The organism is Pseudoduganella sp. jia 9 (assembly GCF_055502615.1).
On sequence record NZ_JBUPWE010000002.1, the window covers coordinates 288,358 to 397,406 of the forward strand.

Sequence of the window (109,049 nt, forward strand, 5' to 3'; positions counted from 1 at the left end):
GGCGGCGGAAGCACGCACCATGCGTTCCTCGTCGGTCAGTTGCTGGTCGAGCAGCAGTGGGTCATCCCAATGGAAGGCGGGTTTGTGCTTTGAAGTCATTTCGAACTCGCGAGAAAGGTCAATATGGCCGCAATGTACAATGCGGCCAATTGTGCGGCAAACGTTTTATATGCACTGAACTGTGCGCATAACGCACTTGGAGAATAGCGATGCGCCGAAAAATCCCGTCCACCCTGGCCCTGTCCGCGTTCGAGGCGGCGGCCCGCCACCAGAGCTTCACCAAGGCCGCCGACGAGCTGGCCGTGACGCAGAGCGCCATCTGCCGGCAGATCGGCGCGCTCGAGGAATTCCTCGGCGTGGCCCTGTTCCGCCGCGGCCGGCGCGGCGTGGCGCTCACCGAAGCAGGCCAGGCCTACAGCCGCAAGGTGACGGCCCGGCTCGACGATGTCGAGCGCGACACGCTGGAACTGATGGCCGGTGGCGGCAGCGGGGGCACGCTGGAGCTGGGCGTGGTACCCACGTTCGCGACGAAATGGCTGCTGCCCCGCCTGCCGGGCTTCCTGGCGCTGCATCCCGGCATTACCGTCAACCTCGCGTCGCGCACGCGCCCTTTCCTGTTCGACGAAACGCCGCTGGACGCGGCGATCCACGCCGGTAACGCACTCTGGCCCGGCACCGAGGGCATCGTCCTGATGCATGAAGACCTGGTGGCCGTCTGCAGCCCGGCGCTGCGCGCGGTGGCGGGCGCAGCGCCGGACTGGGCACGCCAGCCGCTACTGCAGATCAGCACGCGTCCCTACAACTGGCGCGACTGGTTCCGCTCGCAGGATCTCGCCGTGGACAAGGACATGGCCGGCCCGCGCTTCGAACTGTTCTCGATGGTCGCGGAAGCGGCGATACAGGGCATGGGCATCGGCCTGGTTCCGCAAATGCTGATTGAAGAGGAACTGGCGCGCGGCACGCTGGTGCTCGTCACGCCGCATGTGCATCGCAGCGACCGGTCATACCGCCTGCTGTACCCGGAGCGCAAGGCGGAACTTGCGCCGCTCGCGGCACTCAGGCAATGGCTGAAGGCCGAGGCCGCACGATACCGGGATGTGCGGGGTTCGGCGCACGCAGGCGCCTAGCAAGTTGCAATAAATATATTTTTGTTGACGGCCACATCGCACGATGCAAATAATGCAATTTTCAACCACAGGAAAATTGCCATGCGCGCATCCGGTCTGTTCGGAGTATCCCTCGTGTCTCTTGCCGCCGTCGTCGCCGCTCCGGCGCACGCCGCCATCGTCACGTACGAGTTCACCGCCACCTTGTCAAGCATCGCGGAAATACCTGGCGGTACGGGCGAGGTCAGTTTTCTCGATTCGAGCAGCATGGCGGGCCCAGCTATCAGCCTGGGCAATACGTGGACAGGATCCTTTTCCTACGACACCGATCTCGTGCTGAGCGCCTGGCAACCATCCCAGCCGGCACAGGGCAGTTACCAGATGTACGAAGGTTTCATGGCATCCACGATCACGGACGCGCACACCGGACTTGCGTTCGGCTCCAGTGCCGATCTGACGTGGCTGAGCGCGATGTCGGTACTGGACTCGCCAGCCGAGGCCGGATCCGACTATGTTTCATTCGATACGTACGCATACGATGGCGGCGGTAATTTTACCGTGGGCAGTTTCTGGTTCCACGACCTGTACGGCAATGCACTGCCGGGCAGCACGCCTCCGGCGTCGCTGGAACTCGCCGACTTCCAGTTTGCGACGGTCACCTTCAGCTTCCTCAGCCCCGGGAATGGAGACTTCATGCGTGCCGAGGCGGACATCACGTCGCTGACACTGGTGACCGCGCCGGTTCCCGAACCCGCCACCTATGCGATGCTCGGCCTCGGCCTGGCCGCGCTGGCGATGACGAGGAAGCTGCGCCGCGCCTGATACGGCAACGCCACGGCGCCCGCGCATGGCGCCTCACGGCCTGTCCATCTCCCCGAAACGCTCCACCAGGAAATCCACGAAGGTCCGGATCCGCGCCGACAGTTGATGCCGGTGCGGATACACCGCATAGATATCCGCATCCGGCGTGCGGTACCCCGGCAGCACCTGCACCAGCCGGCCGCTTTGCAGGTAGCGCTCGATATCCCAGCCCGCGCGCATCAGGATACCGTGCCCGTCCAGCGCCCAGTTCACCGCGATCTCGCCATCGTTCGTCGTCAGGTTGCCGCGCACCTTGACGGCCACCGCATCCCGTTCGCCCTCTTTTCCCGTATGCAGCCGCCACACGCCATATGCCTCGTCGCCCTGCCGGATCGCGATGCAGTTGTGGCGCGCCAGGTCGGCCGGTGTCTTCGGTTCGCCGGCCCGCGCCAGGTATTTCGGCGCGGCGCACAACAGCCGGCGGTTGGCCGCCAGGCGCCGCGCGATCACGCGCGCATCGCCCGGCGCACCGAAACGGATGCACACGTCGAACTGGTCGTCGGCCAGCGGCGGCGGATCGACCGACAATTGCAGCTGCACGTCCACTTCCGGGTAGCGCAGCACGTACTGCGAAATCGCCGGGGCGATGTGCAGCCGGCCAAATCCCAGCGTCGCATTCACCCGCAACTGCCCTTTCGGCGTGCCTTTCGACTTCGTCAGCATCTGTTCCAGGTCCGCCAGCTCCTGCAGGATGCGCTGCGCATGCTCGAACAGCACTTCTCCCTCGGCAGTCAGGCTCATGCGCCGCGTCGTGCGGTTCACCAGCGGCACGCCGATGCGCCCCTCCAGCAGCGCCAGGCGCTTGCTGACGGCCGACGTGGTGATGCCCAGCTCGCGCGCCGCGCCGCCCAGGCTGCCGATGGTGGCCAGCGTGACGACGAAGGCCAGTTCCGCAGGTTGCAGGTTTGCGTTCATTGTTGATACCCAGGTTAACAACGGATTGAGTTTAGCGGCCATTTGCACGCCGGTCCACCCGCTACAGTCATCCCACTTTCATTCAACCAGGGAGACACCATGAAGACCTACCAGATCGCGACCATTCCAGGCGACGGCATCGGCAAGGAAGTAGTACCGGCCGGCCGCGACGTCCTCGCGGCGCTGGCCGCCGGCAGCACCACGTTCACGTTCGAGTTCGAGGATTTCGACTGGGGCGGCGACTATTACCGCGAACATGGCGTGATGATGCCGGCCGATGGCCTGGACGCGCTGCGGGGCAAGGATGCCATCCTGTTCGGTTCCGCCGGCGATCCGGACATTCCCGACCACGTCACGCTGTGGGGCCTGCGCCTGAAGATCTGCCAGGGCTTCGACCAGTATGCCAACGTGCGGCCGACGCGCATCCTGCCCGGCATCGACGCACCGCTCAAGCGCTGCGCCCCCGAAGACCTGAACTGGGTGATCGTGCGGGAAAATTCGGAAGGCGAATACTCGGGCGTGGGCGGCCGCGTGCACCAGGGCCACCCGATCGAGGCGGCAACCGACGTGTCGATGATGACCCGCGTGGGCGTCGAACGCATCCTGCGCTTCGCCTTCAAGCTGGCGCAGTCGCGCCCCCGCAAGCTGCTCACGGTGATCACCAAGAGCAACGCGCAGCGCCACGCGATGGTGATGTGGGACGAGATCGCGCTGCAGGTATCGCAGGAATTCCCGGACGTGAAATGGGACAAGGAACTGGTCGACGCCGCGACCGCGCGCATGGTCAACCGCCCCGCCACGCTGGACACCGTCGTGGCCACCAACCTGCACGCCGACATCCTGTCCGACCTGGCCGCCGCGCTGGCCGGCAGCCTGGGCATCGCCCCCACCGGCAACATCGATCCGGAGCGCCGCTACCCGTCGATGTTCGAACCGATCCACGGTTCCGCGTTCGACATCATGGGCAAGGGCCTGGCGAACCCGGTCGGCACGTTCTGGTCGGTCGTCATGCTGCTCGAACACCTGGGCGAGCATGAAGCGGCGGCCCGCGTGATGGCGGCGATCGAGCACGTCACCGCGAACCGGGCGCTGCACACGGGCGACCTGGGCGGCAAGGCCACCACCGCCGACGTGACGCGCGCCGTGTGCGACTTCCTGGCGCGGGGAGAGGACCGCAAGGCGGCCTGATCGTCCGGCATCGCGTTCCCCCCGTTCCGACCAGCCGCCAAGAGCCAGGCGGGACGGGTGCAGCAGTACCCTCAACGGGCCCCTCACCGGGACCATATGGAGACAACCATGTCAAAACGATTCTTTGGAAAGCTGTATGTGCAGGTGCTGATCGGCGTGCTCGCCGGCGGCATCCTCGGCGTCCTTTACCCGCATTTCGCGGCCGACCTGAAACCGCTGGGCGATGCTTTCATCCGCCTGATCAAGATGGTGTTCGCGCCGGTCATCTTCGCGATGGTGGTGCTGGGCATCGCGAAGATGGACAGCATGAAGGAGCTGGGCCGCGTCGGCTCGCGCGCGCTGATCTACTTCGAGGTGATGTCGACATTCGCGCTGGGCCTGGGCCTGGTGGTCGTCAACCTGGCCAGGCCCGGCGTGGGCATGAACGTCGACGTTGCCACGCTCGACACCGCCGGCATCAGGAACTACACCGCCGCCGCCGGCCACTCCGGCGGCTTCGTCGATTTCCTGCTGCACATGATCCCCACCAGCGTGGTCGAGGCGCTGGCAAAGAACGACATCCTGCAGATCCTCGTGTTCGCCACGATGTTCGGCATCGCGCTGTCGCACATGGGGCGCCGTGCCAAGCCGGTGGTCGATTTCCTGGAAGCGTTCAGCAACAGCATGTTCATCGTGGTCGGCATGATCATGCGCGTGGCGCCGCTGGCCGCCTTCGGCGCGATCGGCTTCACGGTCGGCAAGTACGGCCTGGGTTCGCTGGTGTCGCTGGGCTACCTGATGGCCTGCATGTATCTCACCTGCTTCGTGTTCGTGGTGGCGGTGCTGGGCATGGTCGCGCGCATTGCCGGCTTCAGCCTGTGGAAATTCCTGCGCTATATCAAGGACGAGATCTTCACCGTGCTGGGCACCAGTTCGTCCGAATCGGTGGTGCCGCAGCTGATGCGCAAGCTGGAGCACGTGGGCGTGTCGAAGCCGGTCGTCGGCCTGGTGATTCCGTCCGGCGTCACGTTCAACCCGGACGGCCAGTGCATCTACTACACGATGGCGGCGATCTTCATCGCCCAGGCCACGAATACCCCGTTGACACTCACCGACCAGCTGGTGGTGCTGGCCGTGCTGATGGTGACGTCGAAGGGCTCGGCCGGCGTAACCGGTTCCGGCTTCATCACGCTGGCCGCCACGCTGGCCTCGATGGGCAAGATCCCGGTCGAGGGCATGGTGCTGCTGCTGGGCGTCGACCGCTTCATGTCCGAGGCGCGCGCCATCACCAACACGATCGGCAACGCGGTGGGCACGATGGCGATCGCCCAGTGGGTCGGCGCGCTGGACCGCAAGCAGATGCACCGCGTGCTGGACGGCCAGTCGTCGGCCGAAGAGCTGCAGGCACTGTACTCCCCGGAGGACGGGGATGATGGCAAGACCGCGCCGGAGCTGGCGCAGGTGATCCAGGTCGGCAAGGTCTCCGCATGACATATAGTATCGGCCTATCGGGCAAGCATGGAGGTACAACGATGAACGACACCGAGGCACACGCGCTGCTGCGGCGCATGCTCGACGCGGCGATCGCCGCGTCGCAGCCGGCCCTGTGCATCCCCGGCCTGCTGCCGCGGCCGGAAGAAGTGGCCAACGGACGCCTGATCGTGATCGGCGCCGGCAAGGCGTCGGCCGAGATGGCGCGCGCCGTCGAGCGCAACTGGAGCGGGCCGCTGGCGGGCCTGGTCGTCACCCGCTACGGCTACGCGGTGCCGTGCGAGCGCATCGAGATCGTCGAGGCGGCGCACCCGGTGCCCGACGCCGCCGGCCACGCCGCCGCGCAGCGCATGCTGGAACTGGTGCAGGGCCTGTCCGAGGACGACACGGTACTGTGCCTGGTCTCGGGCGGCGGTTCCTCGCTGCTGCCGCTGCCTTTGGCCGGCATCACGCTGGAAGACAAGCAGCGCGTCAACGCCGCGCTGCTGACATCCGGTGCGACGATCGGCGAGATGAACTGCGTGCGGCGCCACCTTTCGGCCATCAAGGGCGGGCGGCTGGGCGCGGCCTGCCATCCGGCGAAAGTCGTGACGCTGCTGATCTCCGACGTGCCCGGCGACGATCCGCGCGACATCGCGTCCGGCCCCACGGTGGCCGACCCAAGCACCCGCGACGATGCGCTGGCCATCGTGCGCCGCTACGGCATCGACTTGCCGCAGCGCGTGCTCGACGTATTGCGCAGTGGCAGCGGCGAATCCGTCAAACCCGGCGACCCGCGGCTGGCCTGTTCGGAAGTGCGGATGATCGCCACGCCGCAGATGGCGCTGGAAGCGGCGGCCCGCGTGGCGCTCGACGCCGGCATCGCACCATACATCCTCGGCGACAGCCTGGAGGGCGAAGCGCGTGACGTCGGCAAGGTACTGGCCGGGATCGCGCTGCAGGCGGCGCGGCGCGGCCAGCCGTTCGCGGCGCCATGCGTGCTGCTGTCCGGCGGCGAGACCACGGTCACGGTGCGCGGCAATGGCCGCGGCGGGCGCAATGTCGAGTTCCTGCTGTCCTGCGCGCTGGCACTGGGCGGCGAGCCCGGCGTCTACGGGCTGGCGGCCGATACCGACGGCGTCGACGGGCAGGAGGAAATCGCCGGGGCGATCATCACGCCGGACACGCTGGAGCGCGCCTGGGCCGCCGGCTTGCGTCCGCACGACAGCCTGGACGACAATGACGGCCACGGCTTCTTCGGGGCGCTGGGCGACAGCGTCGTCACCGGCCCCACGCTGACCAACGTCAACGATTTTCGCGCGCTGCTCGTGTTACCGCGGCGCGCCACCTGATACGGGAATCCCATGCACCGCAAACGCAATGCAAAAATCGTCGCCACCCTCGGCCCCGCCAGTTCCGATCCGGACACCATCCGCGCGCTGTTCGACGCCGGCGCGGACGTGTTCCGCCTGAACTTCAGCCACGGCAGCCATGCCGACCACCGCCAGCGCCTCGAGACGATCCGCGCCATCGAAGCGGAAACCGGCCGCCCGGTCGGCGTGCTGCTCGACCTGCAGGGTCCCAAGCTGCGGCTCGGCACGTTTACGGATGGCGCGGCCACGCTGGCCGCCGGCGACGCCTTCCGCCTCGACCTGGACCGCGAGGTGCCCGGCGACCGGCATCGCGCGCCGCTGCCCCACCCCGAAATCTTCGCGGCGCTGGTGCCGGGCACCGACCTGCTGGTCGACGATGGCCGGATCCGGCTGCATGTCGAAGCCTGCGGGCCGGCGTTCGCCGCCACGCGCGTCGTCACCGGCGGGCGCATCTCCGACCGCAAGGGCGTCAACGTGCCAGGCGTGGTGCTGCCGCTGTCGGCGCTGACGGAAAAGGACCGGCAGGACCTGGAATTCGGCCTGAAGCTGGGCATCGACTGGGTGGCGCTGTCGTTCGTCCAGCGGCCCGAGGACATCGCCGAGATCAGGGAGCTCGTCGCGGGCCGCGCCGCCATCATGGCCAAGCTGGAAAAGCCGGCGGCGATCCACAGCCTCGATGCCATCGTGGCCGAGGCCGACGCGATCATGGTCGCGCGCGGCGACCTGGGCGTGGAAATGCCGCCGGAACAGGTGCCGGCGATCCAGAAGCGCATCGTGCGCGCCTGCAGGAAGGTCGGCAAGCCGGTGATCGTGGCCACGCAGATGCTCGAATCGATGGTGGCGGCGCCGGTGCCGACGCGCGCCGAGGCATCCGACGTCGCCACGGCGATCTACGACGGGGCGGACGCGGTGATGCTGTCGGCCGAATCGGCGTCCGGCCAGTACCCGCGCGACGCGGTGCGCATCATGAATTCGATCATCGCGCAGACCGAGGCCGATCCCTACTACCGCGAGGAACTGGCGATCGCCGGCGGCGCTGCGGCCACGCTGGCGTCGGACGGCATCGGCGTTGCCGTGCGCAGCGTGACCGAGGCGCTGCATGTGGCGGCCGTCGTCGCCTATACCTGCTCCGGCTACTCCGCGCTGCGCATGGCACGCGAACGGCCGCGTGCGCCGATCGTCGGCATGACGCCATCGGTCGAGACGGCGCGGCGCCTGGCACTGGCCTGGGGTGTGCACCCCGTGCTGTGCCCGGCGGTGGCGGACGTGGCCGAGATGAGCGACCAGGCCTGCGCGATGGCGCTGAGCGAGGACATCGCCCGGCCGGGCGACACCATCGTCATCTCGGCGGGCATGCCGTTCGGAACGCCGGGGACCACGAACCTGCTGCGCATCGCGCAGGTGGGTTGAGCAGCCGCGCGCGCAAACCGGTCCGGCTCGCCAAGCCCCGCTCATCCACCGGGCGCCAGCGGGCCCGGATACGCTTCGCCGATATGGATGGTTCCTGCCGCGCGCGCCGCGGCCAGCTCCGCCTGGACCTGTGCCCGTGTGAGCTGGTTCGCTGCCGGTGCGGCCGGGAGCAAGTGGACCGGCCCGGGATAGGCCTCGCCCTCGTACAGCGCTCCGGCGGCGCGGGCGGCTGCCAGCTGGGCACGTACCTCGGCCCGCGTCAGCGTCGACGGAGTGTCGAATACCAGCGCCTGGTAACCCTCGCCGCCGCTGCCCAGCGTGCCGGCGGCCCGCGCCGCCAGCACTTCGGCGCGTACCTGTTCGCGTGTCAGGGATTGCGACGGCGACTGCGCGTTGGCGACGCCGGCGGTGGCCAGCAGGATGGCGAAGATCGTGGTGGTGGTGGTTTTCATGTCGTGCTCCGTTCAAGTGGGTGTAGGAGCATTACAACCGGCGCACGTGTATGGCTTATGTCACGGCACCGGTCCGGTGTCAGCGCGGGTATCGCGGATGGGCGCGGGTACATCGGGATACAAAAGAGCGCCGTGACGTTCTTCCGCACCGATGCGGCATCCAAAAAAAATGCCGGCTCTGGGCCGGCTTAAGTCCAATTCTCTGGGAGAGTTGGAGGAGACAGATGCATCATCTCATCCACTCCCATATTGCGCTACTTTATTTCCCGCATACCGCCCATCAGCTTCATGAATGACGCCTCCCGCGTTTCCACGCCAGGTCATTGCCGGCACCGGCCGTACACACGGCAGGGAGCAGCTCAGCGCGCGAGGAAGGTCGGCAGCACATCCTGCAGGAACAGTTGCAGCACTGGATTGTCGTTGTTGCGCCGGTAGGTGCACACCATCTCGACCGGTTCGGTGGCCACTTCGCGCAGCACGATGCCCTCGAAATGCAGCCGCGAGGCGCCGGCGGCGATCAGCGCCGCGCCCATGCCGGCGCGCACCAGCGCCAGCATCGTGTGGACCTGCCCGATGTGTTCGACGATGTCCGGCACCACGCCGTCGCGGGAAAACCGTTCGGTCAGCATCTGGTGGAACGGCCGCGCCTCGTACGGCGAATACATGATGAACGGCTTGCCGTGCAGGCTGGCCAGCGTGGGTTCCAGCGGCCATGCCCCGGCTTCGCTCTCGGGAATGGCCAGCATCAGCGGCTCGGTAGCCAGCAGCGTGCTGGCCAGCTCGGCGTTGATCGGGTGCGGCCGCATCAGGCCCAGGTCCAGTTGCCCCGCGTTGAGCATCTCCACCTGCGTGGTGCTGACCAGCTCCTTCAGGGTCAGCGATATGCCCGGGGCGCGGTCGCGCAGGCGACGCACCACCTCGGGCAGCAGGTTGTAGCCGGATGCCGACGTGAAGCCGACCGCCAGGGTGCCCTGGTCGCCACGGGCCGCGCGGCGCGCCGTGAACGCCGCCTCCTCGGCCATGCGCAGGATCCGTGCCGCCTCGGGAAAGAACGCCCTGCCGGCTGCCGTGAGCCGCACGGTGCGGCTGTTCCGCTCCAGCAGCTGGGCGCCGACATGGTGTTCGAGCAGCCGGATCTGGCGGCTCAGCGGTGGCTGGGTCATGTTCAGGCGCTCGGCCGCGCGGCTGAAGTGCAATTCCTCCGCCACTGCCACGAAGCAGCGGAGCTGGCTGATCTCGAACATCGGTGTGCTTCCCGCAACGAATGAGCCGCCATTCTAAGGGACAGGTCGCGAAACGCGCCGCGGCAGACATTTCATCCACAGCGCGGCACCCTGCGCGGCAGCCGGCGGCCTTGCAGGCTTGTCTATAATGGCCAGCCCATCTCCCTCAGCGCCGACCATGATTTCCCTGCCACCGTCGTTCTGGCCCCTGGCCGCCACCTGGATGCTCGCCGTACTGTCACTGTGGATGCCGCCGCAGTTCCGGGTGAGCGCCTGGATACCCGGGCTGGCGATCGCCGTCGGCACGGCCGTCGCCCTCGGCGCGATGCAGGCGCCCGGAGTGCTGGCCCTGCTCCTGCTTGCGTCGCTGTGCGTCGGCTGGCAACGCGCAAGCCACCGGCTGGCGAGAGGATTGCTGCTGGCGGCGATCGCCCTGCTGTCGCTGGCGCTCGCGCTGCACCAGGTGCCCGGCTTCGCGAACCCGCTGCTGGTGGACCAGCTGCAGGTCAGCGCGGACACGGCGGCCGTGTCGCTGTACCTGAACCTCGACAAGACGGCGGTCGGCATCGTGCTGTGCGCCACGTTTGCCGCCCCCGCGCGCGGCCGCGCCGCACGGAGCGCCGTCCTGGCGGCCTGGCCGGTCATTGTTGCGACGCCGCTGATCGTGCTGCTGGCAGGCTATGGCGCCGGCGTCATCGCCATCGATCCGAAATGGTTCGCCAGCTGGTTCCATTACGCGCCGCTGTTCCTGCTGACGAACCTGATGACGACCTGCCTGGCCGAGGAAGCATTCTTCCGCGCACTGGTACAGGGACGGCTAGCCGATGCGCTGTCGCAGCGGCCGGATGGCGCGCGGATCGCCGTGGCGGTGGCGGCGCTGCTGTTCGGCGCGGCCCACGCCCATGGCGGCCCGGCGCTGATCGTGCTTGCCACGTTCGCCGGCTTCGGCTACGGGCTGGCTTACCAGCGCAGCGGCCGCATCGAGGCAGCCATCCTGACGCATTTCGCGCTCAACGCCACGCACTTCCTGATGTTTACCTACCCGGCATTGCGCTGACGCCGGCCCGCAAGTTTCCTGAAAAACAGGGTCCGTCCCCATTTTTGGCGAGTTTCCTGAAAAACAGGGTCCGTCCCTATTTTTGTGCATGTAAATTCGGGGCAAAAAAAAGCCGGCGCTGGGCCGGCTGAAGTCCAATTCTCTGGGAGAGTTGGAGGAGACGGATGCATCTTCGCACCGGCGCCGGCATTCCGCCACTTTATTTCCCACATGACACACATGAGTTTGGTGAATAACTGGTTCGATCTCATCGGTAGCGCAACCAGAAATATTCCAACGACAACGCAAGATGGGCTACCATACGGCGATGGTTGCGCTATTCATTTGCACTATTGCGAGTGTTAAAGCTCACGCGAAGCCCGCGCGACCGATGACATAACGATAAAGCGAGACATCATGACCATTACTCAAGACACCGCTACCGACCGGCTGCGGGTATCGGAGAAGGTCGGCTACTGCCTGGGCGACCTGGCGGCCAACCTGATCTTCCAGACCCTGCTGACCTTCATCGCCTTCTTCTACACGGACGTGTTCAAGGTGTCCGCCAACGCCGCGGCCACGATCATCTTCGCCGGCGGCATCGTCGGTGCCTGCTTCAATCCACTGATGGGCCTGATCGCCGACCGCACCGTCACGCGCTGGGGCAAGTTCCGCCCGTGGATCCTGTGGACGTCGGTGCCGTTCGGCCTGATCGCGATCCTGGCGTTCAGCACGCCGGACCTGGGCCCCGACGGCAAGATCATCTACGCCTCGCTCACCTACGTGCTGCTGATGCTGGTGTACTCGGCCAATAACCTGCCCTACTCGGCGCTGTCCGGCGTGCTGACCGGCAGCATGAGCGAGCGCAACAGCCTGTCCGCCTACCGCTTCGTGGCCGTGATGGTCGCGCAGTTCATCATCCAGGTGCTGCTGCTGCCGCTGGTGCTGATCCTGGGCGACGGCGACAAGGTGGCCGGCTTCCGCAACACGATGATCATCTTTGCCGTTGCCGGCACGATCTGCTTCCTGATCACGTTCTTCACCACCCGCGAGCGCATCGTGCCCACCGCGGCGCAGCGTTCCAGCATCGGCCAGGACATCACCGACCTGCTGCGCAACCGCCCGTGGATGGTGATGCTGGCGGTGACGATCCTCGTGTTCGTCACGCTGGCACTGAAGGGCGGCATGTACATCTATTACTTCCGCAGCTACCTGTCGGGCGAGCACCTGGCCACGTTCCTGCAGGACGTGGGCTTCAACGGCTTCATCGCCGGCCTGAACGCCGTGCTGGCGAGCCTGGGCCTGACCGCGTTCCAGTGGCCGGAAGACGCTCCCACCTCGGCCTTCAGCGTGTTCAATGCAATCGGCATCGTGATGATGATCATCGGCATCGGCTTCTCGCGCCCGCTGGCCGACCGTTTCGGCAAGCGCGAAGTGTTCGGTATCGCGCTGTTCATCTCCACGCTGTTCATGCTGGCGTTCTACTTCTACGCGCCCACCTCGATCGGCCTGGTGTTCCTGTCGCAACTGCTGCACGGCTTCTTCTACGGCATCACCATCCCGCTGCTGTGGGCAATGATCGCCGACGTGGCCGACTACTCGGAATGGAAGAACAACCGCCGCGCCACCGCGCTGCTGTTCTCGGCGATGATCTTCGGCCTGAAGGCGGGCCTGTCGGTCGGCGGCGCGATGGTCGCCGCGCTGCTGTCGACTGTCGGCTACGACGCCACGCTGGCCACCCAGGCACCGGCGGTGGCGGACGGCATCCGCCTCTCCATCAGCGTGTACGCCGCGATTCCGTTCCTGCTGGCCGTCGGCTGCCTGGCTTTCTACGAGATCAGGAAATCGACCGAACGCACGATCGAACAGGAACTGGGGCTGCGCCGCGCCGCGCAACAGTAATTGGCACGATTCGGCGCAATCCGGCCCAATCCGGCCCAATCCGGCATGTAACGAATCACACCATCATCAACCAGAGCAACGACATGGCAAATAACGAAGACGACAAGCGCAAGGATACGCTGGCACGCGTGGAACAGCTGAAGACGAGCGCGATCTCGCAACCGCTCGTCACCCACCTCTACACGGCCGATCCATCGGCCCACGTGTTCGACGGCCGCATCTACATTTATCCGTCGCACGATATCGAAGCCGGCATCCCGTTCAACGACAACGGCGACCACTTCGCGATGGAGGATTACCACGTCTTCTCGATGGACCGCCCGGACGGCGAAGTCACGGATCACGGCGTGGCGCTGCACGTGAAGGATGTGCCGTGGGCGGCGCGCCAGATGTGGGCGCCCGACGCGGCGCGCAAGGACGGCAAGTACTACCTGTACTTCCCCGCCAAGCGCGCCGACGGCATCTTCCAGATCGGCGTGGCGGTGTCTGACAGTCCGGCCGGGCCGTTCGCGGCGGAAGCGGCACCGATCGAAGGCAGCTACTCGATCGATCCGGCCGTGTTCGAGGACGGCGGCGAACACTATATTTACTTTGGCGGCATCTGGGGTGGCCAGCTGCAGAAATACCGCGACAACGCCTACGCCGACGGCAATGAAGAACCGGCCGACGACGAACCGGCGCTGCCGGCCCGCGTGGCCCGCCTGTCGGCCGACATGAAGCAGTTCGCCGAGGCGCCGCGGCCCGTCGTCATCGTCGACGAAGACGGCAAGGAACTGCTGGCGGGCGACCATGAGCGCCGCTACTTCGAAGGTCCATGGATGCACAAGTACCAGGGCAAGTACTATTTCTCGTACTCGACCGGGGACACGCATTTCCTGTGCTACGCCACGGCCGACAATCCCTACGGCCCGTTCACCTACCAGGGCAGGATCCTGACGCCGGTGATCGGCTGGACCACGCACCATTCGATCGTCGAGGTGGAAGGCCGCTGGTTCCTGTACTACCACGACAGCAGCCTGTCCGGCGGCGTCACGCACCTGCGCTCGGTGAAGGTCACGGAACTGTTCTACGACGAGACGGGCCGCATCGTCACGCTGTATCCGTACGGCGAGGATCACCAGGACGTCGATATCGCCTGACGATATCGCTTTGCAGGATTGAAAAAGCCCGGCTGCGTGCCGGGCTTTTCATTCCTGGGTGCCTCAGGTCGCCGCTTTTTTCCTCCGCGCCGCGGCCGCCACGATACCCAGGCCGGCGAACAGCATCGCCACGCTCGCCGGTTCCGGTACCGCACTCACGCCCGTAACGTTGGTGTACATGCCGTCGAAGCTGTATGTCACGGACATGCTGTCGATCGTCGTCGCGCCCATCAGCCGGGAGAAGGCCGCGTTGCCGGCATAATCGCCCAGGAAGCGCAGCGTGTAGCCGGCGCCGGAATGCGTCAGCGCCAGCGTTTCGCCGGCCGCGATCGTGCCCAGGCCATTGAACGTCAGCACGGCGTCGCCCAGCACGATGGCCGAGCTGTCGGCCAGGGCCAGGCTGGCGAACGACTGGGAAGCGGCGCCGGACAGGTCCAGCGTGCCGCCGCCCAGCACCAGTGCGCTGCCGGCGGAAACGATCTCCGCGCCTTGCAGTGCCAGCGTGCCGCTGCGCACCTCGACGCTGGCAAAGTTGACGATTTCCCCCGCATAGGCAAAGGCGTTGCCGGCGCCGGCATCGATCACCAGTGCATTGGTGCCGGCGCCGCCATCCACCCGGCCCAGCACGGCCGCATTGCCGCCGCTGATCACCAGCGTGTCGTTGCCGCCGCCGAAAGCAATCGCCTGGCCGCTGCTGCTGCCGTCGATGGTACCGGCGTTGCTGATGTACGCATTGTCGGCATTGGTGCGGATCGCCGCGCTCGCCGTACCGCCGCCGCGGATCGTGGCGCCGGCGTGGTTGTCGATCGTGACCGCGTAGCCGCTGGCCGCGCCGGTGACGGCGATCGCGGAATCGCTCTGGCCGCGGATCGCGCCGCCGGCATGGTTGACGATCGTCGCGTTGCCGTACAGGCCTTCGCGGGTGCCGGCCAGCGGGCCGCTCTCGATGTCGTTGCCGGCCAGCGTGATGCCGCGCCCCACCGCGCCCGCGTTGCCGGGTGCGACCAGCCCTTCGATCGTGCCGCTGTTGGCGATCGTGCCGCCGCCGGCCGAGATGCCTTCGCTGTACGCCAGGCCGCCCGCCTCCACCGCGTTCAGCGAGCGGATGATGCCGCTGTTGGTGATGTGGACCAGGCCGTCGACGTCGACGCCGTCGCCGTCGCCCGTCACGCCGTTGCCGGAGATCAGGCCGCCGTTGATGACCGTCACCAGCTGCCGCCCATTGAAGCCGTCGACATTGATGCCCGAGCCGTCGTTGCCGCGCACGATGCCGCCGGCCAGGTTGGTGAGATCGAGCGTCGACGCGGTGGCAGCGTTCTTTTGTTCGAACGTGATGCCATGGCGGCCGGCATCGACCAGGCCGGTGGCGGCGTTTGTCACGCGGATGCCGGAATTTTCCTGGCCGTCGATGCCGTCGCTGCTGCTGCCGCTCGCCGTCACCGAGCGGATGATGCCGGCGTTGAACACCACGCCGCCTTCGCCCGGGCGGATCGCGTCGGCTTCATTGGCCAGCAGCAGGCCGCCGGCGAAGTTGTTGATCGTGTTCGCGCCCGTGACGGCATTGAAGTCGACCGCCTGCGCGCCGTCCGCCGAGCCATTCAGCGACACCATCGAGCCGTAGTTGTTCAGCGTAACCGTCGCTGCCGCGCTGTTCACCTGCACCACGTCGGCGTCGGCGGTGCGGATCAGCGCCGCCCCATTCGTGGCGCTGCCGTTGTCGATGACGAATCCGCTGACGGCGCCGGTGGCGCGGATCGCGCGGCCGCTGCCGGTCTGCGCGATCGTGCCCTGGTTGTTCAGCGTGGGGCCGGCGCCGCTGACCGCCACCGCCACCGCCGATCCGCCCACCGCCAGCGTGGCGCCGGCGGCCACGGTGCCGCGTTCGCCCTTGCCGAGGGTCTGCGCCGTGCCGCTGCTGGTGGCGATGTTGAACGAGGCGGCACTGGCCAGCGCCGGGCTGGCCAGCGCGACCGCCATCATCAGCGCATTGAACGGCAGGCCGGTACGGCGGCACAGGAACGGGGAATGTGGCAGGGTCATCGAATGGCTCCGGAAGAAAGATAGTTGTCAAAGTTAAACTAACTTTGTGACAACATCGTGACGCCCATCGTCGCCATCAGGCTAGCCAGCCCGGCAATGCTACCACTTGACGGCCCCGTTTCTCCAAGGTAGTTTTGCCCAAATGCATTCGTGCCGCGAAGCAACACTATGCTCCTGAAATCCCAAAAAAGGTCCGGTGCGCGGCGTGTCACTGCCAGGCACTGCTCTATAATTCTCACCAATATTCACGCCTTGCTCATCATCTGACCCGATTCGTCGGCCTACAGCGACCAAATTTGCCTGAATACCTTAGCAACGCCGACTGCAACAAACCAAACGATGACAAAAAGTATCAATGCCGGCCATGGGGACAATGCCGACGACGCCACCCAGTACTATTCGACAAAGGAAGCCGCCGCCATCCTCGGCGTGGCGCATCGTACCGTCCAGCTCTGGGTCGAAAGTGGCGTACTGCAGGCGTGGAAGACGGCGGGCGGCCACCGCCGGATCGTCAAGCAGTCCGTCGAGCGTCTCGTGCTGGAGCGGCGCCAGGCGCGCACCGACAGCGCGGCGGCGCAACGCTACCGCGTGCTTGTCGTGGACGACGAGCCGGCCATGCTGCGACTGTACGAGATGGAGCTGGAAGGCTGGGGCCTGCCGATCGACCTCGTGAAGGCACACGACGGCTTCGAGGCGCTGCTGGAAATCGGCCGTGAACGGCCCCGGGTCCTGATCACCGACCTGCACATGCCCGGCATGGACGGTTTCCGCATGATCGAGAAACTGCGTGCGAATGCGGACTACGCTAACATAAGCGTTATCGTCGTCAGCGGCATCGAGCGTTCGACGATTGCCTCGATGCCGCTGCCGCCCGACATACTGGTGCTGCCCAAGCCGGTGCCGTTCGAGCGCCTGCGAACCGCCGTCGAGGCCGCGCTGCAGGCGGATTGACGGCTGGGCCCCAGTGTCCTGGACACCTGCGAGGCCCCGATGATCGACTTTCCGCTACCGCACAACGAACAGCAGCGCCTGCAGACGCTGCGCTCCCTCGACCTGCTCGACACCGAGCCGGAAGAGCGCTTCGACCGTATCATCCGCATGGCGGCGCGCCTGTTCAACATGCCGATCACCATCTTCAGCCTGATCGACCGCGACCGCCTGTGGTTCAAGTCGCGGCTGGGCTGGGGTCCGCCCGAATATCCACGCGCCGAATCGATCTGCGCGCACACCATCCTGTCCGACGACATGCTGATCGTGCCGAATCCGGCCGACGACACGCGCTTTGCCGGCATTCCCGCCTTGCAGGGGCCGACCCCGATACGGTTCTACGCCGGCGTGCCGGTCAAGGCTCCCGACCGGGCCACGATCGGCACCCTGTGCGTGGCCGACACGCGGCCGCGCCGGCTCGATGCCGCGCAGCGCGCGCTGCTGGCCGACCTGGCGGCAACGATCGAAAGCGAAGTCGCCGCCGGCGCCCTGCGGCGCGCCCTGAAAATCCAGCGCGACAACGAAGTATCGATGACCGGCCTGCTGAACAAGCTGCCCGAAGGCTTCCTGCTGCTCGATGCGGCGGGAACCGTGCTGTCGGCCAATCCCGCGGCCGAACGCCTGTTCGGTGCGGGCCCGGGCGAGCTCGCCCAGCGCGCCGCATCGGATCTGCTTTCCAGCGATATCGGTCCCTTGCTGCGCCAGGTGCGGGAAGGCACGGGCAGCCAGCTGCAGGCGTGCGCACGCTGCCTGAACGGCGCCGCCTTCGCCGCCGAATTCTCCGCCAGCATGGTCCATATGTCCGACAGCGAACGTTACGTGGTGATCGTGCGGGACGTGACGTGGCGCAGGGAAAACGAGCGGCGCGAGCGCGCCACGGATGCCCGCCGCCGCAAATATTTCCTCACCGCCACACACGAGATGCGCACGCCGATGGCCAGCGTGGTCGGCTTTGCCGAACTGTTGCTGAAGCGCGATTTCTCGGCCGACAGCATGCGTGAATTCGTCGGCATCATCCATACGCAATCGACGCGGCTGGTCAAGCTGATCAACGAAATGCTCGACCTGGCCCGCATCGAGACCGGCGGCACCGAAGCACTCGATATCGTGCCATGCGACGGGGCCGCGCTGGTCGAGGAAACCATTGCCGGCATCGACGGCCAGGACGACCGCGGCCCGATCCGCGTGGAGGCGGCCCCCGGCCTGCCTCCGGTCATGGCCGACGCCGCCAAGCTGCAGCAGGCCCTGCTGAACATTATCGGCAACGCGATCAAGTATGCTCCGCCGGGGGCGCCGATCGACATCGACATCGGCACGGCGCCGCTCGATGACCAGGGCGGCGTCGCCTTCCGCGTTCGCGACCAGGGCCCCGGCATCTCGGCGGAACAGCAGCAACACGTGTTCGAGCCGTTCTATCGCGCCGGCGACCGGCGCGACGTGGTCGGCAGCGGCCTTGGCCTGGCCATCGTGAAGGAAATCGTCGAACTGCACGGCGGCAGCGTCCATCTCGCTTCGGCGCCCGGTGCCGGCACCACGGTCACCCTGCTGCTGCCCGCGGCGGCCCAATGAATCCGCTGATCCTGGTTGTCGACGACCAGGAAGAATTGCGCCTGCTGGCGATGCTGACCCTGGCCCCGCTCGGCCGGGTCGACTGCGCGGCCAGCACCGCCGGTGCCCGCGAACTGATCGCGCGCGAACGGCCCGACCTGCTGGTCCTCGACATCGTCCTTGGCGACGCCGATAACGGGCTGGACCTGTGCCGCGCCCTGAAAGCCGATCCGGCATTGCAATCGATCCGCATCGTGCTGCTGTCCGCCTGCGGCCAGCAAAGCGACATCGACGCCGGCCTGGCCAGCGGCGCCGACCGCTATGTGGTCAAGCCCTTCAGCCCGGAAGGGCTGTTTGCCACCGTCGCTGAGTTGCTTCCGCAATAACGACCTGCCCTGCATACCGGCCGCCGCCCGCCGCGGCCGGCTGGCGGCCCATGCGCCGCGCCATCCCGCTCACGTAGCCGATACCTCAGGCACCGTTACTGATTTGCCACAGGGAAAATGTAATGCCTTGTGGAAATCAGTAAAAGTGATACACTCCGTTTCGCGGCTGAATCGATAAAAGTGATACCTGCCGTTCCCACTCCGCCCGGGATCCGGCGGCGGTTTCACCAGCAGAGCTCCATGAAACGCATTGTCCTTGCCTTTTTCCTTTGCCTTGCCCAGTTGCTGGGCGCGCCCGTCTTCGCGGCCGACAGCGACGTCGCCGTGACGATGCAGGCATTCAGGGTCGTCACCACCGCCAAGGGCGCCGAACTGGTGCGCACCGAGTCGGCGCAGCCGGGCGAAACCATCGAATACCAGGTCACTTACCGTAACGGCGGCAAGACGCCGGCGCGCGACGTGATCGCCACCCTGCCCGTTCCCGCCGGCGGCATGGCCTACCTGCCGGACAGTGCGGCGCCCGCCGCGGTGCAGGCCAGCGTGGACGGCAAGCAGTTCGCGCCGGTGCCGCTGCAGCGCACTGTCCTGCGCGATGGCCGTCAGGTCACTGTAGCCGTTCCCGTGTCCGAATACCGCTTCCTGCGCTGGAAGCTGGGCGACCTGGCCGCCAGCCAGTCCGCCACCGTGACATCGCGCATGCGCCTTACGGCCGGCGCCGCGCAACGCAACGCCCAACAATAAATCGTTCTTAACCAGGAAATCGTCATGAAAGCCCCTAGCTTCCAAGCCCGCGCACCGCAACTGGTGCTGGCCACCACCCTGTTCGCCGCCGCGCACGGCGCGCTGGCCGCCACCGCGGCCGGCACCCAGATCACCAACCAGGCGACCGCGACCTACTTCGACTCCGCCAACAAGCAGCAGGCGGCCACGTCGAACACCGTCGTCACCACCGTGCAGCAGGTCGCCAGCCTGACGATGCCGGCCGGTACCGCCAAGAGCGCCGCCGCCAGCGCCCAGGTGGTCTATCCGCACAGCGTGACCAATACCGGCAACGGCGCAGATACGTTCAACCTGACTTCCGCGAACAGCGGCGGCTTCACGATGACCGGCGTGGTGTTCTACGCCGATGCCAACGGCGACGGCGTGGCCGACAATGCCACGCCGATCACCAGCACGGGCAGCCTGGCAGCGGGCGCCACGTTCAGCTTCGTGGCGGTGGGCACGCTGCCGGCCGGCGTTGCCAACGGCACCACCAATGCACTGACCGTCACGGCCACCAGCGCGTTCACCAACACCGTCAAGGCCACCAGCACCGACACGACCACCGTCGCATCGGCCGCGCAGCTGGACATCACCGCCAATACCGCCGGCAGCAGTGCGCCGGGTGCAGGCGCCGGTGCCGAAGCGGCCGCCGTGATCACCAATACCGTGGCGGCTGGCGGCACCACGCGCTTCACGCTGGTGCTGAACAATGCCGGCGGCAGCCCGGACACCTTCAACCTGCAGTCGAGCACGAGCGCCACGTTCGCCAACCAGAACCTGCCGAGCGGCTGGACCGTCGTGTTCAAGGATGGCAGCGGCAACGTGATCACCAGCGCCAGCGTCGCCGCCGGCGGCCAGAAGATCGTCTACGCGGACGTGACCGTGCCGGCCGGCGCCACCCAGGGCACGACCGACCTGTACTTCCGCGTCACCTCGCCCACCAGCAACGTCGGCGACATCATCCACCAGGCCGTGACGGTGGGCGAGGCCCCGGCGCCGCTGACGCTGAGCAAGGCGCAGGCGCTGGACAAGGAATGCGACGGCACGGCCGACACGCCGTACAGCAATGCGCCGATCACCACCGGCGCGGTGCCGGGCGCCTGCATCCGCTACCAGATCACGGCGACCAATTCGGGCGCGGCCAACGTCAACCTGGTGGTCATTCGCGACGACATCCCCGCCAACACGACGTACCATCCGACCGGCCCGGTCGCCACGACGGTCGGCGCGATCACCACGCTGCTGGCCGGCCCGGTCACCAAGCTGGAAGCCGGCGTCGGCACGCTGGCGCCGGGCCAGTCGGCCACGATGTCGTTCGGCGTCAAGATCAACCCGTAACACCGTCCACCTGTAACACCAGCCCACCTGTACACCTGCCTCCGCCGTGCCTCCGGGCATCGCGGGCAGGATTCCTGCATCCAGAATTTTTCCCATCGACCGCCATGCGTACCGCCTTCGCCCGCACCGCCGCCACCGTACTGCTTGCCGCCCTTGCACTGCTCGGCCTGCCGGCGCAGGCGTCGATCACGAACCAGGCCAGCGCGACGTACGCCGACGGCGCCAAGCCCGTGCAATCGAACGCGGTACGCGCCGATCTGGCGGTGTCGATCACGTATTTCACCGGCAGCGACTATGCGCGCACCGCGAAACTGGCCGCAGCCGGCCGCCCGCTGTACGTGCAGGCCGCGGCAAGCGCCTGCAACGCCGATGCCGGCGCCGTCGACACGGTGGCCATCGTGCTGAAGTCGGCCAAGACCGGCGACAATGAACAATACAGCGCCACCGAGACCGCGGCCGACAGCGGCATGTTCCGCATCGACTCCACCGTCACCCCCGCGTATGTCACCGCACAAGCTGCGCCGCGCACCAACGACGGCCAGCTGCACGTGGGCGCCAACGACCAGCTGATCGCCTGGATCAGCGACTGCGGCATGGGCGAAGCCAGCGCGTCGGTCCTGATCGACCCGAGCGGCATCGTCTTCGACAGCCGCAGCAACGCCGCCATCGCCGGCGCCACCGTCACCCTGGTCGACGTGACCGGCGAAGGGAACGGCGGCATGCCTGGCGCGCCGGCGCGCGTGGTCGACATCGACGGCAGCACCGCGATGCCGAGCACGGTGGTGACCGGCGAGGACGGCCGTTACGTGTTTCCGCTGGTGGAAGCGAGCCTGTACCGGCTCGACGTGGCAGCGCCGAAGAACTACACCTTCCCATCGAAAGTCGAAGCGGGCAGCCTGCCGGCCGGCCGCGACATTCACCTGCATGGTTCGTTCGGCGGCAGTTTCATCGTCAGCGCCGCCAGCGGCGCCGTGATGATCGACCTGCCGGTCGACAGTGTCCCGGGCACGCTGTACATTGAAAAAGCCGCCTCGCGCGCCACCGCCGGCATCGCCGATTTCGTCGACTACACGGTGCGCGTCCACAATACCGGCGACGTCGCCCTGCAGGGCGTGGCCGTCGACGACACGCTGCCGGCGGGTTTCCATCTGCAGCCCGGCACGGCACGCCTCGATGGCGCCGCCATGGCCGATCCGGCCGGCGCGAACAGCGCGGCGCTGCGCTTCGCCATCGGCGACCTGCCGGCCAGCGGCACCGCCGTGCTGCGCTACCGTGTCCGGATCGGCGCCGGCGCGCTGCAGGGCGACGGCATCAACCGCGCCCGCGCCACCAGCACGATGCCGGCCCTGGCCAGCAGCGAAGCGGCCGCCAAGGTGAGCATCGAAGCCGGCGTGTTCAGCGACAAGGGCTTTATCGTCGGCAACGTCTTCGCCGACTGCGACGGCAACGGCCTGCGCAACGCCGGCGAACCGGGCGTGCCGGGCGTGCGCCTCTACCTGGAAAACGGCAATTACGCCATCACCGATGCCGACGGCCGCTACAGCTTCGCCGAACTGCCGCCGCGCACCCACGCCGCCAAGCTCGACGCATTCACGCTGCCGGCCGGCGCCACGCTGGCCGTGCTGTCGAACCGCCACGCGGGCGATGCCGGCAGCCGCTTCGTCGACCTGCGCGACGGCGAGCTGGCCAAGGCCGATTTCGCCATCGCCGGCTGCGCCCAGCGCGACGCCATCGCGGCGCGCGCGGCGGCCATGAAGCAGCAGAAACAGGCAGCGCAGCATTCCATCGCCGTCATGCCCGCGCCAGCCGCGGAAAGCGAACTCGCCACGCTCGACAACAAGCTCGATTTCATCGGGCTGGCCGACGGCGCGGTGATGCCGGGCACGCAGGCAACCGTGCGCGTCAAAGGCGGCGCCGGTGTCACGTTCACGCTGCAAGTGAATGGCGAAGCGGTGGCCGAGGACCGGGTCGGCAACCGCAGCACGCTGGCCGAGCGCCGGATGGAGAGCTGGGAGTTCATCGGCGTGCCGCTGCGCGCCGGCAGGAACGTGCTGGACCTCGAGCAGCGCGACCAGTTCGGCAACACGCGCGGCCAGCGCCGCATCACCGTGGTCGCGCCGGGCCCGCTGGCGCGCATCCGCGTCGAACTGCCGAAAACGCAGGTCGCCGCCGATGGCCGCACGCCGGCCACCGTGCGCGTCCACCTCGAAGACGCGCAGGGCGTGCCGGTCGCCGCCCGCACCCCCGTCACGCTGGATGCCTCGCGCGGACAGTGGCAGCAAACCGACCCGGATCCGCGCGAGCCGGGCCTGCAGGCCATGGTCGAAGGCGGCAGCGCCGGTTTCGCGCTGCGCGCTTCCAGCGACGCCGGCGATGCGCGCATCGTCGTACGCAGCGGCACCATCGAAGGCATCGGCAACGTCGCCTTCGTGCCCGACCTGCGCCCGCTGGTGGCCGCCGGCATCGTTGAAGGCACCTTCGGCGTGAGCCGTGCCAGTGGCAACACCACCAGCCCGGCGCGCAGCTTCGATGGCTTCGAGGACGCGCTGCACAGCCTGTCCAGATCGTCCGGCGCGAGCACGCTGCAGGCCGGCGGCCGCGCCGCGGTCTTCATGAAGGGCGACGTCGGCAACGGCACGCTGCTGACGCTGGCCTACGACTCGCAGAAGGAAAAGGAACAGAAGCTGTTCCGCGACCTCGACCCGCTGGCCTACTACACCACCTACGGCGACGACTCGCAGCGCGGCTTCGACGCGCAGTCGACCGGCCGCCTGTACCTGCGCGCCGACCGCGAGAAGTCGTGGCTCATGTACGGCGACTTCACGCCGCCGTCGGTCACCCCGGCACGCAACCTGGGCGCCTACCACCGCAGCCTGAACGGCCTGCGCGGCCATTACGAAGCCGGCGGCCTGGCGGTCGACGCCTTCGCCAGCCACGACAGCACACGCCAGGTCGTCGAGGAATTCGCCGCCAACGGCACCTCCGGGCCATTCCTGACCGGCAGCGGCATCATGGTCATCAACAGCGAGCGCGTCGAAGTAATCGTGCGCAGCCGCAGCCAGCCGGGCGTGATCCTGTCCACCAGCACGCAGGTGCGCCGTGCCGACTACGACATCGAGCCGCTGACCGGCCGCATCCTGATGCGCGCCCCGGTGCCGAGCCTGGACGCGGGCCTGAACCCGGTATCGATCCGCATCAGCTACGAAGTCGACCAGGGCAGCCCGACCTTCTGGGTAGCCGGCGCCGCCGCGCAGTACAGGATCGGCCGGCAGGTGGAAGTGGGCGCCAGCTATGTCGACGACCGCAACCCGATCGCCGCCACCACGCTGGCCAGCGTCAGCGCCACCGTGAAGCCCGACGACAAGACCACCGTCATCGTCGAGGCGGCGCACATGGACCGCATGGGCGAGACCGGCCGCGCGGCGCGGATCGACGCGACCCGCGCCGACGGCCGGCTGGATGGCCACGTCTTCCTCGGCCGCGCCGACGCGAACTTCGACAACCCGTCGTCCAGCCTGCCGAAGGGCCGTACCGAGGGCGGCGCGCGCGCCGCCTACGCGCTGACCGACCGATTCAAGCTGCTGGGCGAGGCACTGCATACCGAGGACGTGACGACCGGCGCGGCGCGCGACGGCGTGCAGCTGGGCGCCGCCTATGCGTTCGACGGCGGCGTGCGCGTCGAGGGCGGCGTGCGCCGCTCGCGCGAGCAGGCCGGCGCGGGGACCGTGCTGGCGCAGCCCGACCTGACCAGCGTGCGTGCCAAGGTGTCTGCCCAGATGCCGGGCATGCCCCAGGCGTCCGTGTTCGCCGAGGCCGAGCAGGATATCAAGGACAGCGGCCGGCGCATGGCCGCGGTCGGCGGCGAGTACCGCTTCGCTGGCGGCAGCCGCGTGTACGGCCGCCACGAGCTGATCAGCAGCCTTGGCTCGAACTACGAGCTGAACGAAGGCATCCAGCGCAACGCCACCGTGTTCGGCATCGATTCCGACTACATGAAGGATGGCCGCGTGTACTCCGAATACCGGGCCCGCGGTGCGGACCTGGCCGACCGCCAGGCGGAAGCGGCGATCGGCCTGCGCAACCTGTGGAGCATCGCCGACGGCGTGCGCGCCAGTACCACGTTCGAACGCGTCCAGGTGCTGGCCGGCGCCGACGCCAACGAGTCGATCGCCGCCACCGGCGCCATCGAATACAGCCGCGACCCGCGCTGGAAGGGCACCGCCCGGCTGGAACTGCGCCACGGCGCGGACAGCGACGGCCTGCTCAATACGCTGGGCCTGTCCTGGAAGCTGTCCGACACCTGGACCTTCCTCGGCAAGAACACCGCATCGGCCACGCGCGGCAGCGGCGGCACGCGCGTCAACGAGCTGCTGCAGACCGGCGTGGCCTACCGCGCGCTGGAATCGCTGGGCTGGAACGGCCTGGCGAAATACGAATTCAAGCTGGAGAAGGACCCCGGCCTGGCCGAGATGGCGCGCGCCGTGCACATGGTGTCCACCAATGCAAACTGGCAGCCGCAGCGCGCCACGGTGGTCAGCGGCCGCTATGCCGCCAAACTGGCGCGCGACCGCTCGGCCGGCCTGGACAGCCGTGCCTTCGCCCACCTCGTCAGCGCCCGCGTCATGCACGAGGTCAGCCGCGACTGGGATGCCGGCGCGGCCGTGCAGGCGCTGGCCAGCCGCGACGGCGGCATCCAGTTCGGTGCCGGCGTCGAAGCCGGCTACCGGGTGGCGCGCAATGTCTGGGTATCGGCCGGCTACAACCTGCTCGGTTTCAAGGAGCGCGACCTGGCCGGTGGCGACGCCACCGAGAAAGGCGCCTACGTGCGCCTGCGCCTGAAATTCGACGAACGCACGCTGGACAATCTACTGTCCGGCAAAGCCTTTTGATTGAGATTGCCATGACCACGTTCCACTTCGACCACCTGTGCCAGGCCATGCAACGCTGGACCCTCTCCCTATTGCTGGCTTGCGGCCTGTGCGCCAGCACCGATGCCGGCGCCGCCTGCACGACTACCGGCGCCTGCCTGTCGGCCGGGCCGCGGCTGGCCAGCCTCGACACGACGAAAAGCGCCCTCCTCAACCCGCTGCTGGGCGGCCTGCTGGGCAGCGACATCAGCCTGACAGCGGTGGACTGGAACACGCTGGCCACCGGTGAGGTCAACCTGCTCGGCTTCCTGACGGCACTGCAGGCACAGGCCAATGTCTCCAGCCCGGCCCAGGCGCTGGACGCCAGCGTCACGCTGGCGCAGGTCGCCGCCGCGCTCGGCGTGCAGGCCCAGGCGCAGGCCAGCACCAGCCTGAGCGGCGTGCTGGCCACGCTGGCGGGGCAACTGGGCGGCGCCGCTGCCACCATTCGCGTCGGCGACCTCGTGAAAGTCACCGCCGATGCCGGCACGCTGGCGAAAACCACGATCAATTCGCTGGACATGCTGACCGGACTGATCCAGCTGTACAACAAGCGCAACGTGGCCTTCACGCCGCAGCCGGTCGGCATTTCCGGCGGCCTGCTGGGCATGCAGGGCGTGGTCAACAGCGCGCAGCTGTACGCCCAGGTGATCGAACCGGCCGTGTATATCTGCGGGCCGGCCGGCGCCAGGTTCCACAGCGCGGCGATCCGTGTCAAGCTGAAACTCGACCTGGTCACGCTGGCGCCGGTCACGGACGTGCTGACGGCACTGCTCGGCAAGACGGAGATCGCCATCGGCCAGCTCGACGTGTACGTGGAGATCGGCCGCGGCGAAGGCACGCTGAAGGCGGTCGATGCCGTCGCCCGCGCCGTCACGCTGCAGGCCTCGCCCGGCGTGGCCGACATCTATCTCGGCAAGATCGCCGACAGTGTGTTCTTCAACCGCAGCCGGGCGATCAATGCCGCCACCGACCTCACGCACGGCAAGGTCGGCACGCTGTCGGCGCTCGGCCTGTCGCTGCTCGATATCGAGATCAAGGCCTCGGCGCGCGGCCAGGCGCCGCTGGGCGGCAGCACGGTGACACTGAGCGGCAACTTCCCGCAGACCCGCACCATCAGCAGCAGCACGATGTTCGTCACGAACCTGGCCAGCGGCCTGCTGTCCAATCTCGACCTGCGCATCCCCCAGCTGAACCTGGGCGCGCTGCTGAATGCCACGGTGACGGGCCTCGTCAAAGGCCTCGTCACGGACGTGCTGCGCCCGGTCCTGGCGCCGATACTGGGCGGCGTGGTCGACCCGCTGCTGCAATTGCTCGGCATCGGCCTGGGCCAGGTGGTCGTTACCGTCAACGGCATCTGCGAGGCCTGCGACGAGTTCAAGCTGCTGAAGGCGGTCGACAAGGCCAATGCCGCGCCGGGCACCATGCTCGCCTACACGATCACCTACCAGAATACCGGCAGCACCACGCTGAACAACCTGAAGATCGTCGATGCGACGCCGGCCTTCACCGTGTTCGGCAGCGGCGCCTGCGGCACGCTGGGAAACGGCCTGAGCGGCTGCACGGTCAGCGGCAAGCCGGCCGCGGGCGCGGCCGGCACGGTCGAATGGACGTTCACCGGCACGCTGGCGCCCGGCGCGACCGGCACCGTGACCCTGAATGTGCTGGTGCAATAGCGGCAACTGCGTACTGGACGGCGGGCGTTTCCCGTAAGACAATCCCGGCATGCCCCTTGCCGCCTGCTTCCCGCGCTTGCCGCGTTTCCCGCGTTCTCCGCGTTTCCCCACCATCGCCCTGCTTGCGGCGCTGGCCGCCCTGCCCCCGGCGGCGCACGCGCTCGATCCGGCCATTCCTCTGGACGGTTACCGCCACGAACGCTGGGGCGAACTGGAAGGCGCGCCCCGCTTCATCGACACGCTGGCGCAGACCGAGGACGGCTGGCTGTGGGTGGCCAGCCGCCAGGCCGGCCTGTTCCGCTTCGACGGCGTGCGCTTCCACCCGTTTGAAACCGTCGACGGCAGCGGGCTGCAGAACCCTGGCATCACCGTGCTGCGTCCGGCGCGCGACGGCGCGCTGTGGATCGGTCATGGCCGCGGCGGCGTCACCGTGCTGCGCGGCGGCCGCTACCGGCACCTGCTGACGCCGGTGCAGACGGGGCCCGTGTTCGCCATCGCGCTCGACCGGGACGGCGCCGCATGGGTGGCCAGCGGGCGCGGCCTGTACCGCATCGCCGGCGAACGCGTCGAGCGCGTCGGGGCGGAACGCGGCTATCCGAGCGCGCGCGCCGAGCATGTGCTGGCCGACGGCGCCGGCCGGCTCTGGGTGGCCGACGGCTCCTCGCTGTACCTGCTGGCGCCGGGCGCGCCCATGTTTGCACGGGTGCGCGCGGCGCGTACCGATCCGATGGTGATCGAGGCCGGCGACGGCAGCGTATGGCTGGTGCTCGGCAAGCAGTTCGAACGCGTGGCGCCGCCGTCTCCGCGCCGGGTACCGGCACCGCCGGGGCGCAGCAGCTCATACCAGTCGGTGTTCGACCGCGACGGCAACCTGTGGTCGGGCAACTGCCCGGTCGGGGTGTGCGTGCTGCGCGCGGATCGCTGGCGCGACGGCGCGAGCTTCACGCCGGTCGGCGCCGCCGAACGGCTCGACCAGCCATGGCAGATGACCAGCCTGTCGGTCATGTCGCTGATGGAAGACCGCGACGGCAGCCTGTGGATCGGCACCCCGGCCGGCCTGGAACGGCTGCGCGACCAGCCGGTGCACATGGTGCCCGAGCTGTTCGACCGCGGCAAGTCGCACGCGGCGCCCGCGCCGGATGGCAGCATCTACGCCGTCCAGGTGCGCAAGTTCGACGACACCACGGGCCTGTCGCGCATTGCCGGCGGCAAGGTCGACACGCTGGCCGATCCGCTGGCGGCGCGGGCGCTGGCCCGCGGGCCGGACGGTACCCTGGTGCTGGCCGGCGAACGCGGCATCGCCGTGCTCGGCCCCGGCGGCACCCGGCGCATTGCGCTTCCAGCGGGATTGCCGGGCACGGACAGCCTGCGCATCGCCAGCGTGCGCGCCGGCATCGGCGAATTCTGGATGTGGACCGTGCGCCAGGGAGCGTGGCATTACCGCGACGGACAATGGACGCCGCCACCGGCGCGGCGCGACGATAGTCCGAAGGTCATCGCCGTCGATGCCGCCGGCCGCAGCTACCATGGCCTGCCCGGCAACCGGCTGCGCATCGTCGATGGCAGCGCGGTGCGCCAGTACGGCGCTGCGGACGGCCTCGCCGTCGGCGGCGTCAATTTCATCCACCCCGGTGAGCCGCTGCTGGTCGCCGGCGAGCAGGGCATCCAGGTGCTGGCCGGCGGCCGCTTCCAGCCGCTGCGTTTCGACGTGCCCGGCGGCGTGGGCACGCTGTCTGGCATCGCCGACGGCCCCGGCGGCACGCGCTGGCTGAACACCGAACGCGGCATCCTGAGTGTGCAGCCTGGCGACTGGCAGCGCACACTGGCCGATCCGCGCATTGCCCTCAAGGGCCGGCTGTTCGACTCGCTGGACGGCTACGTCGGCGGCGGCGAATACACGGTGCTGACCGATACGGCATTTGCCGCGCCCGACGGCAGGCTGTGGTTCGCCGGCGAGCGCGGCCTGGCCTGGATCGACCCCGGACGGATCGGCGCCAACCCGGCCACTCCCGACGTGGAAGTACTGTGGTTGACGGCTGCCGGCGCGCGCCACCGCGGCGACGCGCCGCTGCGCCTTCCAGAAGGCGTCGAGGACGTACAGATCGACTACACCACGCCGAGCCTGGGGATGCCGCAGCGGGTCACCTTCCGCTACCGGCTGGCCGGCGACGCGGCATGGCAGGAAGCCGGCACGCGCCGCACCGCGTACTTCCAGCGCCTGTCGCCCGGCGATCACGCCTTCGAGGTCATGGCCGTCAACGAAAGCGGTGTCGCCAGCCGCGTCACGACACTGCGCTTCCGCATTGCGCCGAGGCTGACGCAGACCTGGTGGTTCTACGGCGGCTGCGCGCTGGCGGTGCTGCTGGCAACGGCATTCGCGTACCGGCTGCGCACGCGCCGGCTGGCGGCGCGCATCGAGGAACGTCTGCTGGTGCGCGTGCGCGAGCGCGAGTCGATCGCCCGCGCGCTGCACGACACTTTCCTGCAGAGCGTGCAGGGCATGCTGCTCAGCATGCATTCGGTGATGGTGAAGCTGCCGGCCGACAGCCCGGTGCGGGCGGAATTCGAACGCGTGCTGGAACGCGCCGAGCGCGTGATGGTCGAAGGACGCGACGAGGTCAAGGGGCTGCGGGGCGAGTTCGGCAGCGCCGGGGATTTCTGGCAGGCGCTGTTGCGGGACGTGGAGCTGACCGTGCCGGGCAGCGCCCGGCGCATCCGCCTGCACGCTCCCGAGGCGATGGCCCGCCTGCAAGCGAACCTGTGCCGCGATGTGCACGCGATCGCCCGGGAAGCGCTGACCAACGCGCTGCGCCACACCGCCGGCCCCGTCACCTTGCTGGCCGATGCCAGCCCGCGCGCGTTCGAACTGTCGGTCAGCGACGAGGGAAAGGGCCTGGGCGAGTTCGCCGACGGCAAGCCCGGCCACTTTGGCCTGGCGGGCATGCGCGAGCGCGCCGAGCAGGTCGGCGGCCGGCTCTTCATCGAGAGCAGCGCGAACGGCACGTGCGTGCGCCTGGCGATTCCGGCGGCCCGCGCCTATGCGCCCGCGGCGGATGGCGCCAGCGCGGCCGCGCAGGTGTGATCAGGCGGCCAGCACCCGCTCCAGCGTGGCGAAGAACGCCTCGCGGTCGAACAGGCTCTTCACGGCGCCATCGGGCAGTTCCAGCACTTCGCTGACATCGGTGCGCATATCCGTCACGCCGCCACCGGCGCGCAGCAGCTTCGGCGACGGCCGCCGTGCGCTGGCCGGCAGGTGCACGATGCTGTCGACGCGATCGACGATGACGCCGTAGCGCTCGTCGCCCCGTTCCAGCACGAGGATCCTGCACTCCGCGGTATCTTCCAGCGCCGCCATGCCGTACAGCCGGCGCAGGTCGATGACCGAAATCATCTGCTGGCGCAGGTTCAGCATGCCGTGCACGCAATCGGGCGTGCCGGGCGGGCGCGTCATGCCGGCGGCGTACGGGATGATTTCGCGCACCTGGCCGATGTCACTTGCCCATGGGGTGCCCAGCTCGAACGCCAGGTACACCTGCTTGCGCGCGGCAGCCTTGCTGGCGTCGCGTCCCGCCTCGCGGGCGGCTTCGTCCTGGTAGATGCGGCGGTGGCCGGCGCAGACCTCGGCCAGTTCGGCATCGCTGAGCACGTTCGCATGGTCGAGGAACAGCGTGTCCGGGCCGTCCTGGCGCGGCAGGCAGCCGCGGAACATCGCGCCGCGCCGCGTGCCGAGCAGCGGGATCGGCAGCACGTCGCTGTCGAAGTAAGGCATGATCGTATCGACCGAATCGACCAGGAATCCCAGCAGCTCGCCGCCGATGCGGGCGATCAGGATGCGCCGCCCGGCTTCCCCGGCATGGTCGCCGGCATGGTCGCCAGCACTGTCCGCGCATCCCATCAGCGCGGCGAAATCGACGATGCCGACGGCATGGCCGCGGAAGTTGATCCAGCCCTTGCACAGCGGCCCCATCATCACCGACGTGCGCAGTTCCGGCACGGGAATGATTTCCTGCACGGCCGACATCGCGAAGGCGAACGCCGTGCCGCCGGCCGAGAAGCACAGGCACTTGCGCGCCTCGGCATGGCGCAGGAAGCGGGCGCGCTCGGCGGCCCGCGTGGCCGTCGTCATCGCGCGCACCTGCGGCACGTTCTCGATGCGCACCAGCGCATCGGGCACCAGCACCTGCAGCAGGCGGCCGCTGTCGGCCAGCAGGATGGTGCCGCCGATGACCGAGGTGCGCCCGTCGGCGTGGCTGACGGCGCTGCGCTGCTCCGGCCGCACGCGCATCACTTCGCCGGTGGCGTCGAACACCAGGCCGACCAGCACGTCTTCATGGTCGAGGATGGCGATTTTCTGGTTGGCCCCGGCGGCCGGCGCCGCCGGATCGAAGATGCGCGCCAGGTTGACGATCGGAATCGCCGTGCCGCGCAGCGTGAAAATGCCTTCCAGGTAGCACGGCGACAGCGGCATGCGCGTCACCCGTTCCGGGTAGGCCACCACTTCGCGGATCGCCAGCGCCGGCAGCGCGAACTCCTCGCCGCCCAGCTGGAAGCTGCCGAACAGTTCCAGCCCGGCGGCATCGGCCAGCGCACGGCCAGCGGCTGCGCGGGCCGATTCCATGGCCGCCGCCGCACTGCGCGCCGCCGGATCGAGCGGCACGCCGGCCGCGGTGGTGTCGAACATCTGCATGGACGGTTTCCTGGTAAATCAGACGGTGAAGCCCGACACGGTACGGTTCAGTTCCGCCGCGGTGCGGTTCAGCTCATCGGTCTGTACGGCGATCGTGTCGCACGAACCAGCCGATTTTTCCGATTCCTCGGCGATGTGGTTGATCGCCACGGCCACTTCGCGCGCCGTCAGCGACTGCTCGTTGACGGAGGCCGAGATGTCGCCGATGGCCAGCGAGGTGTGCTCGACTCCCATCGCGATGCGGTCGAACGCGTCGCTGGCCTGGCGCGAGATCTCGCTGCCCTGTGCCACGCGCCTGACCGACTCGGCGATCAGCTTGGAAATTTCCTTGGTGGCCTGCGACGAGCGCTCGGCCAGCTTGCGCACTTCATCGGCCACGACCGAGAAGCCCAGGCCGTGCTCGCCGGCGCGCGCCGCCTCGATCGCCGCGTTGAACGCCAGCATATTGGTCTGACCCGCGATCTCGCCGATCACCTTGACGATCTCGCTGATGTCCTCGGACGACTGGTTGATCAGCGCCATTGCCTCGATCGAACGGGCCACCGCCCTGGCACCCGTCTCGGCGGCATCCTTCGTGCTTTGCGCCAGCGTGTTGGCTTCGCCCGCACCGCGGGCGATGGTGGTGATCGATGCCGTCAGGCCGTCGACCGACGCGTTCATCTCTTCCACCGTGGCACCCAGCGCCTGGGCGCCGCCGGCCACCACGTTCGAGCGCTCCGCGATCGCCTCGGCGGACGACGACAGCCGCCCCATTTCCGACACCACATGGCCGATCACGCCGCGCAGGTCGGCGATCATCTTGCCGACGCCGGCGCCGAGCAGGTCGAGCGGATCGCTGCCCGGCATGTCGATGGTGCCGGTCAGGTCGCCGCGCGCGGCGCGCTCCACCTGCTCGAGCAGCAGCGCCACCTTGCGGCGGTCGGCCTCGCTCCGGCGCTCCACGTCGGCTTCCAGCGCCACCTGGGCGGTGATGTCGGTGGCGAACTTGACGACCTTGTACGGCTTGCCGTCCAGGCCGAGGATCGGATTGTAGGTGGCCTGGATCCACACGGTGCGGCCATCGGCGCCGAAGCGCTTGTAGCGCCCGGCATCGAACTCGCCGCGGTTCAGCTTCTGCCAGAACTTGCGGTATTCCAGGCTGGTGGCGTAGTCGTCGTCGCAGAACACCCGGTGGTGCTCGCCCTTGACGTCGCCCAGTTCGTAGCCCATCACGGCGAGGAAGTTCGCGTTGGCGTTCAGCAGGATGCCGTTCATGTCGAATTCGACCACCGCCTGCGCCTTGTCGATCGCGTTCACCAGGCCGGCATGCTCGTTGGCGCGCACCTTGTGGGCCGTGATGTCGCAGGCAAACTTGATCACCTTGTACGGCCTGCCCTGCTCGTCGAGCACCGGGTTGTACGACGCCTCGATCCACACGTCGCGGCCGCCCTTGCCGATGCGGCGGTATTGCGCGCGTTCCGTTTCGCCGCGGCGCAGCTTCGCCCAGAACGCATCGTACTCGGCCGAGCGTACGTAGTCGGGATCGCAGAACATCGAATGATGGCGGCCTGCCACTTCGTCCAGCGCATAGCCCAGCGTGGCCAGGAAGTTGTCGTTGGCGTGGGTGATCGTGCCGTCGAGGTTGAATTCGATGATGGCCTGCGCCCGGTTCAGGGCGCCATTGACGGCGAGGAGATCCTGTTCGGCGGCGGAGTGGGCTGCGAAGCTGCTGGTATTCATTACGATCCTGATGGTCTGTTCAACGGAAGGCGCCTTGCGGCGAAGAAGAGACGACGTTGTCTGGGTCGGCATGGGTATTATCGGGCTTTAGTTTCCACCGGTAAATACATCGAGTATCATTTTTAGTGATTTGTTGGATGCAAGTGACATTATCGGCCTGGCGGGCAACACTTCGCTGTCACGGCACCATGGCCGTGATTGCCGAATCGATCACCCAGACGCCCCGCGCCAGCAATGACATGTAAGATGGTCAATCACTTCCGATTGGTCGAACTACCTACGAAAGGTCCTGATATGCCCCATCCACACTGGACGCTGGCGATTGACCCCGACAGCCAGGGGGCGGACTACTCCAGGAGCTGGCAGATGATGCCCGACCTGCTGTCGGTAATCGATATCCCGACCGCCACCTTCGAACACGTCAACCCCGCCTGGTGCCGGGTGCTCGACTGGGAAGCATCGGACATGGTCGGGCTGCCCTATACCCGGTTCGTTCATCCGGAAGACCTGGCAGCCAGCGAGATGGCCTTTCAATTGGTCATCGCCGGCGAGCCGGTGCTGGAATTCGAAAACCGCTACCGCCACAGGGACGGCAGCTACCGATGGCTGTCATGGGCCTCGGTGCCGGATGGTGCCAAGCTGTTTTCCCGGGCGCTCGACGTCAGCGACCAGAAAGCGGCGATGCTGGAACTCGCCGCGCGCACCATCGAACGCGAGCAGGTCTGGGAATTATGCAGGGACCTGCTGCTCGTGGCCGACGCGCGGGGGCGCTGGCTCAGCGTCAATCCCGCCTTCACGCGCATGCTGGGCTGGCATGAGAACGAACTGCTGGGACGCACGTCGGAATGGCTGGAGCATCCCGACGATCGCGCGCGGACGCGCCAGGAGGTGGCCAGGCTGGCAGCGGGGCAGACGACCCTGAAGTTCGAGAACCGCTTTCGCGCGAAGGATGGGCGCTACCATTGGCTATCCTGGACAGCCGCGCCGCATAACGGGCTGTTCTTCTGCGTAGCCAGGGACGTTACGGGGGACTCCCCTTCCAGCGACATGCCCCCGCCAGCATGACACCGGCAGGGGCTGGGGGCATGCCGTGTCCTCGGCAAGGTCGCGTTCCACGCCGGGCCGCGACCGGCTCAATCCCGGCCCCCCGGCGGGGGCAGCCTTACCGGCTCGCCCAGCGCGAGCCGGTCCGCCTCGCGTGACTGTCGGGGCGAGCCGAGCACCCGTTCGATGACTTGCTGGGACACGCCGTTCGCCGTCATGTAAACCCACGCCCGGACCGCACCGAGGGTGCTGTCCAGCAGGACTCCCCTGCGGACGATCGATGCCTGCTCGTTGTCGGCCCTGCGCTCCATATGGCGATCCGTTGTCCGGCTGTCCTCCGATGCGAACGAGAGCCGAAAGGTCATTAATCATTTTGCAAGTCGCGAGTGTCTCACACTTTGATCGTTTTTAGGCATATTCCTACAGTGTTAGGAATATTCCTACTCAAAGGACCAGCGGCTGCACCGCTGCCTCCCGTTCATCGGGATACATATGATTGCTGGAAAGTCCGTGGGGGCGGGGCCCGTGGCGGTCAGCCCGCGCCGGGCGCTGCCGGTTCGGCCGTGCGTCCCTGCTGCCGCAGGCGCGCGCGAAAGGCGGTCGGCGTCGAACCGGTGGTTTCGCGGAACGCGGTGGTGAAGCTGCCGGCATTCTGGAAACCGACCAGCTGGGCAATGTCGCGCACGTCGAGCGCGGTGTCGCGCAGCAGCGCGCTGGCGCGCTCCAGCCGCAGCGCGCGCACGTAGGCAAACACACTGACGCCGAGCCGGGTGCGGAAGACCTGGCCCAGGCGTTCCCGGTACGTCCCGACACGCCGCGCCAGCTCGGACAACTCCGGCAGGTTGCCCAGGTTTTCCGCGATCAGGCGCCGCGCGGCACTGAGCAGCACGGCATCGAAATCGCCCGGCTCGTGCGCGGGAGGCAGCACCGGGCCGCCCCTGCCCGACCGGCGCAGCTGGACGGCGACCCGCGCCATCAGCTCGTCGCGGTCGAACGGCTTGGCGATATAGTCGACGGCGCCCGCCATCAGGCCCGTCACGCGCTCGGCGCTACTGGCCGCGGCGCTGACGAACATGATGGGGATGGCGTGCGTTGCCGGATTCGCCTGCAGCAGGCGGCAGCACGCATAGCCGTCCATGTCCGGCAGGTGGACATCGAGAAGGATCAGGTCAGGCGGCGTCGCCTGTGCCAGCTGGTAGGCCTGCGCGCCGGACCGGGCCACGGAGACGCCGAGATGGTGTTCGCTCAGCAGATCGACCAGCATCAGCTGGTCGAACGACGAGTCGTCGACGACCAGCACCTGCGCCGGCCCCTGGAAAGCATTTGTCATGGTGACTGCATTTCAACAATAAGTCGCCGCTGCGCGCCGCCGACGAGCCCTTTGGCGGATGCTACACCGATCGACAGCCGCGCCTCACACGTTTCTGAAGAGCCCGATTGATGGACATAAAGGCACGTCCGTTCGCCAAAAAACGACGGAGCGGTGAATAGTCACACATTCTCACATTGATCTAGAGCAATATCAGTGTATGATTGAGCCACTCCCCAGGCAGCCGGACACCCCGCTGCCGCGCCGGGGAGTATCCTTTGCCGGATCGCCACCCAAGAAAATGCGTGGCATCACCGGCAGTGACACCCAGATGACGTGTGACGTGATGAAAAAGTTCTCCCTGATCGTGCTGATGGCATGCACCCCATTAATGTGTTCCGCCGCAGGCAAGAGCGCCAGCGCCACCATGCAGGTCAGTTTCACGGTGGTCGAGGCTTGCAGCGTCCAGGGAACGGCCAATACCGCGCAGGTCAACTGCGCGCAGGACACCCCGTACCAGCTCCAGGCCCGGCCGGCCGCCTCGCCAGCCCAGGCCCAGGCTCTTACCTCGGTCCCGGTCACTGCGCCGTCGGCTTCCCCCGGCAATGCCGAACCGCTGACCGTCTACTTCTGATCAAAAATAGATTGTCGCGGTCACCGTATCGCGGTAATTGCCCGGGGTCGGCGTTCGCTGTGCCGGAACCCGCCCGTACATCTTCACCGACTGCGTCGCCCCGCTCCCGGTCCCGGTGACCACCGACGTTCCGGCCGTGCCGTCGCCCCACAGCGGGCCATCGAGCGTACCCGATATCTCGTAGCCGATCGTTTCGCCGGTCGCCGCGTTGCGCATCCTGCGCGCCGCCGGCTTGCCGGACACCGACCCGCCGTTCAAGGCGATCGAATAGGGATTGTTCGCGGTGCATTGCACCGAGATCGTGCCGACCGTGCGCACCGCGGAGGTCAATACCCGGTTGTTCGCGCCGAAGGCCAGCGTATCGGCATTGATATAGCAGTTGTTCGTCACGGTCGCCCGCACCTTGAACGAGAACGCCGCACTGGCACCGGTCTTGCAATCGGCTGCCGGAGCAAGCAGGCCGAAGAAGGCATACCGGATCGCGCCATGGCCGGAAAAATCGGCGACGTAGGTCGTATCGGCACCGCCGCTCGACGGCACGCCGCTCAGCGCGGATGCGGGAATCCTGGCATAGACGGTGAAGGTCTGCGACAGCGCGCCCAGCGCCAGCAGGCCGCCCATCCGCGTGGTGATCGGCTGGGTTCCCGTCTGCGCGGTCGAACCCCATACCGAGGAAGCCGCATAAGTGCTGTCGCGATACAGGTTGTACGCCAGCCTGGCACTGCCATTCTCCATGGCGCGCGTGGTCACGGAGGTGCCGCCGCTGCCGGCACCGGCATTGACGCAGATGTTAACGTTCGGCAGCAGCAGCACGCCGAGGTTGCCCAGCAGCGTCCAGTTGCAGGTCACGGTCAGCGTGCCGTTGGCAAAATAGTCGCCGCCATCCACCGGGCTGACCTGCCCGAAGACGATATCGGACATCGCTGCCGTGCAGTTGTCGGCCCGTGCACTGCCGCTGGCCAGCGCGCACGCGGCCAGCAGCAACAGGATGCGCAGCCAGCGGGCGCTCATGGCCGCGCTCCCTGCCATGCTTCCGCCCTGCACTGCAAGGGGCCGATGACAGCGAGCGTGCCGCTGGCTTCCTGCCACGCGAAGCGCACCTCGCAGCGGGAGCTGCCGGAGCCGACGACCAGCCGGTTGTCGGCCTGCAGGCCGTCCACGAAGGCTACGCCGTCGTAGCCGACCACCGTGCTCTTGCCGGAGCGGGGATCGTTCACCGGCGTGCCGGCAGGCAGCGGCGTACCGTCCGGCCCATGCAGGATGACCGTGGCGGCGGCATAGCGTTCGATCGGGAAAGATACCAGCACCCCGGCCAGCCGTTGCGGCACCGCCATCACGCTGGTGCTGCGCACGCGCGCGTCGACCGGCAGCGCGGTGGTGTCGATCGACAGCCGGTTGCTGGTGTACGGAATCAGGTTCGGCACCAGCAGGTAGCCACGGCTGTCGGTGCGCCCGAGCGGCCGGTTCTCGTGGACCACCGGGACGTCGGGCGCGCCGGTGGACACCAGGGCGAAACCGGCGCCGACCTGGCGTGCCGGCGCCACCACGCCATCCATCAGCACCAGCGCGCCACCGGCATCGATCGCCACGCCATTGCGGTCGCCGCTGCGCTGGCCGACGACCGTGACCTGGCCGGCACTGCCGAGGTATTGCAGCTGCGCCTGGGTGTAGCGCGACGTTTCGATGCCACCCTGCTGCAGCGCCCAGCCGAAGCCGCCGCCGTAATCGGCCGGCCGGACCAGGGAAACGTTATGGCTGTCCTGCCTTTGCTGCCTGCCGCCGGTAACGTTGGCGGACATGCGCTCGCCGAACGACATGCTGACCGACAGCGACAGGCCGCGCGATTCGCGCCGGTCGAGATCCTGCCACGCCCCCAGGCTGGCATACACGCCGCCGGGGAACGAGGCGGACCAGTTCAGCGCGGCGATGCGTGCCGGCTCCTGGCCGGGCACCCGGTAGCCGACATAGCTGATGCCGGCGCTTTGCCCGAACGGCAGCGCCACGTTCAGGCTGGCGCGGTCGTTGCGGCGTGGCGGCGGCGTGCCCTCGCCGCTGGCCAGATCGGCATAGCGCGCGGTGGCCCGCTGCGTCTGCAGGTCGATGCTGAACAGCGCGGAAATATACTGGTAGCCAAGGCTGCCCAGCAGGCCGCGCTCGCGGCCTGCACTGGCGGCCAGCGCAGCGTTGACGACACCCGCGCGCCCCAGGCGCAGCATGCCGCCGCCGCCGAGATTGAGCAGGCCGCGGCCGGCCTCGCCATGTGCTTCGACCGTGACGGTGTCGGACATGCCATGGCGCACCGAGGCGCTGGCCGCGGGACTGGCGGCATAGCTGAACGAGCGCATGCCGAAGTCGCGGCGCAGCACGCCCGCCTCGACGGAAAAATCGGTCAGGCCAGGCGCCATCATGCGCGTGTCGATGTACAGCGGCAGCGTGGTGGCAATGGAACGCCCCAGCGCATCGCGGGTCACGATGCTGGCCTGCCCGGCACCGTTCAGGCCGCCGATCTGGTCGATCACGAACGGTCCGCTCGGCACTTCGGTACTGAGCTGCTGCATGCCGTTGACGTACAGGCTGACGGCGGTGGGCACCACGGCGGTGCCGCGCACCGACGCCACCGGATAGGTCAGCAGGTCCGGACGCAGCGCGAAGTTCTTGCGCCACTGGATGCCGCCCAGGCGCATCGACCGGCTCCAGGTGAGCGAGTTGCTGACGATGTCGCCGACCTGCACGGTTTCCAGCGTGGCGGGATCGGAACGGGTCCACCAGGTATCGAAGCGCGTATAGGTACGGCCTTCGCCGCGCAGCGTGGTCGTGCCGCTGGTCGAGAACACCCCGCGCGCATCGAACCAGCGCAGTTCGTGCAGGGCCGCGGCGCGGCCGCCCTGCCCCGGCTGCGCATAGAACTGGTAGTTCAGCAGCGCCCCGCGCGACGTGCCGGCGCTGGTGGCCAGGTCGCGGTCCGGCCGTGCCGCGACCGCGGTCGTGGCACGCAGCGCTTCGTCGACCGTCAATTCCAGCGACTGCGCCGCGCTATCGTAGCGGTGCGCCAGGCCGCGCGCGGCGGCAAGGTCGAATTCGCCGTCGGCGGGCAGGCCGAACACGGCCGGGTCCAGCTGCAGGTCGCGCAGGTTCTGCACACTGCTGCGCAAGCCGCGCGGCCCCTGCGTGAAGCGCAATACCATTCCCGTTTCCTCTCCGTTCAAACGTACTTCCAGGTACAGCTCGGCCTGCGCCGCTGCCTGCACCGGTGCATCGGCGCCGGCGCCTGCGCCGGGATCGGCACCGGTGGTACCGGCCGCAGCCGCGGCACCGGCGAACGGTACCATGGCGACCACCACGCAAGCCAGCGCACGCATGCCAGCCGTCCGGCTACTGGCCGGCGACGTCGGCGCTCTGCGCGCGCGCGTTGACGATCGACTGTACCGTTACCTTGCCGTCCAGCCGCGCGTCCTGCGCGACCGGCAGTTTCCAGGTCCGCTGCTGGCCCGCGAGCACGTAACCCAGCAAGCCCTTGCTGATATCGATTTCCGTGCCCGCCGCGTCACGCAGCTTCGTCGCGCCCAGCTGCGCATGCAACGCGCCGCTGTTGGCCACGCGCAGCATCCAGCTGCCCTCCTGGCGGAACACGCTCCACGCCAGCGCCGGCGCCGGATCGCCGGCCGGCACAGCGAACACCGGCACCGAATAGCGCAGCCGGATATTGACGCCCGATTCCGCATTGTCGCCGCGCGGCAGCTCATCGATCAGCAGGCGGAAGCTGCGCTCGGCGGGGGCCGGCGCGCCCGACTTCAGGATCAGGCGGATCATCTGCGTGGCGCGCGGCGCGATCTCGATGATCGGCGGGCTGACCACCAGATCGGCGGTATCGGCCAGCACATCCTCGCCGTCGCGCTGGGTCCAGGCATACGCCCGCACCTGGCCATATACCGGCGCGTCGCCCTGGTTCTGCAAGGTGATGCCGGACGCGCCCTGTCCGGCACGGAAGGTGATCGACACCGGCGATATCTGCAGGTTGGCGGCCGCCGCGCCGGCGCAGCCGAGCGCCAGCAGGCAGGCCGCGATGGCGGCGCGGATCGTCATCAGAAGTAGACGGTCGCTGTGATCGTCGATTTGTAGGTGTCCGGCGCCGGCGTGGTCTGCGCCGGGATTTCGCCGTGCACGGTCAGCGTCTGCTCGTTGCCGTTGCCGGTACCGCCGAGCGTGTCCGTGCCCTGGGTGTTGCCCCACAGGGCGCCGCCGGAGGCCTGGTACAGGTTGAACTTGACGGTACCGGTATTGGCGCCGGTGCCGCTCATGTAGCGGGTCGTGCCCGACGAACCGGTGCCGGTGCCCTCGTTCAGGCCCAGGTTGAACGGCGTGGTGTTGGTGCAGGTCACCTTGATGTCCGATGTCGCCGTGACGGCGGTCGCCAGCACGCCGCGGCCGGCACCGAAGTTCAGCGCCGCCGCTGAAATGGTGCAGTCGGCCACCAGGCCCATCGTCACGTCGAACGTTGCGGTCTTGCTGCCGTTGTTGTAGACGGCGGCGTTGGCGGAGGCCGCCAGCATGAGGGTGAGGCTGGCGGCAAGCAGGCGGCGGGCGGGCAAGGCGATGAACATGTTTTCTCCGAATCGAACGATCACGAAAGCTCGGCAACGGGGTTGCTGTAGCTCAATATTTAGGTGGATTATGAATGTGCGGATTAGAGATGCAAGTTGGCACGCCGTGAAAACACATTGGCCAGATGGGAAAATACGAAAAAAATGATACTGATGAGATTAATCCGCAACACCAGTTGTTGCTGCTAAGATAATCGTCCACCCGGGCCATCGCGGCCGGCCGCCACTACCGGCACAACTACCGGCCACACCTACCGGCCGTCGAAACGGGCGGCCAGCGCACTGCCGCGCATCTCCTCGACGATCGCGTCGACGAACAGGCGCACCCTGGCCGGCACCAGCTTGCGCGAGGTGTAGTAGATCGTCAGGGCGCGCGTGCCGCCATCCCAGCAGGGCAATATGCGTACCAGCGCTCCACTGTCGAGCAGCGGCAGTGCATGGGGCAGCGGCAGCAGCGCGATGCCCATGCCGCACGCCGCCGCATGCGCCATCGCTTCGGGATCGTCCATCACCGCCACGGCGACGACCGGCGCGACAAGCTCTTCGCCCGCGCCATTGCGCAGCCGCCATGGCGCGACCCTGCCCGATTCGAGCGAGCGTCGCACCAGGCCGCGGTGGCGTGCCAGCCCGTCCGGCGCGGCGGGAGTGCCGTGCTCGCGCAGGTAGGACGGCGCGGCCGCCAGCACCAGGCGCACCCGGGCCAGTTCGCGCGCAACGATTCCCTCGGCCAGCTCGATGCCGCCGTCGATCGCCACGTCGACGCCTTCGGCAACCAGGTCGACCTGGCGATCGTCGAAATGCAGGTCGGGCACGATCGCCGGATGGCGCCGCACGAAATCGGCGACGATCGGCACGATGTAGCGGCGCCCGACAGCGTGGGCCAGCGAGACCTTCAGCGTGCCGGCCGGCGCGCCGGCGCCTTCCCGCATCACGGCCAGCGCATCGCCGATGTCGCGCCATGGCTGGCGCACGTGCCCGTAGAGCCGCTCGCCGTCCACGGTGAGCGCCAGGCGGCGCGTGCTGCGCTGGAACAGGCGCACGCCCAACCCGGCTTCGAGCCGGGCAACGCTCTTGCTGACCGCTGCCGGCGTGACGCCGAGGCGCCGCGCGGCGGCGGAGAAACTGCTGTCGTCGGCAGCGGCGACGAAGGCATCGAGATGGGCTGCCAGATCGGTATCCATCCTCATCTTATACCGCAGGTTGAAACTGAATGCCAGATTGATGGGCTACCGGGATCGAATCCCGACGACCATACTGGGTTCATCGTCACTTCACCCAAGGGGAAAACACCATGAACACCGCACTCAACGGCAAAGTAGCTTTCATCAACGGCGGTTCGCGCGGCATCGGCGCCGCCACGGCACGCCGCCTGGCGCGCGACGGCGCAAGCGTCGCGATCGGCTATGCAGCCTCGGCGGGTGCCGCCGAAGCGCTGGTGGCCGACATCGCGGCCGCCGGCGGCACCGCGCTGGCGATCCGCGCCGACGCCGCCGATGCCGCTTCGCTGAAAGCGGCGATCGACACGGTCGCCGACCGCTTCGGCCGCATCGACATCCTCGTCAACAATGCCGGCGTGCTGCACCTCGGCGACGTGGCGCAGTTCTCGCTGGAAGATTTCGACCGGACGGTGGCCGTGAACGTGCGCGCCGTGTTCGTGGCATCGCAGGCCGCGCTGGCGCACATGGGCGAAGGCGGCCGCATCATCAACGTCAGCAGCACCAATGCGCTGCGCATGCCGTTTGCCGGCGGCGCCGTGTACGCGATGAGCAAATCGGCGCTGACCGGCCTGGCGAAGGGCATGGCGCGCGACCTGGGGCCGCGCGGCATCACCGTCAACAATGTGCAGCCGGGCCCGGTGGATACCGACATGAACCCCGCGGATGCCGAATTCGGCGCCACCATGCACAGCCTGATGGCATTGCCCCGCCATGGCCGTCCGGACGAGGTAGCGGCGATGATCGCCTACCTGGCCAGCCCGGAAGCGGCCTTCGTCACCGGCGCCGACCTGCTGATCGACGGCGGCTTCGCGGCCTGACGCCGCGGCCCGCGCCTGCCTCGCCGCTCAGACCGTGAAGCGGGACACGATCTGGTTCAGGTCGGCGGCCGTGCGGTTCAGCTCATCGGTCTGCACGGCGATACTGTCGCAGGAGCCGGCCGACTTCTCCGATTCCTCGGCGATGTGGGCGATCGCCACCGCCACTTCGCGCGCCGACAGCGATTGCTCGTTGACCGAGGCGGAGATGTCGCCGATGGCCAGCGACGTGCGTTCCACGCCGGAGGCGATGCGGTCGAACGCGTCGCTGGCCTGGCGCGAGATCTCGCTGCCCTGCGCCACGCGCCTGACCGATTCGGCGATCAGCTTGGAGATTTCCTTGGTGGCCTGCGACGAACGCTCGGCCAGCTTGCGTACTTCATCGGCCACCACCGAGAAGCCCAGGCCGTGCTCGCCGGCGCGCGCCGCCTCGATCGCCGCGTTGAACGCCAGCATATTGGTCTGGCTGGCGATCTCGCCGATCACCTTGACGATCTCGCTGATGTCCTCGGACGACTGGTTGATCAGCGCCATCGCCTCGATCGACCGGGCCACCGCACCGGCCCCCGTCTCGGCGGCCTCCTTCGTGCTTTGCGCCAGCGTATTGGCTTCGCCCGCACCGCGGGCGATGGTGGCGATCGACGCGGTCAGGCCATCCACCGACGCATTCATCTGCTCCACCGTGGCGCCCAGCGCCTGGGCGCCGCCGGCCACAACGTTGGAGCGCTCGGCGATGGTGTGCGCCGACGACGACAGGCGCGCCACTTCGGATACCACGTGCGCGATCACGCCGCGCAGGTCGGCGATCATCCTGCCGACGCCGGTGCCGAGCTGGTCGACCGGCTCGGGGCCGCGCATGTCGAGCGTGCCCGTCAGGTCGCCGTGCGCGGCCCGCTCCACCTGTTCGAGCAGCAGCGCCACCTTGCGGCGGTCGGCTTCGTTGCGGCGCACGACCTCGTCTTCCAGGGCCACCTGCGCGGTGATGTCGGTGGCAAATTTGACGACCTTGTACGGCTTGCCGTCCAGGTCGAAGATGGGATTGTAGGTGGCCTGGATCCATACCGCGCGGCCATCGGCGCCGATGCGCTTGTAGCGGCCGGCATCGAACTCGCCGCGGTTCAGCTTTTGCCAGAACTTGCGGTATTCCAGGCTGGTGGCGTAGTCGTCGTCGCAGAACACACGGTGGTGTTCTCCCTTCACGTCGCCGAGCTCGTAGCCCATCACGGCCAGGAAGTTCGCGTTGGCGTTCAGCAGCACGCCATGCATGTCGAACTCGACCACGGCCTGGGCCTTGTCGATCGCGCTGACCAGGCCGGCATGCTCGTTGGCACGCACCTTGTGCGCGGTGATATCGCAGGCAAACTTGACCACCTTGCAAGGCTTGCCTTCGCCATCGAGGATCGGGTTGTACGACGCTTCGATCCATACGTCGCGCCCGCCCTTGCCGATGCGGCGGTATTGCGCGCGCTCGAATTCGCCGCGGCGCAGCCCGGCCCAGAAGGCTTCGTAGTCGGCCGAGCGCACGTAGCCGGGGTCGCAGAACATCGAATGGTGGCGACCCACCACCTCGTCCAGCGTGTAGCCCAGCGTGTCCAGGAAATTCTGGTTGGCATGGATGATGGTGCCGTCGAGCTGGAATTCGATGATTGCCTGCACCCGGTCCAGGACGCTGCTGATCGCCTGGGCATCGGAATGGGTGGCAGTCCGGGAAGCGGCGTGGGGAACGTGTCCGGCGGTGCGGGCAGGGGCGGTGGCAATGTTCATTGCGGGTCCTGATGACGGAAAGAAGAGTTCCACCTGACGGCGGACCACGCGACGTTACTTGGGTCGCGAGGCCATTATCCCGACCTTGTTGCCTCACGTAAAGTTTTTTACACTGAAAAATTTAACACTATGTCGCGTGCATGTGACATTCTCTCCAATACTCACGGCATCGTTGCCCGGCGCCGCTAGGCGGCCGCTCATGAAGATGCGGCCTCCTCCGCGCCGGTCGCGTAGGCCAGCCGGGCTGGCATGCGCAGGTGCCAGGCCGTGCCCTTGCCCGCTGCGCTGTCCAGTTGAATCGCCGCCCCCAGCCCGGCGGCCCGTTCGCGCATGCCGGGCATGCCCCAGTGTCCGGCCCGGCCGCCCTGCTCGGCTGCATCGATGCCGGCGCCATCGTCGGCGATGCGCATCTCGAACTCCCGCTCGCCATAACGCAGCAGCACATCGATGCGGCTGGCCCGGGCGTGCAGGAACGCGTTGCGGACAGCCTCGCGGCCGATCGCCAGCAGCTCGTCGGCCACGGCCGCCGGCAAGGGCCGCCGGCTGCCCTGCACCTGCAGCGCGAACGCCGCGGCATGGTCGCCGCGCATGCCCTGGCCGCAGGCGTCGAGCAGCGTGGCAAGGTCCTCGCCGCGGACGGTGCTGCGCAGCTCCCCGACCTTGTCGCGGCCCTCCACCAGCGTCTCGGTGGCCATGTCGATCGCCTGCTGCATCAGGGGCCGCGTGGGCGCATCGTCCGGCGTGCGCGCGGCGATCCGGCGGAAGTGCAGGATCAGTCCCTGGACCGACTGCAGCAGCGTGTCGTGCAGGTCGCGCGCCACCCGCTCGCGCTCCGCCACGCGCGCCTCGAAGATGCGGCTGAGGCGGGCGACGGCCATGCGCAGGCGCAGCCGATGCAAGGCGTAGGCTGCCAGCAGCGCGGCCAGCACGCACAGCACCCGGAACCACAGGCTCTGCACCATCGTGGGCGGAATGTCGAAGCGCACACTTGCCCCTTGCGCGTCCCAGTCGCCGTCCTCGGTGGCCGCCCGCACGTGAAAGGTGTAAGTGCCGGGCAACAACTGCGTGTACTGCGCAAGGCGCCGGTTGCCGGCCTTCTGCCAGCCGCTGTCCACGCCGTCGAGCCTGTATTCGAAGCGCGTGCGCCGCGGCAGCGCCAGGCCCAGTGCCGTGTAGTCGATCCGCACGGTGTCGGGGGCGGCGGGCAGGCGCACCAGGGCGCCGGGCGCATAGGACTTGCCGTCGGCGTCGATGCCCGTCACGTGCACCGGCGGCGCGCCGCGGTGCAGGCCGGCCGCCTTCGTGGCCAGGTGGAATACGCCGCCTGTCGTGGAGACGGCAAGGTGTCCGCCCGGCAGCAGCACGAGGGACGGCGACGGGTACAGCATCGCCGGCGCGCCGCGCAGCCCGTCGCTCTCGTCGTAGCGGCGGTAGCGCACGCGGTAGGCCGCATCGGCCGCCGCGCTGCGCAGCTCCGCCGCCCCGATGCTTGCCAGCCCGCGGCTCGTATTGATCCACAAGGTGCCGTCGCCATCGCGGACGATGCCGGTACCGCCCTGGAACTGCTCGCCGTCCTCGCCCATCACACGCACGGCACGCCGGCCGTCATAGCGGGCCAGCCCTTCGTCGCCGGCCAGCCAGGCACCGGCGGCGTCCGGCAGGATGGCCAGCACGGCACCGATATCGACGCCGTCGGCGGGCCCCAGCTTGCGCACGCCGCCGTCGTGCAGCACGGCGAGGCTGTTGTCGAGCGACCCGAACCAGAGCCTGCCATCCGGCCCGGCGGAGATGGTCGTGGTCATGTAGCCCTCCAGGGCGGCGATGCCGCCGTGCCGCGACCAGCGTCCGTCCAGCAGGCGCCACGCGCCCCGCTTGCCCAGCGAAATCCACAGCGCGCCATCGTCCGCCCGTGCCATCGAAAAGATCGTCTGCTGGGGCGTGCGCATCACCTCGGGTGGCAGCGGCACGGCAACGGGCCTGAAACCGTCGAGCTTCCACAGCCTGCTTTCGGTCGCGAGCAGGATCGTGCCGTCGCGGTCGCGGTACATCTGCTGGACCGCCGGGTACCTGTCGGGCACCGGTGCGTAATCCCGCGGCCGGGCATGGATATCGCCGAGGAAGACGTATTCCGTCCACAGCTCGCCCGCCGCCCCGGCCACCAGCGGCCGCGCATCCGTCACTTTCGGCGGCAGTTCGATCTCGCGCAGCCGGCTGGGGCGGAACTGATCCAGGCCGCCTGCCGTCGATATCCAGGTATTGCCCTCCCGGTCGGTGAACGCCGCCACCGGGCTCTCGCCACTGAAGCCCTGCGCGCTCGTATACGACTGCTCGACGAGGCGCTCGCCATCCATCACCAGCCGCACGACGCCGGGCAGCCGCGGGAACCAGAAACCGCCGTGGCGGTCGATATGAATGCCCTGGGTCGTGACCATCCGCCCGAAGCCCTCCGCCAGCGCGTGTGGCGTGCTTCCTGCCGACAGGCGCGTCAGCCCCGGTTTGCCGCCGTCGACCGCCCACACGGTGCCGTCCGGCCCCATCGCCAGCGAACCGGGCGTGGCCTGCCGGCTGACCAGGGTAAAGGCGCGCTCGCCCCGGCGCATCGCATGGTTGCCCTGGGTCGTCTGCACCCACACGGTTTGCTGGCGGTCGATCAGCAGATCGAACGCGCCTTCGGGCAGGCCCAGCTCATCGCTGGCGAAGCGCCACCTGGCCGCACCCGGCGCCAGCACGTACAGCCCTTCGTTGAAGGCACTCCACAGCGTGCCGTCGGCGGCGCGCACCACCTGGCTCGCCGATCCGCCGGGAAGACCTTCCTTCTCACCGTAAGAGCGTGCCTCGTCTCCCTTGATCAGGACCATGCCGCCGAAGAACGGGATGACCCACAGCGTGCCATCCGGCAGGCTGCCCATCCTGTAGATATTGGCGGGCAGCTTCGCGCCCGACCTCGGCTGGTAACGGTCGAAACGCATGCCGTCGAAGCGGTAGATGCCGTCCGACGTGCCCAGCCACAGCCAGCCATCCGGGGTTTGCGTGATGCTCTGGATGTCGCGCGGCGCGCCGTCCTGCGCCAGCCAGCGGGTATGCAGCAGGCGAATGCCGTACTGATGGGGAATCGCCGTGGTGTGCGGCGTCGGCGGCGCCCCTTGGGCGCAGGAGCACACCGGCAGCAACGATGCCGCGATCAGCGGTACGAGCAGTCTTGCTGGATTCATGGCACCTCGGCTGGGCAGGCATCGGCGATTGCCGCGGACGCGTCACTCCCTGGTCTGCGGAGTGGGCGGTGGCCCGCCGAGATTATCCGATTGGCAACTGCTATGCAACGGGCTCCGCTGGACTGAACAGCCGGCCATCGAGCGGAAGGGACAGGTGGAACGTGGTCCCCGATTCCGCATCGCTATCGACGATGACACTGCCGCCGTGCGCTTCGGCCACCTGTTGCACGAAAGGCAGTCCGAGCCCCCAGCCGCGCACCGGCGTGGTTGTCAGGCGGCGGTAGCCGGCGAACAGTTTCTTCATGTCGGCTTTCGGTATCGGCTCGCCCTCGTTGTGCACGGAGAGAATTGCCCGGTCATCGATCCGCTCGACATTGATGGTGACGGGTGCGCTCTTGCGGCCGTACTTCTGTGCGTTCGCGACAAGATTTTCCAGCGCGCGCCGGAGCGAGACCTTGCACCAGAACCCTTCCACCTGGTCGCCGGCCACCTCGACCGGCTGGTTCGGCAGTGCCGTTCCGTCGGCCACCTCGCAGGCCAGCGCCGTCATGTCCATGGCGCCGATATCGAGCCGCAGTTTCCCTGGCCGGCCGGAAGTGGCCGCATCGAGCAGGCCATCGATCAGCGTCTCGGCGTCGCGCAGCTTTCTCTCGATACGCTGCACGGAAAGCAGCGCATCCTCCGGAAGCGCCCTGCCCGCCAAAACCTGGGCGGTGGCAAAGGCCACGTGCAGGGGATTGCGCAGGTCATGCACGAAACCCGAAATGAACTCGATCGTCTTGCTTCGCTGGGATTCCGAGAATGCATAGGCCGATTCGCGGATCGACACATCGATCGAGGCCGTGATGGTGTCCACCTGGAGCGCGTTCAGGTCGAACCGTTCGTGCGCGGCGACATCGAGGATGACTTTACGCAGCAACTGGAATTCATGAATCACCTGTGCGCACGAATACTCCGTCATCAACGCCCGCTCGCGCCCATGGGCCAGGCTCTGGGTGGTATTGGAGGTGGCAAACGGCTTGCTCCCCGCTACCGCCTCGAGCAGCCGATCCAGATAGACAGGCAGGGTATCGATCAGGATCGGCTCGGCAAGCGTGCTGGCGTCCGGGATCGACGCTCTGGCCCTGAACTGCCACTGGAGAATGATTTTTTCCTTGAGCGAGGCTAGAGTCAAGCGAACTCCTTTCTTCATCGAGACACCCTAGGTGCCCTGGCATGGCCATCATATAGCAAGTCGCCGGCCGCCCGGCAGGGCTGCGCTGGCCGCGCATGCGCTTACTGGTTCGCCGCAGCCCTGGGTGTGCCGAAGCCGCGTTCCTCGAAAGCCGACCGCAGCTCGTCCCATGGCATGGCCCTGGCGAAGCGCCATCCCTGTGCGAACTGCACGCCGCGGGCAAGCAGGTACTCGGCCTGCTCATCGGTTTCCACGCCCTCGGCGATCGTGCGCAGTTCAAGGGTCTGGGCCATGGCGATGATGTGGTGCACCACCTGGTCGGTCGGCGAGCGCGTGCCGATGGCTTCGGTAAATGCCCGGTCGATCTTCAGGAAGTCGACCTCGAACGACTCCAGGTAGGACAGGCTGGAGTAACCCGTGCCGAAATCATCCACGGCGACTTCGATGCCGCCCGCCCGCAGGTCGGCGATGACCGGCCTGACCGTGCCGACATCCAGCAGTGCCCGTTCGGTCATCTCGACGATCAGGTTCGATGGCTTCGCGCCGGAATCGGCCAGCAGCCGGTCGAGCAGGAACCTGGTCCGGGGAGAGTTCAGGTCGGCCGCCGAAACATTGATGGCGATGTGGAACGCGGGGTGGCGCGCCAGGAAATCGCCGGTATCGCGCTGCACGAGTTCCGTCACCCGCTCGGTCAGCCTGGTGATCGTCCCGGTGCGTTCCGCGACAGGAATGAAGAGGTCGGGGCCGATCAGTTCGCCGTTCGACCTGCGCCATCGCAGCAGCGCCTCCGCGCCGACCCAGCGGCCCGTGGCCAGCTCGACGATCGGCTGGTAGGCGAGGAAGAACTCATCGCGCCGCAGTCCGAGGCGCAGCGCGCTGGCCAGCGACAGCTGCCTGCGCGCGACAAGGAAGATCGCTGCCGCCAATGCCAGACCGGCGATGATTCCAGCGGGGACCAGCCGCGCGGCGAGAGCGCCGGTTCGATGCTCGACGTAGGAAACCGGCACCGCGGCGATGCCTGCCATGGGAAACTGGCGCGAGCGCACCAGTGCGACGAGGAAGCCATCCCTGACGACGGTGACCGTGCGATATTGCCTCAGCAAAGGCAGCCAGCCGGGTTCGACGTGGCCGCGGGAGGTGACCGGCTGGCCGTCGCGGGAGATCTCCAGGTGCAGCAGGGCCAGCGAGACGTCCGGGACCGCCGTCCAGGTATCGAGCGGCAGGTCGCGGTGGATCAGGGCCGCGAAAGAACCGCGCTGGAAACCAAGCAGCGGGCTTTGCAGGTCGTCACTCAGCGGAACGCGCGTGTACAGCGTCACGCCGGTCGACGAACGGAAGGCCTGGGTCCCGAGCGAGGCGCGGTCGCCGCCCAGGGATGAGCAGACCAGCACGCCATTTTCCACATAGCCGATGGCCTGGATATACGTCGAAGTCAAGTCGATGCGGCGCATCAGCGCCTGCGATGCATCGGAACACGGCGGCTGGCCCGACCGCTCCAGCAGGTCGATGCCGGCCAGTGCCTGCTGCTCCGTATCGTCTGCCCGGCGCACGATATCGCTGGCATAGCCGAGCGCCAGCTCCGACTCGGCGCGGTAGGCCTGCTGCCCGGCTTCCCGCATGGCCAGCCATGGGGGCACGGCAAGCGCGACGGCCATCGCCAGTGACGTCGCTATGAACATCGCGCGCTGCTTCATGGGGGCCACTCTGGTAGATGAGCTCGTGTCAAGCTCGCAGAGCGCAAGTATAGTCCCCGGCGAGTGCCCATCCGCGGCACGATACGCATGTGCAAAAAAACGCGCCGGGAGCGCAGCGCCGACGATTCAGCCGGAGGCCCGTCGATACCCATGCGGTGCCGGACACGGGCGTGTCCGGCACCGGCGATCGCGCCTTACTTCGGCGCCAGCGCGCCCTGCAGCTTGCCGGCTGCCGCCGACAGCGTGCCGTTCGGCTGGCGCACCTTGACCAGCACGCTGGCAATGCCCGCCTCGGTAGTGGCCTGCGGGCTGTGGATCACTTCATAGCCGGGATCGGCCGTAAACGCCACCGCCTGGCCGGACTGCGGCACGGTGGTACCGTTCGCGTCGACCAGCCGGGCGCGCGCGAACACCAGGTCGCCCACCGCCGGCGGCACGCCCATGTCGTCCAGCGCCACCTCCAGCTTCACGGGCTCGCCCGGCGTGCGCACCTTGTGCTCGGCCACTGCCTTGCCGCCCGTATAGGCCACGGCCACCAGTTCGCCGGCCTGGAAGGCGCCGGTATCGAACTCCACCGGCGGATGCTTCAGCTTCGGGTGCGTGGACGACGGCGCGGCCTTCTGCCGGGCCACCGTCTTGCCGTTCAGGCGCAGTTCGACCTCCTCGGCATTCGTGAACACGCGCACGCGCGGCGACGATTCAGGCGTCCAGTAGCTGGCGATGAACACCATCGGGCCGCCGCCCCAGTTCGGCACGTTGCCCGGGGCTGCCTGCTCCGGGCTGCGCTGCGAGCGGAAGAACTCCGCCGCGAACTTCGGCAGGCGGTCGATGCTCATCACGCCCGACGCTTCCAGGTCGGGGGCGTAGCCGCGCGCGTAGTCGAACATCACCCAGTAGCCGTCGGCAAAGGCCGGCGTGGTGAAATTGTCGTCATGCGCCTCGGCCACGTTGGCGGCCTGCTGCAGCAGGTGCTTCTCTCCCTGCGACAGCAACTGGCGGCTGGAGCGGTCGGCCGGTTTCAGGTCGCTCCAGGCGCCCTGGTTGAAGCCCGCGTTCATCGCATAGTATTCCCAGTCGCCGTACTCGGACACGATCAGCGGCTTGTCCGGCAGCGGATGCTTGTCGCCGATCCGGTGCTGGCGCGCCTGCATGTAGATGTCGTAGGAGCGTGGCAGCCAGCCCACCGAGAACGCCTGGTCGCCCGGGTATTCGGTGTGCACGGTCTGGTGCAGCCTGTCGACGAAGGCGTCCGGCATGGCGGTCTCGTTCAGCGAGCATTCCCAGCCCAGCACGCTGGCATGGTTGCGGTTGCGTCGGATCATGTCTTCGCAGGTCTTGACGACCTGCCTGGCGAAGGCCGGATCCTGGTTGAAGAACTGCCAGCCCGGCACACCCGGAATCACCAGCAGGCCCAGCTCGTCGGCCGCGGCCATGAAGGCCGGCGACTGCGGATAGTGCGACAGGCGGATGTAGTCGAAGCCGTATTTCTTCACCAGCAGCGCGTCGCGGTACTCGGCCTGCGGCGACAGCGCATAGCCGACGTGCGGGTATTCCTGGTGGCGGTTCACGCCGCGCAGCTGCAGCGGCTCGCCGTTCAGCACCAGCTTGTGCTGCCTGTCGAACGCCAGGCGGCGGATGCCGATGCGGGTCTGCACGCTGTCACCGGCGCTCTCTCCCACCACGGCCGTTTCCAGCATGTGCAGGTTCGGTGCCTGCGGCGACCACAATTGCGGCTGCGTGACCTTCAGCGGCATCGTCACGTGGCGGCGTTCACCAGCCTTCAGCGTCACTTTCTGCTCGGCGCGGGCGATCTCCCTGCCCTGCCATGCCAGCGTGTTGCGCACGGTGACGGTGCGCGCCGCCTTCGACGTATTGGCCACTTCGGTCTTCACCTGCACCGTGGCCTGCGCCTTGTCGGCCTGCGGGAACGTGACGAACACGCCACCGCCGGCCGGCGTGGCCGCCAGCATCTCGTCGGTGACGTGCACGGCCGGCTTGGTGATCAGGCTGACGCCGCGGTACATGCCGCCGTGCTGGATGTAATCGAGATCCTTCAGCGGCTTGGGGCCGGTGATAGCGTTATCTTCATTATTGGCGCGCACCACGACTTCGTTCTTGCCGCCGGCTTTCAGCAGACCGGTCACGTCGAACGCGAACGGCAGGTAACCGCCCAGGTGCTGGCCCAGGTGCTTGCCGTTCAGCCAGACGTCGGCCACGTTCATCACGGCCTCGAAGCGCAGGATCGCCCGTTCGCCCGGCTGCAGCGCGGCGTCGAAGGTCTTCTTGTAGAACACCGTGCCCTGCCAGGGCGCCGTGGGCACGCGCGGCTCGATGTGCGCCGCGTGCGGCAGGTCCACGGTGCTCCAGGCGCCGGCCGGCACCTTGTCGGCGCTGGCGCCGGCGGCCTGCCTGCCGTCGGCGCGGTGGAACTGCCAGGCCTCATTCAGGCTGGTGGTGGCGGCCTGCGCAGGACCGGCCAGACCCGTGGCGGCCAGCGCCAGGGTGGACAGCAAAGCGGTGGCCAGCGCGGTGGCCAGCGTGGTACTGGCCAGGCGGCGCGGGGCGGAATTCAATGTGCGAAATGGCTTCATTCGTCTCGGAGTGTGGTTGATGGGGCCGATCCGTGTTGGCCCGTGATTGTACGGCATGCATCCGCCATGGCGCCGGCAGTCGTTGCCAATCGAACATTTTAGCCGTACAATCAATGAGAATGATTCTTATTTACCTGGCCGTATAACCCATGACCGAGACCCTGCCGGCACGGTGCGAACCCGTCGCGCTGCTGTACAACGAGCACCACCGATGGCTGCAGGGCTGGCTGCGCCTGAAGCTGGGCAACGCCAGCGACGCCGCCGACCTGGCGCAGGACACGTTTGCGCGCATCCTCGGCCGGCGCGATCTCGATGCGCTGCGCGAGCCGCGCGCCTACCTGACCACGGTGGCGAAAGGCCTGATGGTCAACTGGTACCGCCGCCAGGCACTGGAAAGGGCCTGGCTGGACGCACTCGCGGCACTGCCGGAGCCGGAAGCCGTGAGCCCGGAGCAGCGCATGCTGGTGCTGGAAACGCTGCATGCGATCGACGCGGCGCTCGACGCGCTGCCGGAGCGGGTGCGCCAGGCCTTCTTCCTGTCGCAGCTGGACGGCATGAAATACGACGCCATCGCGCTGGTGCTCGGGGTCTCCCTGCCCACCGTCAAGCGCTACATGAAACAGGCCTTCCTGCGCTGCCTGCTGGTGCTGGAGGATTGATGCGCACCGCTGCGAAGCCCGCGGGTGCGGCGAACATGGGTGCGTCGAACATGGGTACGTCGAGCACGGGTCGGTCGGGCACGGCCATTTCGCCGCGCGCGCTGGAACAGGCGGCCCAATGGCTGGTGCGCCTGTACGATGCCGATGCCGGCGCCGCCGACCACGCGGCCTGCGCCCGCTGGCGCGCGGCAGATCCGGAGCATGCGCGCGCCTGGGAGCGCGCCGAGCGGCTGATGGGCAAGCTGGGCGGCCTGCCGCCCGACCTGGCGCGCAAGGCGCTGGACCGGCCCGGCACGGGGCGGCGCGCCGCCGTGCTGCGCGTCGCCGCGGTGCTCGCGGCGGCGCCGCTGTCGTGGGGCGCATGGCGGCTGGCCGAAGAGCGCCAATGGACGTCCGACCATGCCACCGCCCCCGGCGAGCGGCGCACGCTGGCGCTGGCGGACGGCAGCCGCGTCACGCTCAATACCGACAGCGCGATCGACGTGCGCTACGACGCCGCCGAACGACTGCTCGTGCTGCGGCGCGGCGAGATCCACGTCGACAGCGGCAAGGATGCGCGGCGCCGGCCGCTGCGTGTCGCCACCGCACAGGGGCGGATGACGGCGCTTGGCACGCGCTTCACGGTGCGCCGGCACGAAGACCGCACCGACGTCGCCGTGCAGGAAGGCGCCGTGCGTATCGAGCCGGAAGCCGGCGCGCCGCTGCGGCTCGATGCGGGCCAGCAGAGCCGGTTCACGGCCCAAGCCGCCGCCCCGGCCACCCCGGTCGATCCGGCCGGCGCCGCATGGCTGCGCGGCATGCTGCTGGCCGACGCGATGCGGCTCGACGCGCTGGCCGCCGAGCTGGCCCGCTACCGGCGCGGCATCGTCCGCGTGGAACCCGGCGTGGCGGCATTGACCGTGTCCGGCGTGTTCCCGATCGCCGATACCGAGCGCACGCTGGCGATGCTGGCGCAGACCCACCGGCTCGACGTGCGCCGGCGCTGGAACGGCTACTGGATCACGCTGGCGGCACGCGAGCCCGATCGTTCCTGATACTTTTTCCGATCCGGGGTGGCAGGAAGTAAAACACCTTCACCGTTCACCCCTGGCGCACCCGTCGGCACGCCGCTTGCACGAGGTCGCACCATGACATCCCGCTTTTCCCGTCTTTCCCGTCCCGCCATCGCCGCCGCGCTGGTGCTCGCCATCGCTGCCGGTGCCTGGAGCCAGTACGAACCGGCGCCGCCGCCGGCCACCCAGCCCGTCGCGCGCGCCGACATCGAAGCCACCGTGATGGCGGTCGGCACGCTGCAGCCGCGCAGCTTCGTCGACATCGGCGCGCAGGTGTCCGGCCAGGTGCTGCGCATCCATGTCGAACCCGGCGCCAGCGTGGAAAAGGGAGCGTTGCTGGTCGAAATCGACCCCAGCGTGCAGAAGGCCACCGTCGATGCCGGCCGCGCCGCGCTGGCCGGCCTGAATGCGCAACTGGCCGAACGCAAGGCGCAGGGCCGGCTCGCCGGGCAGCAGCACGAACGCCAGCGCCTGCTGGCGGAGGCCAATGCCGCGCGCGGCGAGGACGTGCAGACGGCCGAGGCATCGCTGGCCGTGGCCGCGGCCCGGATCGCCGACCTGGAGGCGCAGATCGCGCAGACCCAGGCCACGCTGACCGCCGACGTGGCGCGGCTGGGCTACACGCGCATCTACGCGCCGATGAGCGGCACGGTGGTCTCGGTGGACGCCCGCGAAGGCCAGACGCTGAACGCCACCTACCAGACGCCGAACATCCTGCGCATCGCCGATCTGTCCAGCATGACCGTCTGGACCGAAGTCTCGGAAGCCGACGTACGGCGCGTGAAACCCGGCATGCCGGTGTATTTCAGCACGCTGGGCGGCGACGGCCGGCGCTGGCACGGCACCGTGCGGCAGCTGCTGCCGGCGCCGGCCGGCGGCGCGCGCCCGGAGGGCACCGCCCTGGCGCCATCCAGCGCCAAGGTGGTGCTGTACACCGCCTTGTTCGACGTCGGCAATCCCGACGGCGCCCTGATGCCGCAGATGACGGCACAGGTATCGTTCGTCACCGCTTCGGCCCGCAATGCGCTGGCGGTGCCGCTGCCCGCGCTGTCCGCCGTCGACGGCAAGCCGGGCCGCTTCACGGCGCGCGTGCTGGCCGCGGACGGCCGGATCGCCGAGCGCGACGTAAAAATCGGCGTCCGCAACCGGCTGCAGGCCGAGGTGCTGCGCGGCCTGGCCGAGGGCGAGCGGCTGGTCACCGACGCGGCGGACGATGCGGCGGGGGTCCGGCTGTGAATTCTGCCGAGAGTTCGGAGGTGGACCCGGCTGCAGCTTCGGCCACTGATCCGACCGTGCCCCTGATTGCGCTGCGCGATATCCGCAAGCGCTACGGCGGCAACGGCGGCGCGCCCGCCACCGAGGTGCTGCGCGGCATATCGCTGGATATCCACGCCGGTGAATTCGTCGCCATCGTCGGCCAGTCCGGTTCCGGCAAGTCGACCCTGATGAACCTGATCGGCTGCCTGGACCGGCCCAGCGAGGGCAGCTACCGCTTCGACGGCGCCGACGTGGCCGCGATGGACAGCGACAGCCTGGCCTGGCTGCGGCGCGAGGCCTTCGGTTTCGTGTTCCAGGGCTATCACCTGATCCCCACGGATTCGGCGCGCGAGAACGTCGAACTGCCGGCGCTGTATGCCGGCACGCCCGAGCCGCAGCGGCAGGCCCGCGCCGCCGCGCTGCTGGAGCGGCTGGGCATGGGCCAGCGGCTGGATCACCGGCCGGGCCAGCTGTCCGGCGGCCAGCAGCAGCGCGTGTCGATCGCGCGTGCGCTGATGAACGGCGGGCGCATCGTGCTGGCCGACGAACCGACCGGCGCGCTCGACTCGGCCAGCGGCGCCGAAGTGATCCGGCTGCTGCACGAACTGGCCGACGCCGGGCACACCGTCATCCTGATCACGCACGATGCCGGGGTCGCCCGCCAGGCGCGGCGGGTGATCGAGATCCGCGACGGCGAAATCGTGGCCGATACGGCTGCCGCGTGCAGCGGCGGCGCGCAGCGCGCGGGCGGCTCGCCTGCCCCGCCCGCGGCGCATCCGCCCGGCCTTGTTCCGGCACCCGCGGCCCCATGGTGGGAAGACGCCCGCCAGGCGGCCCGCGCCGCGTGGCGCATGATGTGGGTGAACCGCTTCCGCACCGCGCTGACCCTGCTCGGCATCGTGATCGGCGTGGCATCGGTGATCGCCATGCTGGCCGTCGGCATGGGCGCGCGCCAGCGCGTGGTGGCCCAGTTGGGCGCATTCGGCTCGAACCTGATGTACATGTCGTCGATCGGCGCCAGCTCGCGCATTCCCGGCCGCAGCATCACGCTGGCCGACCTGGAAGCGGTGGCCGGCGTGCCGAACGTGGTACACGTGCTGCCCAACGTCACCGGCAACCAGGTGGTCCGCCATGGCAACCGCGACGTCAGCACCTATGTGCGCGGCAGCGGCGCGGCGCTGCCGGCGATCCAGACCTGGCCGGTGGCGCGCGGCGGCTTCTTCACGGCGCAGGACGACGCCGAGCTGGCCAACGTCGCCATCCTCGGCCACAAGCTGGCGCGCGAGCTGATGCCGGACGTCGCCGATCCCGTCGGCGAGATCGTCCTGATCGGCAAGCTGCCGCTGCAGGTGATCGGCGTGATGTCCGAAAAGGGCGCGCTGACCGGCGACCGCGACGAGGACAACCTCTTGATCATGCCCTTCTCCACCGCCGGCCTGAAGGTGTTCGGCCAGCGCGAACCCACGTACACCGTGATGGCGGTGCGCGACGTGGCCCGCGTCGAACAGACCCAGGCCGCGGTCGAGGCACTGATGCTGGAGCGCCACGGCATCCGGGACTTCAGCATCGGCAATGCCGCCGCGTCGATCGCCGCCGAGGCGAAGACCAGCGACACGATGACGATGATGCTTGGCCTGATCGCCGCGATCTCGCTGGTGGTTGGCGGCATCGGCGTGATGAACGTGATGCTGATGACGGTGCGCGAGCGCACCCGCGAGATCGGCATCCGCATGGCCACCGGCGCGCGCCGCCGCGATATCCTGCGCCAGTTCGTCACCGAGGCCATGCTGCTGTCGATGACGGGCGGCGCGGCCGGCGTGGCGCTCGGCCTGGCGATCGCGCTGGTGCTGCAGTGGAGCGGCGTGCCGGTGGTGCTGTCCGCCGCCGCGGCGGCCGGCTCGTTCGCCTGCGCGCTGGCCACCGGCCTGGTGTTCGGCTACATGCCGGCCCGCACCGCCGCCGGGCTCGACCCGGTGCAAGCCCTGAACCCGCAATGACCATCATTCAATGGAGACTGCCGTGCCGGAAAAACTGCTGTTTGCGGAACTGCTCAATGCCCGCATGCGCCCCACCACGGCGCGGATCGCCGTGCTGGAATTGCTGGAGCGCAGCCCCGCGCCGCTGCACGCGGACGACGTGTTCCGCCACCTCGGCAGCGAGGGCGGCGGCCTGGCGCTCGGCACCGTCTACCGCGCGCTGCGCGACCTGGCCGACGGCCGGCTGGTCCAGCGCGACTGGCACGAGGAACCGTGCGGCAGCCGCAAGGCCAGCTACCGGCTGCGCCGCGCCTGCGACGCGCGGCACGGCGTGGAACTGGTCTGCATGGCCTGCGGCCGGGCGGTGCACCTGCCGGACGCCGGCCTGCACCGCCAGCTCGCGCAGGCCGCCGCCGCCGGCGGCATGGCCCTGGCGCATTCGCCACTGGTGCTCCGCCTGGAGCAATGCGGCTGCGTGGCGGCCGATGCGGACCGCACGCCGGCCCCACCGTGCGGCGGCGGCACGGAAAACTGATACTTTTTCGCGTGCCGGCTGGCAGGTGGATAAAACCCGTCACTGAAAGGAAGTTGTCGATGCCTCCCCTCCACCTGCCGCAACGCGCCTTGCCCGCGCTGCTGCTGGCGTGCGCCGCCCTGGCCCACGCTCCCCTTGTTTGCGCCGCCGACGGCGCGCAGGCGTTCCACGTGCCGGCCGGCCCGCTGGGCCGCGCGCTGTCCACCGTGGCGCTGAATGCCGGCCTGCCGCTGTCGTTCGATCCCGCCCTGGTGCAGGGCATGACCAGCCCGGCGCTGGACGGCGCGATGACGCCGCGCGCGGCGCTCGATCGCCTGCTGGCCGGCAGCGGCCTGGCCGTGGTCCAGCGCGCCGACGGCACACTGGCGCTGGCGAAGGCCGCGCCGCCTGCCGCGTCCGCGCCCGCACCCGCGGCGCCGGCGCCCGCGGCCGCACCGGTGCCGCCGGCCGCCGCGACGATGCAGCAGGTCGAGGTGATCGGCGAATTCGATGGCGACAACCCGGACGATCCGCGCAGCGCCAGCCGCTCGCGCGGCGCCACGCGGCTTAACCTGAGCCTGCGCGAGACGCCGCAATCGGTCAGCATCATCGGCCGCCAGCGCATCGAGGACCAGCGCCTCGTCACCGTGCAGGACGTCATCAGCCAGACCACCGGCATCACGCTGGACCATGCCTCCACCACCCGCGAGGGCGACCAGATCTACGCGCGCGGTTTCGCGGTCGACACCTTCCTGGTCGATGGCGTGCCGGCCAGCCGGCTGCTCGAACCGACCGATTTCGATACCGCCATCTACGAACGCATCGAGGTGCTGCGCGGCGCCTCGGGCCTGGTCAGCGGCACCGGCAACCCGGCTGCCGCCGTCAACATGGTGCGCAAGCGGCCCACTGCCGATACGCGCATCGTGGCCGAGGCGCAGGCCGGATCGTGGGACCGGTACCGCGCCGAGCTCGATGCCAGCGGCACGCTGGCCAACGGCCTGCGCGGGCGGGTGGTGGCGGCACGCCAGGAGCAGAAATCGTTCGTCGACCGTTTCTCGCAGGGCAAGAACCTGTTGTACGGCATCGTCGAGGCCGACCTGGGCCCGGCCACGCTGCTGACGGCGGGCTTCTCGTGGCAGGACGACAAGCTCGATGGCGCCAGCCGCCGCTTCCCGTCGTTCTACGCCGACGGCAGCCGCACCGAGCTGCCCCGCTCCACCAACAGCGCCGCCGCGTTCTCGTACTACGACCGCAGGCAGAGCGACGTCTTCGCGAGCCTGCAGCACGAGTTCGGCAACGAATGGACGAGCAAGCTGACCCTGAGCCGCCAGGCCAACCAGTACGACGCCGTACAGGCCTACGCGATGCGCGGCTACCTCGACCGCCTGACGGGCGGCGGGCTGTCGCTGTGGATCACGCGCTGGAACTCGATGCCCGTCAACCTCACGGCGGACGCCTACGCCAGCGGCCCGTTCACGCTGTTCGGCCGGCGCCATGAAGCCGTGTTCGGCGCCACCACGTCGCGCGTGCGCCTGAAGGGCACGCTGTATCCCGCATGGATCCTGCCCGGCTACGATGGCACGGTCCCGAATTTCTACACGTGGAACGGCAATTCGCCGACGCCCGTCTACGACGGCACGGAGACCGGCACGATCATGGAACAGGAACGCCAGACCGCCGCCTACGGCACGCTGCGCCTGCGGCCGATGGACCGGCTGCAGGTGATTGCCGGCGCGCGCGTGGTCGACTGGAAGCGCGATACCGAGGAAGTGACGTTCGGCGGCGGCACGCTGTCCGATCATTTCGACAAGAGCGGCCAGGTGGTGCCCTATGCCGGCGTGACGTGGGAACTGGACCGGCACTGGTCCGCCTACGCCAGCTACACCAGCATTTTCTCGCCGCAGACCTACCGCGACCGCAATAACCGGCTGCTCGATCCGCTGGAAGGCAACAACGGCGAAGTCGGCCTGAAGGGATCGTTCTACGGCGGCCTGCTGAACGCCACGGCGGCCGTGTTCCGCATGCGCCAGGACAATCTCGCCGAGCTCGATAGCGACGAGTTCCTGCTGCCCGACGGCAGCAATGCCTATCACACGGTCAACGGCGCCACCGCACGCGGCGTGGAGCTGGAACTGAACGGCCAGCTGCGGCCGGGCTGGCAGATGACCGCCGGCTACTCCCACGCGAAGGTGGAAGACCCCGCCGGCCGGCGCCTGCAGACGGGCCAGCCGCGCAACAACGTCAAGCTGTGGTCGACCTACGACTGGCGCGACTGGACGGTTGGCGGCGGCGTCAACTGGCAGAGCGACGTGTACCAGGACAACGCCGGGCCGAACGGCGAGCGCTTCGACCAGCCGGCCTACACGCTGGTGAGCCTGATGGCGCGCTGGCGCCTCGATGCGAACACCACGGCCACCGTCAATGTCAACAACGTGTTCGACAAGCGCTACTACTCGTCGGCCAGCGGCGGCTTCTACGGCGACCCGGCCAACGTGATGGTGTCGCTGGCCTACCGGTTCCGCTGACCTGGCACCGGCGCAGCGTGAAGCCTCGCCCCCTCACTTCGCGTTGCGCTTCTCCCATTCCTTCGACTCGGTGGCGATCTTGTCCTTGCAGGCCTTGCGATCGTTCCAGTCCACGTGCTTGTCGCAGGACCGTTCCGTATCGTGCGGCAGGTACTTGCAGCCGGCCAGGCCAAGCGCGAGGGCGATGAGGAAGATGGTTTTACTCACTTGCGGGGTCTCCGTTATTTCTTGACGATGCGGTGGTGGATATCGTTGACGGCCAGCAGCGCAGCCGTCGAAAAGAACTTGTGGTACTCGGCCACCATCTCTCCCTGGACGATGACGGGGTCGGTGGCGACCAGCGCCCTGGCTTCATCGATGCTCGCGGTGGCGAACACGAACATGCCGCGCAGGTCGTCGACACCGTCCAGCGGTCCTGCCACGACGAGTTTTTTCTCCTTTGCCAGCCGCTCCATGTTGGCGAAGTGGCCGGCGAACATCGTGTCCCGCCCAGCCCCTTTCGGCACCGGCTTCGGGCCGGTCTTCAGCAGCACCAGCACGTAGGGACGCATGCCCTGCTCGCTGGCGCCGAGCGACTGCGCCAGCGCGGCGTCGTATGCCGGGGCCGCCGCGGGCGCGTCCTGCGCGTGCGCGGGCAGGTGCAGCAGGGCCGCCGCGACCAGCGGCAGCGGAATCAGGCTATGCAGTCTCGACATCGCAGACCTCCCCGGGTAATAATCAGCATGTTGACACAAGCATAAAATCAGCGCAACGCGCGGTGGGCGCCACGGTGCCATCGCAGTACTATCGCAGTACCATCGCGCATCCGAACCGCGCCCTTCCCTGGAGACCCGATGCACCGTCCGACGTCCTGCCTGCCCGCCCTGCTGCTGGCGCTTGCCCTCCCTGCCGCCGCCGGCAATGACAATGCCAATGCGCATGCCAATGCCGATGCCGATGCTCATCCCCATGCCGGCCAGCCGATCGCGCAGCGCTTCAACGCCGATCCGTCGCCCCACTACTTCGACACGCCGGCCGGCGGCAAGTTCTACCTGTACGCCACCGACGACGCCAGCAATTCCGGCAAGTACTGGGATTCGACGACGTGGCGCCTGTACACCTCGCCGGACATGAACACGTGGACCGATGCCGGCATCCCGCTCGACGTCAAGGTGTTCAAATGGGCGCGGCCCGATGCCAAGGCATGGGCGCCGGAAGCGGCGCAGCGCAACGGAAAGTTCTACTTCTACGCACCGGTGGGCGGCGACAGGATCGGCGTGGCGGTATCGGACCGGCCGGACGGCGGCTTCGCCGATGCCCGCACCACGCCGCTGGTCGACAAGGCGCGCGACGCCAACGCCGGCGACGAGCCGATCGACCCGGCCGTGTTCGTCGACAAGGATGGCCAGGCCTACCTGTACTTCGGCACCCGCGTGCCGAAAGTGGTGAAGCTGAAGGCCGACATGATCACGCTGGACGGCCCGATCCTGGACGTGGCGATCGCCGGGCTGCCTCCGCTGGGCAAGACCGAGAAAGCCGACAAGGCGAACAGGACGGGCAGGAAGGCCTATGGCGAAGCGCCCTTCCTGCATGAGCGTGACGGCACCTACTACTTCACTTTCTCGACCGGCTGGCCCGGCCAGATCGTCTACGCCACCGGGACTTCGCCGCTCGGCCCGTTCACCTACCGGGGCGTGGTGCTCGACTACCTGAAGATCTCGACGAACCACCAGGCCATCCTCGCGCACGCCGGCAAGAGCTGGCTGTTCTACCATGACCAGCTGCTGCCGGGCGGCGGCAGCCACCGGCGCTCGATCGCCATCGCACCGCTGGAGTACGGGGCCGATGGGAGCATCCGGCAGGTGCCGCTGGTGACGCGGTAGAGGCGGCCGCCGCTCGCCGATCACATCGTTGAGTTTCTAGTCGCGCTCGCCAACGCCGCGGCACCGATCCTCTATCATGGCGCACTAGCGACACGGAGGATGCATGCACAATCGACGGACCCTGTTGAAATCGCTCGGCATCGGCGCACTGGCCGTCCCGGTGGCGGCGGCGCGCGCCGCCACGGCGCCATGCGCCGCGCCGCAAGCGATCGCGCCGGCGACCGGCGCCGAACGCCAACGCAAGGCGGACCTGGGCAACGGCACGTTCCTCAACCCGATCCTGGCGGGTGACCATCCCGATCCATCGATCCTGAAGGACGGCAAGGATTACTATCTGACCTGCTCGACATTCGACGCCTACCCGGGTTTGCTGATCTGGCACAGCCGGGATCTCGTCAACTGGACACCGCTGGCACCCGCGCTGACCCGCAACATCGGCTCGGTGTGGGCACCTGAACTCTGCAAGCACGACGGGCGCTTCTACCTTTACATCCCTACCCGCAAAACAGCCGCGCCGGGCTCCCGCAATACCTCCTGGGTGATCTGGGCCGACCGGATCGAGGGGCCGTGGTCGGACCCGGTCGACCTGAACCTGCCCGACCATATCGACCCCGGCCACGCCGTAGGGGAGGATGGCTCGCGCTGGCTGTTCCTGTCGAACGGTGACCGGGTACGACTGGCCGCCGACGGCTTGAGCACGATGGGCAAGCCGGAGCATATCTACGATCCCTGGCGCTTCCCGGACGAGTGGGACAGCGAAGGCTTCTCGCCCGAGGGACCGAAGATCACCCGGCACGGCGGCTGGTTCTACATGATCCTTGCCATCGGCGGCACCGCCGGGCCGCAAACCGGCCACATGGTGATCGCGGCCCGCTCGAAGTCCATCCATGGCCCATGGCAGCACCATCCCCGCAATCCGCTGGTACGGACAGCATCGAAAGACGAGAAATGGTGGTCGCGCGGGCATGCCACCCTGGTGGAGGGACCGGCTGGCGACTGGTGGTCTGTCTATCACGGCTACGAGAACGGCTTCTGGACGCTGGGCCGCCAGGCCTTGCTGGCGCCCGTGCGCTGGACCGCCGACGGCTGGCTGGAATTCGGTGGCGGAGACTTGTCGCGCGCCCTGCCGACACCGAAAGGCGGCACGGCAGGCCCGCACGGGCTGGCATTGTCGGACGACTTCGCCACCGACAAGTACGGAACGGCCTGGGCTTTCTTCAATCCCGCCGCTGACGAGGCAAGGCGCCTGAGCCGCAAGAATGGCGTGCTGCACATGGCGGCGCGCGGCACCGCACCGTCCGACTCATCCCCACTGTTGCTGACCGCCGGCGACACCGACTATGAGTTCCAGTGCGAGATCGAGGTGGATCCCGGCGCTCGTGCCGGCCTGCTGCTGTTCTACGACCAGAAACTGTACTGCGGCGTGAGCTTCGACGCCAGCCGCTTCATCGGTCACAAGTATGGCATCGAGCACAGCCGCTATCCGAACCCGTACGGCCGGCGCATGTTCATCCGCGTCCGTAACAAGGAGCACATCGTGCGTGTGCACGTGTCCACCGACGGCACGAACTGGCGGCGTTTCGAGCGTTCATTCGAAGTGTCCGGCTACCACCACAATGTGCGCGGCGGCTTCATGGCGCTGAAACCGGGCCTGTTCGTATCGGGCACCGGCGAGGCGCGGTTCCGCGATTTCCGTTACCAGGTGCCGCTGCCGGGGGAGTAAGCTGCGAAGCGTGTTTCGGGCAGGAGCAGCCATCAACGGCGTTTCAACTCGATCCCATGGGCAGCCGCCTGCGCGAGCGACGGCGAAGCCTTGCCGCGCATCTCGGCGCGCGCATGCCTCATCACGGTTCGTGACGCGGTAATGCCGAGCACTCCCATCACGCATGCGACGACGATATCCGGCCAGCCCGACCCTGTGCCAAACACGCCCAGGGCGGCCAGCATCACCGCCGCATTGCCGATGGCATCGTTGCGGGAACACAGCCACACGGAGCGCATGTCGGCGTCGCCATTCCGGTACGCGTACAGCAACAGGGCCACGAAGAGATTCGCGGCCAGCGCCAGGGCGCCGATCGTTCCCATCGCCGCTGCGGCCGGGACGGTCCCGTTCACGATATTCCAGCCTGCCGCCAGCAGGACGAACACGCCGTATCCGCCCATCGTCGCACCCTTCACCAGGGCGGTGCGCGAACGCCATGCCGGCGCCAGGCCCAGCACGAACAATGAAACGCCGTAGTTTGCCGCGTCGCCGAAGAAATCCACCGCGTCTGCAAGCAGGGAGACGGATCCGGACCTGATGCCGCCGAAGAACCGGCGTGGCGGGACGGAGCCTGACGCCGCATTCCGCCAGCCGTCCCCTGTTACGCCAGCGCTGAATCCAATTCGCCCTGCGCTGAGATTTCCTCGTTTGTCGTGATCCCTGCCGTCGGCGACGATGGCGGCACGACATGAACAACCGGAGACTCAAATGTTACTGAAAGATCGCGTGGCAATCGTGACCGGCGGCGCCGGCATCAACGGACTGGGTTTTGCGACGGCGCGCATGCTGGCCGCCCATGGCGCAAGCGTGGTGATCCTCGACCTGGCCGGCGCCAATCCGGCCGGCGCGGCGGCCGAACTGGGGCCGCGGCACCTCGGCGTGGTGGCCGACGTGACGAACAGGGAACAGTGCGAAGCGGCCGCGCAGGCCGCGCTGGAACGCTTTGGCCGCATCGACATCCTGTTCGCCAACGCCGGCATCACGCAGCCGCGCAAGACGCTGGACATATCGGCCGCCGACTACGACGCCGTGCTCGACGTGAGCCTGCGCGGCACGCTGCTGATGGCACAGGCCGTGCTGCCGGCCATGCAGGCGCAGAAACAGGGCAGCATCGTCTGCACCTCGTCGGTCTCGGCGCAGCGCGGCGGCGGCATCCTCGGCGGCCCCCACTACTCGGCAGCCAAGGCCGGCGTGCTCGGCCTGATGCGGGCGATGGCGCGCGAATTCGGGCCGGACGGCATCCGCGTCAACGCCATCACGCCCGGGCTCATCGCCACCGATATCATCAAGGGCAAGCTGACGGAGGAACGCAAGGGCGAGATCGCCACGGACATCCCGCTGGCCCGGCTGGGCAGGGCCGACGACATCGCCGGTGCCGTCGTCTTCCTGGCCAGCGACCTGTCGGCCTACTGCACCGGCGTGACGCTGGACGTCAACGGCGGCATGCTGATCCACTGATCCTTCACGCTCCGGTGGCGGCCGCGCCGCCATCGGTGACGAATCCCCGTATCCAGTCCGCCACCGTGCGCACCGCCTGCAGGCTCTCGCGGCTCTTCGGCACGGCGATATAGTGCCCGGTGGCCTCGATGGCCAGTTCGCCGAACGGGCACACCAGGCGCCCCTCCTTCAGGTAATCCTGCACCAGCACCGTGCTCTCGATGCACATGCCCAGGCCATTCTCGGCCGCACCCAGCGTCATGAACGCGCGGTCCAGCCGCAGCCCGCGCACGGGGTGGCGGCATTCGGGCGCGAAGCGCGCGATCCACTCGTCCCACGAGGTCAGCGACACATCGTTCTGGATCAGATAGAAGTTCTCGATATCGCCCGGCGGCAGCGGCAGCGTCCAGCCATCGACCAGCGCCGGGCTGCAGACGGGCAAATAGCGCTCGTGCCGCGACACCGGCTCCACGTGCACGCCGGCCGAGGCGGTGGGCCGGCCGTACAGCACGGCCACGTCGACGCCGCTGCTGGAAAAGTCGGGCGGCTGGTGCACGGCCCACAGCCGTACGTCGATCTCCGGATGGGCGCGCAGGAACGCCGGCAGCTGCGGCATCACCCAGATCGCCGCGAAGCTGGGCGCGCACTGGATCGTCACCACCTGCTGCTTGCTGCCGCGGTCGAGGATCGTGCGCAGTTCGTCGTCGATGTCGCCGAACGAGCGGCGGATCACTTCATACAGCCGGGCGCCCTCTTCCGTGGGCTCGACGCCGCGCCGGGCCCGCTCGAACAGCAGCGTGCCGAGCGCTTCCTCCAGGGTCTGGATCGAATGGCTGACGGCCGAAGCCGTGATCGACAGTTCCTGCGCCGCGGCGGCGAAGGAACGGTGCATGTAGGCGGCCTCGAAAGCCTGCAAGCCCTTGAGGGATGCCTTGCGCAGGGCGCGGTATCGCTGAACTGGTTTCATCTATCGCCAAGAATTACTCGCTATACGGTGGGTCTTTCAATTCTTACACTGGTTTCGTGACAAGACCAATGATTCGCAACCGGAGACACAGCAATGAAACTCGATTCACCAGACATCGACCGGGCAGGCCAGGACACCGCCGGCCGGCTGCGCGCCCTGAACAGCGCCGCCTACCGCATCCGCCGTTTCGCGCTGCGGATGGGCGAAGTGCAGGGCCAGGGCTATGTGGGCCAGGCGCTCGGCATGGCCGACATCCTCGCCGTGGCCTACCGCCATGCGCTGCATTATCGTGCCGATGAGCCGGAATGGGAAGGCCGCGACCGATTCCTGCTGTCGCACGGCCATTACGCGATTGCGCTGTATGCCGCCCTGCTGGAGGCCGGCATCCTGCCGGAAGCCGAGCTGGAAACCTATGGCAGCGACGACAGCCGGCTGCCGATGTCCGGCATGGCCACCTACACACCAGGCATGGAGATCTCGGGCGGCTCGCTGGGCCAGGGCCTGACGATCGCGGTCGGCATGGCGCTGGGCCTGCGCCAGAAGAACAACCCCGCCTTCGTCTACAACTCGATGTCGGACGGGGAGCTCGACGAGGGCTCGACGTGGGAAGCGGCACTGTCCGCCGCGCACTTCGGGCTGGGCAACCTGATCACGCTGGTGGACATCAACAACCAGCAGGCCGACGGGCCGTCCAGCAAGATCCTCGGCTTCGAACCGCTGGCGCAGAAGTGGGAAGCGTTCGGCTGGCACGTGCAGCGCGCCAGCGGCAACGACATGGCCGCCGTGCTGGCCGCCTTCGATGCGGCGCGCAACCATCCGGACCCGCAGCCCCGCGTGATCCTGTTCGATACGCTGATGGGTTCCGGCGTGCCCTTCCTGGAACAGCGCGACAAGAACCATTTCATCCGTGTCGAAGCCGACGAATGGCAGCAGGCCATCGCCATCCTCGATCAGAAACAGAACCAGGCAGGAGACCAGCAATGAATGCCCCAATCAGCAAGCCAATCAGCAAGCCACCCGGCAAACCACGCCTGACCACGTCGGCGATGATCGCCTCCATTGCCAGCGAGGGCCAGCGCACCGTCGCCGCGCCGTTCGGCAACGCGCTGGTGGCACTGGCCGCGCGCCGGCCCGACATCGTCGGCATGAGCGCCGACCTGGCGAAATACACGGACCTGCACCTGTTCGCCAAAGAGTACCCTGAACGGTTCTTCCAGATGGGCATGGCCGAGCAGCTGCTGATGGGTGCCGCCGGCGGCATGGCCAAGGAAGGCTTTACGCCGTTCGTCACCACCTATGCGGTGTTCGCGTCGCGCCGGGCGTACGATTTCATCCACCAGGTGATCGCCGAGGAAAACCTCAATGTCAAGATCGCCTGCGCGCTGCCCGGGCTGACCACCGGCTACGGCCCCAGCCACCAGGCCACCGAGGATATCGCCATCTTCCGCGGCGTGCCGGGACTGACGATCGTCGATCCCTGCGATGCGCTCGATACCGAGCAGGCAACGGTCGCCATTGCCGAGCACCAGGGACCGGTCTACATGCGGCTGCTGCGCGGGAAGGTGCCGCTGGTGCTGGACGAGTACGACTACAAGTTCGAACTGGGCAAGGCCAAGCTGCTGCGCGACGGGCGCGAGGTGCTGGTGATCTCCAGCGGCATCATGACGATGCGCGCACTGGAGGCGGCGCAGGCGCTGAAGGACGATAATGTCGGCGTCGCGGTACTGCACGTGCCGACCATCAAGCCGCTCGACATCGAAACGATCGTGCGCGAAGCGTCGCGCGGCGGGCGCCTGGTGGTGGTGGCCGAGAACCACTCGGTGGTGGGCGGCCTGGGCGAGGCGGTGGCGGGCACGCTGCTGCGCGCCGGCGTGGCGCCGGCGTTCCGGCAGATTGCCCTGCCGGATGCCTTCCTCGATGCCGGCGCGCTGCCCACGCTGCACGACCGCTACGGCATCTCGACGGAAGCGATGGTGGCCAGCATCCGCTCCTGGCTGCGCTGAGCGCGCACGGCCGAGGGCACCGGGCAGCAATGCCCCGCATGCGCAAGGAGGCGGCAAGACCTCCGCGCGATGACAGAACAATCTGGAGACACGCATGAAAACACCGATCGTCACACCCGCGGCAGGTGCCGCCTATCACTCCGGCGTCGCCGACGTCGAAACCCGGGCCTACGCGAAAGTCACGCGCCGGCTCGTGCCGTTCCTGATGCTGTGCTACCTGGGCGCCTACCTGGACCGCGTCAACGTCGGCTTCGCCAAGCTGCAGATGCTGTCCGACCTGCAGTGGAGCGATACCGTCTACGGCCTGGGCGCCGGCGTCTTCTTCATCGGCTACTTCCTGTTCGAAGTGCCGAGCAACATGATCCTGCACCGCTTCGGCGCGCGCCGCTGGCTGGCGCGCATCATGATCACCTGGGCCATGATTTCCGCCAGCTTTGCCTTTGTCAGTTCGCCGACGATGTTCTACGTGCTGCGCTTCCTGCTCGGCGTGGCCGAGGCGGGTTTTGCGCCCGGGGTCATCCTGTACATCACCTACTGGTTCCCGTCGGCACGGCGCGCCAAGGTCATGGGGCTGTTCTTCATGGCGATCCCGCTGGCCTCCATCGTCGGCGCGCCGCTGTCGGGCTGGATCATGGAAGCGTTTGCCGGCGTGCACGGCCTGCGCGGCTGGCAGTGGCTGTTCGCGCTGGAAGCGATTCCGTCGCTGATCCTCGGCGTCACGATCCTGTTCTACCTCGACGACAGCATCGCCGCGGCGAAGTGGCTGTCGCCGGAGGAAAAGGCCGTCCTGCAGCGCAATATCGCCGCGGAAAACGACGGCAAGGTGGCGCACCAGACCATCCGCGAGTTCCTGGCCGACCGGCGCCTTTGGCTGCTGACCGGCATCTACTTCTGCATCGTCATGGGACAGTACGGGCTGACGTTCTGGCTGCCGACGATCGTGCGCAACGCCGGCGCGAGCGGGCTGTGGGAAGTCGGCATGCTGGCCGCGATCCCGTATGGCGTGGCGCTGGTCTGCCTGCCGCTGGTCGGCCGGAACTCGGACCGCACCCGGGCCCGCCGGCTGCACTGCGGGGTGCCGATGCTGGCGGCCGCCGCGGCCCTGTTCGCCCTGCCATTCACCGACGGGATCGGCACGGCGCTGGCCCTGCTCAGCGTGGCCGCGGCGGGCGCGCTGTGCGGCACATCGCAGTTCTGGGCGCTGCCGACCGCCTTCCTGGGCGGCATGGCGGCGGCCGCCGGGATCGCCACTATCAACTGCATCGCCAACCTGGCCGGCTTCTTCTCGCCGTCGCTGGTAGGCTGGCTCAACGACTTCACCGGCAAGCAGGGCGCCGGCCTGATGCTCACCTCCGGCATGCTGCTGCTCGGCGCCTGCCTGATCGTCCTGCTGCCGAAGCACGCCGTCGACCGCTGACCGCTTGCCGGGCATTACCCGGCAAGTTCTCCCTTCCTGTTTCATCCACGATGCCGGCCCGGCCAGGGACCGGCACGTCCATAAAAACCCGGAGACACCATGCAACGCAAGCTCGCCTGGGGCGCCTGCGCCCTCGCCTGCGGCACCGCCGCGGCCCAATCGAATGTCAATGTGTACGGCCTGGTCGACATGAACGTCGGCGTCATTTCCGATGCCGCCGCCAATGGCGGCAACACGGTACGCGTCAATTCCGGCGGCATGAACACCTCGCGCCTCGGCTTCACCGGCAGCGAGGACCTGGGCGGCGGCCTGAAGGCGCTGTTCCAGCTCGAGATGGGCATCGCCGCCGATACCGGCGTGGCCGACACGCCGCTGTTCAAGCGCCAGGCCACCGTGGGCCTGGAAGGCCGCTGGGGCACGCTGCTGCTGGGCCGCGCATTCACCACCGTCTACGACTTCGTGCTGCCCTACGATCCGATGGGCTACGCGCCACAGTACTCGTGGGCGCCGGCCGGCAACGCCAGCGGCGCCAGCAAGTACGGCATGGCGTTCGCGTTCGACAACCTGGTCAAGTACCACGGCAGGGCCGGCAACTGGAGCTACGGTGCCAGCTATGGCGCCGGGGAACGGTCATCGGCCGGCGACGGCGCGAAAGGCGCGGTGGCCGTCAACTACGCGAGCGGGCCATGGTCGGCGATGGCCGCGTACGAGCGGATCAACGGCGTGCGCGATGCCGCGACCGGCACACGCGGCGATACCACGGCATGGCACCTCGGCGCGATGGTCTCGGCCGGCAAGGTGAAGCTGCAGGCGGCAATGCGCGACTACCGGCAGGAAGCGGCGGGCATGCCGGAGCTGCGGGCTCGCTTGTATTGGGCGGGAACGAACGTGTCGGTGACGCCGGTGGTGACACTGGCCGGCGTGGTGTACTACCAGGATGTGCGGCACGGGGCGGTCGAGGCGGACCCGGTGATGGTCGTCGGCCGGGTGCGCTATGAGCTGTCGCGCCGCACCGACCTGTATGTCACCGCCGCGTACGCGAAGGCGAAACACGGGCAGCTGGTCGGCCTCGCGCGGGACGAGGCCGGATTCGGCAGCCGGCAGAAAAGCGTGCTGGCGGGGATCCAGCACAGGTTCTGAAGTACCCGCTGTGCGTGGCCCGGCAGTGCCGCTGGCGCCGGGTGCTCCCGGATCAGGGGTGGGACATCGGGCGTGGGACATCAGGCGTGGGACATCAGGCGTGGGACAGGTGCCCCTCTTCCTGCCCCTCAACTTCCTTTATGCCGGCCCCGTTGAAGAACAGGTTCAGCACCACGGCCGCCACCGCCGTCAGCAGGATGCCCGATTCCAGCAGCGGATGCAGGCTGTGCGCCATGTGCTGCGCCCAGTGCGGCGCCACCAGCGGGATCAGGCCGAAGCCGATCGACAGCGCCACGATGTACAGGTTGAAGCGGTTGGTACGGAAGTCGACGCGGTTCAGGATGCGGATGCCCGCCGCCGCCACCATGCCGAACATCACGAGGCCGGCGCCGCCCAGCACGAACTGGGGAATCGCCTCGACCAGCGCGGCCAGCTTCGGCAGCATGCCCAGCACGATCATGATCACGCCGCCGGCCACGCAGACCCAGCGGCTCTTCACGCCCGTCACCGCCACCAGCCCCACGTTCTGCGAGAAGCTGGTGTGCGGGAAGGTATTGAAGATGCCGCCGATCAGCGTGCCCAGGCCATCGGTGCGCAGGCCCGCGGCAAGCTTTTTCTGGTCGACCTTCGAGCCCGTCATTTCGGACAGTGCCAGGAACATGCCGGCCGATTCGATCATCACCACGATCATCACCACCGTCAGCGTGAGGATCATCACGATGTCGAAGGTGGGCATGCCGAAGGCGAACGGCGTGACGAGTTCGAACCACGTGGCCCTGCCGACTTTGTCGAAATTCATCTTGCCCATCGAATACGCCACGGCGCAGCCGGCCACGATGCCGAGCAGGACGGAGATATTGCACAGGAAGCCCTTGGCATAGCGCACCGTGAACACGATGAACAGCAGCACGAAGGTAGCGATCGCCAGGTTGTCCAGCGCGCCGTAGTTCGGATTGGCCAGCGTCGGGATCGGGCCCGGCAGCTTGTCCGCCAGCGGCGCGGCGGAGGCAGCCGCTTCCGCCTTCAGCTGGTCGACCATCGTCACCAGGGTCGGGACGTCGACCGCGCGGGCGGCCGATTCGGGACCGCCCATCGCCCACCCCACTCCCACGCGCATCAGCGTGATGCCGATAACGAGGATGATGGTGCCGGTGACGACGGGCGGGAAGAAGCGCAGCATCCGGCTCATGGCCGGCGCCAGCAGAAGGGCCAGCGCACCGGCACCGATGCCGGCGCCGAAGATGGCGCGGGCGCCGTCGACGCCCGGCACGCCGTTGGCGATCGCCACCATCGGGCCGACGGCGGCGAACGTCACACCCATCATCACCGGCAGCCGGATGCCGAAGTACTTCGTCATGCCGAGCGACTGGATCAGGGTCACCAGGCCGCAGCAGAACAGGTCCGCCGAGATCAGCATCGTCACCTGTTCGGGCGACAGCTGCAGCGCGCGGCCGACGATCAGCGGCACGGCGATGGCCCCGGCATACATCACCAGCACGTGCTGCAGGCCGAGGGCGCCGAGGCGCCCCAGGGGCAGGCGCTCGTCGACGGGATCCGCCGCCGGCGCGGATGCCCGGGCCGGGTCCAACTGTTGTTGCTTCATGCTTGTCTCCTGGTTGTTATATGAAACTTCAGAATGCATGCTGCTGATCGGCCGGACCCGGCACGTTATGACACTTGCCGACTTACTTCATGACGGCTATTCCGTCTTGGCACCATCCTCGTACCACTTCTTGAGGAGGTCGCGCTCGCCCGGGGTCATGCTCGTCGCGTTATTCAGCGGCATCAGCTTCATGACCACGGCCTGCTGGTACAGGGCCTGGGCATGGCGCTTGATCTCGCCGGTGGAGTCGAGGCGGATGCCCTTGCTCTGCATCGCCGCCGAGTGGCACATCACGCAGCGCTGGTCGACCACGGCCTTGACCTTGGCGAACGGGTTCTGCGCGACCGCGGCCGTGGCATCGCCCGCGGCAGCGGGGGCCGCGGCTTCGACCGGCACCTCGGCCTGCGGCGCCGGCACCAGCCAGACGATCAGCGCGACCATCACGGCGGTACCGCCGAAGGCGTGTTCCCAGGGCACCCGCTTGCCGTGCACCAGCGCCTTGTGGCGGGCCACGAAGCTGTGGCGAATCAGTGCGCCCGTCATCATCATCAGCACCAGCACGATCCAGTTGTGTTCACCGGAGTACAGGAAGCCGTAGTGGTTCGACAGCATCGCGAACAGCACCGGCAGCGTGAAGTAGGTGTTGTGCACCGAACGCTGCTTGGCGCGCCAGCCGTAGATCGGGTCGACCGGCTCGCCGGCCTTCAGCTGCTTGACGACCTTGCGCTGGCCGGGAATGATCCAGAAGAACACGTTGGCGCTCATCGCGGTGGCCATCATCGCGCCCACCAGCAGGAACGCGGCACGGCCGGCGAACAGCTGGCAGGCCAGCCACGAGGCGAACACCACGAAGCCGAACACGATCAGGCCCACCTTCAGGTCGCCGTTCTTGGTGCGGCCCAGCGAACGGCAGATGGTGTCGTAGATCAGCCAGAACACGACCAGGAAGGCCAGCGCGCCGATGACGGCCGCCTGCGCGGGCCAGTCGTGCACCGCCTTGTCGACCATGAAGGTGCCGGCGTTGAACAGGTACAGCACGGTGAACAGCCCGAAGCCGGACAGCCAGGTGGCGTAGCTCTCCCAGTAGAACCAGTGCAGGTTATCCGGCATGGTCTTCGGTGCAACCAGGTATTTCTGCGGGTGGTAGAAACCACCGCCGTGGACGGCCCACAATTCGCCGTCGACGCCCTTGGCGACCAGGTCGGGCGCGGTGGGCTTCTCGAGACTGTTGTCGAGGAAAACAAAGTAGAACGAAGCGCCGATCCAGGCGATCGCCGTAATGACGTGGGTCCAGCGCAGCAGCAGGTTGACCCAGTCCATCAAGTACATATCCATAGAGCCTCAAACAAGCAGAGAAGCACGGTAGTGAAACCGTACTGTCCCCTCACCACAGCGGGCTCTGTGTGGGGCAAATCATCGCAACCATCGGCAACGCCCTGGGGCGGTACCGGTGTGCTCCGCGGCGACACTAGTAACTGTATACGATCCAGTCTTCGCTGGATATACGTTAGCTAACTTATTGGCGAATGTGGTTCAGGAACCACGGTAGGTCGAATACGACCACGGGCTGACCAGCAGCGGCACGTGGTAGTGGCCGGCCGCGTCGGCGATGCCGAAGTCGAGCGGCACCTCGTCGAGGAAGGCAGGTTCCGGCAGGCGCACGTCGCGCCCGCGGAAGTATTCCGCGACAGCGAACACCAGGCGGTAGCGGCCCACCGCCATGGTGGTGCTGTCGAGCAGCGGCCCGCCGTCATTGCGGCCGTCGGCGTTCAGGGTCAGGCTCTTGATGGTGGTGACGGTGTCGCCATCGATGCGCTGCAACTGTACGCGCATGCCGGCCGCGGGGCAGCCGTTCATCGTGTCCAGTACGTGGGTACTCAAATGTCCCATGGGGCTCCTTTTTTCTCGGAATATGCCGGCGGGATTGCCGGCGGGCTCATGATAATTCATGCACAACATCCAATGTACAGGATTGCATACACTTTTTGCTTTTCTTTTTTTGAAAAGTGTATACACTCTGGTTCACATGTCAACCTGTTTATGTTCCGCTCCTCGATGACCCGAACCCGCACCCAACTGAAAATCGTCGCGTCCGACCTGGCACCGGATGCGCATGCGCCGGCCGCCGGCGCCACCCAGCGCATCGTCGATTCGATCACCGCCGCGATCGCCGAGCGCCGGCTGATGCCGGGCACCAAGCTGTCGGAGCAGAAGATCGGCGACCTGTTCGAAGTATCGCGCACCGTCGTGCGGCAGGCGCTCAACCAGCTGAGCCGCGACCGGCTGGTGGTGCTGGAACCGGCGCGCGGCGCATTCGTCGCCACCCCCACCGCCGAGGAAGCGCGCGACGTGTTCGAGATGCGCGCCATCCTGGAAACGGCCGTCACGAAGCGGCTGTGCGCCACCATCACGGACGAGCAGATCCGCCAGCTGCGCGAACACCTCGCGCTGGAAGGCGCGGCCGTCAACGATGCCGCGGTGCCGGGGCGCACCCGCTTGCTGGCCGACTTCCACCTCGTGCTGGCGCGCATGCTGGGCAATGAAGTGCTGACGCAGATGCTGAGCGAATTGCTGACCCGCTCGTCGCTGATCGCGCTGATGCACCAGTCGTCGCACTCGGCCGGCGAATCGCACAGCGAGCACATGGCCATCGTCGATGCCTTCGAGCGGCGCGACGCGAAGGCGGCGGTGCGCCTGGTGAGCAAGCACCTCGTCAACGTGCAACACAACCTGAACCTGGATCCGCAGCAGGTGGATCTGGCCGAAATCCTCAACCGATAGAAGAAAAGCAAATCATGAATCCACGCTATCCACGCGACCTGAAGGGATATGGCCGCGACCGGCCCCAGGCCAACTGGCCGGGCGGCGCGCGCGTTGCCGTGCAGTTCGTGCTGAACTACGAAGAAGGCGGAGAAAACTCGGTACTGCACGGCGATGCCGGCAGCGAGCAGTTCCTGTCCGAGATGTTCAACCCGGCCGCCTTCCCTGCCCGTCACCTGTCGATGGAAGGCATCTATGAATACGGCTCGCGCGCCGGCGTGTGGCGCATCCTGCGCGAATTCGAGAAGCGCGGCCTGCCGCTGACGATCTTCGGCGTCGGCATGGCGCTGGAACGCTGCCCGGAAGTGACGGCCGCCTTCGTGGAACTGGGCCATGAAATCGCCTGCCACGGCTGGCGCTGGATCAGCTACCAGAATGTCGACGAAGCCACCGAGCGCGAACACATGGCGCTCGGCATGCAGGCTATCGAAAAACTGACGGGCGCGCGCCCGCTGGGCTGGTACACGGGCCGCGACAGCCCGAACACGCACCGCCTGGTGGCCGACTACGGCGGCTTCGAGTACGACAGCGATTACTATGGCGACGACCTGCCGTTCTGGCTGAACGTGCGCAAGACCGACGGCACGCACGCGCCGCAGCTGGTGGTGCCGTACACGCTGGACTGCAACGACATGCGCTTCGCCCTGCCCCAGGGTTTTTCGCACGGCGACCCGTTCTTCCAGTACCTGAAGGACGCCTTCGACGTGCACTACGAAGAGGGAGCGGAAACCCCGACCATGATGAGCATCGGCATGCACTGCCGCCTGCTGGGCCGCCCCGGCCGCATGCGCTCGCTGCAGCGCTTCCTCGACTATATCGGCCAGCATGACCACGTGTGGGTCGCCCGCCGCATCGATATCGCGCGCCACTGGAAAGAGGCGCATCCATTCAACCCCGACACGGCTTTCACGTGGGACTAATATGCAACCTCCAATGCTGACACTGGAACAATTGAACAACGCCACCCAGGCCGAATTCACGGCCCTGCTCGACGGCGTGTATGAACATTCGCCATGGATCGCCGAGCAGACGTGGCACGCCCGCCCGTTCGCCAGCGTTGCGCAGCTCAAGCGCGCGCTGATCGAAACGCTGCGCACGTCGCCGCCGGAAGCCCGCCTCGCGTTGATCAAGGCCCACCCGGAGCTGGCCGGCAAGGCGATGGTGACGAAGTCGCTGACCGCCGAATCCACCAACGAGCAAAGCAAGGCCGGCCTCACCGACTGCACGCCGGAAGAGTTCCAGCGCATCCAGCAACTGAATGCCGACTACAACGCCAAGTTCGGCTTCCCGTTCATCCTGGCCGTGCGCGGCCCGCGCGGCCTGGGCATGAACCGCCACGAGATCATCGCCACGTTCGCGCGCCGGCTGAACAACTCGCCGGACTTCGAGTTTGCCGAATCGCTGCGCAACATCCACCGCATCGCCGAGATCCGCCTGAACGACAAGTTCGCCACCGAGCCGGCCCTCGGCAACCTGGTATGGGACTGGCACGAGGAACTGGCACGGCACACGGAAACCGGCTATGCCGAGCGCAACGAGCTGTGCGTGACTTACCTGACCGATGCGCACCGTGCCGCCGCCCGCGAGCTGGCGAACCGGATGCGCGAGGAATGCGGTTTCGACGAGGTGACGATCGACGCGGTCGGCAACGTCGTCGGGGTCTACCACGGCATCGACCCGCAATCGAAACGCCTGCTGACCGGCTCGCACTACGACACGGTGCGCAACGGCGGCAAGTACGACGGCCGCCTGGGCATCCTGGTGCCGATGGCCTGCGTGCGCGAGCTGCACCGCGCCGGCCGCCGCCTGCCCTACGGCATCGAGGTGGTCGGCTTCGCCGAGGAGGAAGGCCAGCGCTACAAGGCGACCTTCCTCGGTTCGGGCGCGCTGACCGGGCATTTCGACAAGACCTGGCTCGACCAGCTGGACGCCGACGGCGTGCCGATGCGCGCGGCGATGGCCAACGCGGACCTCGACATCTCCGCCATCGACGGGCTGAAACGCGACCCTTCGCGCTACCTCGGCTTCATCGAGACGCATATCGAGCAGGGTCCGGTGCTGAACGACCTCGACCTGCCGCTGGGCATCGTCACGTCGATCAACGGCAGCGTGCGCTACGTGGGCCAGATCACCGGCATGGCCAGCCACGCCGGCACCACGCCGATGACGATGCGCCGCGACGCCGCGGCGGCCGCCGCCGAGCTGGTGCTGTACGCGGAGAAGCGCGGCGGCTCCGTGCAGGACCTGGTGGCCACCGTCGGCATGCTGGAAGTGCCGAACGGCTCGATCAACGTGGTGCCGGGCCGCTGCCGCTTCAGCCTCGACGTGCGCGCCACGACGAACGAGGTGCGCGACGCCGCCGCCGAGGACATCCGCAAGGAACTGGCCGCGATCTGCGAACGCCGCGGCCTGCAGTTCACGCTGGAAGAAACCATGCAGGCCGATGCCGCGCCGTGCGCGCCGGAATGGCGGCTGCGCTGGGAAAGCGCCGTCGAGGCACTGGGCCTGCCGGTCTTCCGCCTGCCAAGCGGCGCCGGCCACGACGCGATGATGCTGCACCGCGTGATGCCGCAGGCGATGCTGTTCCTGCGCGGCCTGAACGCCGGCATCAGCCACAACCCGCTCGAATCCATCGCCAACGACGATACGGAACTGTGCGTGCGCGCATTCCAGAACGTTCTCAATCAACTTGCCACGGACCTGACATGACCACCAACATGAACACTTCTGCCCCTTACGAATCCCTCGACGCCTGGATCGACGCGCACTTCGACGAGGAGGTTCGCTTCCTGCAGGAGCTGGTGCGCGTGCCGACCGATACGCCGCCGGGCAACAACGCGCCGCACGCCGAACGCACCGCCGAACTGCTGAAGGAATTCGGCTTCGACGCCGAGCTGCACGCCGTGCCGGAAGAGCGCACGCGCGCCGCCGGCCTGGAAACCATCACCAACCTGGTGGTGCGCCGCAAATATGGTGAGGGCCGCACCGTGGGCCTGAACGCCCACGGCGACGTGGTGCCGCCGGGCGAAGGCTGGTCGCAGGACCCGTACGGCGGCAATGTGGTCGACGGCAAGCTGTATGGCCGCGCCGCCGCCGTGTCGAAGTGCGACTTCGCCACGTTCACGTTCGCCACCCGCGCGCTGGAGGCGCTGGGCAAGCCGTTGAAAGGCGGCGTGGAGCTGTACTTCACGTACGACGAGGAGTTCGGCGGCGAACTGGGCCCGGGCTTCCTGCTGGAGAACAAGCTGGTGAAGCCGGACGTGCTGATCGCCGCCGGCTTCAGCTACCAGGTCGTGACGGCCCACAACGGCTGCCTGCAGATGGAAGTGACCGTGCACGGCAAGTCGGGCCACGCGGCCGTGCCGGAAACGGGCGTCGACGCGCTGCAGGCGGCGACGAAGGTCCTGACGGCGCTGTACGACCAGAACCGCCAGTACAAGGAAGTGCGCAGCAATGTCAAGGGCATCAACCACCCGTACGTGAACATCGGCCTGATCGAAGGCGGCACGAACACCAACGTGGTGCCGGGCAAGGTGGTCATGAAGGTTGACCGCCGCATGATCCCGGAAGAAAACCCGGCCGAGGTGGAAGCGAAGCTGCACCGCGTGATGAAGGAAGCGGTGGCCGACTGCCAGGGCGTGACGATCGAGATCCGCCGCATGCTGCTGGCCAATGCATTGCAGCCGCTGCCGGGCAACGCCCCGCTGGTCGATGCGCTGTCGCGCCACGCCACCGCCGTGTTCGACGAAGAGATCGGTGCCGCCGGCACCCCGCTGTACACGGACGCCCGCCTGTTCGGCGAAGCCGGCGTGCCGGCCGTGCTGTACGGCGCCGGCCCGCGCACGGTTTCGGAAAGCAACGCCAAGCGTGGCGACGAGCACATCTCGCTGGAAGACCTGCGGCGTGCGACCAAGGTCGTGGCGCGTTCGCTGTTCGATCTGCTGGATTAAGTTTCAGGTAGTGGGATCACAAGAAGCCCGTTCTCGCGAGAGGGCGGGCTTTTTTGCTGGCGAGCGCTGAACGTACTAGCGACGGTAGTCCGTCACGGCTTCATTGGCAAGACGGTCGATCATCTCGAGCATGGCTGGATCGCGCCGGTACTTCGCGCGAAGCTTTGGCAGTTGGCGACTGGCGGCACCACAGTACTTCCGGATGCCGCGCTCGACTTGCCTCTTCCGGTCGACAGGAGCTCGCCCATCGTACTCGCCGCCGAAATGCTCGCATGCTTTCGCGTGTTCGGCGAATGCTCTGATATCGCGAGGCATCTGTTTCGGTTCGCACATCCCCGGGAGATGGATGAGGAAAACAAGCATCGACGAGGTGACATGAATACGCATGCGAAACTCCTGGAGGCTGTTATTTCACTGGCAAATAATGGTAATGTTGCCGCTTCCATCACAAAGGAGACACTATCATGTTCAAGAAATTTGCGGCAGAAGCGCTGGGCATCAGCGATATCGGCGTCATCGTCGGGCCGGCCGACTACAGCAAGGTCGACGCGGACGATTACCTGTTCGGCGAGGACGGCGAACAGATCTTCTTCCTCATCAAGAGCAAGAAGGACGAGTACTGCTTCACCAACCTGGCACTGATCCACGTGGACGGCGACTCCGCCGTGTCGTCGAAGCGCTCGATCAAGCGCTACGAGTATTCGTCGCACCTGGTGACAGGCGTCAGCATCGAGACCGCCGGCACGCTGGACATGGATATCGAGCTGAAATTTTCGCTGGACGACACGCGCTTCTCGATCGACGTGAAGAAGTCGTTCATCGAACAGCTGAAGGACATCTACAAGGCGCTGATTTCCATCGGCAGGCAGCAGCGGCGCGATGCGCTATGCCGCGACAATGCGCTGCGCGCGCTCGATGCGACGGCCTCCGTACACAAGCTCAACATCGCCCCGGGCGCCGGCAGCCTGACCAGCCAGTACGGCGAATTGCTGGAAGCCCTGAACACCGCCATGCTCGACACGCACACCAAGCGCGATTACAGCGACGTGTTTGGAAAATATATTCACAACTGATGCGCGCGGCACGCCGGGCGGCAGCCTGCCCGGTGCTGCTAAACTTGCGTGCTTTATTCAGCGGATATTCTCAAGCAAGACATGAAAAATGGTTCAAATAGTGGCCTGGTATATTCCACCGATGGCGGCCGCATGTGCCCGGAATGCCGCCAGCCCGTTTCACAATGCGCGTGCAAGGCTGCGGCGGTGCCAAAAGGCGACGGCGTGGTCCGCGTGTCGCGCCTGACGAAGGGCCGGGGCGGCAAGACGGTCACGGTCGTCAAGGGCATCGCGCTCGATGCCGCGGCATTGGCCCTGCTGGGCAAGCAGTTGCGGACGGCGTGCGGTTCGGGCGGTACCGTGAAGGACGGCGTGATCGAGATCCAGGGCGATCACTGCGACCTCGTCATGGAAGCGCTCAGGAAGCATGGCCACGACCCGAAACGCGCCGGCGGCTGACGCGCTTCACCTTTATCAACACCACTGCATAAGCGGAACAACCGATGAAACCGATTTTCCTTGCGGCCGGCCTGGCCTTCAGCACCGCGGCCTGGACCGCTCCCACACCTGCCGCACCTGCCGCACCTGCCGCACCTGCCGCACCTGCCGCGGCGTCCGTGCAGACGCGCGACGTACCCGTCAACGTCTTCATGCAGGGCCGCCTGCCGCAGCCGATCGCGCTGAACGTGCCGGTGCCTGTCGAGTACGCGCAATCGAACGTCAAGCGGATCGGCTACTCCTACTGGATGCGTCCTGCCGACGCGGCCAGGGCAAGCGCCGAGAACCTCCCCGGTGCCCAGGGCCATATGTATGGGTCGATGGCCACCGCCGTCACCTACGATCCACGCTACAAGGTGTTCTACGGTATCGACGATCCGGGTTCGCTGAACAAACTGAAGGAAGCCGCAACCAACATCCAGGTCAGGCAGTTCAAGGACGCAAAACACCCGGCCGTGATGATCTCGATGATCAGCAGGAGCACCGGCCAGCCGGCGTACTTCATGTACATGTGGACCGGCGTGAAGCGGGACGTGTTCTACCTGGCCCTGCGTGCGCCGGACGGGCGGCCCGATTTCGGCAAGGCCGTGTGGGATAAACTGGCGGCCAATATCAAGTAGCCGGGGACGCAGGCCGGCGTCATGCGGCGCCGCGATGCCAGGAATGTCGAATCCAGTGGAGGCTGGCGATGAAAAACGAGAAAGCCTTTTATATCATGCTGCTTTACGGCGCATTGCTGGTCACCGGCAGCGCCGCCTGGTTTCTCGCACCGAACCTGTTCTTCGTCGTGCTCCTCGCACTTGCCGGTGCCTTGAGCTGCACGGTCTGGCATTCCATCCATGTCAGCTACATCGGCGGCCACCTCAGCGCCAGGCGCAAATCACTGAACCTGAACGTGCTGGTAGTGATGACCATCGTTTCCGCCATTGCCACGGTCGTCGCGTATGTCACGAGCGAGCGGGTCGAATGGCCCGGCTTCTGGCTCGGCTTTACGGTTTACAGTGTGCAGTGCCTGATCCTGCGCCGGCCGGGCAGGCAGACGTGGCTGCCCTGACGGCGGCCTCGCGCCAGCGCGCGACACCAGCCTATCGCGGCACCAGTTTCAGATCGAGCTCCACCTTTTCCGTCCACTGCGTTTCGCTGCCCGGCTTGCTGTACACCTTGGTACCGGCATAGGTCCAGGCCTTGCGGCCAGGGCCGGTCGCCAGCCCCAAGTGGAACATCGCCGGATATTTCTGGATGCCTTCATGGAACTGCTTGTCAAACGGTTCCGCCGGTACCGCGCCGAGTTTCGGCAGCAGCCCGTATTCCCGCTTGAACATCGGCTTGCGATCCGATGGATTGGGTTCGAGCAGGCTGAGGCCCATTTCCGTGCCCGCCGAAGGCATGTCGGTGACCATGCCGTTGGCATGGGTGGACTGTACGTTCGCCTTGCCTTCCATCGGGGCGTTGAAGCGAAGGTAAATTTCATCGCCGATGCCCAGCTTCGACGGGAGAATGTACATGTCGTACTCGCCGGGAGTGCCGGTCCACTTGCTGTCGCCGCGCGTTCGGACAATGGAATTGCTGTCCGGATTCTCCAGCGCCAGGCGGCCTGTTTCCGACACCGTTCCCGTCATCCGCAGCGGCGATCTTCCTTCCGCCACGAAATCAAGCCTGCCCATGTTTTCGTTGACTTCGACGAGCTGGTCGATCTTCCCCCGCAACACCAGATTGCGCGTGACAAAAGGCGCACCCGACTTGTCCTTCATCGCATACTCCTCGACGATGGACAGCGTGCCAACCAGCCGCTGCAGGGCTGGCTTCGGTGGCTCCCCGGCATTCTCCGGTTCCACCGGTTCCTCGGCTTTCGGGCTGCAGGCCAGCAGCATGCACGCGGCAAGTGCGATGGCGGCGACGGATCTCATGTTCCCCTTCGATGGCAATGGTCGAAGGAGTTATTTTAATATTAATACGCGGCGTTTCACCTGCACTGCAGGTTTTCAGAGGGCGTACATTTCGCGCACCATGTAGACGGCACCGGCGCCATAACTGGCCAGCAGCGAGCGCTGTCCGGCATCGTGCAAGGGCTGCGCGATATAACCCTGGCGTTCCCAGTAAGCCTGCGAGTCCTGCACCGACACCAGTGCGCTGCGGCGCAATCCCGCCGCGCGACCGATTGCCCACATCCGTTCCAGCAGCGCCCGGGCCAGTCCCTGGCCGGCATGGGACGGCAGCACCGCCATGTCGTGCAGGTACAGCGTGTCCGGCGCGCCGTGCGCACCGGCGAAATCGCCATGCAGCGGCGTGACTTTTCCCGTTCGCGAGCGATAGGCGGCCAGGTACGCGCATGGCTGACCATCGGATTCGCACACCAGCGAGCAGTTCACTGGGCTCGCCAGCCGCCGCGCATAGACTTCCGCGCTTTCGATAAAGCCGGCGCCGTAGCAGGCCAGCTGAATTTGCAGCAATGCCGGCAGGTCGGCCGCCTGCAAGGGGCGGAGCACAAGGTGTGAAGGAGATGGGGAAGTATCGCGCATGGATGAAAAGACGACTGCGTCGCGCATTATACAAAGTAAAAGCAAAGTAAAAGGGGACAGGCCCCACGCCTGTCCCCTTCCCCATTCCACAGCAAGAACTCTTTATTCCACCCGCACCACGTGCAGCAGGTTGGTCTTGCCGGCGGACCCCGACGGATACCCGGCGATCACCACCACGTCGTCGCCGAGCGTGGCCAGGCCGCACTGGACGGCGGCGGCCGGCGCGTCGGCGATCATGCCGCCCAGGGTCGTCGCCTCGTCGAACGGCATCGGATGCACGCCCCAGGCGATCGACAGCCGGCGGGCAATCGCGGGCTCCGGCGTGAGCGCCAGGATCGGCGTGTTCGGCCGCTCGCGGCTGGCGCGCAGGCAGCTTGCGCCGCTCAATGTATACGTCACCGTGGCGGCGGGTTTCAGCAGCCGGTCGACACGGCGCAGTGCGCAGCAGATCGCATCGGCCGTGGTGGCCGTCGACGGCGAGTGGCTGGAATCGAGGCCGTCGCGCCACAGCGGATCCTGTTCCACTTCGGCGATCACCTTGTCCATCACGGCGACCGCTTCGACCGGGAACTGGCCGGAAGCCGATTCGGCGGACAGCATCACCGCGTCGGCGCCCTGGTAGATCGCTGTGGCCACGTCGGAGACTTCGGCGCGCGTCGGCACCGGCGAGGCGATCATCGATTCCAGCATCTGCGTGGCGACGACGACCGGCTTGCCGGCCGCCCGGGCAGCGTGCACGATACGCCGCTGCAGCACCGGCACCTGGTGCGCCGGCAGTTCGACACCGAGGTCGCCCCGCGCCACCATGATGCCGTCGGCCAGCGCGACGATGCCGTCCAGCGCATCGATCGCGGCGGGCTTTTCCAGCTTGGCCATGATCCACGCCCTGTCGCCGACCAGCGCGCGCGCTTCGGTAATATCCTCCGGGCGCTGCACGAACGACAGCGCCACCCAGTCGACGCCCAGTTGCAGGCCAAACGCCAGGTCGGCGCGGTCCTTTTCCGTCAACGGGGAAATCGGCAATACCACGCCCGGCACGTTGACACCCTTGCGGTCCGACAGCACGCCGCCGGTCAGCACCGTGGTTTCGGCGTAGTCGGCGCTGCACGCGTCCACGCGCAGGCGCAGCTTGCCGTCGTCGAGCAGCAGGTCGGTGCCCGGCTCCAGCGCGGCGAAGATCTCCGGATGCGGCAGGCAGGCGCGCGACGCGTTGCCTTCGGCCGGGTCCAGGTCGAGCCGGAAGCTGGCGCCGTCGGCCAGCTGCACCTTGCCGCCGGCCAGGCGGCCGATGCGCAGCTTCGGCCCTTGCAGGTCCATCAGGATGCCGATCGGGCGGCGGATTTCCTTTTCCACTTCGCGGATGGTGCGATAGCGTTCGGCATGGTCGTCATGGCTGCCGTGGCTGAAGTTGAGGCGGAATACATCCGCGCCGGCCTTCGCCAGCGCGTAGATCGAGTGGTACGTGGAACTGGCCGGCCCGAGGGTGGTCAGGATCCGTGAGCGGCGCTTGCGCAGCATGCGTTCTCCAGGGTGTTGAGTAGTCAGGACAGCGGAATCAGGGCAGCAGCATCACAGCAACAAAATCGCCCTGAAGTCGTTGACGTTGGTAAGTGTCGGGCCGGTGACCAGCGCATCGCCCAGCGCGCCGAAGAAGCCATGCCCGTCGTTGTTGTCCAGGCTGTCGCGCGGACGGATGCCTTGCGCCCAGGCGCGCGCCAGCGTGTCCGGCCCGATGAAGGCACCGGCCACCTCCTCGGCGCCGTCGACGCCGTCGGTATCGGCGGCAACGCCATGCACGTCGGCTGCTCCGTCGAGCGCGATGGCCAGGGCCAGCAGGAATTCCACGTTGCGCCCGCCGCGGCCGTTGCCGCGCAGGGTCACCGTGGTCTCTCCGCCGGACAGCAGCACGCAGGGCGGTTTCACCGGCTGGCCGTGGCGGTGTACCTGCAATGCGATGCCGCCCATCACGCGGGCCACTTCGCGCGCTTCGCCTTCGATACTGTCGCCCAGGATCACCGGCGTCACGCCGGCCTCCCGCGCCACGGCGGCTGCCGCTTCCAGCGCCTGCTGCGGCGAGGCGATGATGTGGGTGGTGACGCTTTCCAGCCTGCGGTCGCCCGGCTTGACGGTTTCGCCGTCGCCGCTTTCCAGCAGGCGGCGCGCGCCGGACGGCAATTCGATGCCGTAGCGCCTGACGATGGCCAGTGCATCGGCGCAGGTAGTGGCATCGCCCACGGTCGGGCCGGAGGCGATGTCGGCCGGGTGGTCGCCCGGCACATCGGAAATCAGCAGGTTGACCACGCGGGCCGGATGGCAGGCTGCGGCCAGCCTGCCGCCCTTGATGGCGGACAGGTGGCGGCGCACGCAGTTCATTTCCGTGATCGTGGCGCCCGAAGCCAGCAGCGCGCGATTGATCGCCTGCTTGTCCTCCAGCGTCACGCCGGCACCGGGCAACGGCAGCAGCGAGGAGCCGCCGCCGGAGATCAGGCAGATCACCAGGTCGTCGGCGGTCAGCCCCTGCACGGCGCCGAGGATGCGCTCGGCCGCGGCACGGCCGGCCGCATCGGGCACCGGATGCGCCGCCTCGATGATCTCGATGCGCTCGCACGGCACGGCATAGCCGTAGCGGGTGACGACGATGCCCTCCAGCGGCCCTGCCCAGTGTTTCTCGAACGCCTGGGCCATCGCCGCCGATGCCTTGCCGGCACCGATGACGATCGTGCGGCCCTTCGGCGCCGGCGGCAGGTAGCCGCCGATGGTCAGCGAAGGCTGCGCCGCGTTCACGGCGGCGGTAAACATCGCCTCGAGCAGTTCACGCGGCGCGCCGATCATTTCGCTGTCCCTGCCTGCTGGCCGATCTCGAAGTTCGCCATCACTTCCAGTGCCCGCACCATGGCCGAGTGGTCCCAGCCGCCGCCATCGCGCGCGGCGCAGGCGTTGAACAGTTCCTGCGCGGTCGCCGTGTTCGGCAGCGACATGTTCAGCTGGCGCGCCGTGGTCAGGGCCAGGTTCAGGTCCTTGCGGTGCAGGTCGATGCGGAAACCCGGATCGAACGTGCGCTTGATCATGCGCTCGCCATGCACTTCCAGGATGCGCGACGACGCGAAGCCGCCCATCAGCGCTTCGCGCACGCGGGCCGGATCGGCACCGGCCTTGGCGGCCAGCAGCAGCGCTTCGCCGACCGCCTCGATGGTCAGCGCCACGATGATCTGGTTGGCCACCTTGGTGATCTGGCCATCGCCGTTGCCGCCCACCAGCGTGATGTTCTTGCCCATCAGCTGGAACAGCGGCTTGACCGTTTCAAAGGCTTTCTCGCTGCCGCCGACCATGATCGTCAGCGATGCGGCCTTGGCGCCCACTTCGCCGCCGGAGACCGGCGCATCCAGGTATTCGCAGCCCAGCGCGTTGATGCGTTTGGCGAAATCCTTCGTGGCCACCGGCGAGATCGAGCTCATGTCGACCACGATCTTGCCGGCCGAGAGGCCCTTCGACAGGCCATGCTCGCCGAACAGCACGTCTTCCACGTGCGGGGTGTCCGGCACCATCACGATGACGATGTCCGCGGCCTTGGCCACGTCGGTGCCGCAGGCGCATACGCTGGCGCCGGCTTCGATCAGGTTCGACGGAGTCGGGGTCTGCGAGTACGTGAACAGTTTGTGTCCGGCGTCCGCCAGGTGCTTTGCCATCGGGGCGCCCATGATGCCCAGGCCGATGAATCCGATATTTGCCATGATGTTCTCCTCTGTGTTCTCTTCAGTCGTACGTTCGGGTACTACAGTTACTTCACTTCCTGCAGCCAGCGCAGGCCTTCGCGGGTGTCGCCTGCCGGCTTGTATTCGCAGCCGATCCAGCCGTCGTAGCCGACCCTGTCGATGTGGCGGAACAGCCAGCCGTAGTTGATCTCGCCGGTACCCGGTTCGTTGCGGCCCGGGTTGTCGGCCACCTGGATATGGCCGATGCGGTTCAGGTGGCGTGCCAGCGTGGCGCCCAGTTCCCCTTCGGTGCGCTGGGCGTGGTACACGTCGTATTGCACGAACAGGTTGTCCGAGCCCACTTCGTCCAGGATGCGCAGCGCCTGTTCCGTGCGGCTCAGGTAGAAGCCGGGAATGTCGTAGGTGTTGATCGGTTCGATCAGCAGCCGGATGCCGGCCTCCTTCAGCTTCGCCGCGGCATAGGTCAGGTTATCGACAACCGTCCGGCGCAGCACTTCCTCGGTGACGCCGGCCGGCGCGATGCCGACCAGGCAGTTCACGGTGCGGCAGCGCAGCGCGGTGGCGTATTCGATGGCCCGGTCCACGCCGGCGCGGAACTCTTCCACGCGGTCCGGATGGCAGGCGATGCCCCGCTCGCCCTGCTCCCAGTTCCCGGCGGGCAGGTTGTGCAACACCTGGGTCAGGCCGTGCTGCTCCAGCTGCGCCGCCAGTTCTTCCTTGGCGAACGGATACGGGAACAGGTACTCGACGCCCTTGAAGCCCGCATCGGCGGCGGCCTTGAAGCGTTCAAGGAACGGCAGCTCGTTGAAGAGCATGGTCAGGTTGGCTGCGAATCTTGGCATGGTGGTTCTCCTTTTTTTGCTCGTGCAGTGCTGATTGCTTGTTACTGCTTACTTCAGGCGTGGAGCGACGGCGGTCGGTGCGTCGCCCTCTTCCGTGGCCAGCGCCTCGAATTCGTTGATGGCGTTGATCTCGGTGCCCATGGCGATGTTCGTCACGCGTTCCAGCATGATTTCCACCACCACCGGCACGCGGAATTCCTTCATCATTTCGCGGGCTTTCGCGAATGCGGGCTGGATGTCGGCGACTTCACGGACGCGGATCGCCTTGCAGCCCAGGCCTTCGACGACGGCCACGTGATCCACGCCGTACACACCGAGTTCCGGCGCATTGATGTTCTCGAACGCCAGCTGCACGCAGTAGTCGATGTCGAAGTTGCGCTGCGCCTGGCGGATCAGGCCGAGGTAGGCGTTGTTGACGACGACGTGCAGGTACGGCAGGCCGAACTGCGCGCCCACGGCCAGTTCCTCGATCATGAACTGGAAGTCGTAGTCGCCCGAGATGGCGACGACCTGGCGTTCCGGGTCGGCGGCGCACACGCCCAGCGCGGCGGAAATGGTCCAGCCCAGCGGGCCGGCCTGGCCGCAGTTGATCCAGTTGCGCGGCTTGTACACGTGCAGGAACTGGGCGGCGGCGATCTGCGACAGGCCGATCGTGCTGACGTAGCAGGTCTCCTGGCCGAACGCCTTGTTCATTTCCTCGTAGACGCGCTGCGGCTTGATCGGCTCGTTGTCGAAGTGGGTCTTGCGCAGCATCGTGCGCTTGCGCTCCTGGCACTCGGCCACCCAGGCCGAACGGTCCTTCAGCGCGCCCAGCGCATCGAGGCCGCAGGCCACGTTGATCAGCTGGTCCAGCGCGGCGCCGGCGTCGGAAACGATGCCGTAGTCCGGGCCGAACACGCGGCCGATCTGCGTCGGTTCGATGTCGATGTGGACGAACTTGCGGCCTTCGGTGTACACCTCGACCGAGCCGGTATGGCGGTTGGCCCAGCGGTTGCCGATGCCGATCACGAAGTCGGAGGCAAGGATGGTCGCGTTGCCGTAGCGGTGCGAGGTCTGCAGGCCGGCCATGCCCGCCATCAGCGGGTGGTCGTCCGGCAGCGCACCCCAGCCCATCAGCGTGGGAATCACGGGCACGTTCAGGATCTCGGCGAATTCCTGCAGCTTGGCCGCCGCATCGGCGTTGATCACGCCGCCGCCGCACACGATCACCGGGCGCTCGGCCGCGTTGAGCATTTCCAGCGCCTTCTCGGCCTGGGCCCGGGTGGCCGACGGCTTGTACAGCGACAGGCTTTCATAGGTGTCGATGTCGAATTCGATCTCGGCCATCTGCACGTCGAACGGCAGGTCGATGAGCACCGGACCAGGGCGGCCGGAACGCATGATGTGGAAGGCCTGCTGGAACACGCGCGGCACCAGCGCCGGTTCGCGCACCGTCACCGCCCACTTGGTGACCGGCTTGGCGATCGATTCGATATCGACCGCCTGGAAGTCTTCCTTGTACAGGCGAGCGCGGGGGGCCTGGCCGGTAATGCAGAGGATAGGTATCGAATCGGCCGAGGCGGAATACAGGCCGGTGATCATGTCGGTGCCCGCCGGGCCCGACGTGCCGATGCAGACGCCGACGTTGCCGGCCTTGGCGCGGGTGAAGCCCTCGGCCATGTGCGAGGCGCCTTCGACGTGCCGCGCCAGCACGTGGCGGAAGCCGCCATCCTTCTTCATCGCCGAGTACAGCGGGTTGATCGCTGCACCCGGCACGCCGAATACCGTCGAAACACCTTCCTTGCGCAGTACCGCTGCCGCTGCGTCGATTGCTCTCATACGGGCCATGCTCGTCTCCTGGTTTCAAGTGAATGACCCCAGCATACGGAGATGGCGGAAACTGTTGAATTGCTGCTAGTATTCGATCAGTCGATACTTGGAGTATGGAATTGGACCGTTATACCGAAATCCGCAGTTTTCTGCTTGTTACTGAAAAAGGCAGCTTCGCCGCTGCCGCAGTCGCCGAGGGCGTCACGCCCGTGGTGATGGGGCGCCGCCTCGACGCCCTGGAACGCCGCCTGGGCGTGCGCCTGATGCACCGCTCGACGCGGGGCCTGACGCTGACCGCGCTGGGCGAACAATTCATCGAACCCTGCCGCCAGCTGTTGCGCGATTTTGACATCGCCGAAAACAGCATCAGCGCCGGCCGTGCCACCGTACGCGGCCACCTGGTGGTCTCCGCGCCGGCGGCATTCGGCCGCTCGCACGTGGCGCCGCACGCCCCGGCGTTCCGCGCGAACCACCCGGAACTGAAGATGTCGTTCAACCTGACCGACAGCGTGGTGGACCTGGTGCGCGAGGGCTACGACATGGGCATACGCATCGGTGAAGTCACCGACCCGAACTACGTGGCCGTGCCGCTGTTCCCGAACCGCCGCGTGGTGTGCGGCACCACCGCCTACTTCGAACGCCACGGCATCCCGCGCACGCCGGACGACCTGGTGCGCCACAACTGCCTGGCCTTCAACCTGCAGGGCGGCCAGCAGCGCGGCTGGATCTTTCAGGACGGCGGCAAGCCGTTCGCCGTGCGGGTGGACGGCGACCTGTCGTGCAACGACGGCGAACTGCTGTTCGACTGGGTCAAGCAGGGGCTGGGCATCGGCTGGCGCTCGACCTGGGAGATCCAGGCCGAACTGAAACGCGGAGAACTGGTGACGGTGCTCGACGAATACGCGGTGCCGAGCTACCCGATCCAGGCCGTCTACCCGCAGCAGCGCTACCTGCCGGCCAAGATCCGGCATTTCATCGATCACCTGAAGCTGTTGTACAACGCGCCAGGATACTGGGAAAAGTCGCGCGCAGGCTGACGGCAAAAACTGGGGACGTACCCCTGTTTCTGGGAAATAGCCGCACGCATGCTGCCGTGCCGGCGTGTGTGGCGATTTCCTGAAAACAAGGGTACGTCCCCGGTTTTGGACGTTTCCTCAAAACACGGGTACGTCCCCTGTTTTGTTGTTCAGAACTTTGCCAGCGCCGCCGGGCCGTCCAGCTGTTTGACCATGATGTTCCGGTAGAACGTCTCGGCCCCTTCCGACTGGATCGAGAACTTGCCGCGCGCGAGGGGCACGGTCTTGCCGTTCACTTTCTGCAGCGAGTTCTCGCCGCGGAACACCTCGCGGCCGTTGACGATATGGATCAGCGTCTTGCCGTCGGCGATCACTTCCATGGTGTTCCATTCGCCGGACGGCTTCTCATGATTGCCTTTCTTGAGGATGCGCGCGGCCAGGCCGGTGCGCAGCGGCAGCGACGGTTCGTAGCGGTAGAACTTCCAGTCGCCCTGGTTGGCGTCGCCGACGTGCGCGTCGACGGTCACGCCGTCCAGGCTGTGGTAGTCGCCGCAATCGCCTTCCTGGATCTGGAATTCATGGCTGCGCATCCAGTGGCCGCTCTGCGCGCCTTCCGGGCCGACGGCGTAGTACAGCAGACCGCTGTCGCGCGGCGCCTCGAGCCGCGGGAACCACTTTTTCTCGCCCCATTTGACGTCGAACTTCAGGTGAAAATTGGCGTATTCGCCCGTGGTGGACACGCCGCCCCACTCTTCGCCCGATACGCGCAGCATGCCGTCGACCACCGAAAACACCTTTTTCGGATCGTTGTTGGCGCCGCGGATCGTGGTCGGCGTCTTCATGTTGTCGGAGGTGGGCTGCATGCTGACCCAGGTGGTCCAGCCGCTCAGGTCCTTGCCGTTGAAAAGCGACTTCCACGCACCCTCGGCGGCAAGCGCGGGGCCGGCAAGGGCAATGGCGGCGGTCATCAGGCCCAGGCGGGCAGTGTGCAGCAGGGATGTCATCGGTGTCTCGCTGGATGTTGAAATGGTAGCGCAATCTAACACACGCTCACGGGCCCGGATAGCACGGAATCGGCAAAGCTCAGGCGCGATTCGCCTGGTGCGCCGCTGCTGCGGCAGGGAAGAATCGCGCGGCCGCGGCCAGGGCTTGTCACGTATACTGTGCGCCGGATAGCGATGCCGAACCTGCGCCGACGGCAGGCGCGCAAGAGTACGGACGAGGTGCGGGAAGAGATGCGAAGCCGGTGCGAAACGAGATGAAAAACGCGATGCGGAACCGCTTCCTGTTCGCTTGCACGGCGCTGGCCGCGCTCGCCGCGGTGGCGTTTCCGCCCTGGCTGGCGTGGCGGGAGGCCGAACGCCATGCCTATGCCGTGCAGGCCGACCTGGCCCTGCGGTATGCGCGGGAGGTACTGCACCGGTCCGACGAGATCGTGCGGCAATCGCTGGCCGGCACCGCGCTGCTGGCACGCTCGCCTGCCGCGCCGTGCACACCCGAGCAGCTGGCGCTGATGCGGCGCATCGACCTGACATCGACCTACCTGCAGGCCATCGGCCATGTGCGCGACGGCGTGGTGGAATGCTCGTCGATGGGGGACGTCCGCATCCCGCTGGGCGATCGCGTCCTGCGCACGTCCGACGGCATGCGCATCTACTCGGGCGTCCCCGTCGAAGGCAAGGCCGGCACGCCATTGATGGCCATCGAGCGCGACGGCTACGCCGCCGTGTTCCACAGCGACCTGCCGCTCGACGCCGCCTCCGCCAGCCCCGGCATGTCGCTCGCGGCGCTGCACCTGGAGCGGCGGCTGGACGAGCCCGTGACCATGGCTACCGGCTTCGTCGACCGGGCATGGCTGAAGCGGCTGGGCAGCCGGCCCAGCGTCACCTTCACCGATGGCCGCTACCTGGTGGCGGTGGTCCGCTCGCAGGTGTTTCCCTCGGCCGGGGTGGCGGCGCTGCCGTTGTCGGCCTTGCCGGCACAGCGCAATGCCATCGCCCTGCGCCTGGTACCGGCGGGCGTGGTGGCGGGCATCGCCATCGCCGCGGCACTGCTGTTGCTGGCACGCAGGCAGACGTCGCTCGTCAACGCGCTGCGCAAGGGTCTGCGCAACAATGAGTTCTTCATGCTGTACCAGCCTGTCATGGACCTGCGGTCGGGCAGGTGCGTCGGCGCCGAAGCACTGTTGCGCTGGCGTCGGGACACGGGAGAACTGATCGGCCCCGACGTGTTCATTCCCCTCGCCGAACAGACCGGCACGATCGGCGCGCTCACGGCGCGCGTGCTCGAGCTGGTCGAACGGGATACGTGCGATTTCCTGGCTGCATACCCGGCGTTCCACGTGGCCGTGAACGTCTCTCCGGCAGACCTGGCATCGGATTCGATCGTCGGCCTGCTGGACGCCATGCTGGCGCGCGGCGGCATCACTGCAGCGAACCTGGTCCTCGAGATCACCGAACGCGGCATCCTCGACATCGAGACGGCGCGCACCGTCATCGGCACGCTGCGCGGACGCGGCATCAAGGTGGCCATCGACGATTTCGGCACCGGCTACGCCGGCCTGTCGTATCTGGAATCGCTGCAGGTCGATGCGCTGAAGATCGACCGCTCGTTCATCGAAGCGATCGGCACCACGGCTCCGACCAACCAGGTCGTCAGCCACATCATCGCGATGGCGTCGGCGATGCGGCTGGCCATGGTGGCCGAAGGCGTGGAAACGCCGGTGCAGGCCGACTACCTGCGTAGCCGCGGTGTCCATTATGCTCAGGGATGGCTGTTCGGCAAGCCGCAGCCGTTCAAGGATGTGGCGGCGCTGGCCACACGCCATGCTGCGGGCACGCCGCAGCGCACAGGCGCGGCCGGTTCGTAGCCGCGCCCTTTCCCGAGCGGCCGCGATACGCGCATTCCGGCTGGGCTGGAGACGTGGCGACGGCAGCGCACGACCGGCATGCCGTGCCGAATTCGTTATAAATTTGTCCGATTTTCTGACACTCCGAAAATTACCGGAATGCTACTATCGGCACATAACAAAACGGAGACAGCCACGATGAGCACCATGGTCATTGGCAGGGGAGTAGTGGTATCCCAGGGCGCACGCGACGAGCGCCCGCAACCCGGCATCGAGCCGCGCGCGCAGGCGGCGGAAAAAGCCCGCGCCGGCGCCGCCGCGCAGGCCGAATGTGCCAATTTCTTCAGCACCCACGGCATTTCCAGGCCGAGCGAGCTATTCGATACCCTGGCCGACATGTATTACTTCGCCAAGAACCGGGCGGGCCAGTTCGTGTGGGGCAACCGGCTGCTGCAGGAACAGCATGCGATGGGGGATGTGAGTCGCGCCGACGTAAACGATATCCTCGGCAAGACCGACCACGATTTCTTCCGGCGCGATATCGCCGACCGTATCCGCGCCGACGACCTGTCCGTGATGGAACGCGGCGTCACCGTGAAGAACAAGCTCGAAGTGCTGGGCAGCGCCAGCGGCGAGCTGACATGGCTGTTTACCACCAAGGCGCCGATCCGCGACCGCCATGGCGAAATCGTCGGCATCGAAGGTTTTTCGCGCGACGTCAAGCGCTCGCAGGACGTCATCGCGCCCTTCCACGAATTCCGCGCATGCATCGAGTACCTGCAGGAACACCTGATGGACAACGTCGGCATCGAGCACCTGGCCCGGCTGTCCTGCATGTCGCTGTCGACGTTCGAACGCAAGTTCAAGCAGCATTTCTCGCTGACCCCGAAACAGTACATCCTGCACCTGAAGGTGCAGGAAGCCTGCCGCCTGCTGCCTCAGGTGAACAATATCGCCAGGGTGGCGGCCGAAACGGGCTTCGGCGGCCAGAGCTACTTCACCAAGCAGTTCCGCACGGTGGTCGGCATCACGCCGAAACAGTACCAGTTGTCGCTGGCCGGCAGGAGCACGAGCGTGCGCCGGCCACGCCTGGCCCCGTCCTGATCCCGAGGTGACCCGATCGCCGCAACAGAGCCGTTCGAGCGGCCGCGGCGATGTTTGAAAACGCTGTCTTTTTGGAGGAGACCCAGATGCACCGTGAAGTACCAGGGCCGCGAGAGCCCGATAACGCAGGACCTTATCCCGCACGCCGTTCCGCCCTGCTGCGCATCGGTGCGCTGTGCGGGCTGGCCCTGTCCGGCGATATCCTCGCCGCGGTCGCGGCGCCGGCCAGCGCTGCCGGAACTGCCGCACCCGAATTGCTGACGCGCGAAGAACTGGCGCTGACCGGCGTGCTGGCCGAACTGATCATCCCGAAAACGGATACGCCCGGCGCGCTGGCCGTGGGTGCCCACCGCACCATCGACCACCTGCTGAAGGCCTGCGTCGTGAAGCGCGAGCAGGACGCGTTCCGCGCCGGCCTGGCGCGTATCGAGGAGGTGGCAGCGGCCCAGGGCGGCAAGCGCTTCGGCGCCCTGCCCCATGCCCGGCAGGTCGCGCTGCTGCATGCCATCGACAACGGCGCGGCACCGTTCAATGGCGCGGACCAGGGTTTCTTCCGCCAGCTCAAGGGCTACGTGGCCTTTGCCTACTACACGTCGGAAGCAGGCGCCTCGCAGGAGCTGGCCTACCTGCCCTTCCCCGGCGGCTTCACCGGCAATGTCAAAGTCAACCGATCCACTCGCACCTGGGCACTGTAAACATGGAACCTGTCTCGTCGTTCTACATCAAGACCAGCCCTGAGCGTTTCGACGCCATCGTCGTCGGCTCGGGCATCACCGGCGGCTGGGCCGCCAAGGAACTCACGGAACGCGGCCTGAAGACACTGATGGTCGAGCGCGGCCGGCCGGTCGAACACGGCGTCGACTACGTCGGCGAAAACAAGGACCCGTGGACCATGCCGAACCGCGGCAAGGTCGACGCCACGGTGACCGAGGAACAGTTCTTCAACCAGAAGATGTGCTACGCCTTCGACGAGCACACGCAGCAGTTCTTCAACAACGACCGCGACATGCCCTACTCCACGCCCGACGGCCGGCCATTCAGCTGGATCCGCGGCAACCAGCTGGGCGGCAAGTCGCTGATGTGGGCGCGCCAGTCCTACCGCTGGAGCGACCTGGATTTCGAGGCCAACCTGAAGGATGGCCATGGCGTGGACTGGCCGATCCGCTATGCCGACCTGGCGCCGTGGTACAGCCACGTCGAGCGCCACGTGGGCATCAGCGGCAGCAAGGAAAACATGGCCGTGCTGCCGGACAGCGAATTCCTGCCCGCCTTCGATTTCAATACGGTGGAACTGGCGCTGAAGCAGAAATTCGACGCCAAGTACGCACCGGCGCGGATGATCATGGGCCGCACCGCCAACCTGCGCACGCCGGGCGAACACCATCTGGCGCAAGGCCGCGGCCAGTGCCAGGCACGCAGCCAGTGCCACCGCGGCTGCTCGTTCGGTGCCTACTTTTCCACGCAAAGCTCGACCCTGCCGCCGGCGATCGCCACTGGCCGCCTGCGCATTGCCACCGACAGCATCGTGCACAGCGTGATCTACGACCCGAAGACGAACCGCGCCACCGGCGTGCGCATCATCGATGCCCACACGCTGGAAATGCGCGAGTTCCATGCGAAGGTCGTGGTGCTGTGCGCATCGACGCTGGCCTCCACGGCGATCCTGCTCAATTCCCGGTCGGAAGCGTTCCCGGACGGGCTGGCCAATTCGTCCGGCGTGCTGGGCCACTATCTGATGGACCACCTGTTCGGCGCCGGCGCCAACGGCCGGGTGGAAGGCTTCGAGAACGACTACTACCAGGGCCGCCGCCCCACCGGACCGTACATCCCGCGCTTCCGCAACGTGCTGGAAAAACACGAGAAATTCCTGCGCGGCTATGCGCTGTCCGGCGGCGCGGGCCGCGAGGGTTGGACGTCGGCGGCGTACAAACCCGGCTTCGGCAAGGATTTCAAGGCGATGATCAGGAAGCCCGGCGGCTGGCGCTTCGGCCTGGGCGGCCAGGGCGAGATGCTGCCGCGCTTCGAGAACATGGTGAGCCTGCACCCGACGAAGAAGGACAAATGGGGCATGCCGCTGCTGCACATCGACTGCACCTACTCCGACAACGACCGCAAGATGCTCGACGACATGGCCGATACCGCCGCCAACATCCTCGACGACCTGGGCCTGAAGGATATCCGCAAGCACGTGAAGTCGCCGGAAGACTGGCCGCCGGGCCTGTCGATCCATGAAATGGGCACGGCGCGCATGGGCCGCGATCCGAAGACGTCGGTGCTGAACGGTTACAACCAGGCGCACGACGTGCCCAACCTGTTTGTCACGGATGGCGCGGCGATGGCTTCCTGCGCGTGGCAGAACCCGTCGCTGACCTTCATGGCGATGACGGCGCGCGCCTGCGCCCACGCGGTGGACGAGCTCAAAGCCGGCCGCATCTGACAACTTGATCAATGAAAACTGGAGACACGATGAAAACGTTCCATGTCATGGCACTGATGGCGCTGGCCGGCGCAGCCTCCCTGGCACAGGCCGCGCAGCCGCGCCTCGGCGTGCAGCTGTGGTCCGTCAAGGACGAAATCAAGCAGGACTTCGAAGGCACGCTGACCAAGATCGGCAAGCTGGGTTTCCAGGGTGTGGAATTCGCCGGCGAGTTCGGTCCATACAAGGACAACCCGGCCGGCCTGAAGGCCTTCATGGACAAGAACAAGCTGCAGTGCGCCGGCGCGCACATGCATTTCGATGCGCTGGCCGACGCGAAGTTCGAGGCCACCACGGCGTTCTACAAGGTGCTGGGCTGCTCGAACCTCGTCATCTCGATGGATGCGCGGGGCAAGACCACCGAAGGCAGCGCACAAATGAGTAAGGAACTTACGGCCCTGTCCGGCAAGCTGGCCGGCAAGGGCATGCGCATCGGCTACCACAACCACGCCGAGGAATTCGCCGGCGCGGTGGGCAGCACGCCGTGGGACGTGATCGCGAAGAACACGCCGAAGGCCTCGATCATGCAGCAGGACGTGGGCTGGACCACCTACGCCGGCAAGGATCCCATCGCCTACGTGCAGGCCTACCCGGGCCGCACCACCACCACGCACTTCAAAGCCAAGCTGGCCGAGGGCGTGGCCGGCACGCCGATCATCGGCCAGGACAAGACCGACTGGGCCGGCCTGGCGCGCGCCGTGCGCCAGGTGGGCGGCACCGACTGGATCATCATCGAGCAGGAAGAGTATCCGAACGGGATGGGCCAGCTGGAAACGGTGGCCGCGTCGCTGAAGGGCCTGCAGGCCGTGCTGGCGAAACTGCCGAAGTGACGCGATGAGCCTTTCCGTACGTTTCAGCCATGTCGTCAAGGAGTTCGGCCCGGTGCGCGTGCTGCACGGGGTCGACTTCGCGCTCGAAGCGGGCCGCGTGGTCGGCCTGCTGGGCGAGAACGGCGCCGGCAAATCGACGCTGATGAAGATCCTGGCCGGCTACGAGCGCCCCACCGGCGGGCAACTGATGGTCGACGGCGTCGAGCGCCGCTTCGCCAGCGCGCGCGATGCGGAAGCCCTCGGCATCGCGCTGATCCACCAGGAATTCAACCTGGCCGAGCACCTGACGATCGCGCAGAACATCTTCCTCGGCCATGAAAGAACGCGCGGCTGGCTGCTCGACCACCGGGCCATGGCGCGCGACGCCGCCCTGTACCTGGAGCAGGTGGGCCTGGCCGTCGACCCGGACACCCGCGTGTCCGAACTGATCGTCGCCGAGAAGCAGCTGGTGGAGATCGCCAAGGCGCTGTCGCGCAAGGCACGCCTGCTGATCATGGACGAGCCGACCGCCACGCTGTCGCCCGGCGAGACGGCCAAGCTGTTCACGCTGATGGCGCGGCTGAAGAGCGAAGGCGTGACGATCGTCTACATCTCGCACAAGCTCGACGAAATGGAGGCGCATACCGACGAGGTGGTGGTGATGCGCGACGGTAAATTCGTCGCCCGCGCCAACACCGCGGACGTCAACCGCCAGCAGATGGCCAACCTGATGGTGGGCCGCGACGTGTCGGACATGTTCGTGCCCAAGGCGCCGCCGGCCCCCGATGCCCCCGTGCTGCTGGGGGTTTCCGGCCTCACCGTGCCGGGCTGGGTCGAAGGCCTGGGCTTCGAGGTGCGCGCCGGCGAGATCCTCGGCTTCGCCGGGCTGGTCGGCGCCGGCCGCACCGAGGCGTTCGAGAGCATCGTCGGGCTGCGGCCGCGCAGCGCCGGCACGGTCGCCATCGCCGGCCGGAACGTGAAGATCCGCAGTCCGCGCGACGCGATGGCTGAAGGCCTCACCTACCTGAGCGAAGACCGCAAGGGCAAGGGTTTGCACATGGACCTGAACCTGCGCGAGAACCTGACGATGATGACCCTGGAGCGCGATGCCCGGCCGTGGGTCGACCCGAAGGCGGGCCGCGCCGCGCTGGACCAGGCGATCGCCGATTTCGGCATCCGGCTGCGCGACCCGGAGTGCGCGGCCCGCTCGCTGTCCGGCGGCAACCAGCAGAAACTGGCCCTCGCGAAATACCTGCGGCCGGGGCCGAAGATCGTCGTGCTCGACGAACCCACGCGCGGCGTCGACGTGGGCGCCAAGCGCGACATCTATGCGTTGATCCACCGGCTGGCCGCCGAGGGGCGCGCCGTGGTCGTCATCTCGTCCGAACTGATCGAACTGATCGGCCTTTGCCACCGCGTCGCCGTGCTGCATGGCGGCCGGCTGAACGCCGTGCTCGGCGCGGACCAACTCACCGAAGAAAACCTGATCTCCCATGCAACCAACACCCACCACTGAACGCAGGCCCGGCCTGCCCGCCTTTGCACGCATATCCGGCCGTTTCAAGGGCGCCGGCCCGGTGATCGCGCTGGTCCTGCTGTGCATCGCCGGCGCGCTGCTGAACCCGGGCTTCGCCACGTTCGACAACCTGATGAACGTGCTGACGCGTACCGCGTTCATCGGCATCATCGCCGTGGGCATGACGTTCGTCATCGCTTCCGGCGGTATCGACCTGTCGGTCGGCTCGATGGCCGCGCTGGTCGCCGGCGTGATGATCGTGGCGATGAACGCGCTGGCGCTGGGCGCGTCGCCGCCCTCCCCGGTGGCGATCGTGGTGATCGGCATCGCGCTGGCACTGGCCTTCGGCGCCGTGGCCGGCCTGGCGCACGGTTTCCTCGTCACGCACGGCCGGATCGAGCCGTTCATCGTGACGCTGGGCACCCTGGGCATCTTCCGGGCGGTGCTGACCTGGCTGTCCGACGGCGGCGCCATCACGCTTGATTTCAACCTGTCCGAAACCTACGGTCCGGTGTACTACCAGAGCGTGCTGGGCGTGCCGATCCCCGTGTGGATCTTCGCGCTGGTGGCCGTGGCCGGCGTCGTCATCCTGAACCGCACGCCGTTCGGCCAGCATGTGCAGGCGATCGGCTCGAACGAGCAGGTGGCCCGCTATGCATCGATCCGCGTCGACCGCGTCAAGACGCTGACTTACCTGCTGCTGGGCGTGTGCGTGGCGATCGCCACGATTTTGTACGTGCCGCGCCTGGGCTCGGCCACGCCGACCACCGGCATCCTCTGGGAACTGGAGGCGATCGCCGCCGTCGTCGTCGGCGGCACGTCGCTGAAAGGCGGCTCGGGGCGCATCATGGGCACCGTGATCGGCGCGATCCTGCTGTCCGTGATCGGCAATATCCTGAACCTCACCAGCATCATCAGCGTGTACCTGAACGCCGCCGTGCAGGGTGTCGTCATCATCACCGTGGCCTACCTGCAGCGTGGCCGCCGCTAAGTTTTTAAAGGAATCGACATGCATCTACTGAACAAGATCACTGCTGCCTGCCTGCTGGCCGGCGCCGGACAGCTTATTTCGGGCCAGGCCGTGGCGGCCCAGCCCCTCACGCTCGGCGTGGCGATCCCCACCGCCACGCACGGCTTCACCGGCGGCATCGTCTGGTGGGCCAACCAGGCCAAGAAGGAACTGGAAGCGGCCAACCCTGGCCTGAAGGTCATCGTCAAGACGGCCGGCAGTTCGCCGGAACAGGCCAACCAGGTACAGGATCTTCTCGTCGTGAACAAGATCAATGCGCTGGTCATCCTGCCGCTGGAATCGGCCTCGCTGACCCAGCCCGTCGCACAGGTCAAGAACAAGGGCGTGTATGTGACCGTGGTCGACCGCGGGCTGACCAGCCCGAACGCGCAGAACGCCTACGTGGCCGGCGACAACACGGCCTTCGGCCGCCTGCCGGCCGAGTACCTGGCGAAAAAGCTGAACGGCAAGGGCAATATCGTCGTGTTGCGCGGCATGCCCAGCACGATCGACAACGAACGCGTAAACGCCTTTAACGCTGAAATCGCCAAGCATCCCGGCATCAAGGTGCTCGATGCGAAGTACGGCAACTGGAACCGCGACGATGCGTTCAAGGTCACGCAGGATTACCTGACCCGCTTCAAGGCGATCGATGCGGTGTGGGCGGCCGACGACGACATGGCGATCGGCGCGCTGAAGGCCATCGAACAGGCCAAGCGCACCGACATCAAGGAAGTGTTCGGCGGCGCGGGCGCCAAGTTCGCCGTCAAGAAGGTGATCGATGGCGACAAACTGATCCAGGCAAACGTGTCGTACTCGCCGAAGTTCATCTACGACGCGATCAAGATGACGGCCAACGCCCGCCTGAAGGGTGAGACGCTGCCCGCCAAGACGATCATCCCGTCGGTGCTGATCACGCGCGCCAACGCCAGCCAGTTCTATTACCCGAATTCCCCGTACTGACGCATTTTCAATATCAAGGACCAGCATGAAGACCATCAAGGGACCGGCGATCTTCCTCGCCCAGTTCATGGGCGGCGAAGCGCCGTTCGACACGCTGGCCGGCCTGGCCGGCTGGGCCAGGGGCCTCGGCTACGAAGCCGTGCAGCTGCCAACCGATCCGCGCCTGATCGACCTGGACAAGGCCGCCGGCAGCCAGACCTATTGCGACGAGATCACCGGCGTGCTGGCCGAGCACGGGCTGAAGATCACCGAGCTGTCGACCCACCTGCAAGGCCAGCTCGTGGCCGTGCATCCCGCCTACGACCAGCTGTTCGACGGCTTCGCGGCACCGCATGTACGCGGCAATCCGCAGGCGCGGCAGGAATGGGCAGTCGGCCAGGTGAAGGCGGCGGCGCAGGCGTCGCGGCGCCTCGGGCTGACGACGCACGCGAGTTTTTCCGGCGCCCTCGCCTGGCCCTACCTGTATCCCTGGCCGCAGCGCCCCGCCGGCCTGGTGGAAGAAGCGTTCGGCGAACTGGCGAAACGGTGGAAGCCGATTCTCGACGTGTTCGACGATGCCGGCGTGGACGTCTGCTACGAGCTGCATCCCGGCGAGGACCTGCACGATGGCGTGACCTTCGAACGGTTCCTGGCCGCTACCGGCAACCATCCGCGCGCCAATATCCTGTACGACCCGAGCCACTTCATGCTGCAGCAGCTCGATTACCTGGCGTTCATCGACATCTACCATGAGCGCATCAAGGCTTTCCACGTCAAGGATGCCGAGTTCCGTCCGGATGGCCGGCAAGGCGTGTACGGCGGCTACGGCGGCTGGGTGGACCGCGCCGGGCGCTTCCGCTCGCTGGGCGACGGCCAGATCGATTTCACCGGCATCTTCTCGAAGCTGGCCCAATATGATTATTCCGGCTGGGCCGTGCTGGAATGGGAGTGCTGCCTGAAGCACCCCGAGGACGGCGCGCGCGAAGGCGCGGAATTCATCCGCCGCCACATCATCCGCGTGGCCGAGCGTGCCTTCGACGATTTCGCCGGCAGCGGTACCGACCGCGCGGCGCTGCGCGACCTGATGGGAATCCAGTCATGAGCATCATCAATACCAAGGGCACGGGCGCCCCGCTGCCCCGCAAGCTGCGCCTCGGCATGGTGGGCGGCGGCGACGGCGCCTTCATCGGCGCCGTGCACCGCATCGCGGCGCGGCTCGACGACTGCTACGAAGTGGTGGCCGGCGCCCTGTCCGGCAACCCGGAGCGGGCGCTGGCCAGCGGCACCGCGCTGCGCTTCGACCCGTCGCGCTGCTACACCGACTACCGCGAAATGGCACGTGCGGAAAGCGCGCGGCCGGACGGCATCGACGCCGTGGCGATCGTCACGCCGAACTACCTGCACGCGCCGGTGGCCACCGCCTTCCTCGAAGCCGGCATCCACGTCATCTGCGACAAGCCGTTGGGCATCGCCACCGCCGAAGGCGAAGCGCTGGCGGCGCTGGCGCGTGAAAAGAACCGCGTCTTCGCGCTGACGCACACGTACACCGGCTACCCGATGGTGCGCCACGCGCGCGAACTGGTGGCATCGGGCGCGATCGGCGACGTGCGGCTGATCCACGTCGAGTACGCGCAGGACTGGATGGCCGAGGATGGCCCGCAAAGCGAGGAATTCCAGCGCACCAACTGGCACAACGATCCCGAACGTGCGGGCCCCACCGGCTGCACCAGCGACATCGGCACCCACGCGTTCCACCTGGCCGGCTTTGTATCCGGCCTGCAGCCTAACGAACTGCTGGCCGAACTGCACTCGTTCACGCCGGACCGCGTGCTCGACGACCATGTGCAGGTGATGCTGCGCTACCCGAACGGCGCGCGCGGCATGCTGTGGTCGAGCCAGATGGCCACCGGCTGCGAGAACGCATTGAAGCTGCGCGTGTTCGGCGCGAAGGCCAGCCTGGCGTTCGACCAGGAAAACCCGAACGAGCTGTGGCTGACGCCACTGGGCGGCAGCGCCCAGCGGCTCACCCGCGGCCGGGTGCGCGGCGCCGCCGCCGAGCATGCGACGCGGGTGCCGTCCGGCCATCCTGAGGGTTACCTGGAAGCGTTCGCGCAGCTGTACCGGGATGCCGCGGCGCGCATCCACGCGGTAGACGCCGGGCTGCCGGTACCGGTGGAGACCGCCGACCTGCCGACCGTCGACGATGGCGTGGCGGGCATGCGGTTCATCGATGCGGTGCTGGCGAGCGACCGGGAGGGATCGCGGTGGACGGCGCTGGGTTGAACCGGCCAGACTAATTATTGTCCAGTTGCATAGTTTACATTGACTTAAGAATGAGAATCGTTATCATTCTCGTTCCTGAGTACAATGACCGCCGGTGCGCGCACAGCTGATACGCCGCGCGCACCGCAAACTGGACAACCAATGAAGAACAAGAAATCGCGCGGCGCTGGCCGCCAACTGGCCCATCTGCCCCTGTATGCCGGCCTCGCCCTGCCGCTGGCCGCCCTTGCCCAGGTTGCCGAGCAATCGCAACCCGTGATGCCGACCGTCGAAGTGCAGGCGCAGAAGGAAGGCGATCCCGGCTACACCACCCGCGTGACGGGCACCGCCACGCCGCTGGGCCTGTCGATCCGCGAAACGCCGCAGGCGGTTTCCGTGATCACCCGCGAGCGCATGGAAGACCAGGGCCTGGCCACGATCACGGACGTGGTCAACAACACCACCGGCGTCTCGGTGAACCAGTACGAAACGCACCGCGCCGGCTTCACGGCGCGCGGCTTCGACATCACCAACCTGCAGATCGACGGCATTCCCACCACCTGGGAACAGTCGTGGAGCGCCGGCGAAACCCTGGGCAGCCTGGCCATCTACGAACGCGTGGAAGTGGTGCGCGGCGCGACCGGCCTGATGACCGGCGCCGGCAATCCTTCCGCCGCGATCAACCTGATTCGCAAGCGCGCCACCAGCAAGGAACTGAGCGGCACCGCCGAACTGGGCATCGGCCGCTGGAACGAGCGCCGCGCCATGGTCGACGTGGGCACGGGCCTGAACCAGAGCGGCAGCGTGCGCGCCCGCGTGGTCGGCGAATACAGCACGTCGGACAGCTGGGTCGACTACCTGGAAAACAAGGACAAGACGGTGTTCGCGACCGTCGAGGCGGACCTCGCCCCCGGCACCCTGCTGTCGGCCGGCTTCAGCCGCCAGGAAACCGATCCGAAAGGTTCGATGTGGGGCGGCCTGCCGTACTACTACACCGACGGCACGCCGACCAACTGGGACCGCTCGAAGACCACCGCCGCCGACTGGACGACGTGGAGCAGCAGCTACAACAACGCCTTCGTCACGCTCGAGCACAACTTCGCCAACGGCTGGCAGGTGCGCGGTTCGTACAGCCGCGGCGATCGCCGGGGCGATACGTACCTGCTGTACCTGTCGGGCGTTCCGGACCGCGTGACGGGTCTCGGCGTGTCCGATTTCTCCGGCTCGTACAACACCCGCGTCAAGCAGGACGACTTCAGCCTGCACGCCAGCGGCCCGTTCGCGCTGGGCGGCCGCCAGCATGAGGCGGCATTCGGCTACCTGCACTCGAAGCAGGATTTTAATTCGGACAGCCGCGCCGCGGACTACGGCAATGCGAATTCGGCCGTCGGCGACTTCAACAACTTCAATCCGGGCGCCTATCCGCAGCCATCCTGGGGCCCGCGCACCTTCTACGAACGCAGCGAAACGAAGCAGGAAGGCCTGTACGGCGTGGTGCGCTTCTCGCTGGCCGATCCGCTGAAGCTGATCGTCGGTGCGCGCGTCAGCAACTACGAGAAGACCGGCGTCGGCCTGTGGACGGCCGCGTACACGGTCAAGAAGAACCGCGAAGTGACGCCGTACGCCGGCCTGGTCTACGACATCGACCGCAACTGGTCGGCCTACGCCAGCTACACCGACATCTTCCAGCCTCAGAACCTGAAGGACTTCAACGGCGCCCTGCTCGACCCGGTGGTCGGCAAGAGCTATGAGACGGGCATCAAGGGCGCGTTCCTGGACAACCGCCTGAACGCGCAGTTCTCCGTGTTCCGCATCAAGCAGGACAAGCTGGGCGTGGAAGTCGGCAATGTCGACCGCGACGGCGACGCCGGTCCGCTGCTGCCGGAAGCCTACTACCGCGCCGCCGAAGGCGCGGAAAGCCGTGGCTTCGAGGCCGAGGTGTCGGGCGAACTGGCACGCGGCTGGAACGCCACCGCCGGCTATGCCTGGTTCAAGGCCGAGGACGCGGCGGGTGTCGAGTTCAACAGCATCTACCCGCGCAAGACGTTCCGCGTGTTCACCACCTATCGCTTCCCGGGCGAGCTGAGCAAGCTGACGGTGGGCGGCGGCGCCAACTGGGAAAGCCGCACGTGGACCAACGACCCGACCGCGCCGGCCAATACCAGCGGCCGCATCGAGCAGGGTTCGTTCGCACTGGTCAACCTGATGGCCCGCTACGACATCAACGACCGCCTGTCGGCCCAGCTGAACGTCGACAACGCGTTCGACAAGACGCACTACGCGATGTTCTCCGCGTTCAACGCGATCACGTACCAGGCGCCGCGCAGCGTGTCGGCCACGCTGCGGTACCGGTTCTGATGTAAAGGCCCCTGGCTGAAACTGAACGGCGCTGTTCGCCTTAAGTCGGTGAACTTCCCGCTGGAATCACTGTCTGATCCCCTGTTGAGATACTTCATGTATATCAGGGGGAGTTATGGATACAGCGGAGCTCGGTGCGATTGTCGAGGCGCTCGGAAAACTCGGGCTGTCCGAGGAGGAGATCGCATTTTTACAGGGCTTGCTCGGTAGCCTCGTGCGCCCAGGCCAGTGTCTGCGCCTGATCGAGGAAGCGACTGGAAAACCTTCGTGTCCCGCCTGTGGCGGTCAGCGCTGCCACCGCTGCGGCCACGCCAACGGCTTGCAACGCTATCGCTGCGTGGCGTGCCGGCGCAGCTTCAATGCCTTGACCGGCACGCCGCTCGCCCGCCTGCGATTGCGCGACAGGTGGCTGCCGTATCTACAGTGCCTGGTCGATTCGGCGACCGTGCGCGCCGCGGCGGATCGGGTCGCGGTCGCGAAGTCCACCAGCTTCCGGTGGCGCCACCGCTTTATCGCTGCCATACGCCGGGAGCGGCGGCCGCAGTTGTCCGGCATCGTCGAACTATGAAGGAGGAGTGACCGCTTGCAAGCGGTCACCGCTACGCAGGCGGCGAGCAGCGCTCGCCTAAACCCCTGCTACGCCCTATCGTCTCGAATCGCAGAAGGGTTCACGGCACCTGAGTCGCCCGCCCCGCAAGCGTGGCGGCAACGCCCGCAGGCGTGGTATCAGCAGGGAGTTCGACTGCATTCTCGTCGCACGCGACCGCAACCGGCAAACCTGTGATTTCGTGACCGGCCGCGGCCCGGTCAGCGCAAGCCAGCTGGCGCGGCACCTGCAACCGGTGCTGCTACCGGACGTACTCCTAATCAGCGATGCCGCCATGGCTTACCACGCGTTCGCACGGCAGGCCGGCATTACGCACGAAAGCGTGAACGTCAAGGCCGGCATCCGCGCGCGCGGCGCAATTCATATCCAGAATGTGAACGGATGGCATAGCCGCTTCAAGACATGGCTGCGGCGATTCAACGGCGTCGCCAGCCGCTACCTGGCCAACTACACGGGTTGGCGACGGGTACTCGATGCCGCCGTGCTGACAATGCCCAGGGATTGGCTACGCGTTGCCGTGGCGAAAAATTAGGGGTAGGGCCCGACGCCCCGACAACAGCATATGG

Annotated in this window: 88 protein-coding genes and 1 pseudogene (1 of these 89 running past the window's edge); 54 read left to right on the forward strand and 35 right to left on the reverse strand. The window is 67.4% G+C overall.

Annotated features, from left to right (window positions below; translation table 11 throughout):
* Positions 1-99, reverse strand: the 5' portion of a protein-coding gene (locus ACY34H_RS02920; protein ID WP_464975982.1) for an acyl-CoA dehydrogenase. Its footprint begins 1,086 nt before the window's first position; 99 of the gene's 1,185 nt are visible here — the first part of the coding sequence; it begins with the start codon at positions 97-99; its stop codon lies beyond the left edge, outside the window.
* 110 nt (positions 100-209) lie between these two features.
* Between ACY34H_RS02920 and ACY34H_RS02925 the strand changes: the two genes are divergently transcribed.
* Complete coding sequence (locus ACY34H_RS02925; RefSeq protein ID WP_464975983.1) at positions 210-1,127, forward strand: LysR family transcriptional regulator; 918 nt, start codon at positions 210-212, stop codon at positions 1,125-1,127.
* 81 nt (positions 1,128-1,208) lie between these two features.
* A complete protein-coding gene (locus tag ACY34H_RS02930; RefSeq protein ID WP_464975984.1) occupies positions 1,209-1,928 on the forward strand; it encodes a PEP-CTERM sorting domain-containing protein in 720 nt (239 codons plus the stop codon).
* Between the two features lie 33 nt (positions 1,929-1,961).
* Here ACY34H_RS02930 and ACY34H_RS02935 read toward each other — a convergent pair whose 3' ends face one another.
* On the reverse strand, positions 1,962-2,882 hold the full coding sequence (locus ACY34H_RS02935) for a LysR family transcriptional regulator (RefSeq protein WP_464975985.1): 921 nt from the start codon (positions 2,880-2,882) through the stop codon (positions 1,962-1,964).
* 99 nt (positions 2,883-2,981) lie between these two features.
* Here ACY34H_RS02935 and ACY34H_RS02940 point away from each other — a divergent pair, with 99 nt between their 5' ends.
* The 4 genes from ACY34H_RS02940 to pyk (ACY34H_RS02955) all read left to right on the forward strand — a co-directional run bounded on the left by ACY34H_RS02940 (position 2,982) and on the right by pyk (ACY34H_RS02955) (position 8,302).
* Positions 2,982-4,070 (forward strand): tartrate dehydrogenase, encoded by a 1,089-nt coding sequence (locus ACY34H_RS02940; RefSeq protein WP_464975986.1) that lies wholly within the window; start codon positions 2,982-2,984, stop codon positions 4,068-4,070.
* A gap of 108 nt (positions 4,071-4,178) precedes the next feature.
* Positions 4,179-5,540 carry a dicarboxylate/amino acid:cation symporter gene (locus ACY34H_RS02945; protein ID WP_464975987.1) on the forward strand — a complete coding sequence of 454 codons (1,362 nt, stop codon included), beginning with the start codon at positions 4,179-4,181 and terminating at the stop codon, positions 5,538-5,540.
* Between the two features lie 41 nt (positions 5,541-5,581).
* Positions 5,582-6,871: a glycerate kinase type-2 family protein gene (locus ACY34H_RS02950; protein ID WP_464975988.1), complete on the forward strand. Its 1,290-nt coding sequence runs from the start codon at positions 5,582-5,584 to the stop codon at positions 6,869-6,871.
* A gap of 12 nt (positions 6,872-6,883) precedes the next feature.
* Positions 6,884-8,302: a pyruvate kinase gene (pyk, locus tag ACY34H_RS02955; protein WP_464975989.1), complete on the forward strand. Its 1,419-nt coding sequence runs from the start codon at positions 6,884-6,886 to the stop codon at positions 8,300-8,302.
* A 41-nt stretch (positions 8,303-8,343) separates the two neighbouring features.
* On the opposite strand, the gene ACY34H_RS02960 is transcribed toward pyk (ACY34H_RS02955), so the two are convergent.
* Positions 8,344-8,754: a DUF4148 domain-containing protein gene (locus ACY34H_RS02960; RefSeq protein ID WP_464975990.1), complete on the reverse strand. Its 411-nt coding sequence runs from the start codon at positions 8,752-8,754 to the stop codon at positions 8,344-8,346.
* Positions 8,755-9,113: 359 nt separating this feature from the next.
* The gene (locus ACY34H_RS02965; RefSeq protein ID WP_464975991.1) at positions 9,114-9,998 is read right to left on the reverse strand and encodes a LysR family transcriptional regulator; all 885 of its coding nucleotides are present in this window, start codon (positions 9,996-9,998) and stop codon (positions 9,114-9,116) included.
* Positions 9,999-10,155: 157 nt separating this feature from the next.
* Between ACY34H_RS02965 and ACY34H_RS02970 the strand changes: the two genes are divergently transcribed.
* From ACY34H_RS02970 to ACY34H_RS02980, 3 genes are all read left to right on the forward strand, one after another.
* On the forward strand, positions 10,156-11,034 hold the full coding sequence (locus ACY34H_RS02970) for a lysostaphin resistance A-like protein (RefSeq protein ID WP_464975992.1): 879 nt from the start codon (positions 10,156-10,158) through the stop codon (positions 11,032-11,034).
* 396 nt (positions 11,035-11,430) lie between these two features.
* Positions 11,431-12,915: an MFS transporter gene (locus ACY34H_RS02975; protein ID WP_464975993.1), complete on the forward strand. Its 1,485-nt coding sequence runs from the start codon at positions 11,431-11,433 to the stop codon at positions 12,913-12,915.
* Positions 12,916-12,998: 83 nt separating this feature from the next.
* Positions 12,999-14,054 (forward strand): glycoside hydrolase family 43 protein, encoded by a 1,056-nt coding sequence (locus ACY34H_RS02980; protein WP_464975994.1) that lies wholly within the window; start codon positions 12,999-13,001, stop codon positions 14,052-14,054.
* Between the two features lie 63 nt (positions 14,055-14,117).
* Here ACY34H_RS02980 and ACY34H_RS02985 read toward each other — a convergent pair whose 3' ends face one another.
* Positions 14,118-16,094 (reverse strand): beta strand repeat-containing protein, encoded by a 1,977-nt coding sequence (locus ACY34H_RS02985; RefSeq protein WP_464975995.1) that lies wholly within the window; start codon positions 16,092-16,094, stop codon positions 14,118-14,120.
* Positions 16,095-16,433: 339 nt separating this feature from the next.
* Here ACY34H_RS02985 and ACY34H_RS02990 point away from each other — a divergent pair, with 339 nt between their 5' ends.
* The 8 genes from ACY34H_RS02990 (at position 16,434) to ACY34H_RS03025 (ending at position 30,780) form a co-directional block, all read left to right on the forward strand.
* Positions 16,434-17,045, forward strand: coding sequence for a response regulator (locus ACY34H_RS02990; RefSeq protein WP_464975996.1), 612 nt, complete (start codon positions 16,434-16,436; stop codon positions 17,043-17,045).
* 39 nt (positions 17,046-17,084) lie between these two features.
* A complete protein-coding gene (locus tag ACY34H_RS02995; RefSeq protein ID WP_464975997.1) occupies positions 17,085-18,650 on the forward strand; it encodes a sensor histidine kinase in 1,566 nt (521 codons plus the stop codon).
* On the forward strand, positions 18,647-19,015 hold the full coding sequence (locus tag ACY34H_RS03000) for a response regulator (protein WP_464975998.1): 369 nt from the start codon (positions 18,647-18,649) through the stop codon (positions 19,013-19,015). Before ACY34H_RS02995 ends, ACY34H_RS03000 begins: the two co-directional genes overlap by 4 nt.
* 240 nt (positions 19,016-19,255) lie before the next feature.
* Positions 19,256-19,756, forward strand: coding sequence for a hypothetical protein (locus ACY34H_RS03005; protein WP_464975999.1), 501 nt, complete (start codon positions 19,256-19,258; stop codon positions 19,754-19,756).
* Between the two features lie 24 nt (positions 19,757-19,780).
* Positions 19,781-21,115, forward strand: a complete 1,335-nt coding sequence (locus ACY34H_RS03010; protein ID WP_464976000.1) for a hypothetical protein — start codon at positions 19,781-19,783, stop codon at positions 21,113-21,115.
* 104 nt (positions 21,116-21,219) lie between these two features.
* Complete coding sequence (locus ACY34H_RS03015; RefSeq protein ID WP_464976001.1) at positions 21,220-26,004, forward strand: SdrD B-like domain-containing protein; 4,785 nt, start codon at positions 21,220-21,222, stop codon at positions 26,002-26,004.
* 11 nt (positions 26,005-26,015) lie between these two features.
* Positions 26,016-27,698, forward strand: a complete 1,683-nt coding sequence (locus tag ACY34H_RS03020) for a hypothetical protein (protein WP_464976002.1) — start codon at positions 26,016-26,018, stop codon at positions 27,696-27,698.
* Positions 27,699-27,747: 49 nt separating this feature from the next.
* Entirely contained in the window at positions 27,748-30,780 is a 3,033-nt protein-coding gene (locus ACY34H_RS03025; RefSeq protein ID WP_464976003.1) for a sensor histidine kinase, read from the forward strand.
* Here ACY34H_RS03025 and ACY34H_RS03030 read toward each other — a convergent pair whose 3' ends face one another.
* Both ACY34H_RS03030 and ACY34H_RS03035 read right to left on the reverse strand, forming a co-directional pair.
* On the reverse strand, positions 30,781-32,385 hold the full coding sequence (locus ACY34H_RS03030; RefSeq protein WP_464976004.1) for a chemotaxis protein CheW: 1,605 nt from the start codon (positions 32,383-32,385) through the stop codon (positions 30,781-30,783).
* An 18-nt stretch (positions 32,386-32,403) separates the two neighbouring features.
* Positions 32,404-34,104, reverse strand: a complete 1,701-nt coding sequence (locus tag ACY34H_RS03035) for a methyl-accepting chemotaxis protein (RefSeq protein WP_464976005.1) — start codon at positions 34,102-34,104, stop codon at positions 32,404-32,406.
* A gap of 294 nt (positions 34,105-34,398) precedes the next feature.
* Between ACY34H_RS03035 and ACY34H_RS03040 the strand changes: the two genes are divergently transcribed.
* The gene (locus ACY34H_RS03040; RefSeq protein ID WP_464976075.1) at positions 34,399-35,169 is read left to right on the forward strand and encodes a PAS domain-containing protein; all 771 of its coding nucleotides are present in this window, start codon (positions 34,399-34,401) and stop codon (positions 35,167-35,169) included.
* Between the two features lie 68 nt (positions 35,170-35,237).
* Here the strand turns inward: ACY34H_RS03040 and ACY34H_RS03045 are convergent, their stop codons facing one another.
* Complete coding sequence (locus tag ACY34H_RS03045; protein WP_464976006.1) at positions 35,238-35,513, reverse strand: hypothetical protein; 276 nt, start codon at positions 35,511-35,513, stop codon at positions 35,238-35,240.
* 167 nt (positions 35,514-35,680) lie between these two features.
* Entirely contained in the window at positions 35,681-36,478 is a 798-nt protein-coding gene (locus ACY34H_RS03050) for a response regulator (RefSeq protein WP_464976007.1), read from the reverse strand.
* Between the two features lie 199 nt (positions 36,479-36,677).
* Here ACY34H_RS03050 and ACY34H_RS03055 point away from each other — a divergent pair, with 199 nt between their 5' ends.
* Positions 36,678-37,091: a hypothetical protein gene (locus ACY34H_RS03055; protein WP_464976008.1), complete on the forward strand. Its 414-nt coding sequence runs from the start codon at positions 36,678-36,680 to the stop codon at positions 37,089-37,091.
* Here ACY34H_RS03055 and ACY34H_RS03060 read toward each other — a convergent pair whose 3' ends face one another.
* The 5 genes from ACY34H_RS03060 to ACY34H_RS03080 form a co-directional block, all read right to left on the reverse strand.
* Complete coding sequence (locus ACY34H_RS03060; protein WP_464976009.1) at positions 37,092-38,102, reverse strand: Csu type fimbrial protein; 1,011 nt, start codon at positions 38,100-38,102, stop codon at positions 37,092-37,094.
* The gene (locus ACY34H_RS03065; RefSeq protein WP_464976010.1) at positions 38,099-40,450 is read right to left on the reverse strand and encodes a fimbria/pilus outer membrane usher protein; all 2,352 of its coding nucleotides are present in this window, start codon (positions 40,448-40,450) and stop codon (positions 38,099-38,101) included. The genes ACY34H_RS03060 and ACY34H_RS03065 overlap by 4 nt, the downstream gene beginning before the upstream one ends.
* Before the next feature lie 13 nt (positions 40,451-40,463).
* Entirely contained in the window at positions 40,464-41,174 is a 711-nt protein-coding gene (locus ACY34H_RS03070; RefSeq protein WP_464976011.1) for a fimbrial biogenesis chaperone, read from the reverse strand.
* The gene (locus ACY34H_RS03075) at positions 41,174-41,692 is read right to left on the reverse strand and encodes a Csu type fimbrial protein (RefSeq protein WP_464976012.1); all 519 of its coding nucleotides are present in this window, start codon (positions 41,690-41,692) and stop codon (positions 41,174-41,176) included. The genes ACY34H_RS03070 and ACY34H_RS03075 overlap by 1 nt, the downstream gene beginning before the upstream one ends.
* Before the next feature lie 251 nt (positions 41,693-41,943).
* Complete coding sequence (locus tag ACY34H_RS03080) at positions 41,944-42,873, reverse strand: LysR family transcriptional regulator (protein ID WP_464976013.1); 930 nt, start codon at positions 42,871-42,873, stop codon at positions 41,944-41,946.
* A gap of 110 nt (positions 42,874-42,983) precedes the next feature.
* Between ACY34H_RS03080 and ACY34H_RS03085 the strand changes: the two genes are divergently transcribed.
* Positions 42,984-43,727, forward strand: a complete 744-nt coding sequence (locus ACY34H_RS03085; protein WP_464976014.1) for an SDR family oxidoreductase — start codon at positions 42,984-42,986, stop codon at positions 43,725-43,727.
* 27 nt (positions 43,728-43,754) lie between these two features.
* Here the strand turns inward: ACY34H_RS03085 and ACY34H_RS03090 are convergent, their stop codons facing one another.
* From ACY34H_RS03090 to ACY34H_RS03110, 5 genes are all read right to left on the reverse strand, one after another.
* Positions 43,755-45,488: a methyl-accepting chemotaxis protein gene (locus ACY34H_RS03090; RefSeq protein WP_464976015.1), complete on the reverse strand. Its 1,734-nt coding sequence runs from the start codon at positions 45,486-45,488 to the stop codon at positions 43,755-43,757.
* Between the two features lie 197 nt (positions 45,489-45,685).
* Positions 45,686-48,700, reverse strand: a complete 3,015-nt coding sequence (locus tag ACY34H_RS03095) for a sensor histidine kinase (RefSeq protein ID WP_464976016.1) — start codon at positions 48,698-48,700, stop codon at positions 45,686-45,688.
* A gap of 100 nt (positions 48,701-48,800) precedes the next feature.
* Positions 48,801-49,892 (reverse strand): sensor histidine kinase, encoded by a 1,092-nt coding sequence (locus ACY34H_RS03100; protein WP_464976017.1) that lies wholly within the window; start codon positions 49,890-49,892, stop codon positions 48,801-48,803.
* Positions 49,893-49,975: 83 nt separating this feature from the next.
* Positions 49,976-51,553 carry an EAL domain-containing protein gene (locus ACY34H_RS03105; protein WP_464976018.1) on the reverse strand — a complete coding sequence of 526 codons (1,578 nt, stop codon included), beginning with the start codon at positions 51,551-51,553 and terminating at the stop codon, positions 49,976-49,978.
* Between the two features lie 209 nt (positions 51,554-51,762).
* Complete coding sequence (locus ACY34H_RS03110) at positions 51,763-54,159, reverse strand: glycoside hydrolase family 2 protein (RefSeq protein ID WP_464976019.1); 2,397 nt, start codon at positions 54,157-54,159, stop codon at positions 51,763-51,765.
* A 149-nt stretch (positions 54,160-54,308) separates the two neighbouring features.
* On the opposite strand from ACY34H_RS03110, the gene ACY34H_RS03115 reads away from it, so the two are divergent.
* From ACY34H_RS03115 to ACY34H_RS03140, 6 genes are all read left to right on the forward strand, one after another.
* Complete coding sequence (locus tag ACY34H_RS03115) at positions 54,309-54,818, forward strand: sigma-70 family RNA polymerase sigma factor (protein ID WP_464976020.1); 510 nt, start codon at positions 54,309-54,311, stop codon at positions 54,816-54,818.
* The gene (locus tag ACY34H_RS03120; protein WP_464976021.1) at positions 54,818-55,852 is read left to right on the forward strand and encodes a FecR family protein; all 1,035 of its coding nucleotides are present in this window, start codon (positions 54,818-54,820) and stop codon (positions 55,850-55,852) included. The genes ACY34H_RS03115 and ACY34H_RS03120 overlap by 1 nt, the downstream gene beginning before the upstream one ends.
* 93 nt (positions 55,853-55,945) lie before the next feature.
* Positions 55,946-57,106: an efflux RND transporter periplasmic adaptor subunit gene (locus tag ACY34H_RS03125; protein ID WP_464976022.1), complete on the forward strand. Its 1,161-nt coding sequence runs from the start codon at positions 55,946-55,948 to the stop codon at positions 57,104-57,106.
* 56 nt (positions 57,107-57,162) lie between these two features.
* Positions 57,163-59,124, forward strand: a complete 1,962-nt coding sequence (locus ACY34H_RS03130) for a MacB family efflux pump subunit (RefSeq protein ID WP_464976023.1) — start codon at positions 57,163-57,165, stop codon at positions 59,122-59,124.
* Positions 59,125-59,146: 22 nt separating this feature from the next.
* Positions 59,147-59,638, forward strand: coding sequence for a Fur family transcriptional regulator (locus ACY34H_RS03135; RefSeq protein WP_464976024.1), 492 nt, complete (start codon positions 59,147-59,149; stop codon positions 59,636-59,638).
* Between the two features lie 59 nt (positions 59,639-59,697).
* Complete coding sequence (locus ACY34H_RS03140; RefSeq protein ID WP_464976025.1) at positions 59,698-62,142, forward strand: TonB-dependent siderophore receptor; 2,445 nt, start codon at positions 59,698-59,700, stop codon at positions 62,140-62,142.
* Between the two features lie 33 nt (positions 62,143-62,175).
* On the opposite strand, the gene ACY34H_RS03145 is transcribed toward ACY34H_RS03140, so the two are convergent.
* Together ACY34H_RS03145 and ACY34H_RS03150 are read right to left on the reverse strand one after the other, a co-directional pair.
* Positions 62,176-62,349 (reverse strand): hypothetical protein, encoded by a 174-nt coding sequence (locus tag ACY34H_RS03145; RefSeq protein ID WP_464976026.1) that lies wholly within the window; start codon positions 62,347-62,349, stop codon positions 62,176-62,178.
* Positions 62,350-62,363: 14 nt separating this feature from the next.
* Positions 62,364-62,837, reverse strand: coding sequence for a YciI family protein (locus ACY34H_RS03150; protein ID WP_464976027.1), 474 nt, complete (start codon positions 62,835-62,837; stop codon positions 62,364-62,366).
* Between the two features lie 138 nt (positions 62,838-62,975).
* On the opposite strand from ACY34H_RS03150, the gene ACY34H_RS03155 reads away from it, so the two are divergent.
* Positions 62,976-64,004, forward strand: coding sequence for a family 43 glycosylhydrolase (locus ACY34H_RS03155; protein ID WP_464976028.1), 1,029 nt, complete (start codon positions 62,976-62,978; stop codon positions 64,002-64,004).
* Between the two features lie 103 nt (positions 64,005-64,107).
* Entirely contained in the window at positions 64,108-65,727 is a 1,620-nt protein-coding gene (locus ACY34H_RS03160; protein WP_464976029.1) for a family 43 glycosylhydrolase, read from the forward strand.
* A 32-nt stretch (positions 65,728-65,759) separates the two neighbouring features.
* Here the strand turns inward: ACY34H_RS03160 and ACY34H_RS03165 are convergent, their stop codons facing one another.
* Complete coding sequence (locus tag ACY34H_RS03165; RefSeq protein WP_464976076.1) at positions 65,760-66,443, reverse strand: cation efflux transmembrane domain-containing protein; 684 nt, start codon at positions 66,441-66,443, stop codon at positions 65,760-65,762.
* 31 nt (positions 66,444-66,474) lie between these two features.
* On the opposite strand from ACY34H_RS03165, the gene ACY34H_RS03170 reads away from it, so the two are divergent.
* Positions 66,475-67,224 carry an SDR family NAD(P)-dependent oxidoreductase gene (locus ACY34H_RS03170; protein WP_464976030.1) on the forward strand — a complete coding sequence of 250 codons (750 nt, stop codon included), beginning with the start codon at positions 66,475-66,477 and terminating at the stop codon, positions 67,222-67,224.
* Positions 67,225-67,228: 4 nt separating this feature from the next.
* On the opposite strand, the gene ACY34H_RS03175 is transcribed toward ACY34H_RS03170, so the two are convergent.
* Entirely contained in the window at positions 67,229-68,170 is a 942-nt protein-coding gene (locus tag ACY34H_RS03175; RefSeq protein WP_464976031.1) for a LysR substrate-binding domain-containing protein, read from the reverse strand.
* 93 nt (positions 68,171-68,263) lie between these two features.
* Here ACY34H_RS03175 and ACY34H_RS03180 point away from each other — a divergent pair, with 93 nt between their 5' ends.
* The 4 genes from ACY34H_RS03180 to ACY34H_RS03195 all read left to right on the forward strand — a co-directional run bounded on the left by ACY34H_RS03180 (position 68,264) and on the right by ACY34H_RS03195 (position 72,730).
* Positions 68,264-69,154, forward strand: coding sequence for a transketolase (locus ACY34H_RS03180; RefSeq protein ID WP_464976032.1), 891 nt, complete (start codon positions 68,264-68,266; stop codon positions 69,152-69,154).
* Positions 69,151-70,173, forward strand: coding sequence for a transketolase family protein (locus ACY34H_RS03185; protein WP_464976033.1), 1,023 nt, complete (start codon positions 69,151-69,153; stop codon positions 70,171-70,173). The genes ACY34H_RS03180 and ACY34H_RS03185 overlap by 4 nt, the downstream gene beginning before the upstream one ends.
* A 94-nt stretch (positions 70,174-70,267) precedes the next feature.
* Entirely contained in the window at positions 70,268-71,590 is a 1,323-nt protein-coding gene (locus ACY34H_RS03190) for an MFS transporter (protein WP_464976034.1), read from the forward strand.
* Between the two features lie 99 nt (positions 71,591-71,689).
* Positions 71,690-72,730: a porin gene (locus tag ACY34H_RS03195; RefSeq protein ID WP_464976035.1), complete on the forward strand. Its 1,041-nt coding sequence runs from the start codon at positions 71,690-71,692 to the stop codon at positions 72,728-72,730.
* A gap of 94 nt (positions 72,731-72,824) precedes the next feature.
* On the opposite strand, the gene ACY34H_RS03200 is transcribed toward ACY34H_RS03195, so the two are convergent.
* The 3 genes from ACY34H_RS03200 to uraH all read right to left on the reverse strand — a co-directional run bounded on the left by ACY34H_RS03200 (position 72,825) and on the right by uraH (position 76,223).
* Positions 72,825-74,333 (reverse strand): nucleobase:cation symporter-2 family protein, encoded by a 1,509-nt coding sequence (locus ACY34H_RS03200; protein WP_464976036.1) that lies wholly within the window; start codon positions 74,331-74,333, stop codon positions 72,825-72,827.
* 96 nt (positions 74,334-74,429) lie between these two features.
* The gene (locus ACY34H_RS03205) at positions 74,430-75,668 is read right to left on the reverse strand and encodes a urate hydroxylase PuuD (RefSeq protein ID WP_464976037.1); all 1,239 of its coding nucleotides are present in this window, start codon (positions 75,666-75,668) and stop codon (positions 74,430-74,432) included.
* 198 nt (positions 75,669-75,866) lie between these two features.
* Positions 75,867-76,223: a hydroxyisourate hydrolase gene (uraH, locus tag ACY34H_RS03210; RefSeq protein ID WP_464976038.1), complete on the reverse strand. Its 357-nt coding sequence runs from the start codon at positions 76,221-76,223 to the stop codon at positions 75,867-75,869.
* Positions 76,224-76,388: 165 nt separating this feature from the next.
* On the opposite strand from uraH, the gene ACY34H_RS03215 reads away from it, so the two are divergent.
* The 4 genes from ACY34H_RS03215 to ACY34H_RS03230 are packed head-to-tail and all read left to right on the forward strand — an operon-like array spanning position 76,389 to position 81,103.
* The gene (locus tag ACY34H_RS03215; RefSeq protein ID WP_464976039.1) at positions 76,389-77,114 is read left to right on the forward strand and encodes a GntR family transcriptional regulator; all 726 of its coding nucleotides are present in this window, start codon (positions 76,389-76,391) and stop codon (positions 77,112-77,114) included.
* 14 nt (positions 77,115-77,128) lie between these two features.
* Positions 77,129-78,073 (forward strand): allantoinase PuuE, encoded by a 945-nt coding sequence (gene puuE, locus ACY34H_RS03220; RefSeq protein WP_464976040.1) that lies wholly within the window; start codon positions 77,129-77,131, stop codon positions 78,071-78,073.
* A 13-nt stretch (positions 78,074-78,086) separates the two neighbouring features.
* Positions 78,087-79,862 carry a 2-oxo-4-hydroxy-4-carboxy-5-ureidoimidazoline decarboxylase gene (gene uraD / locus ACY34H_RS03225; protein ID WP_464976041.1) on the forward strand — a complete coding sequence of 592 codons (1,776 nt, stop codon included), beginning with the start codon at positions 78,087-78,089 and terminating at the stop codon, positions 79,860-79,862.
* Between the two features lie 8 nt (positions 79,863-79,870).
* The gene (locus ACY34H_RS03230; protein WP_464976042.1) at positions 79,871-81,103 is read left to right on the forward strand and encodes an ArgE/DapE family deacylase; all 1,233 of its coding nucleotides are present in this window, start codon (positions 79,871-79,873) and stop codon (positions 81,101-81,103) included.
* A gap of 75 nt (positions 81,104-81,178) precedes the next feature.
* On the opposite strand, the gene ACY34H_RS03235 is transcribed toward ACY34H_RS03230, so the two are convergent.
* On the reverse strand, positions 81,179-81,490 hold the full coding sequence (locus ACY34H_RS03235; RefSeq protein WP_464976043.1) for a hypothetical protein: 312 nt from the start codon (positions 81,488-81,490) through the stop codon (positions 81,179-81,181).
* A 77-nt stretch (positions 81,491-81,567) separates the two neighbouring features.
* Between ACY34H_RS03235 and ACY34H_RS03240 the strand changes: the two genes are divergently transcribed.
* From ACY34H_RS03240 to ACY34H_RS03255, 4 genes are all read left to right on the forward strand, one after another.
* The gene (locus ACY34H_RS03240; RefSeq protein WP_464976044.1) at positions 81,568-82,176 is read left to right on the forward strand and encodes a PH domain-containing protein; all 609 of its coding nucleotides are present in this window, start codon (positions 81,568-81,570) and stop codon (positions 82,174-82,176) included.
* Between the two features lie 81 nt (positions 82,177-82,257).
* Positions 82,258-82,614 (forward strand): translation initiation factor Sui1, encoded by a 357-nt coding sequence (locus ACY34H_RS03245; RefSeq protein WP_464976045.1) that lies wholly within the window; start codon positions 82,258-82,260, stop codon positions 82,612-82,614.
* Between the two features lie 44 nt (positions 82,615-82,658).
* Complete coding sequence (locus tag ACY34H_RS03250) at positions 82,659-83,273, forward strand: hypothetical protein (RefSeq protein ID WP_464976046.1); 615 nt, start codon at positions 82,659-82,661, stop codon at positions 83,271-83,273.
* 68 nt (positions 83,274-83,341) lie between these two features.
* On the forward strand, positions 83,342-83,707 hold the full coding sequence (locus tag ACY34H_RS03255) for a hypothetical protein (RefSeq protein ID WP_464976047.1): 366 nt from the start codon (positions 83,342-83,344) through the stop codon (positions 83,705-83,707).
* A 31-nt stretch (positions 83,708-83,738) separates the two neighbouring features.
* On the opposite strand, the gene ACY34H_RS03260 is transcribed toward ACY34H_RS03255, so the two are convergent.
* The 7 genes from ACY34H_RS03260 to gcl form a co-directional block, all read right to left on the reverse strand.
* Entirely contained in the window at positions 83,739-84,560 is an 822-nt protein-coding gene (locus ACY34H_RS03260; RefSeq protein WP_464976048.1) for a hypothetical protein, read from the reverse strand.
* Positions 84,561-84,635: 75 nt separating this feature from the next.
* On the reverse strand, positions 84,636-85,172 hold the full coding sequence (locus ACY34H_RS03265; RefSeq protein ID WP_464976049.1) for a GNAT family N-acetyltransferase: 537 nt from the start codon (positions 85,170-85,172) through the stop codon (positions 84,636-84,638).
* A gap of 102 nt (positions 85,173-85,274) precedes the next feature.
* Entirely contained in the window at positions 85,275-86,690 is a 1,416-nt protein-coding gene (gene pyk / locus ACY34H_RS03270; protein WP_464976050.1) for a pyruvate kinase, read from the reverse strand.
* Between the two features lie 51 nt (positions 86,691-86,741).
* A complete protein-coding gene (locus tag ACY34H_RS03275; RefSeq protein ID WP_464976051.1) occupies positions 86,742-88,004 on the reverse strand; it encodes a glycerate kinase type-2 family protein in 1,263 nt (420 codons plus the stop codon).
* Positions 88,001-88,903 (reverse strand): 2-hydroxy-3-oxopropionate reductase, encoded by a 903-nt coding sequence (gene glxR, locus ACY34H_RS03280; protein ID WP_464976052.1) that lies wholly within the window; start codon positions 88,901-88,903, stop codon positions 88,001-88,003. The genes ACY34H_RS03275 and glxR overlap by 4 nt, the downstream gene beginning before the upstream one ends.
* A gap of 47 nt (positions 88,904-88,950) precedes the next feature.
* Entirely contained in the window at positions 88,951-89,727 is a 777-nt protein-coding gene (gene hyi, locus ACY34H_RS03285; protein WP_464976053.1) for a hydroxypyruvate isomerase, read from the reverse strand.
* A 48-nt stretch (positions 89,728-89,775) separates the two neighbouring features.
* Positions 89,776-91,554, reverse strand: coding sequence for a glyoxylate carboligase (gene gcl, locus ACY34H_RS03290; RefSeq protein ID WP_464976054.1), 1,779 nt, complete (start codon positions 91,552-91,554; stop codon positions 89,776-89,778).
* Positions 91,555-91,655: 101 nt separating this feature from the next.
* On the opposite strand from gcl, the gene ACY34H_RS03295 reads away from it, so the two are divergent.
* On the forward strand, positions 91,656-92,573 hold the full coding sequence (locus ACY34H_RS03295) for a LysR family transcriptional regulator (protein ID WP_464976055.1): 918 nt from the start codon (positions 91,656-91,658) through the stop codon (positions 92,571-92,573).
* A 149-nt stretch (positions 92,574-92,722) separates the two neighbouring features.
* Here the strand turns inward: ACY34H_RS03295 and ACY34H_RS03300 are convergent, their stop codons facing one another.
* Positions 92,723-93,556 carry a 3-keto-disaccharide hydrolase gene (locus ACY34H_RS03300; protein ID WP_464976056.1) on the reverse strand — a complete coding sequence of 278 codons (834 nt, stop codon included), beginning with the start codon at positions 93,554-93,556 and terminating at the stop codon, positions 92,723-92,725.
* Positions 93,557-93,810: 254 nt separating this feature from the next.
* Here ACY34H_RS03300 and ACY34H_RS03305 point away from each other — a divergent pair, with 254 nt between their 5' ends.
* The 12 genes and pseudogenes from ACY34H_RS03305 to ACY34H_RS03360 all read left to right on the forward strand — a co-directional run bounded on the left by ACY34H_RS03305 (position 93,811) and on the right by ACY34H_RS03360 (position 109,015).
* Positions 93,811-95,421 (forward strand): EAL domain-containing protein, encoded by a 1,611-nt coding sequence (locus tag ACY34H_RS03305; protein WP_464976057.1) that lies wholly within the window; start codon positions 93,811-93,813, stop codon positions 95,419-95,421.
* 177 nt (positions 95,422-95,598) lie between these two features.
* The gene (locus ACY34H_RS03310; RefSeq protein WP_464976058.1) at positions 95,599-96,504 is read left to right on the forward strand and encodes a PAS domain-containing protein; all 906 of its coding nucleotides are present in this window, start codon (positions 95,599-95,601) and stop codon (positions 96,502-96,504) included.
* Positions 96,505-96,590: 86 nt separating this feature from the next.
* Complete coding sequence (locus tag ACY34H_RS03315; RefSeq protein WP_464976059.1) at positions 96,591-97,199, forward strand: gluconate 2-dehydrogenase subunit 3 family protein; 609 nt, start codon at positions 96,591-96,593, stop codon at positions 97,197-97,199.
* A 2-nt stretch (positions 97,200-97,201) separates the two neighbouring features.
* Positions 97,202-98,941: a GMC oxidoreductase gene (locus ACY34H_RS03320; protein ID WP_464976060.1), complete on the forward strand. Its 1,740-nt coding sequence runs from the start codon at positions 97,202-97,204 to the stop codon at positions 98,939-98,941.
* Between the two features lie 29 nt (positions 98,942-98,970).
* Positions 98,971-99,810 (forward strand): sugar phosphate isomerase/epimerase family protein, encoded by an 840-nt coding sequence (locus ACY34H_RS03325; protein WP_464976061.1) that lies wholly within the window; start codon positions 98,971-98,973, stop codon positions 99,808-99,810.
* A 4-nt stretch (positions 99,811-99,814) separates the two neighbouring features.
* Positions 99,815-101,305, forward strand: a complete 1,491-nt coding sequence (locus ACY34H_RS03330; protein WP_464976062.1) for a sugar ABC transporter ATP-binding protein — start codon at positions 99,815-99,817, stop codon at positions 101,303-101,305.
* Positions 101,283-102,296: an ABC transporter permease gene (locus tag ACY34H_RS03335; protein ID WP_464976063.1), complete on the forward strand. Its 1,014-nt coding sequence runs from the start codon at positions 101,283-101,285 to the stop codon at positions 102,294-102,296. Before ACY34H_RS03330 ends, ACY34H_RS03335 begins: the two co-directional genes overlap by 23 nt.
* Before the next feature lie 18 nt (positions 102,297-102,314).
* On the forward strand, positions 102,315-103,277 hold the full coding sequence (locus tag ACY34H_RS03340; protein ID WP_464976064.1) for a substrate-binding domain-containing protein: 963 nt from the start codon (positions 102,315-102,317) through the stop codon (positions 103,275-103,277).
* Between the two features lie 25 nt (positions 103,278-103,302).
* On the forward strand, positions 103,303-104,358 hold the full coding sequence (locus ACY34H_RS03345; protein WP_464976065.1) for a sugar phosphate isomerase/epimerase family protein: 1,056 nt from the start codon (positions 103,303-103,305) through the stop codon (positions 104,356-104,358).
* Positions 104,355-105,539, forward strand: coding sequence for a Gfo/Idh/MocA family protein (locus ACY34H_RS03350; RefSeq protein WP_464976066.1), 1,185 nt, complete (start codon positions 104,355-104,357; stop codon positions 105,537-105,539). Before ACY34H_RS03345 ends, ACY34H_RS03350 begins: the two co-directional genes overlap by 4 nt.
* 141 nt (positions 105,540-105,680) lie before the next feature.
* On the forward strand, positions 105,681-107,876 hold the full coding sequence (locus ACY34H_RS03355) for a TonB-dependent siderophore receptor (protein ID WP_464976067.1): 2,196 nt from the start codon (positions 105,681-105,683) through the stop codon (positions 107,874-107,876).
* A 115-nt stretch (positions 107,877-107,991) separates the two neighbouring features.
* Positions 107,992-109,015, forward strand: a pseudogene (locus tag ACY34H_RS03360) (IS1595 family transposase).
* The last annotated feature ends 34 nt before the right edge of the window (positions 109,016-109,049 follow it).

Excerpts from the sequence above, each read along its gene's own strand:
- glxR (WP_464976052.1), bottom strand. The coding sequence starts at position 88,903 with ATGGCAAATATCGGATTCATCGGCCTGGGCATCATGGGCGCCCCGATG.
- ACY34H_RS03305 (WP_464976057.1), top strand. The coding sequence starts at position 93,811 with ATGAAAAACGCGATGCGGAACCGCTTCCTGTTCGCTTGCACGGCGCTG.
- ACY34H_RS02945 (WP_464975987.1), top strand. The coding sequence starts at position 4,179 with ATGTCAAAACGATTCTTTGGAAAGCTGTATGTGCAGGTGCTGATCGGC.
- ACY34H_RS02960 (WP_464975990.1), bottom strand. The coding sequence starts at position 8,754 with ATGAAAACCACCACCACCACGATCTTCGCCATCCTGCTGGCCACCGCC.
- ACY34H_RS03255 (WP_464976047.1), top strand. The coding sequence starts at position 83,342 with ATGAAAAACGAGAAAGCCTTTTATATCATGCTGCTTTACGGCGCATTG.
- ACY34H_RS03005 (WP_464975999.1), top strand. The coding sequence starts at position 19,256 with ATGAAACGCATTGTCCTTGCCTTTTTCCTTTGCCTTGCCCAGTTGCTG.
- ACY34H_RS03325 (WP_464976061.1), top strand. The coding sequence starts at position 98,971 with ATGAAAACGTTCCATGTCATGGCACTGATGGCGCTGGCCGGCGCAGCC.
- ACY34H_RS03175 (WP_464976031.1), bottom strand. The coding sequence starts at position 68,170 with ATGAAACCAGTTCAGCGATACCGCGCCCTGCGCAAGGCATCCCTCAAG.
- ACY34H_RS03275 (WP_464976051.1), bottom strand. The coding sequence starts at position 88,004 with ATGATCGGCGCGCCGCGTGAACTGCTCGAGGCGATGTTTACCGCCGCC.
- ACY34H_RS03035 (WP_464976005.1), bottom strand. The coding sequence starts at position 34,104 with ATGAATACCAGCAGCTTCGCAGCCCACTCCGCCGCCGAACAGGATCTC.
- ACY34H_RS02930 (WP_464975984.1), top strand. The coding sequence starts at position 1,209 with ATGCGCGCATCCGGTCTGTTCGGAGTATCCCTCGTGTCTCTTGCCGCC.
- ACY34H_RS03095 (WP_464976016.1), bottom strand. The coding sequence starts at position 48,700 with ATGAATCCAGCAAGACTGCTCGTACCGCTGATCGCGGCATCGTTGCTG.
- ACY34H_RS03355 (WP_464976067.1), top strand. The coding sequence starts at position 105,681 with ATGAAGAACAAGAAATCGCGCGGCGCTGGCCGCCAACTGGCCCATCTG.
- pyk (WP_464976050.1), bottom strand. The coding sequence starts at position 86,690 with ATGCTGCGCAAGCGCCGCTCACGGATCCTGACCACCCTCGGGCCGGCC.
- ACY34H_RS03080 (WP_464976013.1), bottom strand. The coding sequence starts at position 42,873 with ATGGATACCGATCTGGCAGCCCATCTCGATGCCTTCGTCGCCGCTGCC.
- ACY34H_RS03195 (WP_464976035.1), top strand. The coding sequence starts at position 71,690 with ATGCAACGCAAGCTCGCCTGGGGCGCCTGCGCCCTCGCCTGCGGCACC.
- ACY34H_RS03085 (WP_464976014.1), top strand. The coding sequence starts at position 42,984 with ATGAACACCGCACTCAACGGCAAAGTAGCTTTCATCAACGGCGGTTCG.
- ACY34H_RS03125 (WP_464976022.1), top strand. The coding sequence starts at position 55,946 with ATGACATCCCGCTTTTCCCGTCTTTCCCGTCCCGCCATCGCCGCCGCG.
- ACY34H_RS03155 (WP_464976028.1), top strand. The coding sequence starts at position 62,976 with ATGCACCGTCCGACGTCCTGCCTGCCCGCCCTGCTGCTGGCGCTTGCC.
- hyi (WP_464976053.1), bottom strand. The coding sequence starts at position 89,727 with ATGCCAAGATTCGCAGCCAACCTGACCATGCTCTTCAACGAGCTGCCG.
- ACY34H_RS03260 (WP_464976048.1), bottom strand. The coding sequence starts at position 84,560 with ATGAGATCCGTCGCCGCCATCGCACTTGCCGCGTGCATGCTGCTGGCC.
- ACY34H_RS03330 (WP_464976062.1), top strand. The coding sequence starts at position 99,815 with ATGAGCCTTTCCGTACGTTTCAGCCATGTCGTCAAGGAGTTCGGCCCG.
- ACY34H_RS03030 (WP_464976004.1), bottom strand. The coding sequence starts at position 32,385 with ATGCAGATGTTCGACACCACCGCGGCCGGCGTGCCGCTCGATCCGGCG.
- ACY34H_RS02925 (WP_464975983.1), top strand. The coding sequence starts at position 210 with ATGCGCCGAAAAATCCCGTCCACCCTGGCCCTGTCCGCGTTCGAGGCG.
- ACY34H_RS03200 (WP_464976036.1), bottom strand. The coding sequence starts at position 74,333 with ATGAAGCAACAACAGTTGGACCCGGCCCGGGCATCCGCGCCGGCGGCG.
- ACY34H_RS02970 (WP_464975992.1), top strand. The coding sequence starts at position 10,156 with ATGATTTCCCTGCCACCGTCGTTCTGGCCCCTGGCCGCCACCTGGATG.
- ACY34H_RS03105 (WP_464976018.1), bottom strand. The coding sequence starts at position 51,553 with ATGTTCATAGCGACGTCACTGGCGATGGCCGTCGCGCTTGCCGTGCCC.
- ACY34H_RS03315 (WP_464976059.1), top strand. The coding sequence starts at position 96,591 with ATGCACCGTGAAGTACCAGGGCCGCGAGAGCCCGATAACGCAGGACCT.
- ACY34H_RS03055 (WP_464976008.1), top strand. The coding sequence starts at position 36,678 with ATGATTGAGCCACTCCCCAGGCAGCCGGACACCCCGCTGCCGCGCCGG.
- ACY34H_RS03350 (WP_464976066.1), top strand. The coding sequence starts at position 104,355 with ATGAGCATCATCAATACCAAGGGCACGGGCGCCCCGCTGCCCCGCAAG.
- ACY34H_RS03300 (WP_464976056.1), bottom strand. The coding sequence starts at position 93,556 with ATGACATCCCTGCTGCACACTGCCCGCCTGGGCCTGATGACCGCCGCC.
- ACY34H_RS03100 (WP_464976017.1), bottom strand. The coding sequence starts at position 49,892 with ATGAAGAAAGGAGTTCGCTTGACTCTAGCCTCGCTCAAGGAAAAAATC.
- ACY34H_RS03115 (WP_464976020.1), top strand. The coding sequence starts at position 54,309 with ATGACCGAGACCCTGCCGGCACGGTGCGAACCCGTCGCGCTGCTGTAC.
- ACY34H_RS02935 (WP_464975985.1), bottom strand. The coding sequence starts at position 2,882 with ATGAACGCAAACCTGCAACCTGCGGAACTGGCCTTCGTCGTCACGCTG.
- ACY34H_RS03120 (WP_464976021.1), top strand. The coding sequence starts at position 54,818 with ATGCGCACCGCTGCGAAGCCCGCGGGTGCGGCGAACATGGGTGCGTCG.
- ACY34H_RS03000 (WP_464975998.1), top strand. The coding sequence starts at position 18,647 with ATGAATCCGCTGATCCTGGTTGTCGACGACCAGGAAGAATTGCGCCTG.
- ACY34H_RS03240 (WP_464976044.1), top strand. The coding sequence starts at position 81,568 with ATGTTCAAGAAATTTGCGGCAGAAGCGCTGGGCATCAGCGATATCGGC.
- ACY34H_RS03160 (WP_464976029.1), top strand. The coding sequence starts at position 64,108 with ATGCACAATCGACGGACCCTGTTGAAATCGCTCGGCATCGGCGCACTG.
- ACY34H_RS03010 (WP_464976000.1), top strand. The coding sequence starts at position 19,781 with ATGAAAGCCCCTAGCTTCCAAGCCCGCGCACCGCAACTGGTGCTGGCC.
- ACY34H_RS03150 (WP_464976027.1), bottom strand. The coding sequence starts at position 62,837 with ATGTCGAGACTGCATAGCCTGATTCCGCTGCCGCTGGTCGCGGCGGCC.
- ACY34H_RS03205 (WP_464976037.1), bottom strand. The coding sequence starts at position 75,668 with ATGGATATGTACTTGATGGACTGGGTCAACCTGCTGCTGCGCTGGACC.
- ACY34H_RS02950 (WP_464975988.1), top strand. The coding sequence starts at position 5,582 with ATGAACGACACCGAGGCACACGCGCTGCTGCGGCGCATGCTCGACGCG.
- ACY34H_RS03340 (WP_464976064.1), top strand. The coding sequence starts at position 102,315 with ATGCATCTACTGAACAAGATCACTGCTGCCTGCCTGCTGGCCGGCGCC.
- ACY34H_RS03265 (WP_464976049.1), bottom strand. The coding sequence starts at position 85,172 with ATGCGCGATACTTCCCCATCTCCTTCACACCTTGTGCTCCGCCCCTTG.
- ACY34H_RS02995 (WP_464975997.1), top strand. The coding sequence starts at position 17,085 with ATGATCGACTTTCCGCTACCGCACAACGAACAGCAGCGCCTGCAGACG.
- ACY34H_RS03245 (WP_464976045.1), top strand. The coding sequence starts at position 82,258 with ATGAAAAATGGTTCAAATAGTGGCCTGGTATATTCCACCGATGGCGGC.
- ACY34H_RS03180 (WP_464976032.1), top strand. The coding sequence starts at position 68,264 with ATGAAACTCGATTCACCAGACATCGACCGGGCAGGCCAGGACACCGCC.
- ACY34H_RS02965 (WP_464975991.1), bottom strand. The coding sequence starts at position 9,998 with ATGTTCGAGATCAGCCAGCTCCGCTGCTTCGTGGCAGTGGCGGAGGAA.
- ACY34H_RS03020 (WP_464976002.1), top strand. The coding sequence starts at position 26,016 with ATGACCACGTTCCACTTCGACCACCTGTGCCAGGCCATGCAACGCTGG.
- ACY34H_RS03170 (WP_464976030.1), top strand. The coding sequence starts at position 66,475 with ATGTTACTGAAAGATCGCGTGGCAATCGTGACCGGCGGCGCCGGCATC.
- ACY34H_RS03075 (WP_464976012.1), bottom strand. The coding sequence starts at position 41,692 with ATGTTCATCGCCTTGCCCGCCCGCCGCCTGCTTGCCGCCAGCCTCACC.
- ACY34H_RS03090 (WP_464976015.1), bottom strand. The coding sequence starts at position 45,488 with ATGAACATTGCCACCGCCCCTGCCCGCACCGCCGGACACGTTCCCCAC.
- ACY34H_RS03025 (WP_464976003.1), top strand. The coding sequence starts at position 27,748 with ATGCCCCTTGCCGCCTGCTTCCCGCGCTTGCCGCGTTTCCCGCGTTCT.
- ACY34H_RS02980 (WP_464975994.1), top strand. The coding sequence starts at position 12,999 with ATGGCAAATAACGAAGACGACAAGCGCAAGGATACGCTGGCACGCGTG.
- ACY34H_RS03310 (WP_464976058.1), top strand. The coding sequence starts at position 95,599 with ATGAGCACCATGGTCATTGGCAGGGGAGTAGTGGTATCCCAGGGCGCA.
- ACY34H_RS02940 (WP_464975986.1), top strand. The coding sequence starts at position 2,982 with ATGAAGACCTACCAGATCGCGACCATTCCAGGCGACGGCATCGGCAAG.
- ACY34H_RS02990 (WP_464975996.1), top strand. The coding sequence starts at position 16,434 with ATGACAAAAAGTATCAATGCCGGCCATGGGGACAATGCCGACGACGCC.
- ACY34H_RS03320 (WP_464976060.1), top strand. The coding sequence starts at position 97,202 with ATGGAACCTGTCTCGTCGTTCTACATCAAGACCAGCCCTGAGCGTTTC.
- ACY34H_RS03110 (WP_464976019.1), bottom strand. The coding sequence starts at position 54,159 with ATGAAGCCATTTCGCACATTGAATTCCGCCCCGCGCCGCCTGGCCAGT.
- ACY34H_RS03235 (WP_464976043.1), bottom strand. The coding sequence starts at position 81,490 with ATGCGTATTCATGTCACCTCGTCGATGCTTGTTTTCCTCATCCATCTC.
- ACY34H_RS03060 (WP_464976009.1), bottom strand. The coding sequence starts at position 38,102 with ATGAGCGCCCGCTGGCTGCGCATCCTGTTGCTGCTGGCCGCGTGCGCG.
- ACY34H_RS03050 (WP_464976007.1), bottom strand. The coding sequence starts at position 36,478 with ATGACAAATGCTTTCCAGGGGCCGGCGCAGGTGCTGGTCGTCGACGAC.
- ACY34H_RS03335 (WP_464976063.1), top strand. The coding sequence starts at position 101,283 with ATGCAACCAACACCCACCACTGAACGCAGGCCCGGCCTGCCCGCCTTT.
- ACY34H_RS03040 (WP_464976075.1), top strand. The coding sequence starts at position 34,399 with ATGCCCCATCCACACTGGACGCTGGCGATTGACCCCGACAGCCAGGGG.
- ACY34H_RS03070 (WP_464976011.1), bottom strand. The coding sequence starts at position 41,174 with ATGACGATCCGCGCCGCCATCGCGGCCTGCCTGCTGGCGCTCGGCTGC.
- ACY34H_RS03065 (WP_464976010.1), bottom strand. The coding sequence starts at position 40,450 with ATGCGTGCGCTGGCTTGCGTGGTGGTCGCCATGGTACCGTTCGCCGGT.
- ACY34H_RS03230 (WP_464976042.1), top strand. The coding sequence starts at position 79,871 with ATGAACACTTCTGCCCCTTACGAATCCCTCGACGCCTGGATCGACGCG.
- uraD (WP_464976041.1), top strand. The coding sequence starts at position 78,087 with ATGCTGACACTGGAACAATTGAACAACGCCACCCAGGCCGAATTCACG.
- ACY34H_RS03140 (WP_464976025.1), top strand. The coding sequence starts at position 59,698 with ATGCCTCCCCTCCACCTGCCGCAACGCGCCTTGCCCGCGCTGCTGCTG.
- gcl (WP_464976054.1), bottom strand. The coding sequence starts at position 91,554 with ATGGCCCGTATGAGAGCAATCGACGCAGCGGCAGCGGTACTGCGCAAG.
- ACY34H_RS03045 (WP_464976006.1), bottom strand. The coding sequence starts at position 35,513 with ATGACCTTTCGGCTCTCGTTCGCATCGGAGGACAGCCGGACAACGGAT.
- pyk (WP_464975989.1), top strand. The coding sequence starts at position 6,884 with ATGCACCGCAAACGCAATGCAAAAATCGTCGCCACCCTCGGCCCCGCC.
- puuE (WP_464976040.1), top strand. The coding sequence starts at position 77,129 with ATGAATCCACGCTATCCACGCGACCTGAAGGGATATGGCCGCGACCGG.
- ACY34H_RS03215 (WP_464976039.1), top strand. The coding sequence starts at position 76,389 with ATGACCCGAACCCGCACCCAACTGAAAATCGTCGCGTCCGACCTGGCA.
- ACY34H_RS03185 (WP_464976033.1), top strand. The coding sequence starts at position 69,151 with ATGAATGCCCCAATCAGCAAGCCAATCAGCAAGCCACCCGGCAAACCA.
- ACY34H_RS03250 (WP_464976046.1), top strand. The coding sequence starts at position 82,659 with ATGAAACCGATTTTCCTTGCGGCCGGCCTGGCCTTCAGCACCGCGGCC.
- ACY34H_RS03015 (WP_464976001.1), top strand. The coding sequence starts at position 21,220 with ATGCGTACCGCCTTCGCCCGCACCGCCGCCACCGTACTGCTTGCCGCC.
- ACY34H_RS02975 (WP_464975993.1), top strand. The coding sequence starts at position 11,431 with ATGACCATTACTCAAGACACCGCTACCGACCGGCTGCGGGTATCGGAG.
- uraH (WP_464976038.1), bottom strand. The coding sequence starts at position 76,223 with ATGGGACATTTGAGTACCCACGTACTGGACACGATGAACGGCTGCCCC.
- ACY34H_RS03190 (WP_464976034.1), top strand. The coding sequence starts at position 70,268 with ATGAAAACACCGATCGTCACACCCGCGGCAGGTGCCGCCTATCACTCC.
- ACY34H_RS03345 (WP_464976065.1), top strand. The coding sequence starts at position 103,303 with ATGAAGACCATCAAGGGACCGGCGATCTTCCTCGCCCAGTTCATGGGC.
- ACY34H_RS02985 (WP_464975995.1), bottom strand. The coding sequence starts at position 16,094 with ATGACCCTGCCACATTCCCCGTTCCTGTGCCGCCGTACCGGCCTGCCG.